General features: G+C 69.7%; 112 protein-coding genes (1 of these 112 running past the window's edge). 68 read left to right on the forward strand and 44 right to left on the reverse strand.

The genetic code is table 11. The annotated features are described in order from the left end of the window. Window positions 1-139: 139 nt before the first annotated feature. Entirely contained in the window at window positions 140-1,285 is a 1,146-nt protein-coding gene (locus ABZ803_RS07870) for an acyl-CoA dehydrogenase family protein (protein ID WP_357034094.1), read from the forward strand. Between the two features lie 124 nt (window positions 1,286-1,409). Continuing rightward, window positions 1,410-2,312 carry an alpha/beta hydrolase gene (locus tag ABZ803_RS07875; protein ID WP_357034096.1) on the forward strand — a complete coding sequence of 301 codons (903 nt, stop codon included), beginning with the start codon at window positions 1,410-1,412 and terminating at the stop codon, window positions 2,310-2,312. 42 nt (window positions 2,313-2,354) lie between these two features. Here the strand turns inward: ABZ803_RS07875 and ABZ803_RS07880 are convergent, their stop codons facing one another. Both ABZ803_RS07880 and ABZ803_RS07885 read right to left on the reverse strand, forming a co-directional pair. Then, complete coding sequence (locus tag ABZ803_RS07880) at window positions 2,355-3,842, reverse strand: HAMP domain-containing sensor histidine kinase (RefSeq protein WP_357034098.1); 1,488 nt, start codon at window positions 3,840-3,842, stop codon at window positions 2,355-2,357. Then, complete coding sequence (locus tag ABZ803_RS07885) at window positions 3,835-4,512, reverse strand: response regulator transcription factor (protein ID WP_040867915.1); 678 nt, start codon at window positions 4,510-4,512, stop codon at window positions 3,835-3,837. The genes ABZ803_RS07880 and ABZ803_RS07885 overlap by 8 nt, the downstream gene beginning before the upstream one ends. A gap of 114 nt (window positions 4,513-4,626) precedes the next feature. Here ABZ803_RS07885 and ABZ803_RS07890 point away from each other — a divergent pair, with 114 nt between their 5' ends. The 20 genes from ABZ803_RS07890 to ABZ803_RS07985 all read left to right on the forward strand — a co-directional run bounded on the left by ABZ803_RS07890 (window position 4,627) and on the right by ABZ803_RS07985 (window position 22,602). After that, the gene (locus ABZ803_RS07890) at window positions 4,627-5,001 is read left to right on the forward strand and encodes a PepSY domain-containing protein (protein ID WP_357034100.1); all 375 of its coding nucleotides are present in this window, start codon (window positions 4,627-4,629) and stop codon (window positions 4,999-5,001) included. Window positions 5,002-5,238: 237 nt separating this feature from the next. After that, window positions 5,239-5,613, forward strand: coding sequence for a hydrogenase maturation nickel metallochaperone HypA (locus ABZ803_RS07895; RefSeq protein WP_357034101.1), 375 nt, complete (start codon window positions 5,239-5,241; stop codon window positions 5,611-5,613). Continuing rightward, window positions 5,571-6,413: a hydrogenase nickel incorporation protein HypB gene (gene hypB, locus ABZ803_RS07900; protein WP_357034103.1), complete on the forward strand. Its 843-nt coding sequence runs from the start codon at window positions 5,571-5,573 to the stop codon at window positions 6,411-6,413. The genes ABZ803_RS07895 and hypB overlap by 43 nt, the downstream gene beginning before the upstream one ends. Before the next feature lie 93 nt (window positions 6,414-6,506). Further along, on the forward strand, window positions 6,507-7,562 hold the full coding sequence (locus tag ABZ803_RS07905; protein WP_062974012.1) for a hydrogenase expression protein HypE: 1,056 nt from the start codon (window positions 6,507-6,509) through the stop codon (window positions 7,560-7,562). An 11-nt stretch (window positions 7,563-7,573) separates the two neighbouring features. Next, complete coding sequence (locus tag ABZ803_RS07910; protein WP_357034105.1) at window positions 7,574-9,370, forward strand: nickel-dependent hydrogenase large subunit; 1,797 nt, start codon at window positions 7,574-7,576, stop codon at window positions 9,368-9,370. Between the two features lie 32 nt (window positions 9,371-9,402). After that, entirely contained in the window at window positions 9,403-10,317 is a 915-nt protein-coding gene (locus ABZ803_RS07915; RefSeq protein ID WP_357034373.1) for a NifU family protein, read from the forward strand. Further along, window positions 10,314-10,949 (forward strand): DUF5947 family protein, encoded by a 636-nt coding sequence (locus tag ABZ803_RS07920; RefSeq protein ID WP_357034107.1) that lies wholly within the window; start codon window positions 10,314-10,316, stop codon window positions 10,947-10,949. Before ABZ803_RS07915 ends, ABZ803_RS07920 begins: the two co-directional genes overlap by 4 nt. Beyond that, window positions 10,946-11,593: a DUF6084 family protein gene (locus ABZ803_RS07925; protein WP_062974006.1), complete on the forward strand. Its 648-nt coding sequence runs from the start codon at window positions 10,946-10,948 to the stop codon at window positions 11,591-11,593. The genes ABZ803_RS07920 and ABZ803_RS07925 overlap by 4 nt, the downstream gene beginning before the upstream one ends. Then, window positions 11,590-12,918, forward strand: a complete 1,329-nt coding sequence (locus ABZ803_RS07930; RefSeq protein WP_357034109.1) for a hypothetical protein — start codon at window positions 11,590-11,592, stop codon at window positions 12,916-12,918. The genes ABZ803_RS07925 and ABZ803_RS07930 overlap by 4 nt, the downstream gene beginning before the upstream one ends. A gap of 155 nt (window positions 12,919-13,073) precedes the next feature. Next, the gene (locus tag ABZ803_RS07935) at window positions 13,074-13,391 is read left to right on the forward strand and encodes a hypothetical protein (RefSeq protein ID WP_063910407.1); all 318 of its coding nucleotides are present in this window, start codon (window positions 13,074-13,076) and stop codon (window positions 13,389-13,391) included. 13 nt (window positions 13,392-13,404) lie between these two features. Next, window positions 13,405-13,911 carry a hydrogenase maturation protease gene (locus ABZ803_RS07940; RefSeq protein WP_357034111.1) on the forward strand — a complete coding sequence of 169 codons (507 nt, stop codon included), beginning with the start codon at window positions 13,405-13,407 and terminating at the stop codon, window positions 13,909-13,911. Between the two features lie 2 nt (window positions 13,912-13,913). After that, the gene (locus tag ABZ803_RS07945; RefSeq protein WP_040867901.1) at window positions 13,914-14,156 is read left to right on the forward strand and encodes a HypC/HybG/HupF family hydrogenase formation chaperone; all 243 of its coding nucleotides are present in this window, start codon (window positions 13,914-13,916) and stop codon (window positions 14,154-14,156) included. Continuing rightward, window positions 14,153-16,519, forward strand: a complete 2,367-nt coding sequence (locus ABZ803_RS07950) for a carbamoyltransferase HypF (protein ID WP_357034113.1) — start codon at window positions 14,153-14,155, stop codon at window positions 16,517-16,519. Before ABZ803_RS07945 ends, ABZ803_RS07950 begins: the two co-directional genes overlap by 4 nt. Before the next feature lie 16 nt (window positions 16,520-16,535). Continuing rightward, a complete protein-coding gene (locus ABZ803_RS07955; protein ID WP_357034115.1) occupies window positions 16,536-16,862 on the forward strand; it encodes a HypC/HybG/HupF family hydrogenase formation chaperone in 327 nt (108 codons plus the stop codon). Then, window positions 16,859-17,971 (forward strand): hydrogenase formation protein HypD, encoded by a 1,113-nt coding sequence (hypD, locus tag ABZ803_RS07960; RefSeq protein WP_357034117.1) that lies wholly within the window; start codon window positions 16,859-16,861, stop codon window positions 17,969-17,971. Before ABZ803_RS07955 ends, hypD begins: the two co-directional genes overlap by 4 nt. Then, on the forward strand, window positions 17,964-19,040 hold the full coding sequence (gene hypE, locus ABZ803_RS07965; RefSeq protein WP_357034119.1) for a hydrogenase expression/formation protein HypE: 1,077 nt from the start codon (window positions 17,964-17,966) through the stop codon (window positions 19,038-19,040). The genes hypD and hypE overlap by 8 nt, the downstream gene beginning before the upstream one ends. 85 nt (window positions 19,041-19,125) lie before the next feature. Further along, window positions 19,126-20,196, forward strand: coding sequence for a HoxN/HupN/NixA family nickel/cobalt transporter (locus ABZ803_RS07970; RefSeq protein WP_357034375.1), 1,071 nt, complete (start codon window positions 19,126-19,128; stop codon window positions 20,194-20,196). Next, window positions 20,193-20,936 carry a DUF6390 family protein gene (locus ABZ803_RS07975; RefSeq protein WP_357034121.1) on the forward strand — a complete coding sequence of 248 codons (744 nt, stop codon included), beginning with the start codon at window positions 20,193-20,195 and terminating at the stop codon, window positions 20,934-20,936. The genes ABZ803_RS07970 and ABZ803_RS07975 overlap by 4 nt, the downstream gene beginning before the upstream one ends. Before the next feature lie 713 nt (window positions 20,937-21,649). Next, entirely contained in the window at window positions 21,650-22,159 is a 510-nt protein-coding gene (locus ABZ803_RS07980) for a DUF2231 domain-containing protein (RefSeq protein ID WP_357034123.1), read from the forward strand. Window positions 22,160-22,188: 29 nt separating this feature from the next. After that, window positions 22,189-22,602: a hypothetical protein gene (locus tag ABZ803_RS07985; RefSeq protein WP_062973988.1), complete on the forward strand. Its 414-nt coding sequence runs from the start codon at window positions 22,189-22,191 to the stop codon at window positions 22,600-22,602. Between the two features lie 81 nt (window positions 22,603-22,683). On the opposite strand, the gene ABZ803_RS07990 is transcribed toward ABZ803_RS07985, so the two are convergent. Both ABZ803_RS07990 and lexA read right to left on the reverse strand, forming a co-directional pair. After that, window positions 22,684-24,723: a glycosyltransferase family 39 protein gene (locus ABZ803_RS07990; RefSeq protein ID WP_357034125.1), complete on the reverse strand. Its 2,040-nt coding sequence runs from the start codon at window positions 24,721-24,723 to the stop codon at window positions 22,684-22,686. 142 nt (window positions 24,724-24,865) lie between these two features. Continuing rightward, complete coding sequence (gene lexA, locus ABZ803_RS07995) at window positions 24,866-25,519, reverse strand: transcriptional repressor LexA (protein ID WP_157172826.1); 654 nt, start codon at window positions 25,517-25,519, stop codon at window positions 24,866-24,868. A 343-nt stretch (window positions 25,520-25,862) separates the two neighbouring features. On the opposite strand from lexA, the gene ABZ803_RS08000 reads away from it, so the two are divergent. The 3 genes from ABZ803_RS08000 (at window position 25,863) to nrdR (ending at window position 28,377) form a co-directional block, all read left to right on the forward strand. Further along, window positions 25,863-26,321, forward strand: a complete 459-nt coding sequence (locus ABZ803_RS08000; protein ID WP_357034127.1) for a hypothetical protein — start codon at window positions 25,863-25,865, stop codon at window positions 26,319-26,321. Between the two features lie 125 nt (window positions 26,322-26,446). Further along, a complete protein-coding gene (locus tag ABZ803_RS08005) occupies window positions 26,447-27,700 on the forward strand; it encodes a hypothetical protein (protein ID WP_357034129.1) in 1,254 nt (417 codons plus the stop codon). Between the two features lie 206 nt (window positions 27,701-27,906). Further along, entirely contained in the window at window positions 27,907-28,377 is a 471-nt protein-coding gene (gene nrdR / locus ABZ803_RS08010; protein ID WP_040867881.1) for a transcriptional regulator NrdR, read from the forward strand. Window position 28,378: 1 nt separating this feature from the next. Here nrdR and hrpA read toward each other — a convergent pair whose 3' ends face one another. Further along, window positions 28,379-32,479: an ATP-dependent RNA helicase HrpA gene (hrpA, locus tag ABZ803_RS08015; protein ID WP_357034131.1), complete on the reverse strand. Its 4,101-nt coding sequence runs from the start codon at window positions 32,477-32,479 to the stop codon at window positions 28,379-28,381. Between the two features lie 265 nt (window positions 32,480-32,744). Between hrpA and ABZ803_RS08020 the strand changes: the two genes are divergently transcribed. Then, window positions 32,745-33,974, forward strand: coding sequence for an aminotransferase class III-fold pyridoxal phosphate-dependent enzyme (locus ABZ803_RS08020; RefSeq protein WP_357034132.1), 1,230 nt, complete (start codon window positions 32,745-32,747; stop codon window positions 33,972-33,974). A 40-nt stretch (window positions 33,975-34,014) separates the two neighbouring features. Here the strand turns inward: ABZ803_RS08020 and ABZ803_RS08025 are convergent, their stop codons facing one another. Then, window positions 34,015-34,518 (reverse strand): GNAT family N-acetyltransferase, encoded by a 504-nt coding sequence (locus ABZ803_RS08025; RefSeq protein WP_357034134.1) that lies wholly within the window; start codon window positions 34,516-34,518, stop codon window positions 34,015-34,017. Window positions 34,519-34,831: 313 nt separating this feature from the next. Here ABZ803_RS08025 and ABZ803_RS08030 point away from each other — a divergent pair, with 313 nt between their 5' ends. From ABZ803_RS08030 to ABZ803_RS08040, 3 genes are all read left to right on the forward strand, one after another. After that, on the forward strand, window positions 34,832-35,515 hold the full coding sequence (locus tag ABZ803_RS08030; protein WP_357034136.1) for a DUF5134 domain-containing protein: 684 nt from the start codon (window positions 34,832-34,834) through the stop codon (window positions 35,513-35,515). A 63-nt stretch (window positions 35,516-35,578) separates the two neighbouring features. Further along, window positions 35,579-36,265, forward strand: a complete 687-nt coding sequence (sigK, locus tag ABZ803_RS08035) for an ECF RNA polymerase sigma factor SigK (RefSeq protein WP_357034138.1) — start codon at window positions 35,579-35,581, stop codon at window positions 36,263-36,265. Continuing rightward, on the forward strand, window positions 36,258-36,992 hold the full coding sequence (locus tag ABZ803_RS08040) for an anti-sigma factor (protein ID WP_357034140.1): 735 nt from the start codon (window positions 36,258-36,260) through the stop codon (window positions 36,990-36,992). The genes sigK and ABZ803_RS08040 overlap by 8 nt, the downstream gene beginning before the upstream one ends. Window positions 36,993-36,999: 7 nt before the next feature. On the opposite strand, the gene ABZ803_RS08045 is transcribed toward ABZ803_RS08040, so the two are convergent. From ABZ803_RS08045 to ABZ803_RS08055, 3 genes are all read right to left on the reverse strand, one after another. Then, the gene (locus tag ABZ803_RS08045; RefSeq protein WP_357034142.1) at window positions 37,000-37,674 is read right to left on the reverse strand and encodes a PhzF family phenazine biosynthesis protein; all 675 of its coding nucleotides are present in this window, start codon (window positions 37,672-37,674) and stop codon (window positions 37,000-37,002) included. 107 nt (window positions 37,675-37,781) lie between these two features. Then, window positions 37,782-38,321 carry a carboxymuconolactone decarboxylase family protein gene (locus ABZ803_RS08050; protein ID WP_357034144.1) on the reverse strand — a complete coding sequence of 180 codons (540 nt, stop codon included), beginning with the start codon at window positions 38,319-38,321 and terminating at the stop codon, window positions 37,782-37,784. A gap of 96 nt (window positions 38,322-38,417) precedes the next feature. Further along, window positions 38,418-39,005, reverse strand: coding sequence for a peroxiredoxin (locus ABZ803_RS08055; protein WP_040867866.1), 588 nt, complete (start codon window positions 39,003-39,005; stop codon window positions 38,418-38,420). A 177-nt stretch (window positions 39,006-39,182) separates the two neighbouring features. On the opposite strand from ABZ803_RS08055, the gene ABZ803_RS08060 reads away from it, so the two are divergent. The 5 genes from ABZ803_RS08060 to ABZ803_RS08080 all read left to right on the forward strand — a co-directional run bounded on the left by ABZ803_RS08060 (window position 39,183) and on the right by ABZ803_RS08080 (window position 42,299). Next, a complete protein-coding gene (locus ABZ803_RS08060) occupies window positions 39,183-40,091 on the forward strand; it encodes a hydrogen peroxide-inducible genes activator (RefSeq protein ID WP_062973964.1) in 909 nt (302 codons plus the stop codon). Between the two features lie 49 nt (window positions 40,092-40,140). Further along, a complete protein-coding gene (locus ABZ803_RS08065) occupies window positions 40,141-40,635 on the forward strand; it encodes a gamma-glutamylcyclotransferase family protein (protein ID WP_357034147.1) in 495 nt (164 codons plus the stop codon). Window positions 40,636-40,689: 54 nt separating this feature from the next. Then, the gene (locus ABZ803_RS08070; protein WP_357034149.1) at window positions 40,690-41,280 is read left to right on the forward strand and encodes a TetR family transcriptional regulator C-terminal domain-containing protein; all 591 of its coding nucleotides are present in this window, start codon (window positions 40,690-40,692) and stop codon (window positions 41,278-41,280) included. A 76-nt stretch (window positions 41,281-41,356) separates the two neighbouring features. Continuing rightward, window positions 41,357-42,091 (forward strand): SDR family NAD(P)-dependent oxidoreductase, encoded by a 735-nt coding sequence (locus ABZ803_RS08075; RefSeq protein WP_357034151.1) that lies wholly within the window; start codon window positions 41,357-41,359, stop codon window positions 42,089-42,091. Between the two features lies 1 nt (window position 42,092). After that, complete coding sequence (locus ABZ803_RS08080) at window positions 42,093-42,299, forward strand: 4-oxalocrotonate tautomerase family protein (protein ID WP_357034153.1); 207 nt, start codon at window positions 42,093-42,095, stop codon at window positions 42,297-42,299. A gap of 184 nt (window positions 42,300-42,483) precedes the next feature. On the opposite strand, the gene speD is transcribed toward ABZ803_RS08080, so the two are convergent. The 4 genes from speD to ABZ803_RS08100 form a co-directional block, all read right to left on the reverse strand. Further along, window positions 42,484-43,686, reverse strand: coding sequence for an adenosylmethionine decarboxylase (speD, locus tag ABZ803_RS08085; protein WP_357034155.1), 1,203 nt, complete (start codon window positions 43,684-43,686; stop codon window positions 42,484-42,486). Between the two features lie 8 nt (window positions 43,687-43,694). Continuing rightward, on the reverse strand, window positions 43,695-44,810 hold the full coding sequence (locus tag ABZ803_RS08090; protein WP_357034157.1) for a type III PLP-dependent enzyme: 1,116 nt from the start codon (window positions 44,808-44,810) through the stop codon (window positions 43,695-43,697). A 163-nt stretch (window positions 44,811-44,973) separates the two neighbouring features. Beyond that, window positions 44,974-47,472: a DUF3516 domain-containing protein gene (locus ABZ803_RS08095; protein WP_357034158.1), complete on the reverse strand. Its 2,499-nt coding sequence runs from the start codon at window positions 47,470-47,472 to the stop codon at window positions 44,974-44,976. Window positions 47,473-47,541: 69 nt separating this feature from the next. Further along, window positions 47,542-48,486 carry a PAC2 family protein gene (locus ABZ803_RS08100; RefSeq protein ID WP_040867985.1) on the reverse strand — a complete coding sequence of 315 codons (945 nt, stop codon included), beginning with the start codon at window positions 48,484-48,486 and terminating at the stop codon, window positions 47,542-47,544. 277 nt (window positions 48,487-48,763) lie between these two features. Between ABZ803_RS08100 and ABZ803_RS08105 the strand changes: the two genes are divergently transcribed. Both ABZ803_RS08105 and ABZ803_RS08110 read left to right on the forward strand, forming a co-directional pair. Then, on the forward strand, window positions 48,764-49,468 hold the full coding sequence (locus ABZ803_RS08105; protein WP_357034160.1) for a sensor domain-containing protein: 705 nt from the start codon (window positions 48,764-48,766) through the stop codon (window positions 49,466-49,468). Window positions 49,469-49,626: 158 nt separating this feature from the next. After that, window positions 49,627-50,994, forward strand: coding sequence for a DUF4192 domain-containing protein (locus tag ABZ803_RS08110; RefSeq protein WP_357034162.1), 1,368 nt, complete (start codon window positions 49,627-49,629; stop codon window positions 50,992-50,994). 196 nt (window positions 50,995-51,190) lie between these two features. Here ABZ803_RS08110 and galE read toward each other — a convergent pair whose 3' ends face one another. Next, complete coding sequence (gene galE / locus ABZ803_RS08115; RefSeq protein ID WP_357034164.1) at window positions 51,191-52,171, reverse strand: UDP-glucose 4-epimerase GalE; 981 nt, start codon at window positions 52,169-52,171, stop codon at window positions 51,191-51,193. A 3-nt stretch (window positions 52,172-52,174) separates the two neighbouring features. Next, window positions 52,175-52,861, reverse strand: coding sequence for an iron dependent repressor, metal binding and dimerization domain protein (locus tag ABZ803_RS08120; RefSeq protein WP_357034166.1), 687 nt, complete (start codon window positions 52,859-52,861; stop codon window positions 52,175-52,177). A 207-nt stretch (window positions 52,862-53,068) separates the two neighbouring features. On the opposite strand from ABZ803_RS08120, the gene ABZ803_RS08125 reads away from it, so the two are divergent. The 3 genes from ABZ803_RS08125 (at window position 53,069) to ABZ803_RS08135 (ending at window position 57,462) form a co-directional block, all read left to right on the forward strand. After that, the gene (locus ABZ803_RS08125; RefSeq protein ID WP_357034168.1) at window positions 53,069-54,340 is read left to right on the forward strand and encodes an acetoin utilization protein AcuC; all 1,272 of its coding nucleotides are present in this window, start codon (window positions 53,069-53,071) and stop codon (window positions 54,338-54,340) included. Beyond that, on the forward strand, window positions 54,333-57,005 hold the full coding sequence (locus tag ABZ803_RS08130) for a GNAT family N-acetyltransferase (RefSeq protein ID WP_357034170.1): 2,673 nt from the start codon (window positions 54,333-54,335) through the stop codon (window positions 57,003-57,005). The genes ABZ803_RS08125 and ABZ803_RS08130 overlap by 8 nt, the downstream gene beginning before the upstream one ends. Before the next feature lie 154 nt (window positions 57,006-57,159). Then, window positions 57,160-57,462 carry a DUF4333 domain-containing protein gene (locus ABZ803_RS08135; protein ID WP_357034172.1) on the forward strand — a complete coding sequence of 101 codons (303 nt, stop codon included), beginning with the start codon at window positions 57,160-57,162 and terminating at the stop codon, window positions 57,460-57,462. Between the two features lie 169 nt (window positions 57,463-57,631). Here ABZ803_RS08135 and ABZ803_RS08140 read toward each other — a convergent pair whose 3' ends face one another. From ABZ803_RS08140 to ABZ803_RS08150, 3 genes are all read right to left on the reverse strand, one after another. Further along, the gene (locus ABZ803_RS08140) at window positions 57,632-58,600 is read right to left on the reverse strand and encodes a sigma-70 family RNA polymerase sigma factor (protein ID WP_040867841.1); all 969 of its coding nucleotides are present in this window, start codon (window positions 58,598-58,600) and stop codon (window positions 57,632-57,634) included. Between the two features lie 195 nt (window positions 58,601-58,795). Beyond that, window positions 58,796-60,313, reverse strand: a complete 1,518-nt coding sequence (locus ABZ803_RS08145) for a methyltransferase (RefSeq protein WP_357034174.1) — start codon at window positions 60,311-60,313, stop codon at window positions 58,796-58,798. Between the two features lie 273 nt (window positions 60,314-60,586). Next, window positions 60,587-61,330, reverse strand: a complete 744-nt coding sequence (locus tag ABZ803_RS08150) for a VOC family protein (RefSeq protein WP_357034176.1) — start codon at window positions 61,328-61,330, stop codon at window positions 60,587-60,589. 182 nt (window positions 61,331-61,512) lie between these two features. Here ABZ803_RS08150 and ABZ803_RS08155 point away from each other — a divergent pair, with 182 nt between their 5' ends. Continuing rightward, window positions 61,513-62,820: an MFS transporter gene (locus ABZ803_RS08155; protein WP_357034178.1), complete on the forward strand. Its 1,308-nt coding sequence runs from the start codon at window positions 61,513-61,515 to the stop codon at window positions 62,818-62,820. Between the two features lie 18 nt (window positions 62,821-62,838). On the opposite strand, the gene ABZ803_RS08160 is transcribed toward ABZ803_RS08155, so the two are convergent. Continuing rightward, the gene (locus ABZ803_RS08160; RefSeq protein ID WP_357034377.1) at window positions 62,839-63,192 is read right to left on the reverse strand and encodes a DUF3099 domain-containing protein; all 354 of its coding nucleotides are present in this window, start codon (window positions 63,190-63,192) and stop codon (window positions 62,839-62,841) included. A gap of 230 nt (window positions 63,193-63,422) precedes the next feature. Between ABZ803_RS08160 and ABZ803_RS08165 the strand changes: the two genes are divergently transcribed. Beyond that, entirely contained in the window at window positions 63,423-63,659 is a 237-nt protein-coding gene (locus ABZ803_RS08165; RefSeq protein ID WP_357034180.1) for a DUF3039 domain-containing protein, read from the forward strand. A gap of 3 nt (window positions 63,660-63,662) precedes the next feature. Here the strand turns inward: ABZ803_RS08165 and ABZ803_RS08170 are convergent, their stop codons facing one another. Beyond that, entirely contained in the window at window positions 63,663-64,673 is a 1,011-nt protein-coding gene (locus tag ABZ803_RS08170; RefSeq protein WP_357034379.1) for a YihY/virulence factor BrkB family protein, read from the reverse strand. 396 nt (window positions 64,674-65,069) lie between these two features. On the opposite strand from ABZ803_RS08170, the gene ABZ803_RS08175 reads away from it, so the two are divergent. After that, a complete protein-coding gene (locus ABZ803_RS08175) occupies window positions 65,070-66,758 on the forward strand; it encodes a DEAD/DEAH box helicase (protein ID WP_357034381.1) in 1,689 nt (562 codons plus the stop codon). A gap of 6 nt (window positions 66,759-66,764) precedes the next feature. Here the strand turns inward: ABZ803_RS08175 and ABZ803_RS08180 are convergent, their stop codons facing one another. Continuing rightward, entirely contained in the window at window positions 66,765-67,361 is a 597-nt protein-coding gene (locus ABZ803_RS08180) for a TetR/AcrR family transcriptional regulator (RefSeq protein WP_357034182.1), read from the reverse strand. 104 nt (window positions 67,362-67,465) lie between these two features. On the opposite strand from ABZ803_RS08180, the gene ABZ803_RS08185 reads away from it, so the two are divergent. Next, window positions 67,466-68,206, forward strand: a complete 741-nt coding sequence (locus ABZ803_RS08185) for an SDR family oxidoreductase (RefSeq protein WP_357034184.1) — start codon at window positions 67,466-67,468, stop codon at window positions 68,204-68,206. Here the strand turns inward: ABZ803_RS08185 and ABZ803_RS08190 are convergent, their stop codons facing one another. Continuing rightward, on the reverse strand, window positions 68,207-68,974 hold the full coding sequence (locus ABZ803_RS08190; RefSeq protein WP_357034186.1) for a helix-turn-helix transcriptional regulator: 768 nt from the start codon (window positions 68,972-68,974) through the stop codon (window positions 68,207-68,209). It lies immediately after the preceding gene. A gap of 55 nt (window positions 68,975-69,029) precedes the next feature. Between ABZ803_RS08190 and ABZ803_RS08195 the strand changes: the two genes are divergently transcribed. Continuing rightward, entirely contained in the window at window positions 69,030-69,599 is a 570-nt protein-coding gene (locus ABZ803_RS08195) for a class I SAM-dependent methyltransferase (RefSeq protein WP_357034188.1), read from the forward strand. A 211-nt stretch (window positions 69,600-69,810) separates the two neighbouring features. Here ABZ803_RS08195 and ABZ803_RS08200 read toward each other — a convergent pair whose 3' ends face one another. Together ABZ803_RS08200 and ABZ803_RS08205 are read right to left on the reverse strand one after the other, a co-directional pair. Beyond that, entirely contained in the window at window positions 69,811-70,365 is a 555-nt protein-coding gene (locus tag ABZ803_RS08200) for an SWIM zinc finger family protein (RefSeq protein ID WP_357034190.1), read from the reverse strand. Then, the gene (locus ABZ803_RS08205; RefSeq protein ID WP_357034192.1) at window positions 70,365-72,122 is read right to left on the reverse strand and encodes a DEAD/DEAH box helicase; all 1,758 of its coding nucleotides are present in this window, start codon (window positions 72,120-72,122) and stop codon (window positions 70,365-70,367) included. The genes ABZ803_RS08200 and ABZ803_RS08205 overlap by 1 nt, the downstream gene beginning before the upstream one ends. Window positions 72,123-72,280: 158 nt before the next feature. On the opposite strand from ABZ803_RS08205, the gene ABZ803_RS08210 reads away from it, so the two are divergent. Continuing rightward, window positions 72,281-72,997, forward strand: a complete 717-nt coding sequence (locus ABZ803_RS08210; protein ID WP_357034383.1) for a TetR/AcrR family transcriptional regulator C-terminal domain-containing protein — start codon at window positions 72,281-72,283, stop codon at window positions 72,995-72,997. Window positions 72,998-73,102: 105 nt separating this feature from the next. Here the strand turns inward: ABZ803_RS08210 and ABZ803_RS08215 are convergent, their stop codons facing one another. After that, window positions 73,103-73,297, reverse strand: a complete 195-nt coding sequence (locus ABZ803_RS08215) for a hypothetical protein (RefSeq protein WP_036538000.1) — start codon at window positions 73,295-73,297, stop codon at window positions 73,103-73,105. Window positions 73,298-73,573: 276 nt separating this feature from the next. On the opposite strand from ABZ803_RS08215, the gene ABZ803_RS08220 reads away from it, so the two are divergent. Beyond that, window positions 73,574-73,933: a DUF952 domain-containing protein gene (locus tag ABZ803_RS08220; protein ID WP_062973927.1), complete on the forward strand. Its 360-nt coding sequence runs from the start codon at window positions 73,574-73,576 to the stop codon at window positions 73,931-73,933. Here the strand turns inward: ABZ803_RS08220 and ABZ803_RS08225 are convergent, their stop codons facing one another. Then, on the reverse strand, window positions 73,934-74,581 hold the full coding sequence (locus ABZ803_RS08225; protein WP_357034194.1) for a response regulator transcription factor: 648 nt from the start codon (window positions 74,579-74,581) through the stop codon (window positions 73,934-73,936). Continuing rightward, a complete protein-coding gene (locus ABZ803_RS08230) occupies window positions 74,578-75,768 on the reverse strand; it encodes a histidine kinase (protein ID WP_357034196.1) in 1,191 nt (396 codons plus the stop codon). Before ABZ803_RS08230 ends, ABZ803_RS08225 begins: the two co-directional genes overlap by 4 nt. Window positions 75,769-75,861: 93 nt before the next feature. Between ABZ803_RS08230 and ABZ803_RS08235 the strand changes: the two genes are divergently transcribed. Then, window positions 75,862-76,344 (forward strand): cation:proton antiporter regulatory subunit, encoded by a 483-nt coding sequence (locus ABZ803_RS08235; protein ID WP_040867823.1) that lies wholly within the window; start codon window positions 75,862-75,864, stop codon window positions 76,342-76,344. Between the two features lie 3 nt (window positions 76,345-76,347). Beyond that, complete coding sequence (locus tag ABZ803_RS08240; protein WP_357034198.1) at window positions 76,348-77,532, forward strand: cation:proton antiporter; 1,185 nt, start codon at window positions 76,348-76,350, stop codon at window positions 77,530-77,532. On the opposite strand, the gene ABZ803_RS08245 is transcribed toward ABZ803_RS08240, so the two are convergent. The 3 genes from ABZ803_RS08245 to ppgK all read right to left on the reverse strand — a co-directional run bounded on the left by ABZ803_RS08245 (window position 77,533) and on the right by ppgK (window position 80,867). Then, window positions 77,533-78,297 (reverse strand): rhomboid-like protein, encoded by a 765-nt coding sequence (locus ABZ803_RS08245; RefSeq protein ID WP_357034199.1) that lies wholly within the window; start codon window positions 78,295-78,297, stop codon window positions 77,533-77,535. It lies immediately after the preceding gene. A gap of 253 nt (window positions 78,298-78,550) precedes the next feature. Then, window positions 78,551-79,915, reverse strand: coding sequence for an RNA polymerase sigma factor (locus ABZ803_RS08250; protein ID WP_357034201.1), 1,365 nt, complete (start codon window positions 79,913-79,915; stop codon window positions 78,551-78,553). A 193-nt stretch (window positions 79,916-80,108) separates the two neighbouring features. After that, window positions 80,109-80,867 (reverse strand): polyphosphate--glucose phosphotransferase, encoded by a 759-nt coding sequence (gene ppgK / locus ABZ803_RS08255; RefSeq protein WP_062977979.1) that lies wholly within the window; start codon window positions 80,865-80,867, stop codon window positions 80,109-80,111. Window positions 80,868-81,065: 198 nt separating this feature from the next. Here ppgK and ABZ803_RS08260 point away from each other — a divergent pair, with 198 nt between their 5' ends. Then, the gene (locus ABZ803_RS08260) at window positions 81,066-81,968 is read left to right on the forward strand and encodes an inositol monophosphatase family protein (protein ID WP_357034203.1); all 903 of its coding nucleotides are present in this window, start codon (window positions 81,066-81,068) and stop codon (window positions 81,966-81,968) included. Here the strand turns inward: ABZ803_RS08260 and cei are convergent, their stop codons facing one another. Beyond that, window positions 81,969-82,646, reverse strand: a complete 678-nt coding sequence (gene cei, locus ABZ803_RS08265) for an envelope integrity protein Cei (RefSeq protein ID WP_357034205.1) — start codon at window positions 82,644-82,646, stop codon at window positions 81,969-81,971. It lies immediately after the preceding gene. 376 nt (window positions 82,647-83,022) lie between these two features. On the opposite strand from cei, the gene ABZ803_RS08270 reads away from it, so the two are divergent. Next, complete coding sequence (locus tag ABZ803_RS08270) at window positions 83,023-83,325, forward strand: DUF4193 domain-containing protein (RefSeq protein ID WP_014986697.1); 303 nt, start codon at window positions 83,023-83,025, stop codon at window positions 83,323-83,325. Window positions 83,326-83,348: 23 nt separating this feature from the next. Here ABZ803_RS08270 and ABZ803_RS08275 read toward each other — a convergent pair whose 3' ends face one another. Beyond that, a complete protein-coding gene (locus ABZ803_RS08275; protein ID WP_357034385.1) occupies window positions 83,349-83,834 on the reverse strand; it encodes a DUF3093 domain-containing protein in 486 nt (161 codons plus the stop codon). Window positions 83,835-83,913: 79 nt separating this feature from the next. On the opposite strand from ABZ803_RS08275, the gene dut reads away from it, so the two are divergent. Together dut and ABZ803_RS08285 are read left to right on the forward strand one after the other, a co-directional pair. Continuing rightward, window positions 83,914-84,414, forward strand: a complete 501-nt coding sequence (gene dut / locus ABZ803_RS08280) for a dUTP diphosphatase (protein ID WP_357034208.1) — start codon at window positions 83,914-83,916, stop codon at window positions 84,412-84,414. Between the two features lie 5 nt (window positions 84,415-84,419). After that, window positions 84,420-85,289, forward strand: a complete 870-nt coding sequence (locus ABZ803_RS08285) for a DUF3710 domain-containing protein (RefSeq protein ID WP_357034210.1) — start codon at window positions 84,420-84,422, stop codon at window positions 85,287-85,289. Between the two features lie 10 nt (window positions 85,290-85,299). Here ABZ803_RS08285 and ABZ803_RS08290 read toward each other — a convergent pair whose 3' ends face one another. Then, window positions 85,300-85,995 carry an alpha/beta fold hydrolase gene (locus tag ABZ803_RS08290; protein WP_357034212.1) on the reverse strand — a complete coding sequence of 232 codons (696 nt, stop codon included), beginning with the start codon at window positions 85,993-85,995 and terminating at the stop codon, window positions 85,300-85,302. A 132-nt stretch (window positions 85,996-86,127) separates the two neighbouring features. Between ABZ803_RS08290 and ABZ803_RS08295 the strand changes: the two genes are divergently transcribed. From ABZ803_RS08295 to ABZ803_RS08305, 3 genes are all read left to right on the forward strand, one after another. After that, a complete protein-coding gene (locus ABZ803_RS08295; protein ID WP_040867807.1) occupies window positions 86,128-86,505 on the forward strand; it encodes an OB-fold nucleic acid binding domain-containing protein in 378 nt (125 codons plus the stop codon). Between the two features lie 3 nt (window positions 86,506-86,508). Next, on the forward strand, window positions 86,509-87,201 hold the full coding sequence (locus tag ABZ803_RS08300) for a DUF3159 domain-containing protein (protein WP_357034214.1): 693 nt from the start codon (window positions 86,509-86,511) through the stop codon (window positions 87,199-87,201). A gap of 167 nt (window positions 87,202-87,368) precedes the next feature. Continuing rightward, window positions 87,369-87,995 (forward strand): sigma-70 family RNA polymerase sigma factor, encoded by a 627-nt coding sequence (locus tag ABZ803_RS08305; protein ID WP_357034216.1) that lies wholly within the window; start codon window positions 87,369-87,371, stop codon window positions 87,993-87,995. Window positions 87,996-88,045: 50 nt separating this feature from the next. On the opposite strand, the gene ABZ803_RS08310 is transcribed toward ABZ803_RS08305, so the two are convergent. Continuing rightward, entirely contained in the window at window positions 88,046-88,717 is a 672-nt protein-coding gene (locus tag ABZ803_RS08310) for a TrkA family potassium uptake protein (RefSeq protein ID WP_357034218.1), read from the reverse strand. A 2-nt stretch (window positions 88,718-88,719) separates the two neighbouring features. Continuing rightward, window positions 88,720-89,385, reverse strand: a complete 666-nt coding sequence (locus ABZ803_RS08315; RefSeq protein ID WP_062977991.1) for a TrkA family potassium uptake protein — start codon at window positions 89,383-89,385, stop codon at window positions 88,720-88,722. A 161-nt stretch (window positions 89,386-89,546) separates the two neighbouring features. Here ABZ803_RS08315 and ABZ803_RS08320 point away from each other — a divergent pair, with 161 nt between their 5' ends. Further along, the gene (locus ABZ803_RS08320) at window positions 89,547-91,535 is read left to right on the forward strand and encodes an APC family permease (protein ID WP_357034220.1); all 1,989 of its coding nucleotides are present in this window, start codon (window positions 89,547-89,549) and stop codon (window positions 91,533-91,535) included. Window positions 91,536-91,554: 19 nt separating this feature from the next. Continuing rightward, window positions 91,555-92,964: a TRAM domain-containing protein gene (locus ABZ803_RS08325; protein ID WP_357034222.1), complete on the forward strand. Its 1,410-nt coding sequence runs from the start codon at window positions 91,555-91,557 to the stop codon at window positions 92,962-92,964. A gap of 4 nt (window positions 92,965-92,968) precedes the next feature. Here the strand turns inward: ABZ803_RS08325 and ABZ803_RS08330 are convergent, their stop codons facing one another. Continuing rightward, window positions 92,969-93,772, reverse strand: coding sequence for an enoyl-CoA hydratase (locus ABZ803_RS08330; protein ID WP_357034224.1), 804 nt, complete (start codon window positions 93,770-93,772; stop codon window positions 92,969-92,971). 122 nt (window positions 93,773-93,894) lie between these two features. Between ABZ803_RS08330 and ABZ803_RS08335 the strand changes: the two genes are divergently transcribed. Beyond that, window positions 93,895-94,194, forward strand: a complete 300-nt coding sequence (locus tag ABZ803_RS08335) for a DUF1330 domain-containing protein (RefSeq protein WP_357034226.1) — start codon at window positions 93,895-93,897, stop codon at window positions 94,192-94,194. A gap of 24 nt (window positions 94,195-94,218) precedes the next feature. Here the strand turns inward: ABZ803_RS08335 and ABZ803_RS08340 are convergent, their stop codons facing one another. After that, the gene (locus ABZ803_RS08340) at window positions 94,219-94,893 is read right to left on the reverse strand and encodes an SIMPL domain-containing protein (RefSeq protein WP_357034227.1); all 675 of its coding nucleotides are present in this window, start codon (window positions 94,891-94,893) and stop codon (window positions 94,219-94,221) included. 327 nt (window positions 94,894-95,220) lie between these two features. Here ABZ803_RS08340 and dxs point away from each other — a divergent pair, with 327 nt between their 5' ends. Beyond that, a complete protein-coding gene (gene dxs, locus ABZ803_RS08345; RefSeq protein WP_357034229.1) occupies window positions 95,221-97,119 on the forward strand; it encodes a 1-deoxy-D-xylulose-5-phosphate synthase in 1,899 nt (632 codons plus the stop codon). Between the two features lie 19 nt (window positions 97,120-97,138). Here the strand turns inward: dxs and ABZ803_RS08350 are convergent, their stop codons facing one another. Both ABZ803_RS08350 and ABZ803_RS08355 read right to left on the reverse strand, forming a co-directional pair. Continuing rightward, the gene (locus tag ABZ803_RS08350) at window positions 97,139-98,377 is read right to left on the reverse strand and encodes an HRDC domain-containing protein (RefSeq protein WP_357034231.1); all 1,239 of its coding nucleotides are present in this window, start codon (window positions 98,375-98,377) and stop codon (window positions 97,139-97,141) included. Window positions 98,378-98,516: 139 nt separating this feature from the next. Then, window positions 98,517-99,155: a DUF3000 domain-containing protein gene (locus ABZ803_RS08355; protein ID WP_357034233.1), complete on the reverse strand. Its 639-nt coding sequence runs from the start codon at window positions 99,153-99,155 to the stop codon at window positions 98,517-98,519. A gap of 123 nt (window positions 99,156-99,278) precedes the next feature. Between ABZ803_RS08355 and hemE the strand changes: the two genes are divergently transcribed. The 5 genes from hemE to hemQ all read left to right on the forward strand — a co-directional run bounded on the left by hemE (window position 99,279) and on the right by hemQ (window position 104,483). After that, window positions 99,279-100,343: a uroporphyrinogen decarboxylase gene (gene hemE, locus ABZ803_RS08360; protein ID WP_357034387.1), complete on the forward strand. Its 1,065-nt coding sequence runs from the start codon at window positions 99,279-99,281 to the stop codon at window positions 100,341-100,343. A gap of 186 nt (window positions 100,344-100,529) precedes the next feature. Next, entirely contained in the window at window positions 100,530-101,891 is a 1,362-nt protein-coding gene (locus tag ABZ803_RS08365) for a protoporphyrinogen oxidase (protein WP_357034235.1), read from the forward strand. A 177-nt stretch (window positions 101,892-102,068) separates the two neighbouring features. Continuing rightward, window positions 102,069-102,542, forward strand: a complete 474-nt coding sequence (locus tag ABZ803_RS08370; RefSeq protein WP_357034237.1) for an Rrf2 family transcriptional regulator — start codon at window positions 102,069-102,071, stop codon at window positions 102,540-102,542. Continuing rightward, window positions 102,539-103,783 (forward strand): globin domain-containing protein, encoded by a 1,245-nt coding sequence (locus ABZ803_RS08375; protein ID WP_357034239.1) that lies wholly within the window; start codon window positions 102,539-102,541, stop codon window positions 103,781-103,783. The genes ABZ803_RS08370 and ABZ803_RS08375 overlap by 4 nt, the downstream gene beginning before the upstream one ends. Before the next feature lie 4 nt (window positions 103,784-103,787). Beyond that, on the forward strand, window positions 103,788-104,483 hold the full coding sequence (hemQ, locus tag ABZ803_RS08380; protein ID WP_357034241.1) for a hydrogen peroxide-dependent heme synthase: 696 nt from the start codon (window positions 103,788-103,790) through the stop codon (window positions 104,481-104,483). Window positions 104,484-104,568: 85 nt separating this feature from the next. Here the strand turns inward: hemQ and msrB are convergent, their stop codons facing one another. The 4 genes from msrB to ABZ803_RS08400 form a co-directional block, all read right to left on the reverse strand. Then, entirely contained in the window at window positions 104,569-105,012 is a 444-nt protein-coding gene (gene msrB / locus ABZ803_RS08385; RefSeq protein ID WP_357034243.1) for a peptide-methionine (R)-S-oxide reductase MsrB, read from the reverse strand. Next, entirely contained in the window at window positions 105,009-106,352 is a 1,344-nt protein-coding gene (locus ABZ803_RS08390) for a glycosyltransferase family 87 protein (protein WP_357034245.1), read from the reverse strand. The genes msrB and ABZ803_RS08390 overlap by 4 nt, the downstream gene beginning before the upstream one ends. 81 nt (window positions 106,353-106,433) lie before the next feature. Then, window positions 106,434-107,981 carry an alpha/beta hydrolase gene (locus ABZ803_RS08395; RefSeq protein WP_357034247.1) on the reverse strand — a complete coding sequence of 516 codons (1,548 nt, stop codon included), beginning with the start codon at window positions 107,979-107,981 and terminating at the stop codon, window positions 106,434-106,436. Between the two features lie 31 nt (window positions 107,982-108,012). Next, a complete protein-coding gene (locus ABZ803_RS08400) occupies window positions 108,013-108,774 on the reverse strand; it encodes a pyrimidine reductase family protein (RefSeq protein ID WP_357034249.1) in 762 nt (253 codons plus the stop codon). Window positions 108,775-108,809: 35 nt separating this feature from the next. Here ABZ803_RS08400 and zapE point away from each other — a divergent pair, with 35 nt between their 5' ends. The 3 genes from zapE (at window position 108,810) to ABZ803_RS08415 (ending at window position 111,493) form a co-directional block, all read left to right on the forward strand. After that, window positions 108,810-109,826, forward strand: coding sequence for a cell division protein ZapE (zapE, locus tag ABZ803_RS08405; RefSeq protein WP_040867754.1), 1,017 nt, complete (start codon window positions 108,810-108,812; stop codon window positions 109,824-109,826). 67 nt (window positions 109,827-109,893) lie between these two features. Next, window positions 109,894-110,676 (forward strand): tyrosine-protein phosphatase, encoded by a 783-nt coding sequence (locus ABZ803_RS08410; protein WP_357034251.1) that lies wholly within the window; start codon window positions 109,894-109,896, stop codon window positions 110,674-110,676. Between the two features lie 64 nt (window positions 110,677-110,740). After that, window positions 110,741-111,493, forward strand: a complete 753-nt coding sequence (locus ABZ803_RS08415) for an alpha/beta hydrolase (protein ID WP_357034254.1) — start codon at window positions 110,741-110,743, stop codon at window positions 111,491-111,493. Between the two features lie 7 nt (window positions 111,494-111,500). On the opposite strand, the gene ABZ803_RS08420 is transcribed toward ABZ803_RS08415, so the two are convergent. Beyond that, window positions 111,501-112,040, reverse strand: a complete 540-nt coding sequence (locus ABZ803_RS08420; protein ID WP_357034256.1) for a GNAT family N-acetyltransferase — start codon at window positions 112,038-112,040, stop codon at window positions 111,501-111,503. Between the two features lie 286 nt (window positions 112,041-112,326). On the opposite strand from ABZ803_RS08420, the gene ABZ803_RS08425 reads away from it, so the two are divergent. Next, a protein-coding gene (locus tag ABZ803_RS08425) for a PHB depolymerase family esterase (RefSeq protein WP_357034258.1) crosses the window boundary here: on the forward strand, window positions 112,327-112,635 show its 5' portion. The gene runs 786 nt beyond the window's last position; only the first 309 of its 1,095 coding nucleotides appear in the window; it begins with the start codon at window positions 112,327-112,329; its stop codon lies beyond the right edge, outside the window.

The following is a 112,635-nucleotide window of genomic DNA, read 5'->3' on the forward strand; positions in this document are numbered from 1 at the left end:
CTGATCCGGTCCCGCGCCGCTGCTCCTGGTGAGACCATGGTTCTGGCCCCAGAAGTGAACAGAGATTCTCCTTCCGGGTACGGTATGGGGCAACGACTGGTCGGTGTGGACCGGCCGGTGTGGTCACTAGGAGGTTGGCGTGGAACGCACACTGTTCGAACCCGAACACGAACTGTTCCGGGAGTCGTTCCGCAAGTTTCTCGATCAGCACGTCGCGCCGAATCACGCGAAGTGGGAGGAGCAGGGCATCGTCGACCGGGAGGTCTGGCTCGAGGCGGGCAAGCAGGGCTTTCTCGGCATGGCCATGCCGGAGCAGTACGGCGGCGGCGGGGTGAAGGATTTCCGCTACAACGCCATCGTCTCGGAGGAGTCGGTACGCGGCCAGTACTCCGGTCTCGGCTTCTCGCTGCACAACGATGTGATCGCGCCTTACCTGCTCGAGCTGGCCAACGAGGAGCAGAAGCAGCGCTGGTTGCCCGGTTTCTGCGCGGGCGAGATCATCACCGCGATCGCGATGACCGAACCGGGCACCGGTTCGGATCTGCAGGGCATCAAGACCCGCGCGGTGCGCGACGGGGACGACTGGATCCTCAACGGCGCCAAGACCTTCATCACCAACGGCATCAACTCCGACATCGTGATCGTGGTGGCGCAGACCGACCCGGAGAAGGGCGCGATGGGCTTCAGCCTGTTCGTGGTCGAGCGCGGCATGCCCGGCTTCGAACGCGGCCGCAACCTGGACAAGCTCGGCCTCAAGGCCCAGGACACCGCCGAGCTGAGCTTCACCGACGTGCGCGTGCCCGGCAAGAACCTGCTCGGCACCGAGGGGATGGGCTTCATCCACCTCATGCAGAACCTGCCGCAGGAGCGGCTGTCGATCGCCGTCATGGCGGCGGCGGCCATGGAGTCCTGCCTGGACATGACCGTCCAGTACGTCCGCGACCGCAAGGCGTTCGGCAAGCCGATCGGCGCGCTGCAGAACACCCGCTTCGTGCTCGCCGAACTGGCCACCAAGACCACCGCCGTGCGCCTGATGGTGGACAAGTTCATCGAACTGCTCAACGAGGGCAAGCTGACCGCCGAGGACGCGGCGATGGCCAAGTGGTGGAGCACCGAGGAGCAGCTCGACCTGATCAACCGCTGCCTGCAACTGCACGGTGGATACGGCTACATGAAGGAATACCCGATCGCGAAGGCCTACATGGACGCTCGCATCCAGACCATCTACGGTGGCACCACCGAGATCATGAAGGAGATCATCGGGCGGAGCCTGAAACTCTCCTGACAGCGCGCGGGTTTCCGCTCGGGTCGCCGTCCGCCGTCGGCCCGGGCATCGCCTGGGGCACAATCGCCTCCCGAGGTGCCGACGGACTCGACGTCCGTCCATCACCCGAAGCGGAGGAGATGCGATGCCGAGTCTGGCCAACCAGGTCGTGCGCGGGTATTTGAGGGCGACGCGCGCCAACCGGGTATTCGTCGACGCCGGCGCGGCGCGGGAGCGTGTTCGCGATCTGAGCCTGCGGCCCCGGCGCTACGGTCCGCCGCGCCGGCTGCGCGCGGATGTGGCGATCACGGTGGACCGTCGCGGCGGCTGGCCGGTCTACACGCTGACTCCGCGCGGGCAGCGGCCCCGGGGGAATGTCGTGTACGCCCACGGTGGCGGCTGGGTGCACGAGATCGCACCGCAGCATTGGGCACTGTGCGCGGCCGTCGCCGCGGAAACCGGTGCGGCCGTGACTGTCGCGATCTACCCGCTGATTCCGTTCGGGACGGCCGCGCAAGTCGTCCAAGGCTTCGTCGAGCTGGTGCTCGCGAACCGGGAAACCTACGAGAACGTCTGTCTGGCAGGGGATTCCGCCGGTGGGCAGATCGCGCTGTCGGCCGCGGTGGTGTTGCGGGACGAGCATCGCGTGCGGTTGCCGGGCACCGTGCTCATCGCACCCGCCCTCGATCTCTCGCTGAGTAATCCGGAGATACCGGTCGTGCAGCCCCGCGACCCGTGGCTGGGCGTCGCGGGGACTCGGGTGCTCATCGAGCACTGGCGGGGCGACCTCGAGATCGCCGACCCGAGGGTCAGCCCGCTCGCCGCCGACCTGCGCGGGCTCGGTCCGCTGACGGTCTTCTGCGGCACCGACGACATCCTGCACCCGGACACGCGCCTGCTGGTGGACGCGGCACGTCGCGCCGGAGTCACGGTGGACTACCACGCCGGGCAGGGGCTGCCGCATGTCTATCCACTGACGCCGACCCCAGAAGGACGGGCCGCCCGCAGGATCGTCATCGAACGTTTGCGCAGCGCACTCGGGGATTGAGCGAATCCCCGGTCGATATCGCCGCCGACAACGGTGCGGTAGTCAGACGCGAGTGGGCAGGGTTACGACGAAGCAGGCGCCGCCGGCCGTGCCGTCGGTGACCCGGATGGTGCCCCCGTGGCGCTCCACGACATCGCGGACGATGGCCAGGCCCAGACCCGCGCCGCCTTCGTCGCGGCTGCGCGCGTCGTCCAAGCGGACGAACCGCTGGAAGATGCGCTCGCGATCGGCGGGCGGCACACCCGGGCCGTCGTCGCCGACCGACAATGTCGCCCGCCCGTCGGCGCTGCGCTGCACGGCTACCCGCACGATGCTCGCGGCATGCCGCTGGGCGTTGTCGACGAGGTTGCCCAGGACGCGCGCGAGCTGGGTACGGCTGCCGGTGACCGCGACCGCGTCCTCCGGTGTCGCGATCTCCACGGCCACCCGGTCGCCCGCACGGTGCTCCAGTTCGTCGCGAACCAGCACTGTCAGGTCCACGCGATCCGCACGCGGTTGCTCGCCCGCGTCGAGCCGGGCCAGGAGCAACAGGTCGGCCGCGAGGTGTTCCAGCCGGATGGTGTCGCCGATCAGGCCGTCCAGTTCCAGCAGGTCGGGGTGCGCCTGGGCGACCTCGAGCTGGGTGCGCAGGCTGGCGATGGGGCTGCGCAATTCGTGGGCGGCGTCGGCGATGAACCGGCGCTGGCGCTCCCCGGATTCCTCCAGGGCGGCGAGCGTGGCGTTGGTGGTGGTCGCCAGCCTGCCGATCTCGTCGCGGGAGCCCGGTTCGGGCACGCGCCGGGACAGATCGCCGTCCATGATCTCGGCCAGCTGCCTGCGGATCGCCTCCACCGGGCGCAGGGCGCGCCTGGTGACCAGCCAGGTCACCAGGGCGACCAGGGCGAGCAGCGGCGGCAGGCCGATCAGCATCGCTTGCCGCGCGTCCGCCACCGCGCTGTCGGCGGTCTCCAGCGAGGAGCCCGCGTAGACGGTGGCGGGCTGTCCCCCGGGTGCGGTCACCGCGAGGGCGGCGACCCGGAACGGGTGCGGGCCGTCCTCGGTGTCCACCGTCAGCCGTACGTCGCCGAATTCCGCGTCGGCCGTTGTGGGGTCCGCGCTCGGGGAGGGGCTTTCGTCGTCGTCCGATTCCCCCTCGTCCTCGTCATCTGCGTCGTCCTCCTCGTCCTCGTCCTCGTCGTCTCGGTCCTCGGAGGCCTTCGCGAGGGGCCCGAAGTCGGCCATCGGGGGTTTCCCCGCGAGTTCGTCAGCGGCCGCGAGGACGCGGCGGTCGATCGAAACGATCTGCACCGGTCGATCTTCGGCGTCCGGAAGCGACAATCGCGCGAGGTCGGCGCCCGAGGCGAGCTGGGTCGCCACGTCGCGCGCGGTGGTCTCCGCCTGCAATTCGGCGCTGTGCACCAGGTTGTGCCGCAGCACCGCCAGCACCGTGAGCCCGGCGGCCGTCAGCGCCACCGCGACGACCGCCGTCGCCGCGACCGTGGTGCGGGTGCGGACCGATCGCCACCACGCACGCCCGCTCCGCTCAGGCACGGTCGGCTGCCAGCCGGTATCCGGCGCCGCGGACGGTGGTGATCGTCCGGCGCCCGAACGGCGCGTCGATCTTGCGGCGCAACGTGCTGATGTAGACCTCGACGATGTTCGGATCACCGTCGTAGGCGAAATCCCAGACGTGGTGCAGGATATCGGCTTTCGACACCACCTCCCCCGCGCGGACGGCCAGGTGCTCGAGCACGGCGAACTCCTTGGCGGTGAGCGTCACGTCCTGCGAGCCGCGGCGGCAGGTCCGGGTGCCCGGGTCCACGATCAGGTCGCCGACGCGCAGTACCCGTGCGCCACCGCGGGTTCGGCGGCGCAACAGGGCGCGAATGCGGGCCAGCAGCACGAGGTAGGAGAACGGCTTGCTGAGGTAGTCGTCGGCACCGGTGTCCAGCCCCTCGGCCTCGTCGTATTCGCCGTCCTTCGCGGTCAGCATGAGCACCGGTGTCTCGTGGCCCCCGGCGCGCAGCGCGGCGCAGACCCGGTAACCGTTCATGCCGGGCAGCATGATGTCGAGGATGATCAGGTCGTAGTCGGTGGTGGTCGCCAGGTGCAGCCCCTCGGCGCCGTCGTGCACCACATCCACGGCAAATCCCTCGGCCGACAAGCCTTTTGCCAGTGTGAGAGCCAGACGTTTCTCGTCCTCCACGATCAGCAGACGCATCCACCAAGAGTGGCAGACCGATCCTGAAACCGTCTTCAGGTGGCTTCAGCTCGCCTTCAGTTCCGTGCGTCACCGTAGTCGCATTCGAATCAGCACTCCCGCAGGAGGTTTCGCATGACAACCGTTTTCCGCCGTGCCTACGCCGGTCTTCGCTGGCTCCTCGTCGGCATGGCCGTCGCGGGCGTCGTCGTCGGTCTCAGCGCGGCCCTGGCCGCTGTCGCCACCGGCGGGCCGGACGATCACACCGTCGCCTTCCGCTCGTCCGCGGGGAACTGGTCGCTGGTGGCCGACACCGGGATCAGCGGGCAGCAGGCGATCGACAAGGCGGTGCGCGCCGTGCCAGGCGGGCAGGTCCGGTCCACCGAGTTCGACTCCGAGCGCGGCACCGCGGTCTGGGAGGTGGAGCTCATCACGCCCGCGGGCGTGCGCTACGACGTGACGATCGATGCGAGCAGCGGCGCGGTCCACAGCGCGGTCGACAATGACTGACCTTCCTCGGCGGCGCGAGGTGTGACGGGTCGGTGCTCGGGTAAGCACGAGGTGTTTGCTGCCGGGCGGCGGGGATCCGGAGGGGGATCCCGGCCGTGGCTTCACCGATGGCATGCCCCCGGTCGGCGTCGTGCTCGAGGCCATGCAGATGCGTTCGCCGAGCATCGTGGATTGGGTCCGCACCGCGTTTGCCCGGGAGTAGCCTCAAGGTTGTCCGCTCGAGGAATCGAGGTCGCGATGCACGAGATGGCCATCACGCAGAGCGTCATCGACGCCGTCTGCGAGCACGCGGCGGGCCGGCGGGTGCATTCCGTCACCGTCGAGGTCGGCGCGCTGTGCGCCGTCGTGCCCGATGCCATGCGGTTCTGTTTCGAAGTCGCCGCCGAGGCGACGGTAGCCGAGGGCGCGCAGCTGGTCCTGGTGGAGATCCCCGGGGTAGGGGCGTGCCGGACCTGCGGAGCCGAGTTCCGGCTGCCGGACCCGATCCTGCTGTGTCCCTGCGGCAGCGCCGATGTCGAGATTCGCGCCGGGCGCGAGCTGCGTATCCGATCCATGGAGGTGAGTGAGGCATGTGCGCAACCTGCGGTTGCGGCGACGACGCCGCCGCGCTGATTCGCGTCCCGCACGACCACCAGCACTCCGAGGCGCACGACCACGCCCATGAGCACCCCCATCCCCATGAGCACACGCACGGCCCGGACGCCGACCACGTCCACGTGCCCGCCACCGAGACCGTCAGCCTGGAACTGAAGGTGCTGGCCAAGAACGACGAACTGGCGCAGCGCAACCGGGCCTGGCTGGCCGAGCGCGACATCGTCGCCCTCAACATGACCAGCTCGCCGGGCGCGGGTAAGACCAGTCTGCTGGAACGCACCATCCGCGAGTCCGGCCGGACGCCGATCGCGGTGATCGAGGGCGACCAGGCGACATTGCTCGACGCCGAACGGATCCAGGCCACGGGGTGCCGGGTCGTGCAGGTCAACACCGGCGCGGGATGTCACCTGGACGCCGAGATGATGTATCGCGCGCTGGAGAAGCTCGACCCGGCGCCCGGCACGCTGCTGTTCGTCGAGAACGTCGGCAATCTGGTCTGCCCGGCGCTGTTCGACCTGGGGGAGCGGGAGAAGGTGGTCGTCATCTCGGTGACCGAGGGGACCGACAAACCGCTGAAGTATCCGCACATGTTCCAGGCGGCAGGCCTGGTCTTGGTGAACAAGACCGATCTGCTGCCGTATGTCGATTTCGATCTGGACCGATGCCGGGAGTACATCCATTCGATACATCCCGGCGTCGAGGTCCTTCCGCTGTCCGTGAGCAGCGGTGCAGGCCTGTCTACCTGGTATGACTGGCTGGCCGAGCGGCGTCGCGCGGCCGGTTCGGCGGCTCTTGAGGAAGCCGCCGGGCGCGCTTAAGGTGAAGTGATCAGGATCACATCGACGGGTGACCCCTTCTTCGAGAAAGGCGAGATTCGGCCCCCGGTGGTCCGCTGCGGAAGGTGGCGAGATATGCCCACTCAGGAAGCAGTACGAGCCGAAGAAACGCTGATCCACGTTCTCTGGATCAACGCCGGACTCAGTTGTGACGGTGACTCGGTCGCCTTGACGGCGGCCACGCAGCCGAGCATCGAAGAAATCGCTCTCGGCGCCCTGCCCGGTCTGCCCAAGATCGCCGTGCACTGGCCGCTCATCGACTTCGAGTGCGGCCCGAACGGCGGCGCCGATGATTTCCTGGAGTGGTTCTTCAAGGCCGACCGCGGGGAACTCGAGCCGTTCGTTCTGGTGGTCGAGGGCTCGATCCCGAACGAGCAACTCAAGGAAGAGGGCTACTGGTGCGGGTTCGGCAACAATCCCGCCACCGGACAGCCCATGACGACCAGCGAATGGCTGGATCGTCTCGCGCCGAAGGCCACGGCCATCGTGGCGGCGGGCACCTGCGCGACCTACGGCGGCATCCACGCGATGGCGGGCAACCCGACCGGCGCGATGGGCGTGCCGGATTACCTCGGCTGGGACTGGAAGAGCAAGGCGGGCATTCCGATCGTGTGCGTGCCGGGCTGCCCGATCCAGCCGGACAACATGTCGGAGACGCTCACCTATCTGCTCTACATGGCGACCGGACAGGCGCCGATGATCCCGCTCGACGAGGCGTTGCGGCCCAAGTGGCTGTTCGGGGCGACCGTGCACGAGGGCTGCGACCGGGCGGGCTACTACGAGCAGGGTGAGTTCGCCACCGAGTACGGCTCGCCGAAATGCATTGTGAAGCTCGGCTGCTGGGGGCCCGTGGTCAAGTGCAACGTCCCCAAGCGCGGCTGGATCAACGGCCTGGGTGGCTGCCCGAACGTCGGCGGCATCTGCATCGGCTGCACCATGCCGGGCTTCCCGGACAAGTTCATGCCGTTCATGGACGAACCACCGGGCGGGAAGCTCTCGTCCAGCGCATCGGGGCTCTACGGATCGGTGATCCGCAGCCTCCGTCACATCACCGGACGCACCGTCGACAAGGAGCCGCACTGGCGGCACCGGGGCCGGAAGCTGGAGACCGGCGCGACCCGCACTTGGTAGGAGGATCTCTGATGACACAGATCATCCCGGAGCCGTCGCACCGGACGATCGAGCCGGACCGTCTCGTCGAGATGGCGTGGGACCCGATCACCCGCATCGTCGGCAGCCTCGGCATCTACACCAAAATCGACTTCGAGAACCGGGAAGTGGTCGAGTGCCACAGCACCTCGTCCATCTTCCGCGGCTATTCGATCTTCATGAAGGGCAAGGACCCGCGCGACGCGCACTTCATCACCAGCCGCATCTGCGGCATCTGCGGTGACAATCACGCCACCTGTTCGTGCTACTGCCAGAACATGGCCTACGGCGTGCGCCCGCCGCACCTCGGCGAGTGGGTGGTGAACCTGGGCGAAGCCGCCGAGTACATGTTCGACCACAACATCTTCCAGGAGAACCTGGTCGGCGTGGACTACTGCGAGAAGATGGTCTCCGAGACCAACCCGGGCGTGCTGGCCAGGGCGGAGAACACCGAGGCGCCGCACGCGGGCGACCACGGGTATCGCACGATCGCCGACATCATGCGGGCGCTCAACCCGTTCACCGGTGAGTTCTACCGGGAGGCGCTACAGGTCAGCCGGATCACCAGGGAGATGTTCTGCCTGATGGAAGGCAGGCACGTCCACCCGTCCACGCTGTATCCCGGTGGACCCGGCACGGTCGCGACGATCCAATTGATGACCGATTACCTGTCCCGGCTGATGCGCTATGTGGAGTTCATGAAGAAGGTCGTGCCGATGCACGACGACCTGTTCGACTTCTTCTACGAGGCGCTGCCCGGCTACGAGAAAGTCGGTCTGCGGCGCACGCTGCTGGGTTGCTGGGGCTCGTTCCAGGACCCGGAGTTCTGCAATTTCGAGTACAAGGACATGGCCGACTGGGGCCGCAAGATGTTCGTCACCCCCGGCGTCGTGGTCGACGGCAAACTGCTGACCACCTCCCTGGTCGACATCAACCTCGGCCTGCGGATCCTGCTGGGCAGTTCGTACTACGAGGACTGGACCGATCAGGAGATGTTCGTGCAGACCGATCCGCTGGGCAACCCGGTGGACCGGCGCCATCCCTGGAACCAGCACACCAATCCCCGGCCGCAGAAGCGAGACCTGGACGAGAAGTACAGCTGGGTGATGTCGCCACGCTGGTTCGACGGCACCGACCACCTCTCGCTGGACACCGGAGGCGGCCCGCTGGCCCGGCTGTGGTCTACGGCGCTGGCCAACCTCATCGACATCGGGTATGTGAAGTCGACCGGGAACAGCGTGCAGATCAACCTGCCGAAGACCGCGCTCAAAGGCCCGGTCACGCTGGAGTGGAAGATCCCGGTGCACGGCAGCAACACTCTCGAGCGCAACCGCGCGCGCACCTATTTCCAGGCGTACGCGGCGGCCTGCGCGCTGCACTTCGCGGAGAAGGCGATGGCGGAGATCCGGGCCGGCCACACCAAGACCTGGGAGAAGTTCGAGGTCCCCGAGGAAGGCATCGGCTGCGGCTTCACCGAGGCGGTGCGCGGCGTGCTGTCGCATCACATGGTGATCCGGGACGGCAAGATCGCCAACTACCACCCGTATCCGCCGACGCCGTGGAATGCCAGCCCGCGCGACAGCTACGGCACGCCCGGCCCCTACGAGGACGCGGTGCAGGGCCAGCCGATCTTCGAGGAGAACGATCGCGAGCACTTCAAGGGCATCGACGTCATGCGCACGGTGCGCAGTTTCGATCCGTGCCTGCCGTGCGGCGTGCACATGTACCTCGGCAACGGAAAGTCGCTGGAGAAACTGCACTCACCGACGCAGACGCTCACCCCCGAGTGAGTCCGCGTCGGGCGAAACGACCGGAGGTGACGGTGGAGGATCGCCCGGACGACCAGGACGACGCGACATTCGGTGAGACCCGGTGGCGGGAAGCCGGCGATCGCATCGAGACCTTGCTCGAGGCGAGTTCGGCGGGCGGCGCGCTCGCCCGCGAGCGCGCCGAGCAACTGGTGCGCGAACTGGTCGGACTCTACGGCGCGGGGCTGACCCGCGCGGTCGCGCTGCTCGACGCGGACGCGGTCGAGCGGTTGGCCCGTGACGATCTGGTCGCCAGCCTGCTGCTGGTGCACGGGTTGCATCCGCACGATGTGTCCACCCGGGTGCGCACCGCGCTGGACAGCGTGCGCCCCTACCTCGGTTCGCACGGCGGTGACGTCCACCTGGTCGACATCGTCGACGGGGTGGTCCGCTTGGAACTGGCGGGTAGCTGCAAGAGCTGTCCGTCCTCGTCGGTGACGCTCGAACTGGCCGTCGAGGACGCGGTGCGGGCGGCGGCGCCGGAAATCGAGTCCATCGAAGTGGTGGCCGCGCAGACGGAGTCGGCGGGGGTGATCTCCGCCGACTCGCTGTTCTCCCGCGTGCGCGCGGACGGCGCACGGTCCGGCAACTGGGTCGCGGTGCCCGAACTGGCCGAGTTGAGCGCGGGCGAGGTGGGCGGCTTCGACGTCGCCGGGCTGATCGTGCTGGCCTGCCGGGTCGGCGAGGAACTGTACGCCTACCGGGACCACTGTCCCGGCTGCGACGGCTCCCTCGCGGGCGCGGTGCTGGAACGGCGCGTGGGATTCCCGGCCGGTGACGCGGTGCTGCGGTGCCCCACCTGCCGGGCGCACTACGACGTGGTGCACGCGGGGGCCCGGGTCGACGGCGACGGGCATCTCGAACCGCTTCCCGTGCTCGTGCGATCCGGCGAACTGTCGGTGGCGGTGCCGGTGGGGGTGCACGGGTGAGCACACCGTTTCGCGCGCTCCAGCGAATCGCCGCCGACCGCGGGCCCGCTCCCCGGCCCGGCGAACGGTGCGAGATGTGCGCGGAGCCGATCGCCGAGCAGCACCAGCACGTGGTGAACGTCGAGGGCAGGCAGCTGATGTGCGTGTGCCGCGGCTGCTATCTGCTGTTCGTCGACCAGAACGCGGCGCTGCGCTATCGAGCGGTGCCGGATCGGTATCTCGCGTTCCCCGATTTCACGATCAGCCGGGCGGAGTGGGACGCGCTGGAGATCCCGGTGAACCTGGCGTTCTTCTTCCGCAATTCCGCGCTGGAGCGGACGGTGGCGTTCTATCCCGGGCCCGCGGGCGCGACGGAATCGGAACTGCCGCTGGAGCAATGGAACGCGATCCTGCACCGGCATCCCGAGCTGGATGTGCTCGCTGCCGACGTGGAAGCGCTGCTCATCCGGGTGCCCGACCGCCGCACCGAGCAGGCGGCCTGCCTGCTGCTGCCGATCGACGCCTGCTACGAGTTCGTCGGCCGGATGCGGCTGCTGTGGCACGGCTTCGACGGCGGTCAGGACGTGCACCGGTATCTGGAACAGTTCTTCGCCGAGGCGTCGGCGCGCGCGAGAGCCGGGGGTGCGGCATGAGCCCGGTGTACTCGACGACGTTCGCCGTGCTCGAGATGAAACCCGAGCCGTACGCCGTCGCGCCGATCCTATCCGCGCGCGTCGGCATCGCCGCGCTCGCGGAGGAACCCGTGCACGCCATCGCCCTGCGCGCGCAGGTGCGCATCGAGCCCTTCCGCCGCGGCTACTCCGACGAGGAGGCCGCGGGCCTGGTCGATCTGTTCGGTCCGCGCGAACGCTGGCACGAGACCCAGCGTTCGTTTCTCTGGATGCACTGCGCCACCATGATTCCGGGTTTCACCGGCGGCGCCGAAGTGGATCTGCCGATGCCGTGCACCTACGACTTCGAGGTGACCGGTTCGAAGTACCTGCACGCGTTGCGCGACGGTGTGGTTCCGCTGCTTTTCCTGTTCAGCGGCACCGTTTTCATCCGGGGCAGTACCGGATTCGCCATCCAGCAGATCCCGTGGGATCGCGAGGACAAGTTCGAGATGCCCGTGGCGGTGTGGCAGAACCTGATGGCCGCGTACTTCCCGAATTCGGGGTGGGTGCGGCTGCACAACGACACCCTCCGTGCGCTGGCCGCCTACAAGTCCGGCCACGGCCTGCCCGGTTTCGACGACGCGGTGACCCGCCTGCTGACCAGCACCGAGGAGACGCCGTGACGACCGCCGACGCCCGCGCCCGCGCTCGTGCCGTTGCCGACGCGGTGCTCTACGAGGGCTACTTGCTCTACCCCTACCGGGCCGACGCGCGCAAGAACCAGTCGCGATGGCAGTTCGGCGTGCTGGGTCCGCGCGGAGCCGCCGCCGCAGGGGTCGGGGAGGAGCAGACGCTGTCGGCGCAGTGCCTGGTCGCCCCCGGCGAACATCCGGAGATCACCCTGACCGTCCGGTTCCTCCAGCTCCAGCGCCGCCAAGTGATGGACGCCGACGGCGCGTCCGTCGCCGAGTGGTCCGACGGCGAGCGGTCGTGGCTGTCCTGGGACGAGGCGGTCGAGCGGGAGGTCGTCATCGGTCCGGTCCCGCCGGGCCGCCTCGTGCGGGCACTGGACATCCCGGGCGGCCGCGACACCGAGGAGATCGCCACGACCGCCGCCCCCGGGCGAGGCACGCTCGTGCGTACCCGGCTGCCGCTGGCAGGCGAGCTGGAACTCGCGGCCGACCGGGACGACGGCTTCGCGCGGCTTACCGTCATCCTGCGCAATGTGGGCGAACCCGCGACCGACCAGCGCGACGCCATCGCCCGCTCGCTGATCGGCGCGCACGTCATCGCGGAGATCACCGGCGGAGAGTTCGTCTCGCTGCTGGAACCGCCGCCGGACGCGGTGGCCGCGGCCGCCCGCTGCGATCGGTACCGCTGCTTCCCGGTGCTCGCGGGGCCGCCCGGCGACTACAGCATGCTGCTGATCTCGCCGATCATCCTCTACGACCACCCGGAGATCGCGGAGCAGAGCGAAGGCGCGCTGTTCGACTCCACCGAGATCGACGAGATCCTCACGCTGCGGATCCTCACGATGACCGACGCGGAGAAGGCGCGGGCGCGGGCCACCGATCCGCGCGCGGCGGAGATCATCGACCGCTGCGAAGCCATGTCACCCGACGCGATGCGGCAGCTGCACGGGGTGCTGCGCGACCCGCACGCCGAGGGGCCGGGACTGATCCCGGAGATCCCCGAGGGCCTCGATTGGTGGGACCCGTCGGCCGACCAGGCCGTACGCCCCGACCTCGACGCGGTGCCGGTCGCGGGCGTGCTCGTGCGCAAGGGCAGCAGGGTCCGGCTGCGTCCGTCGCGGCGGGCCGACGCCCAGGATCTGTTCTTCGACGGCCGGTGCGCCCGGGTCGTCTCGGTCCACGAGGACGTGGACGGGCAGGCGCACGTCGGGGTCGTGCTGGACGACGACCCGGCGGCCGAGTTGCACGAATGGTACGGCCGCTACCTGTATTTCGCCCCCGACGAAGTGGAGCCGCTCGACGGCACCGAGAAGTGAAAGGAAGTCCGCTATGGAAACCGTGGGAGTGGTGTCGACAACCGTCGTCGCCGTGCTGGTGGCTGCGGGAGTGTATCTCGGCGTGCGCTCGATCCCGGATCTGCGGCGATACCTCAAGATCCGGCACATGTAGCGGCCGACCGGAAAGGAGCATCATGGCTGAGCATCGCGAAGAGCCGCAATCGGCACGGGGCGCGCCTGGTTCGCGCGACACCGGCGCCGACGTCGCGGCCGGAGGGCCCGCGGATCGGGAGCCGGGGCACATCGACCACGAGGAGATGACCTCCGCGCACTCCGACGACGCCAAGAAGGGCACCGAGTTCACCTCGCAAGCCCCGCCCGGCACCGAATCGGCGGCGCCTCCCTACGACGAGCGCAAGGAGACCGCCAACGCCCCCTCCGAGACGGCGACCGGAAAGGTCGACGACGCGCGGGTGGGCGGCGCGACAACGCCGACCGAGGAAGAGGGGTGAATCCACGGGCGCGGTGCTGATCGCCGGGATCGGCAACATCTTCCTCGGCGACGACGGATTCGGACCCGAGGTGGTGCGGCGGCTGCCGCCCCACCCCGACCCGGGCGTGCGCGCGGTGGACTACGGCATCCGGGGCATGCACCTCGCCTACGACCTGCTGGACCCCTGGGCCGCGCTGGTGCTGATCGACGCGCTGCCCGATCGCGGCGCACCCGGCCGGATCGAGGTGTTCGCCGCCGCACCGGAGGACACCGGCGCCGCGCATCTCGACGCGCACGCGATGAACCCGGACGCGGTCTTCGCCGGAGTGCGCGCCCTGGGCGGTGCGCTCCCACCCACCGTGGTGATCGGCTGCCAGGTCGCCTGCGTGGCGGAGGGCATCGGCCTGTCCGAGCCGGTCGCCGCGGCGGTGGACGAGGCGGTGGTGGCCGTGGGCGGTGTGCTCGCCGAGTTGCTGTCCACCGGCGCACCCGATGGTTCCGAGCCGCTGCGGCGGGCCACAGCGCGACAGGAGGACTGACGATGTGTCTGGGCATCCCGGGACGCGTGCTGGCGATCCCCGACGGCTACCACGGCCAGATCGCGCTGGTCGAGGTGTCCGGCGAGCAGCGGAAGGTGAACATCGGCCTGCTCGACGAGGATCCGGCCCGGCCGGGTGACTGGGTGATCATCCACATGGGCTTCGCGGTGGAGAAGACCGACGAGGCCGGGGCCACGGCGGCGCTGGACGGATTGCGCCTGCTGCAACGCGGAGACCTGCCATGACCACCCAGCGGCTGCGACGTCGCCTGCTCGTGCGGGGTGTGGTCCAAGGTGTCGGGTTCCGCCCGTTCGTCTACACCACCGCCGCCGAGCTGTCGCTGTCCGGCAGCGTCGGCAACGACAGCAGTGGCGTCGTCATCGAAATCGAGGGAGCCCCGCCGGATCTGGACCGGTTCGCCGAGCGGCTGCGGCTGCGCCCGCCGCCGCTGGCGGTGGTCGAGGCGGTCGAGCAGGCCGACATCCCGGTGCGTGGCGGCACCGGCTTCCACATCGCGGGTACCACCCGCGACGGCGGTGGCCGCACGCTGGCCTCTCCCGATGTCGCGATCTGCGCGGACTGCGAACGCGAGTTGCGCGACCCCGGGAACCGCCGCTATCGCCATCCGTTCGTCAACTGCACCAATTGTGGTCCGCGTTTCACCATCATCGCGAGTCTGCCCTACGACCGCGAGCGGACATCGATGGCCGACTTCGCCATGTGCGCCCGGTGCGCGCGGGAATACGCCGATCCCGCCGACCGCCGCTTCCACGCGCAGCCGATCGCCTGCCCCGACTGCGGTCCCACGCTCGCGTACACCGGACCGGGAGCCGGTGCGCCGCTGACGGCCGCGCGGCAGCTGCTGCGCGCGGGCGGCATCCTGGCAGTCAAAGGCATCGGCGGATACCACCTGGCCTGCGACGCGACCGACGAGACGGCCGTGGCGCAGTTGCGCAGGCGCAAACGCCGCGGGGACAAGCCGTTCGCCGTGATGGTGCCGGATCTCGCGACGGCAAGGGCCATCGTCGCCGTCGACGACGCCGCCGCGGCGCTGCTGACCAGCCCGGCTCGCCCGATAGTGCTGCTCACTCGCCGGTCCGCGGCCGGTGAATTCCGCTCGTTCGCAGCCGATTCGATCCGCACCGCTCAGCCGGGTGAAGACATCGCGTCGGTGGGCGTGGCGCGGGCGTGCCCACCTATCCCGGCTCCCTCGGTGGCGCCCGGCAACCCGGACCTGGGCGTCATGCTCGCCTACACCCCGCTGCATCTGTTGCTGTTCGGTCTGCCCGGCGACCCGCCCGGTCCGCAGGCGCTGGTGATGACCTCCGGCAACCTCGGCGGCGAGCCGATCTGCTACCAGGACGAGGACGCCCGCACCCGGCTGGCCGGGCTGGCCGACGGCTGGCTGACGCACAATCGGCGCATCCTGGTGCCCTGTGACGACTCGGTGGTGCGTTCGCTCGACGGCCGGGAACTGCCCGTCCGGCGCTCGCGCGGCTATGCGCCGCTGCCGCTGCTGCTACCGGTTCCGCTGCCGCCGACGCTCGCCGTCGGCGCCGACCTCAAGAACACCTGCGCGGTGGCCGACGGCCGATACGCCTGGCTGAGCCAGCACATCGGCGACATGGACGATCTGGCGACGCTGCGCTCCTTCGACGCGGCCCAGCGCCACCTCGCGGAACTCACCGGGGTGCGGCCCACCCAACTGGTCGCCGACGCGCATCCCGGCTACCGCTCCACCGCGTGGGCGCGCAGGCACGCGGGTGAGCGAGCTGTGTACACCGTCCAGCACCACCACGCGCACATCGCCGCCGTCATGGGTGAGCACGGACTCGGCGCGAGCGACCAGGTGGTCGGCATCGCCTTCGATGGCACCGGATACGGACCGGACGCGGCGGTGTGGGGCGGTGAGGTGCTGCTCGCGGGTTACAAGGGCTATCGCCGCCTGGCCCATCTGAAATACGTGCCGCTGGCAGGCGGCGATCTCGCGGTGCGCAGGCCCTACCGCATGGCGCTGGCGCATCTGCGGTCGGCCGGGATCGAGTGGACCGAGGATATTCCGGCGGTCGCGGCATGTCCGCCCGCCGAGCGTTCGGTGCTGGCCCACCAGTTCCGGACCGGTTGGGGCTGCGCTCCCACGTCGAGCATGGGCCGGCTGTTCGACGCGGTGTCCTCGCTGTGCGGCGTGCGGCACGTCGTCGACTACGAAGCGCAGGCGGCCATCGAGCTGGAAGGGTTGTCCCGGGCGGGCGCCGAAGGCGCCACCGCATACCGGTTCCCCCTGCTCGATGGTGATCCCGCCCTGATCGATCCCGCACCGGTGCTCGCGGATGTGGTCGCCGACGTGCGCGCGGGCGCACCCGCGCGGGTGGTGGGCGCCCGGTTCCACGCCGCCGTCGCCCGGCTGGTGCTCGAGCTCGCGGCTCGCTACGCCGCCCCGGCGACGGTCGTCGCCCTGTCCGGCGGCGTTTTCCAGAACGCCCTGCTGCTCGCGCGATCGTGTGCGCTGCTGCGCGACAACGGCTTCACCGTGATCACCCACCACCGACTGCCGCCCAACGACGGCGGCCTCGCGTTCGGGCAACTCCTCGCGTGCAGCGAGGGATGAGCGAAGGAGAGCAACGATGTGTCTTGCGGTACCAGGCAAAGTGCTCAGCCTGCACGAGCGGGACGGCACGCTGATGTCGGTCGTCGACTTCGGCGGCGTGCACAAGGATGTGTGCCTGCAATACATCCCGGACGCGGCGATCGGTGACTACGTCGTGGTCCACGTCGGTTTCGCGATCCAGCGACTGGACGAGGAGTCCGCGTTGCGGACCCTGGCCGAGTTCGAGCACCTCGGCGTACTGAACGAGGAATTCGGCGACGGTTTCGCCATCGCCGCGAAGCAGGCGGGCATGGACAATCCAGCCGCCGAGCCATCACGCGAGGAACCGGAGGCCCGGTCATGAAATACCTGGACGAATTCAGCAATCCCGAGCTGGCCCAGCGCCTGCTCGATCGGATCCGCACCGCGACCAGCCGCCGCTGGGCGATCATGGAAGTCTGTGGCGGACAGACCCATTCGATCATCCGCCACGGCATCGACCAACTGCTGCCCGACCAGATCGAGATGATCCACGGCCCCGGCTGCCCGGTCTGCGTCACCCCACTCGAGGTGATCGACAAGGCACTGGAGATCGCCGCGCAGCCGGGCGTGATCTTCTGCTCGTTCGGCGACATGCTGCGCGTGCCCGGCAGCGCCAAGGACCTGTTCCGGGTCAAGAGCGAAGGCGGTGACGTCCGGGTGGTGTACTCGCCGCTGGACGCGCTGAACCTCGCCAAGGAGAATCCCGACCGGGAAGTCGTGTTCTTCGGCATCGGCTTCGAGACCACCGCTCCGGCCAACGCGATGACGGTGTACCAGGCGAAGCGCTTGGGCATCCGGAACTTCTCGCTGCTGGTATCGCACGTGCTGGTCCCGCCTGCCATCGCCGCGATCATGGAGTCGCCGACCTGCCGGGTGCAGGGGTTCCTCGCCGCCGGGCACGTCTGCACCGTGATGGGCACCGACGAGTATCCGCCGCTGGCAGAGCATTACAAGGTGCCGATGGTGGTCACCGGGTTCGAGCCGCTGGACATCCTGGAGGGCATCCGCCGCACCGTGCTGCAACTGGAGTCGGGCAGGCACGAACTGGAGAACGCCTACCCGCGCGCGGTGTCCGCGGCGGGCAATCCCGCGGCGAAGGCCATGCTGCAGGACGTCTTCGAGGTCACCGACCGAGCCTGGCGGGGCATCGGCGTGATCCCGCGCAGCGGCTGGCGGCTGTCGGATCGCTATCGCGAGTTCGACGCCGAACACCGCTTCGCCGTGGGCGACCTGCACACCGCCGAATCGACCATCTGCCGTTCCGGTGAGGTGCTGCAAGGGTTGATCAAACCCAACGAGTGCGCCGCCTTCGGCAAGCAGTGCACGCCGCGTAACCCGCTGGGCGCCACGATGGTGTCCTCCGAAGGCGCGTGCGCCGCCTACTACCTGTACCGGCGGCTCGATCTGCCCGCGGAGGTGGCCCATGCGTGAGAACGGCGCCGCCCCCGTGGCGATCGACGTGGAGGGCTGGGTCTGCCCGATGCCGCTGCGGGACGCGCCGAACATCGTGATGGGCCACGGCGGCGGCGGAGCGATGTCCGGCGAACTGATCGAGCATCTGTTCCTGCCCGCGTTCGGCTCGGCCGCGCACGCCGACCTCGGCGACTCCGCGGTGGTCACGCTCGACGGCGCGCGACTGGCCTTCTCCACCGACTCGTTCGTGGTGAAACCGATCGTGTTCCCCGGCGGCACGATCGGTGAGCTCGCGGTCAACGGCACGGTGAACGATCTGGCCATGTCCGGTGCGCGCCCGATGGTGCTGTCCACCGCGTTCATCCTGGAGGAGGGCACCGCGCTGGCCGACATCGCGCGCATCGCGCAGGCGGTCGGCACCGCCGCGCTGGCGGCGGAAGTCCAGCTGGTCACCGGCGACACCAAGGTCGTGGACGCCGGACACGGAGACGGGATCTACCTCAACACCGCGGGAATCGGCGTGGTGGCCCCCGAGGTCGACATCCGGCCGCAGCGCGCGCGGCCGGGCGACGTCGTGCTGGTCAGCGGTGACATCGGCGTGCACGGTGTCGCGGTGCTCAGCTGCCGCGAAGGACTGGAATTCGGCACCACCGTGCTCAGCGACACCGCGCCGCTGCACGGCTTGGTCGCGGCGATGCTGGCCACCGGCGCCGACGTGCACGTGCTGCGCGACCCCACCCGCGGCGGCGTCGCGGCCTCGCTCAACGAGATCGCCCGCGCCGCGGGGGTCGGCGTATCCCTGGACGAGCGGCAGCTGCCGGTGCCCGACGGCGTGCGCGACGCGTGCGGGCTGCTCGGCCTGGACCCGATGTACGTGGCCAACGAGGGCAAGCTGCTGGCGTTCGTCGCGCCCGAGGACGCCGATCGCGTACTCGCGGCGATGCGGGAGCACCCGCTGGGCGCGCAGGCCGCGGTGATCGGCCGGTGCGTCGCCGAACATCCCGGCATGGTGGTCGCCCGCACCGCGCTCGGCGGGACCCGGGTGGTGGACCTGCCCGCGGGCGAGCAATTGCCGCGGATCTGCTGACGGCGGACGCAACGGTCCGGAGCCAGAAGGCGAGGTGTGGATCATCGTTCGGATCGCCGATAGCCCCTCGGCGGCGCCCCGACCACTGGACGGACGGCAGCGGCGCGGCGTCGCGGGGATGGCGGCGGTCGTCGTCACCCTGCACGTCCTCGGGTGGTCGGCACTGCTGCTGGTCGTGGTCCCCGGCGGGTACGTCGTGGACGGTGCGGTGTTCGGCGTCGGTCTCGGCGTCACCGCGTACACGCTCGGGATGCGGCACGCCTTCGACGCCGACCACATCGCCGCCATCGACAACACCACCCGCAAGCTGGTCGCCGACGGGCGCAAGCCGCTGTCGGTGGGGTTCTGGTTCTCCCTCGGCCACTCCACCATCGTCTTCGTCCTGGTCGCGCTACTGGCGTTCGGCGTCAAGGCGCTGGCGGGAAACCTGCGGGACGAAAAGTCCGGGCTGCACCGCTGGACCGGGGTGTTCGGAACCGGTGTGTCGGGAACCTTCCTGCTCGCCATCGGCCTGTTGAACCTGGTCTCCTTGATCGGGATCTGGCGGGTGTTCCGCGGCATGCGTCGCGGGACGTACGACGAGGCCGCGTTGCGGCAGCAGTTGGACGACCGCGGCGCCTTGCAGCGGGTGATCGGCCCGCTGACCCGAACGGTGCGCGCGCCGTGGCAGATGTACCCGGTCGGACTGCTGTTCGGCCTCGGCTTCGACACCGTCACCGAGGTGAGCCTGCTGGTGATCGCGGGCGGCGCGGCGGCGACCGCCCTGCCGTGGTACGCGATCCTGGTGCTACCGGTGTTGTTCTCGGCGGGAATGACGCTGTTCGACGCGCTGGACGGCGCGTTCATGAACTACGCGTACGGGTGGGCGTTCGCGGGGCCGCTGCGCAGCGTCTACTACAACATCGTCGTCACGGGCCTGTCGGTCGTGGTGGCCCTGCTGATCGGCGCGCAGGAGATGATCTCGGTGCTGGCCGACGAATTCGGCATCGCCGACGGTCCGGTGGCCTGGGTCGGCGGGCTGGATCTCGGCGCCATGGGCTTGCTGATCGCCGGACTGTTCGTGCTCACCTGGGCGGTGGCGGTGGCGGTGTGGCGACTCGGCAGGCTCGAAGAGCGCTGGTCCGTCGAGCGTGCCGGTGGAAGGCCCCGCCGATGACGGGCGGCGGCGCGGAGATGTTCGCCCGGTACGCCTACGCGCCCAACCGGCTCGGCTACTGCGGGCCGCCCGACGCGGCCGCGTTGCGGGACGGCTCGGAAGAACAGGTGCGCGCGGTGGCGCGCCGGTTCACCGGCGCGTGGCCCTACCTGCGGGTGATGGCCCGGATGACCGGCATCGCCGATCCGCTGGACCGCAGGCTCGTGGAATCCTATTGGCTGGGCGGTGGAATCGGTGCGAGCCTGGACCCCGGTGAGTTCACCGCGGAACTGCTGAGTCTGCTCGGCCCGGTCGCGGGCGGGTACTGGACGCATCTGACCCCGCGGTTGGCCGAGGAGGCCGCGGCCAACCATTGTTTCCACGTCTTCGGTGTCTACCCGTGGTCGCGGCTGCTCCGGCACGGCAACGCACATCCCCTGCATGTCCTCGACAGCTGCCGAATCACCTGGGGAACGGTCCTCGACCGCAGCGGCGGCGAGGTCTCGCTGCGCTGCCGCAGGCTCCGTTGGGATGGAGAACGCCTCACGCTGTCGGCGGAGACGTCCGAGTCCGTGCCGATCCGGGTGGACGGGTACGCGGCGCTGCCGGACGTGGCGGCGGGGGAGCGGGTCGCGGTGCATTGGGGGCGGCTGTGCGGGCGACTGGACGCCGCCGGGGTGCGGGCTCTGGAGGCGGGCACGGTGCGTCAGCTGGAGGTCACCAATCGGCGGCTGGCCGCGCGGCGGAGCCCGGCGAGCTGACGAACTCCGTGCCGCGCCGCCGAGCGCGAACGCCGAATTCGTGGCGGCGGGCTTCATCGCCCCACAAGGTCACCGTCGTCGTCCGAGGCCTATGGCGATGTTTCCATTCGGACGCAAAGATCCGATCGGTGGAAATGCGCAGCCCTCGACAGTGAATTCGTAAGGCGCGACGACGTTTTTCGGCAACCGTGCTCGGAGTAGAATGTACACAGCCGTCGATCTCGACCGCGAGGAGTGCCGCGTGGATTCGCCAATGGTCGCCCGGGCGGAAAATTCAACGCTACCCAGAATTGTTTCCCGGTGATTATCACGGCGTGTGACCGCGTTTCCTCACCTTCGAGTCCGATGAGCTGACCTGCTTCTCGAGTCCTGCTGAAGGGAGGTGAACCACCGTGATGGATCAGCTGATGGGGATGGCGCGCGACTGGTGGAATCGCATGTTCCCCGGCATGCAGATGCCGATGTTGCCAATGATGCCGATGATGTAGTAGCCGTTCCGCAGACGGAAAGTCGAATGATGTCGCGGTGTGGCGTGCGAGTGTTCGGTCACCGAACCGGTGCGACCAACCGAGCGCGTTACGCGCCGAGTATTCGACGGCCGAGAATCGACCCCGGGGTCGATTATGGTCGACCCGATGCGCGGTGTGAATGTCCCGCGTGGCGGGTAAGACTACTTTCGTCATCGACCTGATCGACCTCGGCGGAGGTATGCGATGAGCGGCGATCCACGGCAGGGAAAGCGGCCGGTGAGTGCGGTGCTGGCCGGTCCGTACGGGCATCCGTTCCATCCGATACTCGTCACCGTCCCGATCGGCGCCTGGGTCGCCAGTTTCGTATTCGACATCGCGTCCCGCCTCGTCGACGATCCGGACTTCCTGGTCGAGGGATCGTCCTGGTTGATCGCGATCGGCGTGCTGGGCGCCTTGACCGCCGCGACGATCGGGTTCCTCGATCTGCTCGCGATCCCGACCGGCACGCCCGCCTTCCGTACCGGCTTGCTGCACATGACGCTCAACTTGCTCGTGACCGTCGCCTACGCGCTGGGTTTCGTGTGGCGGCGGGGTGCGGACCTCGCGGTCGCGGTCCCGGCCGGGCCGCTGGCGCTGTCGGCGGCGAGCCTGGTGACGCTGGCGTTTTCCGGGTATCTCGGCGGCAAGCTGGCTTATCGCTATGGCGTGCGGGTCGCCGACGAAACCACCCAAGCCGGCGGCTTCACCCACTGAATCCCTTCGCACCCCTCAGGAGGCACACCATGGGCATCGCCGCACTGGTTTCCTGGCTGCTCACCGCGGGCGGCGGGTTCTTCATGCTCGGCACATGGATCGCCCGGGGCGGGACGCGGCAGCCGAGTTCCACCCAGCTGCCCGTGCCGGTCGTGTTCGGTCACTTCACGCTCGCCGTGGCCGGACTGATCTGCTGGATCCTCTACCTCGTCCTCGACACGGACGCACTGGCGTGGGTCGCGTTCGTACTGCTGATCCCCGTCGCGCTGCTCGGATTCGCGATGCTGCTGCGCTGGCTGCCCACCTACCGTGCCCGTTCGGCGGGTACGGCGGAACCTCCCGAAGGGCATTTTCCCGTCGCCATCGTCGCGGGCCACGGCGTGCTGGCCGTGCTCACCGTCGTGCTGGTGCTGCTGACCGCACTCGGCGTTGGCACGAGCTGACACCCCGTCGTACCCGGCTCCGATCCTCGGCCGCACCGGAACGCGCATCACCGAAGGTGCACGGCGGTGTCACTGGTCCGCTCATTTCGCGCAGGCTCTTCCGGGTACATCGGCGCAGGTCGGCGCGGTGAGATCGTAGACGGCGACATTGCCGATGTGTACCGCGGTGTAGTGCGCAGACACCCACTCGGCGATGTCTTGGTGCCCGGCCGGGCGCCACCATCCGTTGTCCGAGCCCGGCCCGGCGGGCGCCTCGGCCCGGCCGGGCACACGCCACGAATCGGGCAGCCGCACCTCTTGCGCGAGGTAGTACGTCACCTGATGAGTGCGGACCATGGTCTGGAATTCGTCGAGGGTGGGTACCGGGTCGTCGGAGGTGAAACCGCCGATGGCGACGACCGGGGTGTGGCTGGCGAGCTCGAGCGACGCGGCGACCGAGGAGCGGTCCACGGCGGCCGACCAGGTTGTGGAGGTGTCACGCAACAGCGCGGAAAGTCGAGGTTCGACCTCTCCGTTCACGAACGAGGTGACCTCGCGGCGCACGTCGTTCCCCGGATCCGGAGCCGCGGGCTCGGCGGGACCGACGGTCGGGCTGCCCCCGGTATGGGCCTGCGGCAGGGTGGCCGCGGCGTACGCCGTCGATCCGCCGATGCCTGCGAGCACACCCGAGACGACGAGCAGCGAGACGGCTCCGGCCCGCACCCGCCGCGCCCCGCCGGGGAACGCGGCGGCGACCAGTGCCAGCGCCGCCGCCGCCGAGACCACCGCGAGCGTCCACCGCAGGGGCGGCAGCCACTCGGGGTTGCGGTCGAGCAGGACGAACGCCCACAGACCCGACGTGAGCACCAGTGCGGCGGCGCCGAGTCGGCCGAACGCCGCGGACCGCCGCCGCCACGTCTCGGCCACCCCGATCGCGAACATCCCGGCCACGGCGGGACCGATCGCCAGCGTGTAGTAGGCATGCATGCCGCCGCGCATCACGGTGAACGCGATGCCGTCGACGATCAGCCACAACCCGAAAGCCAATGCGGCCGCGCGGATCGGGTCGGTGCGAGGCGCCCGCCCACGGGAGACGAGCACCAAGACGAAGGCGAGCAGGGCAGCCGGAAGCAGCCAGGAGATCTCGAATCCGATCTCGCCGCTGAACAGGCGAACCGGACTCGGTCCGGTCGATCCGGCGAACCCGCCACCGGTATGACCGGCGGCCGGTGGCATCTCGTATCCGGGCGGCAGCGCGAACCGGTTACCACCGCGGTGATTGTGCCCCAGGAAACGAGCGAACCCGTTGTAGCCCAGCACCAGATCCATGAAGGTGTTGTTCGTCGAGCCCGCCAGGTAGGGCCGCGCGGTGGCGGGCCACAGGACGGTCAGCAAGACATACCAGCCCGAGGAGACGACCAGCGCCGCCGCGGCGGCGGACAAGTGCAGCAGGCGTTTTCGCGCCGAAACCGGCGCGACGATCAGATAGGTGAGCGCCAAGGCGGGCAGCACCATGAGCCCTTCGAGCATCTTCGCCAGAAACGCGAATCCGAGCGCGACGCCCGCCAGCATCAGCCAGCGCGCGCTCGCCTTCCGCGCCGCCCGGAGCGTGCAGTACGCGCCCGCGGTCATCAGCAGCACCATCACGGCGTCCGGATTGTTGAATCGAAACATCAACGCCACCACCGGCGTTGCCGCCAGGACGGCTCCGGCCAGCAGACCGGCGGCCCGGTTGGCGGTCGCCTCGGTGACCATCGCGTACAGCAATGCCACCGCGGCCACGGCCATCAGCGCCTGTGGCGCCAGCATGCTCGCACTGCCGAATCCGAACAGCTGCCCCGATACGCCCATCACCCATTGCGACACCGGCGGTTTGTCCACCGTGATGAAGTTGCCCGGATCGAGGGAACCGAACAGCACCGCCTTCCAGTTCCGTGCACCGGACCAGGCTGCCGCGGCATAGAAGTCGTTGCCCATCCCGTTGACCGTGATGTGCCACAGATACGCGACCGCGGTCCCGATCAGCAGGAGGGACAGCCCCGCGCGCTCCCACCCTCGCGCGGGCGGTAAGCCGGCCGATCCGGCGCGGGTGGCAATCGGATGCGCATCGGGCACGGCGGCCGCGGCGGGGATCGTTGTCACCGCTGGAGCTTCGCAAGTGTCCTGGTGATGCGCCTGCGCATCAGCTGGCAATCAGCTGTGAGTGCCGCGCCCTGTGCCGTTCGCGGGAACGCCGACGGCGCGCATCAGCGCACAGCCGGCGTTCGTCGTTCCTACGAAACCGTCAGATCTTGCGGATGACCGTGACGACCTTGCCGAGAATCTGGGCGTCGTTACCGGGAATCGGCTCGAAGACGGGGTTGTGCGGCATCAGCCAGACGTCCTTGCCGGTGCGCTTGAAGGTCTTCACCGTGGCCTCCCCGTCGATCATCGCCGCGACGATGTCGCCGTTGTCGGCGACGTTCTGCTGTCGCACGACCACCCAGTCGCCGTCGCAGATCGCCGCGTCGATCATGGACTGGCCGACCACCTTCAGCAGGAACAGGGAACCGTCGCCGACCAGCTCGCGCGGCAGCGGGAAGACGTCCTCCACGGCCTGCTCGGCCAGGATCGGGCCACCGGCGGCGATGCGACCGAGCACCGGGACGAACGTGGGAACGGGGCGGTCGACGTCGACGGTGATCTCACCGTCGTCGACCGCCGCGGCCGGCAGGCTGGTCACCGACCGCACCACCTCGTCCAGGCCCCGGACGTCCACGGCGCGTGGCCGGTTCGGATCGCGGCGCAGGTAGCCCTTGCGCTCCAGGGCGCGCAGCTGATGGGCGACCGACGAGGTGGACGTGAGGCCGACGGCGTCACCGATCTCCCGGATGCTCGGAGGGTAGCCGCGCTCGCTCACCGAGGAGCGGATCACCTCCAGCACTTTGCGCTGACGCACGGTGAGATCCGCTCCGCTACCCGCCGCGTCGGCGCCGCTCTCGGTCTCGTCACCCGTGTCGTCCGTCTGCCTCACCGCAACCGCCCTTTCCTGCTGTGCCAGGCCGGTCGGTCCCCGGCATGTGTCCTCATGGCCTGTCGTGTCTTCGGTTCTTCGAATCTAGTCCGGTCGCGCCGCTGGATCAAACATCTGTTCGACGCATGTCGGGTGTTCCTGCTGACTTTGTCGGCGACGCGTGGTAGAAATCGAACACCAGTTCTTCGAACACATGAGCGAATAGCGACTGAACACGTGTTCGAACAGCTCGAACGCCGACGGAGCACCTACCACGGAGGTTTGTCCGATGAGCACTGCGATCAGCGATGTCACCCCTTCCCTCGGCTCGGCGGTCGCGCAACCCGAGCGCCCCGCCGATCCCGATCGGGACGATCTCGGCTACGAGACCGCCCGGCGGTTGCTGTGTGACGGCGCGCGTGCCCGCGCGCTGACACCCGCGCACCGCTCCGTGGCCGATCGGCGCCCGCCCGGGGCGCGTCCCCGCGCCGGAGCGGTCGCCTACGACCGGAATTCGCGACCGCTCGCACGGCGGCGCCGTCATGGTGAACACCCGATGCGCCGGGTCGAGCAAGCGCAGATCGGGTTCGCCGTCCTCGCCGTCACCGCGCTGGTCACCGCCTTGGTGGTGGCGGGGTTGATCGCCTTGGCGCATGTGCGGGCGGGCGAGTGGGGCGGTGATGCCGGTCGGCCGGTACCGGCGGTGGTGGACGGCCCGGGTGCGCCCGTGGGCGGCATTTCGCGCTGAGCGGAAGGGAATTCGGCCACCTTGGGCGGCCGGATTTGTTGATCGACAAACTAGAACGTGTTGCTACCGTGCTGAAAACGTGATCCGGGCGACACCGCCCGAACGATGTCGGGATCTTTCAGCACATGACACTCCTCAGCGCAGGCCGCTCGGTTCGCCTCTTACTCCGCGCGGTCGCCTTGTCCCTCTGTCTGGTCCTCGGACTCGGCGCAGCCTCGATCGCCCGGGCGGAACCCGCGTACGCGGCCTATCTGGACCTGCCCTCCGTCAACGGTGCCGGTGCGGGGGCGGGCGGACTCGATCCCGCTCTGCCACTGAACGAATCGGATCTCGCCGAGGCGTTGCGGCAGGCACGGGCCGACGGTGTGGCGCCGCGCCGCTACGCGACACTGCTGCACCAGTACTGGCTGGTGATCGCCACCGGGAACGCCGATATCGATCTGGCGGCCTGGGATCCCGGGCAGGGCCCGCGTGCGAATGAACGCACGTTCAACCAGGTCTATGTCAACTACCTGCGGCTGGCCACGAGCCACCCGGAGTTCTACTGGGCGGGGCTGGCCGGCATCGCGGGCGGTTCGTTCGCCTCCGGATTCTTCGACATGGGGGATGTGGGCGTGGTCCTGGACGCGCCCGGCATCCATCGGCTCGGCGACGCGGTCGCCGATCTGCTGCGCGCGACCCCGCCGGAATTGACGCGGGCGCTGCCGGAGGACATCCGGCTGCTAGCCACCGAGGGCTCCCGCCTGAGCGCCGCGGACGTCGCCTGGTATCAGACCCGCCTGATGATCATGCAGAAGCACATCTTCACGGATCTGGTGCCGATGCACGAAGCCTACGTCGCGCTGGGCATGCGTGGGATCGATGAGATGTACGCGGCGGGTGTGCTCGACGACGACATCCACACCGCGTGGCAGTCGATCGCCTCGGGCACCAGGGACGGATACATCGACGCGCTGATCCGGATGACCGATCGGGAACAGAACCACGTCGTCGCCGACCAGTGGGACGAGACGTCGGCGGGCCGGGCGCCGATCGGCCGCGTGCTCACCTATGTCAGCACCATCGCGGGCAAACCCGGAGTGCCGGGTGTCCGCGCGCCCGGCGTATTCGCCCCCACAGTGGTCGGCGCCGAGGTAGGTGGCCGCAGCCTCGCGCTCCGCGTGCCGTTGCCCGACTTCAACTGGGCCGATCGTGAGACGCGCTGGCACTACATCACCGGTGACCTGGTGCCCCGCCATATCGATATGGAGACCGACCCCGCCGTGGCCGGTGCCGTCCTCGGCGAGGCGTTCTGGGGCAAACTGGCCCGTGGCCGCCTCGCCGCCCGATTGCCGGACCTCCTCGCCGACCTGACCGCGCACTGGCAGATCGCCGGATGAGGAAGCCGCGTCCGGCAGCGGGGGAGAGTGCGGCAAATCGGGAACCCGGACGGGTATCCTCGAAGTGTTATGCAGGTATTCCGCGTGTCGCACGAGGAATGTCTGGTGCCGGGGTATAGACCTCTGTACACGGGCTCGCCGGACCGATCGCCCCGATCGGTGCCCGGTCCGGACGCGAGCACGCGCATCGACGAAGGATTTCTCGGATGCATTGCCCGTACTGCCGACACCCCGACTCCCGGGTGGTGGACTCGCGCGAGGCCGACGAAGGCGCGGCCATCCGCCGGCGTCGCGCCTGCCCGCAGTGTGGGCGGCGGTTCACCACCGTGGAGACCGCCATCCTGTCGGTGGTCAAGCGGAGCGGCGTCACCGAGCCGTTCAGTCGCGAAAAGGTCATCCGGGGTGTGCGCCGGGCCTGCCAAGGTCGTGAAGTCGACGACGACGCGCTGAACCTGCTGGCGCAGCAAGTGGAGGACGCGGTGCGCGCCAAGGGATCTCCCGAGGTGCCCAGTCACGAGGTGGGGCTGGCCATCCTGGGCCCGCTGCGCGATCTCGACGAGGTGGCCTACCTGCGGTTCGCTTCGGTCTACCGGTCGTTCACCTCGGCCGAGGACTTCGAACGCGAGATCCGGGAGATGCGCCAGGCGCGCGCCGAAGCGCTGTCGGCCGCCGACTGAGTCAGCGCCGCACCGCGGCGATCGCCTTCTCGATCCGCTTGGCCGACACCGGAAACGGGGTACCGAGCTTCTGCGCGAACAAGCTGACGCGGAATTCCTCTATCATCCACCAGATCTCGGTGACCGCGGGCGCGTGCCTGCGGCTCTGCGGGAGCGACGCGACCAAGCGGTCATAGGCGGCGAGCACCCGATCGAGTTCGGCCATGCCTTGCCGATCGCGAACGGCCGAGCCGGGCAACGCCTCCAGTCGCGCCACCGCCGCCTGAAGGTAGCGCGGCAGTTCACGCAGCCTGGCCGCGCTCGTTTCGGACACGAAGCCGCGGAACACCAGGTTGTCGAGCTGATGGCGGACGTCTTCGGCGATGTCGCGCTCGGTCGTTCGCGCCAGCGCCACCGAAACCTGGTGGGCGCCTGCGAGCACCGGCACGACCAAGCGCACGTAACGAGCGACGGTGGCGGCGAAATCCGGACGGATCCGCGCGACGAGCGCGTCGAATTCCGCCGGGTCGTGCACCGGCCCGCCGGCGGCCACGAGCAGTTCGTCGGCGGCGGCCGCGCGGCAGTCGTCGAGCAGCGCCTCCAGCGAGCCGTACGGATTCTGGCTCAGGGCAAGGCGATCCGCGGGCGACAGGCCCGCGGTGGAGCTACGGGCCGAAGCGGGCAGCGTGCGCAGCAGCAGCGCTCTGGTGCCGAGGCGCATGGCGGCGGCCTGCTCCGCGGGGGAGCTGAGCACCCGGACCGCCACGCCGTCGCTCTCGGCGACGAGCGCCGGGTATCCGGTGACGGTCTGCCCCGCCACCTCGCGCCGCACCGTCGGCGCGAGGGTGCCGAGCGATTCGGAGGTCCACACCGTGGCAGGCGGGCGTTCGGCTCCCGCGGTGGCCCGGGCGACGGAGGCGGAAACTTGCTCGGCCAGGCGCGTTTTCAGCGCGGCGAGACTCTTGTCCCGGGCGAGCACGGTGCCGTCGTCGCCGATGGCCGCGAAAGTCATGCGCAGGTGGTCGGGCAGTGCGGAGACCTCGAAGTCGGTGGGGGCGATCGACACCGAACCCAGCCGGGACAGCTCGCGCGCCAGCCCGGCCCGCAGCGGCTCCGCCCGCGGGGTCAGCGCCGCCAGGGCGGCGGCCGCGAAATCGGGTGCGGGGACGACGCTGCGCCGCAAGGTCTTCGGCAGCGTCTTGATCAGAGCGGCGGCCAGTTCGTCGCGCATGCCCGGCACCAGCCAATCGAAGCCGACGGCGCGGACGTGGGCGAGCTGTTCCACCGGGATCCGCACGGTGACGCCGTCCTCCTCGTTGCCCGGCTCGAACTGGTAGGACAGCGGGAAAGCGAGTTCGCCTTGGCGCCAGGAGTCCGGGAAAGCCGCCGGGTCCAGTGCGGCCGCGCCTTCGTTGACCACGGTGGAGGTGGAGAAATCCAGCAGCTCCGGGTCTGCCCGGCGTGCGGTGCGCCACCAGCTGTCGAAATGACGCACCGAGACGATGTCGGCGGGCAGGCGTTCGTCGTAGAACGCGAACAGCACCTCGTCGTCGACCAGGATGTCCCGGCGGCGGGCACGATGCTCCAGGTCGGCTACGTCGTCGAGCAGCGCGCGATTGCGGTGGAAGAACTCGTGGCGGGTCTGCCACTCGCCCTGCCCCAGGGCGTGCCGGATGAACAACTCCCGCGACAACTCCGGGTCGATCCGGCCGTAGTCCACCGGCCTGCCGGTGACCAGCGGAATTCCGTACAGGGTGACGCGTTCGTAGGCGCGCGCCGCGCCCCGCTTGGCCGACCAGTGCGGCTCGGAGTAGACGCGTTTGACGAGGTCGCCCGCGAGCCGCTCGGCCCATTCGGGCTCGATCTTCGCGGCCATCCGGCCCCACAGCCGTGAGGTCTCGACCAGTTCGGCGGCCATCACCCAGCGGGGCGGCTTCTTCGCCAGCGACGAGCCGGGGAAGATCATGAACTTGGCGTTGCGCGCGCCGAGGAATTCCCGGGATTCCGCTTCCCTGACGCCGATGTGCGACAGCATGCCCGCCAGCAGCGCTTGGTGGATGGCGGTGGAATCCCAGGGGAGTCCGTCGTTGTCCGCGACGGTCGCCGCGGTGGCGCCCCGGCCACGGTCGCCACCGCGCGTGGACCGGTTGCGGCGTGATCGGTTGCCCTGCTTGCCGTCCGGCGCGGCCGCTTCGGTTCGGCCCGGTTCCGCCGGGCTCGCCGAGTCCTGGGCCCGCGCCGACCATCCGAGGCCCTTGGTGATCGTGCGCAGCTGCCCGTGCAGGTCCTGCCACTCCCGGATCCGCAGGTAGTGCAGGAACTCCTCCCGGCACAGCCGCCGGAACTGATTGGACGACAACGACTTGCGCTGCCCGCCGAGGTAGTCCCACAGCCGCAGGTAGGCCAGGAAATCGGAACCCTCGACCGTGAATCGCGCGTGTTTGGTGTCGGCTGCCTGCTGCTGCTCGGCGGGTCGTTCCCGGACATCCTGGATCGACAGCGCCGCGACGATGACCAGCACGTCGGCCAGGCAACCGGTGTGTTGCGCCTCCACCAGCATCCGCGCCATGCGGGGATCGACCGGCAGTTGCGCCATGTCGCGGCCGATCGGGGTCAGCGTCAGGGCGGTCGCGCCGTCGCCGTCCGTACGGGACTTTCCGTCCCGGCGCGCGAGGGCGCCGAGCTCTTCGAGCAGGGCGATGCCGTCGCGGATGGCGCGGCGGTCCGGTGGCTCCACGAACGGGAAGTTCTCGATGTCGCCGAGGCCGAGCGCGGTCATCTGCAGGATGACCGCGGCCAGGTTGGTGCGCAGGATCTCCGGATCGGTGAAGACGGGCCGGGATTCGAAGTCGTCCTCCGAATACAGCCGGATGCAGATGCCGTCGGCGACGCGACCGCAACGCCCGGAGCGCTGCCGCGCCGATGCCTGCGACACCGGTTCGATCGGCAACCGCTGCACTTTGGTCCGCATGGAATAGCGCGAGATCCGCGCCGTGCCCGGGTCGACGACGTACCGGATGCCCGGCACCGTGAGCGAGGTCTCCGCGACATTCGTCGCCAGCACCACCCGGCGCCCGGTGTGCGAGGCGAACACGCGGTGCTGTTCGGCGGCCGACAGCCGGGCGTACAGCGGGAGGATCTCGGTGCGCGGCAGCTTCAGATCCCGCAGCGCGTCCGCGGTGTCGCGGATCTCGCGTTCACCGGACAAGAACACCAGCACGTCGCCGTCACCCGCGGCGAACAACTCCGTCACCGCGTCGCCGATCGCGTCCACCGGGTCCCGGTCGACGATGCGGGTGTCCTCGTCGTCTTCGTCTCCGGCGGCGCCCGGAAGTTCCAGCGAGAGCGGCCGGTAGCGGATCTCCACCGGATACGAGCGTCCGGAGACTTCGACGATCGGTGCGGGAGTGCCTTGCTCGTCCGCGAAATGCCGGGCGAACAGCTCGGGATCGATGGTCGCCGAGGTGATGATCACCTTGAGGTCGGGCCTGCGCGGCAGCAGTTGCTTCAGGTAGCCGAGCAGGAAGTCGATATTGAGGCTGCGCTCGTGCGCCTCGTCGATGATGATCGTGTCGTAGCGGCGCAGCAGCCGGTCGCGCTGGATCTCGGCGAGCAGGATGCCGTCGGTCATCAGCTTGACCAGCGTGTGCTCGGAGGCGTGGTCGGTGAACCGCACCGTGTAGCCGACGACGTCGCCGAGTTCGGTGCCCAGCTCCTCGGCGATCCGCTCGGCGACGGTGCGCGCGGCGAGCCTGCGGGGCTGGGTGTGCCCGATCGTGCCGCGGATGCCGCGGCCGAGTTCGAGGCAGATCTTCGGGATCTGAGTGGTCTTGCCGGAGCCGGTCTCGCCCGCGACGATCACCACCTGGTGCTCGGCGATGGCGGCGGCGATGTCCTCGCGGCGGGCGGTGACCGGCAGCTGCTCCGGATAGCGGATCTCCGGCACCGCCGCGCGCCGCGCTTCGACCCGCAGTTCGGCGGCCGCGATCTCGGCTTCCACCTCGCCCATGTCGCCGCCGCGCGCTTTGTCGAGCCTGCGCCGCAACCGGTGTTCGTCGCGAAGGGAGAGATTTGCCAAGCGGGTGCGAAGTTCGCGGGAGTCGGTGGCGGCTGTCCTGGTCATTGCATCGACCAGCCTAGCGAAATGCGCCAGCGGATTTTTCCACCAGCCACCTCGGCCGGTAGCCGAGTGGAAACCGAAGCCCCGTTCCGGCCGATGACCTGCGCCGATACGTTGGACCGGACGAGGACCGAGGATGCGGGCCCGCCATCGCCGGTGGCCGCTCGTCACGGTCGACGCGGTGTCCCGGATCAGCGCCGTGTTGCGCTGCACGGCGCCTTGGCGGCCGGGAGTGGACCACGACCCGGGAACCGGTAAAGGTGGAGACATGAACGCGCTATGGCATGGCTTCGCCGACATGGGCGCCGTCGAGCGGGACGGAGCGTTCGTGGTCGCTCGCGGAGACGGCGTCCACGTCTTCGACCGGGCGGGCAATCGGTACCTCGACGCGACCGCGGGCCTGTGGTTCGCCAACGTGGGCCACGGGCGCGGCGAGATCGCCGACGCGGTGGCCGCCCAACTGCGCACGATCGCGCACTACTCCAATTTCGGCGACATCACCGAGCCCGCCACCCAGGAACTCGCCGAGCGGCTCGCCGGCCTCGCCCCGGTGCCGGGCAGCAAGATCTTCTTCACCTCGGGCGGTTCCGACTCCGTCGACACCGCGACCAAACTCGCCCGCCGCTACTGGCACGAACTCGGGCAGCCGGGCAAGACGATCGTGGTCGGGCGGCGAATGGCCTATCACGGCATGCATGTGGCGGGTACGGCGCTCGCGGGTCTGCCCGGCAATCGGGAGGGCTACGGCGAACTGATGCCCGCCGCGCGGACTGTCGAGTGGGACGACGCGAAAGCCCTGCTCGCGCTGATCGAGGAGGTCGGCGCCGAACGGATCGCCGCGTTCTTCTGCGAACCGGTCATCGGCGCGGGCGGTGTATATCCGCCGCCTGCGGGCTACCTCGCCGAAGTCCGGCGCATCTGCCGCGACTACAACATCCTGTTCGTCGCCGACGAGGTGGTGACCGGTTTCGGCCGCATCGGCGGAGCGTGGTTCGCCTCGTCCCGGCTCGGGCTCGAACCCGACCTGATGACCACCGCGAAGGGACTGACCTCCGGCTATCTCCCGATGGGCGCGGTCTTCGCCGCCCCGCGCGTGGCGGAGCCGTTCTTCGGCGGCGGCGTCTGGTGGCGGCACGGCTACACCTACGGCGGCCACGCGGGCGCGGCGGCCGCCGCGCTGGCGAATCTCGACATCATCGAGCGCGAAGGCCTGCTCGAGGCCGCCCTGCGCGTGGAGGCGAGCCTGCACGAGCAGCTGTCGGTGCTCGCCGGACATCCCAGGGTCGCTGAGGTACGCAGCGGGTTCGGCGCCGTCGCGGCCATCCAGCTCGCCGACCCCGCCGAAGGGTTGCCGCTGGTGAAGACGCTGCGCGCGCACGGGATCTCCAGTCGCGCGGCGGGTCAGGGAGCCATGCAGATCTCCCCGGCCTTCATCATGACCGACGACCAGATCGCCGAACTCGTCGACGGATTCACCCGCGCGTTGAACGATGTGTGATTCACCCGCGCCGGTGATCGGAGCCTGATCGGCCCCGATCTCAGAGCACGCGGGTCAGGAAGACGCTGTTCGGATCGGGACGGTAGTCGCCGAACGGCGAGCAGTAGCCGAAGCCGTGGGCGGCGTACAGGCGGCGGGCGGGCCGGAAGAAGTCCTGCGCGCCTGTTTCGAGGCTGAGACGCCGGTAGCGGCGCGCGGTGGCCTCGGCGATGACATGGCGCAGCAAGGTGGAAGCGATGCCGCGACCTCGATGGGTCGACGCGGTGCGCATGGACTTGATCTCGGCGTGGCCGTCGTCGAGGTGCTTCAGCGCGGCGCACCCGGCCAGGGCCGCACCATCCCACCCGGTCCAGAACGTGATATCCGGATGACGCAGTGCCGTGATGTCCAACGCGTGCACGCTCTCGATCGGCGAGTGGGCGGCCATGTCGGCGAGATGCTCGGTGAGTAGCGCCGCGATCGCCGGGCCGGTCAGGTCGTCGACGACGATGCGCAAACCATCGCTCTCGATCGTGGTAGCGCACTGATCGGTCTGGTCGTACATGAGTCCATCATCGCGGGTGGCCGGGCACGCTCGCGCTGCCCCCGGACGTGGTGCATGCGAGCCTCCTCAGGAACGTTCACCGGGCCGTGCCTCGAAGTGATCGCCTCATCTCGTCGCCGTAACGGACTGCGGCACATGCTGTCTCGGCCGGTCGCTGCCGAAAGTATCGCTCTCGGTGCGGAAATGCTGGTCGATTGCCGCAGCGTCGGCCGATCAGCGATGTGGGCGAATCGAAAAGGGGCACCTCCACCACTTCGGGATGCGAGCATGGGAGGGCGACGACTGTGGTCGCCGTGCTGAGAGGTGGTGGGGTGTGGCGGAGTTCGTGCAGGAGTATGCCGCGTTGCGGTGGGCGGCGGTGGCGGCGTTCGTGGTCGCCGCGGTGATCGTGCTGTCACGGGTGACGGCGCCTGCGGGGCCGTCCGCCGATCCCGTCGACGCGTTGCCGGATTCTTCCTCCGCCCGGGATGCCGCGACCGGGCATTCCGAGTCCGACGCGGCCCATCTGGTGATGTGCCTGGTCATGCTCGGCATGCTCGTGTTCCCTTCGGGCGCGAGCCCGCACGCGTTGCGCGGCGTGCTGACGGCGATGGCCGTGGTCTTCGCCGGACTGTTGATGCTGCGCGCCGCCGAACACGCCACCCAGGGGCGGGCGCTGCCGATCGACCGCTTGGTCCCGCTCGGCTACCACGTCGCCGCCGCCGCGGCGATGCTCTACGCGATGTCCGGTCACACCGCCTCCGGCCACGTCGGCGGCCCGGCCGTCGGGCCCGCGCTCGGTCTTGCCGCGCTGTTCCTCCTCGACGCGCTCCTGGTCGCGGTGGCCGCCTGCACCGGCTGGGCGCATGCGCGGCCGTCGGGCCCGCTGAGGTTGCTCGCGCGTTCCGGCGGTTGCGTCGCCGCCCTCACCGGGCCCGCGAAACCGTGGGCGGCGGTGCCGCACGTGGTGATGGACGCGGGCACCGCTTACATGCTGGTGGCCGTGATCATTCGGTGACCGCGACCAATCCGGGTCCGCCCGCATACCGAACCCCTGTGCATGCAGGCACGGGATTCGGCCATGAGCAACGAACACGGTTCTGCTTCACCCCACCGATCGGGCGCCGCGGCACGCGCGAGAGAGGCTTCCGATGGCCCGGCGCTCGCGTGCCCGCTGCCGACCGGCTACGACCGATCCCAGGCCACCCGCGCGAACCGTGAGCTCGCGGCGTTGCTCGCCGCCACCGGCACCGGCGATCGTGCCGCGTTCACCGAGTTCTATCAGCTCACCAGCCCGCGGGTGTTCGGTCTGACCGTGCGGATCCTGCGCAGTCACGCCACCGCCGAGGAGGTGACCCAGGAGGTCTACCTCCAGGTGTGGTCGATGGCCGACCGCTACGACGCCTCGCTGGCCAGTCCGGTCGGCTGGCTGATGATGCTCGCCCATCGCCGGGCGGTGGATCGGGTCCGCGCGGAGAGTTCGGCTACCAGCCGGGACCTGGTCTACGCGTACGAGCAGCTGGGCCGCGACCACGACGTCGTCGCGGAATCGGTCACCCAGCGCATCGAAGAGCAACAGGTGGCAGGCTGCCTGCAGAACCTGACCCCCACCCAGCGTGAGGCGATCGCGCTGGCGTATTACAGCGGGTGGACCTATCGGGAGGTCGCCGATCACCTCTCGGTGCCGTTGCCCACGATCAAGACCCGCATCCGCGACGGGCTGAAGAGATTGGAGAAGTGTTTGTCCGGGGAACGCACCGATGGTTGACGCCTCGCCACGGTCGGACGCCGACCTCATCGACCTCGCCTACCCGTGCGCGCTGGACGCGGTCGCCGATATCGAACGCAGGCATATCGATGCCCGCCTCGCGGCCGCGGACCCGGACGTGCGGCGGGCATTCTCCGACACCGTCTGGCAGGTGCGCGACGTCATGGGGCGGCTCGCCGTGCTCGACGAGTTCGCGCCGCCGCCGGAGCTGGAACGGCGCATCCTGGCAGCGCTGCCCGACGAGCCCCCCGGGCCCGCCGTCACGCGCCTCTCGGCGTGGCGGCGGCGGCCGCTGCGCTGGGCGGTGCCGATCGCGGCCGTCGCGAGCCTGCTGTTCGGTGCGAGCGTGCTGACCGCGCAGTTCATCAGCTCGCCGTCCGATCCGGCCGCTGCCGACCAGGCGCAGGTGCACCCGGGTGTGCGGACGGTTAACGGCTCGTTCGCCGGTGGCGGTGTGCTCGTCGTGGACGCCTCGCCCGAACTCGGGCGCGCGGTCGTCGTGTTCGACCGGGTCGCGCCGCCGCCTTCGGGCCGGGTGTATCAGATGTGGTTGGTCGGCTCCGACGGGCAAGCCCGCTCGGCCGGGGTGCTGAGCGACCTGCCCTCGACCGATCGGCCGTTCGTCACCGGTTTCCGCTCCGGCGAGGTCCTCGCGGTGAGCGTCGAACCCGACGGTGGTTCCGACGTACCGAGCGGCGATCCGATCGTGGGCGTGACGCTGCCCTGAGCGGGGTCTAGATCTCCACCGGTTGATCGCCGACGACTCGCCCGCCCAGGTGCACCCACCCGTCGGAGTCCCACCGGGTGAACAACTGCGAGCCCTTGCCCTGGGTGATGATCAGGCCTTTGCGCAGCAGAGCCGTCAACGCGACGGCCGCCGCTCCGGTCGCCTCGTCCTCGGAGATCCCCATGGTCGGCGCGAACATACGCGAGCGCAGGACGGCGCGATGTTCGTCGGTCCACGCCCACAGGTAGTGCGGGCCGCCGGGAAACTCCTCCGGGCGCAGGGTGGCCAGCACCTCGGCGTCCTCCAGCTGATGGAAGGTGAACGGGGGAGCCCATTCGCCGCGAGCGGTGATCCAGGTCAATCCCTCGGTGAGTTCCACCGCCACCGGGCCCGCGGGCACAGCCAGGGTCCGCACGGGGATGCCCTGGGAGGCGAACCACCACGCGGTCCCCACCGAGGGGTGTCCGGCGAACGGGAGCTCCACCGTGGGGGTGTAGATCCGCACCGCGACCGTGCCGTCGACCGGCTCCTCGACCACCACGGTCTCGCTGTAGCCGGCTTTGGCCGCCAGCGCCTGCCGATCGGGCGCGGCCACGTCGGCCGCCCGCGCGATACCCAGCTCGTTGCCGAAGCGCCCGGCCGCGTCGGTGAACACTCGCACCACATCAACCTGTGTGCTCATGCTCGACGAGCCTACCCGTGTGCCCCTGCCGGGGGCTGTCGGCCGGACCACATGGGGAACGCGAAAGAGGCCCCCGTCGCAGGACAGGGGCCTCTTTTCGAGCGAAATCAGATCGCGGCCGTGCTGAGCGCCTCGGTCGATTGCACCGCCTGGCCGACACCGGCCACGATGGCGGCGGCGCGCAGCGATTCGAAGATCACCTCGCGCGAGACGCCCGCTTCGCGCAGGGTGTGCTCGTGCGCCTCGAGGCAGTGCGCGCAGCCGTTGATCGAGGAGACCGCGAACGACCAGAGTTCGAAGTCGGCCTTGTCGACGCCCGGCGCACCGATGATCTGCATGCGCAGTCCCGCCCGCAGGTCGTCGTAGCGGCCGCCGAGGAACGCCTTGCCCCGGTAGAACACGTTGTTCATGCCCATGATCGAGGCGGCGCCGAGTGCGGCGTTGTACGCCTCCGCCGACAGCACGTCGGCGGCTTCCTCGGCGATCTCGCGCAGCGTGGTCGTCGACCGGGTCGCGGCCGCCGACGCCAGCAAGGTGCCCCACAGCTGCTGCTCGTTCAGCACGGTGGTGCGCGCGAGGGATGACAAGTTGAGCTTGAGGTCCTTGGCGTACTCGGGGAGGGAGTTCTTCAGGTTCTCAATGCTCATTCGGCGATTCCTCTACTCGATGCGGCCCCGTGCGGGGACCGGGTCGTTTCTCGATGATGTGGGGCGCACCCGAAATCCCGGGTGCGAAAGGGTATTTCAGACGCTGGCGGCCAGAAGTTCACCGGCGTTGATGGTCGGATCGCCCTTCTTCCAGTTGCAGGCGCACAGCTCGTCGGACTGCAGAGCGTCCAGCACGCGCAGCACCTCGTCGACGTTGCGGCCCACGGAACCCGCTGTGACGGAGACGAACTGGATCTCGTTGTTCGGGTCGATGATGAAGGTGGCGCGGTCGGCGACGCCGTCGGCGTTGAGCACGCCGGTGGCGGTGGCCAGTTCACGCTTGAGGTCCGAGAGCATGGGGAAGGGGAGGGTCTTGAGATCCTCGTGCTGAGCGCGCCACTGGAAGTGCACGAACTCGTTGTCCACCGAGGCGCCGAGCACCTGCGCGTCCCGGTCCTCGAATTCGTCGTTGAGCTTGCCGAACGCGGCGATCTCGGTCGGGCACACGAAGGTGAAGTCCTTGGGCCAGAAGAAGACGATCCGCCACTTGCCCGCGTGGTCGTCGCTGGTGATCCGGGTGAAGTAGTCGTCAGGCTGCTGAGCGTCGACCTTCGACAGATCACCGCCGATGACCGCGGTGAGGTTGTATGCCGGGAATTGGTCGCCGATGGTCAGCAGGGCCATGCTCGTCTCCTCGTCAGGTTGGTTGCCAACTGTGTTCTGCGGTATTGCGGGGCCGTTGCGGTTCCACGAGCCACCGCCTCGGACCGGCACTCACACCGCCGGTGGAAAAGCTCACCGGCGATCTTGCCCAAGGGTGCGTAAAAGGTAAAGGTGATCAGTCGCACTACACTGATAGGCGTGACTGATCAGACTTATCAGCCCACCCTGTCACAGCTGCGTGCGTTCGTGGCGATCGCGGAATACCGCCATTTCGGCACCGCGGCCGCGCGGCTCGGTGTGAGTCAGCCCACGTTATCGCAGGCGCTCGCCGCTCTGGAACACGGGCTCGGGCTCCAGCTGATCGAACGGAGCACCCGCCGCGTGCTGGTGACCGCCGCGGGGATGCGCTTGCTGCCCAAGGCGATGGCGACGCTGGAGGCCGCCGACCGCTTCGTCGCCTCGGCCACCGGCGACGGACTCGGCGGCACCCTGCGGATGGGCATCATCCCGACGGTCGCCCCCTATGTGCTGCCCGGGTTGCTGCCGGAACTGCGCAAGCGGCTACCCGAGCTGCGGCCGCAGATCGTCGAGGACCAGACCGCCCGGTTGCTGGACGGCCTGCGTACCGGCGTGCTGGACGTCGCGCTGCTGGCGGTGCCCACCGAGATGCCCGGCCTGGTCGAGATCCCGCTCTACACCGAGGAATTCGTGCTGGTCACGCCGCGCGGTCACGAGCTGGCCGGGCGCACCGATCTCGCGGCGGCGGTGCTGGACGCCCAGCCGCTGCTGCTGCTGGACGAGGGGCACTGCCTGCGCGATCAGACATTGGAGGCCTGCCGCTCGGCCGATGTGCACCCGGCCGCGGTCGGTGACACCCGGGCCGCGTCCCTGTCCACGGTGGTGCAGTGCGTCGCCGGTGGACTCGGCGTGACGCTGATCCCGCAGATGGCCGTCGCGACGGAAACCGCGCGCGGCACATTGGATGTCGCGCACTTCGGCGCCCCCGCCCCCGGCCGTACCATCGGCCTGGTCTTCCGTACTTCCACTGCTCGGGCCGATGATTACGAATATCTGGCCGCCATCGTCCGCGCTCAGCGGCCGATGTAGCCGCGCAGCACGGGAGAGCGCGTCGAGCCAGGGTGAGAGGAGGCGCGAGGTGGCATCGGCGGCGTGGGGCGACGGGCGGCTGGGCCTCCTGTCCGGGCGGGATGACGCGCTGTTCGTCTACGGCACGCTGCAGTTTCCCGAAGTGCTGGAGACGCTGCTCGGGCGAGTCCCGCCGAGCGAACCGGCCGAGCTGACCGGTTGGCGCGCCGCCGCGCTGCCGCGGCGGATCTACCCGGGACTGGTCGCCGCCCCGCTCGGCCGCACCCGTGGTGCGGTGCTGAGCGGTCTGACGGCGGCGGAGTGGACGATCCTCGACGCGTTCGAGGACGACGAGTACGACCTGCGCCGAGTGCGCGTCGAGCACCGGGATGTTCCGGTGTGGACCTATGTCTGGACGGTGGCCGCGGACGCGGCGGACTGGCAGCGGGAGCGGTTCGCCGCCGAGCATCTCGCGCATTTTGCCGCTCGCTCCGCGCGGTGGCGCCGAGATCCGGCGAGTTTCCCGGATCCGGCCGGGCCGGGATGGTCGGGGCCTTCGGCGTGAGGCCCGCGTCGCCGCCTCTTGCCATTCCAAGACGACCGGTCGTATATTCAACGCATGGCACGACCGCGGCGCAGCGAAGACACTCGGCGGCTTCTGGTCGAAGAGGGTGCCGCGGGTTTTCTGACCAGCGGCTATCACGGCACCGGGATCAAACAGATCCTCGACCGGGTCGGGGTGCCGAAGGGTTCGTTCTACAACTACTTCGACAGCAAGGAGAGTTTCGGGCGCGCAATCATCGAGCACCACTCCCGCTGTGTCCAACGCAACCTGACCGAGGCGTTCGCCGGCGCGCCGGACCCGGTGAGCGGTTTGCGGGCGTTCTTCGGGCGGCTGATGGACGACTTCGTCGCGTCCGATTTCACCGGCGGCTGCCTCATCGCGAATCTGGGCGGCGAACTGGAAGGCAGTGAGCTGCTGCGGGAATCGCTGTCGAGGGCATGGACCGCGTGGCGCGACCGTATCGCCGAGCAACTCGCGCAGGGGCAGCGCCTGGGCATGATCCGCGCCGACATCGAGGCGGGCGAACTGGCGGATCTGCTGCTCGAATCCTGGGAGGGGGCGGTGATCAGGATGAAGATCGATCGCACCCTCGCCCCGCTGCGCAAGTGCCTGGATCGCCTGCTCGGCGACTACTTCCTGCCCTGATCGGAACGTCACATTCATCCGGCCTCTTCGGTTACCTATTCGAAGACGACCGGTCGTATATAAGAAAGGACACGCGATGGCGAAGACGGCCATCGTGACCGGTTCCTCCAGTGGGATCGGCCGCGATATCGCACGGGCATTCGTGGAACGCGGCGACAATGTCGTGCTCAACGGGCGAGACGAGGCGAAGCTGACGGAGGTGGCCGCCGCACTCGGCGCGCCGGAGCGAGTGGCCACGGTGGCGGGCGATATCGGCGCGGCCGCTACCGGAGCGACCTTGGTCGGCGTCGCCGTCGAGCGGTTCGGCGGCGTGGACGTGCTGGTCAACAACGCGGGCATGTTCGGAGCCAAACCGTTTGTCGAGGTCACCGAGGCAGACCTGGACGGCTATCTGAACGGAAACCTCAAAGGCACCTACTTCACCACGCAGGCCGTGGTGCGGCGATTCCTGAGGCAAGCGAGAGGCGGCAGCATCGTCAATATCGGCACCGTGCTGATCGACCATGCCCTCGCCGGGCTGCCCGCCACGGCGGCCCTGGTCAGCAAGGGCGGCGTGCACGCGCTCACCACCAGCCTGGCCGCCGAACTCGCCGCCGACGGCATCCGGGTCAACGCGGTCGCCCCCGGCATCATCCGCACGCCGTTGTTCGGCGACGGCGACGAACCGGCCTCCGCTGGGCTCGCACTGCTCAACCGCATAGGGGAAGTCGCCGAAACGACGGCCGCGGTGCTGTATCTCGCCGACGCGGAATTCACGACCGGACACATCCTCCCCGTCGACGGCGGGTTCATCGCTGGAAGGGCGGCCTGAAATGCCGTACGTGAACATCAAGATCACCGACGAAGGCGTGACCCGCGAACAGAAGGCGCGGCTGATCGAGGGCGTCACCGATCTGCTGTACGACGTGCTCGGCAAGGCGCCCGCGAGCACCTACGTCGTGATCGACGAAGTCGCCCTGTCGAATTGGGGTGTCGGCGGGGTCGACGTCGAGCGGTGGCGCGAGCAACAGCGCTCCTGAACCGGGATTCCCTGCCGGACAACTCGTCACGAGGAAGTCGCACCGGAACGTTACGTTCCCCTCTGCCCGCCGAGATCTCGATGCGGCCTCTACAGCTCGATGGAGGGGAGCCGCGGTGCCGTCTTCGCTACCGAACGCCGAATGCGCCGGCCCGATCGGGACCGGCGCATCCGGGTGCCTCGGCCTAGACCCGCAGCGCGTGCGGTTCGATCGCGCCGCGCACCAGCGCCCGCGCGTCGATCGTCTCGGGCCGGTAGGGCAACCGTTCCAGACGATCGGTCATCCCGCCGACCGGATCCTCGACCGTGTCCACCAGCCCGAACAGGAACGACCACTCGTGCTCGTCGCTGCCGTAGTGCACGACGGTGCCGAACTGCTCGTGGAAACGCTCCCAGGACCGCTTCAGCGTCTCGTTGCGCCACATGGTCGCGCAGCCGGCCTGGGCGCACAGCACCCCGCCGGGCGCGAGCAGCGCACGACATCGGGACAGGAACTCCGCTTCGTAGAGCCGATTGTGCTGCGCGTCCTCGACGCGCTCGTCCGGCAGGTCGATCACGATGACGTCGTAGCGGGTGCCCGCCTGCGCGGCCGTGGCCAGGAAGTCCCAGCCGTCGGCGTAATGCACCTTGATCGGTCCATCGCCCTCGACGGCGGCGGCCAGCTCGTCGCTGGAGTAGCCGTAGGGCAGATGCCGGGCGCACAGCTCCACCTCGAGCTGGTCGATGTCGACGTGGTCGACGAGGGTGGCGCCCGCGGCGACCGACATCTGACTGGCGACACCCTCGCCGGAGCCGATGATCAGCACTTTGTCCAGCTTCTCGGCCAGCACGAAGGCGGGGACCATCATCGCCTCGTGATAGGTGAGCTGGGAGAACTCGGTGGACTGCCGGTCGTCGTCGGAGAACAGGCTGATGCCTTGCTCGGTCCGCGCGATGACCATGTGCTGGAACGGGGTGTGGGTGTCGACGATCACCTCGTGCAGGTCCCAGATGCGGGTCAGGCCCGCGCCCACCGGTTCCTCGATCCGCTGGCTGCCGTGTCCCCTGCGGATGACCTGCATGCGAACATCCTTGGGAGCCAACGCGTCCCGCAGTAGCTCGACCGCTTTCGACGCGCCGGCGCCGATGCTGCCGCAGGTGAACACGTCGACGAAGATCTCGCCGGACTCCGGATAAGTGTGAATCGAGGCGTGGGACTCCGACAACAGCGCGAGGACGGTCACCCCCTGCGGTTCGAACTTCTTGTGTACGACATCGCAGATGGTGACGCCCGCCGCGATCAGAGACTCACGCAACGCCGATTCGAGTCGTTCGAGATCGTCGCAGAGGTCTGCGTCGACACCACCGAACTCGGCCAGCACATGCCAACCGGTGAATTCCGCCGTCATGGGCAAACTCACTCTCGCTCAGCGCCCGAGACATGAACGGTCAAGGGCGGAAAACCATTGAATGACACCGACGAATAGCTCGCGGTATAGGCACCGGTGTCGAGGATTCGAACGCGATCACCGGCTCGCAACGTGGTCGGTAGGAGGACTCGCGTGCGTTGATACAGTACATCGTCGCCGTCGCAGGTCGGACCGGCCACCACCGCCTCGTCGACGGGGTCGCCGTCCCGGTCGGTGACGAACCGGTAGGCGATGTACTCGTTCTCCGTCTCGGCCATTCCGTTGTAGCGGCCGATGTCGAGATACACCCAGCGCCGTCCGTCCGGCGCGGTGCGGACGCCGACGACTTCGGCGTGAATCGTGCCCGCCGAACCGACCAGTGCCCGGCCCGGTTCGACGACCAATCCGGTATCCCCGGAAAGGAATTCGGCTGCGGCGTGCTTGACCACAGCGGCAATCTCGCCCAGCCCGGGCGCGGGGTCGGCGTAGGAAATCGGCAACCCGCCGCCGATGTTCACCGAACCGACCGCGATGTCCTTGTCGGCCAGCGCCTCGGCGATCCGGCCCGCCTGCTCGATGCCGATCCGCCAAGCGGCGGGGTCCAGTTGCTGGGAGCCGACGTGGAAGTACGGCCCCGCGACCACGAGCCCGAGGTCGCGGGCCCGGACCAGCAGCCGCAACGCCTCACCCGGGCTGCAACCGAACTTCGTGCCGAACGGGGTGCGCGACTCCGGCGCCGAGGCGAGGAACCGGCACTCCACCTCGGAGCCGGGCGCGTGGTCGGCTATGCGCAGCAGGTCGTCCTCGGTGTCGAAAGCGAAGCGCCGCACCCCCAGGGCGTATGCACGGGCGATGTGCGCGGCTTTCTTGATCGGGTTGCCGTAGCACAACCGCTGCGGCGCCACCCCCAGCCCGAGGCAGAGGTCGATTTCGCCGATACTGGCGACATCGAATTCCGCGCCCTCCTCGTCGAGCAGGCGCACGATCGCCGGCACCGGGCTCGCCTTCACGGCGAAACGGATCCTCGTCGTGGCGCCCGTGTCCGCGGACAGGGCGGCATCGAGCGCGCGGTAATTCTGGCGGACACGCTCGGGATGGATGACAAGGTAGGGCGATTCGGGCATAGTTGATCTTTCGCTTGGGCAGCGGGGGAGAGAGTATCAGCGGCCCGTACCCAGAAACGAATCCGTCGAAACCTGGGTTCGCCACATGGTCGCGCACCTCCGTCCTCCTGGCGCGACGGAGCTGCTGACCTGCGTGGACATGGGACCGATGGGTGATGCGGGCTCAGCCGGCGGACACGGTGACGTCGTCGAAGACGACTTCGCCCGCGGCGTCGGACTCGGCGAGATCGACCACCGCGTCGAACGACCAGCCGTGCTCGCCGGCCGGGTCGTCGAGCACCTGGCGCACCTGCCAGAATCCCGGTCTTCGTTCCACCTGGAACAGTTGCGGACCTCGGGCGTCGGGGCCCGTGCCGATCCGCTCGTACTCCGCGTAGTAGTCCGCGAGCGCCTCGGCCCAGTCCGGTCCGGGGCTCAGTTCGGCCAGTTCGTCCCAGCGTCGCAGTGCGGCCAGTTCGACGCGGCGGAACATCGCGTTACGGACCATGACCCGGAAGGCGCGCTCGTTGGCGGTGATCGGGCGCACCGTTTCCGCGCCGAAGGCGAGCTGGTCGGCGTCGGTCTCCGCACCCGGGTTGGTCAGCTGCTCCCACTCGTCGAGCAGGCTCGAATCCACTTGGCGCACAAGTTCTCCGAGCCATTCGGTGATGTCGTCGAGTTCCTCGGTGCGCGCCGACTCGGGCACCGTCCGCCGCAGCGCGCGGTAGGCGTCGGCGAGGTAGCGCAGCACCACGCCCTCGGAGCGGGCCAGCTCGTAGAAGGAGATCAGCTCCGCGAAGGTCATGGCGCGTTCGATCATGTCGCGCACCACCGACTTGGGTGCGGGCGCGAATTCCGACACCCACGGGTGGCCCGCGCGATAGGTCTCGTACGCCGGTTCGATCAGCTCGGCCAGCGGTTTGGGCCAGGTCACCTCTTCGAGCAGTTCCATCCGCTCGTCGTAGTCGATGCCGTCGGCCTTCATCTCCGCGATGGCCTCGCCGCGAGCCTTGTGCTGCTGGGCCATCAGCAGCTGGCGCGGATCCTCCAAGGTGGATTCGATGAGCGACACCACGTCGAGGGTATAACTCGGAGACTGTTTGTCCAGCAGGTCCAGCGCGGCCAGCGCGAACGGCGACAGCGGCTGGTCGAGGGCGAAATCGCGCTGCAGGTCGACGGTCAGGCGGGCGCGGCGGCCGTGGGCGTCCGGTTCCGGCAGTTGCTGCACCACCCCGGCGTCGCGCAGCGCGCGATACAGCCGGATGGCGCGCAGGATGTGCCTGCGCTGGGCGGGTCGCGGCTCGTGGTTGTCCTCGAGCAGGTGACGCATGGCGGTGAAGCAGTTGCCCGGCCTGGCGATCACGTTCAGCAGCATGGCGTTGGTCACCGTGAAACGCGACACCATCGGCTCGGGCTGCGCGGCCACCAACCGGTCGAAGGTCTCCTCGCTCCAGGACACGAAGCCTTCCGGCGGTTTGCGTCGCTGCACCTTGCGCTGTTTCTTGGGATCGTCGCCCGCCTTGGCCAGCAACCGGGTGTTCTCCACCTCGTGTTCTGGAGCCTGCACGACCACGGTGCCCATGGTGTCGTAACCGGCCCGGCCCGCACGGCCTGCGATCTGATGGAACTCCCGCGCCTTGAGCCTGCGGGTGCGCACGCCGTCGAACTTGGTCAGCCCGGTGAGCAGCACGGTGCGGATGGGCACGTTGATGCCGACGCCGAGGGTGTCGGTACCGCACACCACCTTCAGCAGACCGTCCTGGGCCAGACGTTCCACCAGGCGGCGGTACTTCGGCAGCATGCCCGCGTGATGCACGCCGATGCCGTGCCGGATCAGCCGCGACAGGGTCTTGCCGAAGCCCGCGGCGAACCGGAACTCGCCCAGCGCGCCGGCGATCGCGTCCTTCTCGGCGCGCGTCGCGAAATTCACGCTGGTCAGCGCCTGCGCGCGCTCCAGCGCGGCGGCCTGGGTGAAGTGCACGACGTACACCGGGGCCTGGTGGGTGGTGACCAGTTCCTCGAGGGTCTCGGTGATCGGGGTGCGGGCGTAGGAGAAGCTCAGCGGCACCGGGCGCTCGGTACCAGCGACGATCGCGGTGGAGCGGCCGGTCCGGCGCTCCAGGTCGCGGGCGAAGAAGTCGACCTCGCCGAGCGTGGCCGACATGAGCAGGAACTGGGCGCGGGGCAGTTCCAGCAACGGAACCTGCCAGGCCCACCCCCGGTCGGGGTCGGAATAGAAGTGGAACTCGTCCATCACGACTTGGCCGACGGCGGCGTCCGCGCCCTCGCGCAGCGCCAGGTTCGCCAGGATCTCCGCGGTCGCGCAGATGATCGGTGCCTCCGGATTCACCGCGGCGTCGCCGGTGACCATGCCGACGCGTTCGGCGCCGAACACCTCGCAGAGAGCGAAGAATTTCTCGCTCACCAGCGCCTTGATCGGGGCGGTGTAGTAGGTGCGCAGCCCCTGGGTGAGGGCGAAGAGATGTGCGCCGACCGCGACGAGCGATTTCCCGGAACCGGTTGGGGTGGCGAGGATGACGTTGGATCCGGATGCCAGCTCGAGCAGCGCCTCGTCCTGCGCCGGGTAGAGCGGGGTGCCCTGCTCGGCGGCCCACATTCCGAACGACTCGTAGAGCGCGTCGGCGTCGGTCCCCGGGATGTCGAGCAGTTCGGTCAGATCCACTCCGACCACCCTACGGCCTCGCCGGCGAGCGGCCGTGCAGGGGCGACAGGGAGCCGGTCGCCGCGCGGCTCAGTCCTGCTCGCCCTCGTCCTCGCCCTTGTCGCGGCTCTGCTCGGCGAGGAACCGCTCGAACTCGGCGCCCAGTTCGTCGCCGCTCGGCAACTCGCCGTCGCCGACCAGCAGGCTCGACTGCCGCTCCTGCGCGGTGACGAAGCTGTCGTACTGCCGCTCCAGGGCGTGTACGACGGTCTCCACCTCGGCGTTGCCCGCGATGTGCTCGTTGACCTGTTCACGCACCCGGGCGGCGGCCTCGCCCAGCGCGGCCAGCGGGAACTCCAGGCCCGCGTTGTCGGCGACGTTCTCCAGCAGCGTCTGCGCGGCCTCCGGGTAGGCGGTCTGCGCCAGGTAGTGCGGCACGTGCACGGAGAAGCCGACCGACTCGTGCCCGTGCTGCGCCATCCGGAATTCCAGCAGCGATGACGCGCTGCCCGGCACCTGCAACTCGCCGGGCCACCGCTGGTGGTCGGAGATCAGGTCGCGATCGGAGGAATGCGCGGTCACGCCGAGTGGGCGGGTGTGCGGAATGGCCATCGGGATGGCGCTGAGACCGATGCTGCGGCGCACGCCGAGCTGTTCGGCGAGCAGTCGCACCGCGGTGGTGAACTTCTCCCAGCGTAGGTCCGGCTCCAAGCCCGCGAGCAACAGGAACGGGGTACCCGCGGTGTCCCGCAGAGCCCAGAGATTGAGTTCCGGCTCGGCGTAATCGGAGAAATGATCGGTCTTGAACGTCATGAGCGGACGGCGCGACCGATAATCCAGCAGCTCGTCCACGTCGAACGACGCGACCAGTTCGCTTTCGAGGCTCTCGCGCAGGTGGGTGGTCGCCAGCCGTACCGCGTGCCCGGCGTCGGTGAAACCCTCCAGCCCGTGCACCAGGACCGGGCCCGCGCCGTCGGCGGACGACAGCTGCGGAGCGGGGAACTCCAGTTCGTACATTCGCGACTCGTAGTCCATCGCGTACTCCTTCCTGCGCGGCTCCTGCGGCCCGGACGCGTACCTCACGCGCCAGTGTGGTTGCCTGCCCGATCGTTCGCCACCCTTGCTGGTGGTGCGAGACGAGCAGTCGTCCGGACCGGGGACCGCTGTCCATTGTCCCCCATGTCGTGGCGGTCACCGCGCACGGCCGGACACCGACCCGTACTCCGAGGCAACAGCATCGGTGGCTCGCGCATTCCCGGCCCGGCGGCGTGGCATCGCCGGCTGGACACCAGGAGTTTGGCACAGTGGGGGTGTGACCGTGGCGGATTCGAGGCGCATGCGGCCGGGCTGGGTGGCGCCCGTCGTCTGCGCGGTGCTGCTCGCAGGATGCGGGTCGACGGTACCGGGGCGCCCGGTCTCGTCGGTGCCCGCCACGGTGACCCGGCACGTGAGCGCCGAACTACCCACGCTGTTGCCGGATGCGAACCAGTTCCCCCCGCCCTATACGGCGGTGGTACTGCCGCAGGAAGCCGTGGCCCAGGCGGCGGGCGATCTGGACGGCATGGGCCGCGGTGCGAATGTCCAGCCCAGCCGCTGTGCACCGCCGGATCAGGACTTCGGCCCCGAGCACACCGCCATGGCGGTCGGCACCGACGATGCCACGCGTGCCACGCTGACCGTCGAATTGACGCGCACCGGCGAACCGTTGACGGCATTGCGCGCCCGGCTGGAGCAGTGCGGATCGGTGCGGGTGCAGCGAGCGGGCGCCGCCACAACGGTGACGACCGAGCAGGCTTCGCCGCCGCCGATCGACGCCGACGACGCCCTGTCGCTGCGCCGGACCGTGCGGCCCGAAGCGGGAGGCACCCGGCTGATCCAGTCCATGCGCACCCACGTCGCGCAGACCGGGGATGTGCGTGTCTCGGTGACGTATATGTCGTTCGCCGATGACGAACCGGATACCGCGGCATTGAACGCGCTGTTCGCCACCGCAGTGCGCAAAGTGCGCGAGAGATAGCGGCCAGAGCCGGCACCGTAGCAGGCGCCACCGACACGAATTGCGATACGTCCGTCGTGCCGGTCGACTCGTGCACAGTGTGAAACGAAATCCCCAGGGCGGCGGAATCGCCAGGTCGGCGGCGCGGGCCGGGGACAGCCGGGCCGCATGGTCGAACCATGACCAATTCCGCGACCCCGTTTCCCGCTCCCGAACCGGTCGATGCCGGCTGTACGGTCGAGGACGACACCTTCCGGCCGGGAACCGGCAGCCACCGTTCGTCGCCTTCCGGCGTTTCTTCCGAGGCCGAGATGTGCGTCTCGCCCGCCGCCATGGTTGCGCCGCATTCCTATTCGCGTACCGCGCAGAGCGGGACAAGCGCATGGAACCCCGGTGGCGCGGCGGGCGATGCCCGCTGCCGTGATGAACCTCCGCCGTTCCGGGATACGCCCGATCACGTTGTGTGCGTGGACGACCCGGCGGAGTTGATCGCCGGTGTGCCCGCCATGCTGGGCTTCACGCCGGAACGGTCGGTGGTCGTGCTCGTCCTTCGGCACGGGACGGCGGGCGGTGCGATAGTCGACGCGGTGGTGCGGTTCGATCTGGACTCGCCCAGCGGGCGGCGGGTGCGGGGCGCGACATTGGCGGCGGCGGTCGCGCGGATCTGCGCGCACGACGAGGCGGCCGAGGTCCTGGCCGTCGTGGTGGACGAACGCGCCGTGGAACCTGGGGCGGGCGCCGACCGGCCGGGCTGCGCGACCGGACGATTCGATGTGCTGGTCGGCTCGCTCGGCAGGAGGTTGGCGGCGTGCGACATCTCGCTCGGCGGAGTGTGGGCGGTGCGTGCGATCGCCGCCGGGCAGCGCTGGTGGACGTTGGCGGGGCCGCAGCGGCACGGGGTGCTCCGGGATCCGGCGGCCTCGCTGGTGACGCTGACCCACGTGCTGGACGGCAGGCCGATCCGCGGTTCGCGTTCCGAACTCACCGCACTGGTCGCGCGGGATCCGCTTGCCCATGCCGAGGTGGCCGCGCATCTACCTGACGCGCTCGCACGCGCCCGTGAACGCTATGCGCGGGCCGCGCGTCGCGGCGATCCGATCGGATACAGCAGGCAAGCGCTCGACCATGTGCTGTGGCAGATCGCCAACACCGCCTCGGGCGCCGCGCTGATGGCGCCCGAACTCGCGAGAATAGCGGCAGCCCTGCGCGATAAGGCGGTGCGGGATTCGATGTTCGCCTTGGCCGTCGGTGACAACGCCGACGCCGCCGAGGCGGTGTGGGCCGCGCTGACCCGCGCGCTGTCCGGCGCCGATCGCGCCGAGGCCGCAGCTCTGCTCGGCTACAGCGCCTACGTCCGTGGCGACGGGCCGTTGGCGGGCATCGCGTTGGAGGCCGCGTTGGAGGCGGACCCCGGACACCCGATGGCGATGCTGCTCGATACCTCGCTGCGCCTGGGCATGCGCCCGGAACAGTTGCGCAGGCTCGCGCACAGTGGCTACCGAACCGCCGCCGGTCTCGGTGTCGACCTGGGGGCGCCGACATCGTGAAACCCGTTGTCCCACTTGTGGTCGACGAGTCCGCTATGCCTAGTCCGGCGAGCCGGGTGCCGAAATGTTCCGACGACTCCGCGGTGCGCGGTGCTCGTCCGCATGCGCGGCGTCACAGCGGCCCGGGCTCCGGCACGGTGGCACGATCGTGACCGCCCGAGCCGGCGCAGGCCCGGCCCGGGCGTTGGGGGAGCGGCTATTTCGCGCTGTGCGCGCGGGGGCCGAGCGACTGGAGGAAAGCCCAGGCGTCGGTGACGATCTCGTCGAGATCGTTGTGTTCGGGACGCCAGCCGAGTTCGGTGATGGCACGTTCGCTGGACGCGATGAGCGTCGCCGGGTCGCCCGGGCGGCGGGGCGCGTCCTGCGCGGTGATCGGCAGGCCGGTGACGCGCTCGCAGGCCGAGATCACCTCGCGAACGGAGAATCCGGTGCCGCTGCCGAGGTTGTAGATCCGATGGGTGCCCGCTTCGGCGGTCGCCAAAGCCAGCAGGTGGGCCTGAGCGAGGTCGCGGATGTGGATGTAATCGCGGACCGCGGTGCCGTCGGGGGTGGGCCAATCGGTGCCGAAGACCGAGATCGCCTTGCGATGCCCCGCCGCCACCTGCAACACCAGAGGGATGAGATGCGTTTCCACCACCCGGTTCTCGCCGAGGCCACCGTAGGCGCCGGCCACATTGAAGTATCGCAGGCTGGTCGCCGCCAGCCCGTGCGCGACCGCGTAGGAGGTGATGGCGTGGTCGATGGCCAGCTTCGACGCGCCGTACGGATTGGTCGGGCGGGTCGGAGCGTCCTCGGTGATCGGGACCTGCTCCGGTTCCCCGTAGACCGCCGCGGTGGAGGAGAAGACCAGCCGCGGCGTTCCCGCGCGCCGCATCGCCTCCAGCAGTTCGAACGTCTTCACCACATTGCCGTGCCAGTATTTCTCCGGCTGCTGCACCGACTCGCCGACCAGCGACTGCGCCGCGAAATGCAGGACTCCGTCGAAGGGTTCGGCGGCCAGCAGCCGAGGCGCGGCGGCCGCGACGTCATCCTCGACGAACCTGGCAGCGGAAGGGACGCCGTCGGCATTGCCGGTGGACAGATCATCGACCACGACCACGTCGTGGCCGGCTTCCAGCAGGACCTGGGCGCAAACGCCGCCGACGTAGCCCGCGCCACCTGTGACGAGAAGTTTCACGTTTCAGGCCAGTTTCACCTGGACGGCGTGCGCCATCTCGTCGGGCAGTTCGAAGCCGTCGTGGCCGGGCACGGTGATGATCACCGACCCCTGTTTCGTCTCCACCGTGACGCGCGCGTCGGGGACCACGCCCGCCTCGCGCAGCCGGCCGATGACCTCCGGGTCGGTCTGGATGTGCTCGGCGAGCCTGCGCACGACGACGGCGTGCAACTGGCCGTGCGGCAGATCGGACAGGCGCAGCAGTGTCTCGTCGGCGGAGGCGGGCGGAATGATGCCCAGCTCGTCCAGACCGGGAATGGGGTTGCCGTACGGGGAGGTGGTGGGGTGGTTGAGCACCTCGACCAGGCGGCGCTCGACGTCTTCGCTCATCACGTGCTCCCAGCGACAGGCCTCCGCGTGCACGTTCTGCCAGTCGAGGCCGATGATGTCGACCAGCAGCCGTTCGGCCAGCCGGTGCTTGCGCATGACCGCGACGGCCATGCTGCGCCCCTTGTCGGTCAGCTCGAGATGACGGTCTCCGGCGACGAGCAGCAAACCGTCGCGTTCCATCCGCGCGACGGTCTGGCTCACGGTGGGACCACTCTGTTCGAGGCGCTCGGCGATCCGGGCGCGCAGGGGCACCACGCCCTCCTCCTCGAGGTCGTAGATGGTACGGAGATACATCTCCGTGGTGTCGACCAGATCCTTCACCTGTTACCCCTTCGTCGGCACGAATTCTACCCACGCACGACGGCACCCCCGTGTGCCGGATCGTGTCGCTCCACGCCGCGCACGACATTCCGGCGGCATTGTGGCAACCCGATCGGCGCACGGCAGGCGGCCATGAGCGTCTTTCTTGTATTTGTACTGCATAGGAACGTTTCGCGGGGTTCCTTGCTTCCCGCTAGCGTTGCGATCATGGCCACTGCACCGCGCGGCGAACCTAAGGCGCCGACCTCGCCCGGGACGAGCCGGTCCGGAACCGTCGTCTGGAGCGAGCGGTTCCTGGATTACACCTGGACTCCGGAGCATCCGATGCAGCCGGCGCGCCTGAAGTTCACCATGGCGCTGGCCGGAAGTCTCGGATTGCTCGAGGGTGTCGAGCTGCTCGAGCCTGCGGCCGCCGGGCGTCCGGATCTGCTGCGGATCCACACGCCCGACTACCTCGACGCGGTCGAACGCGCCGTGCCGCCGGTCGGTTCGCCGGCCGCGCCGCCCTACGGGCTCGGTTCCCCGGATAATCCGGTGTTTCCGCGGATGCACGAGGCCGCGTCCACGATCGTCGGCGGCACTCTGGCCGCGGCCAGGGAGATCGCTGAGGGCCGCACCAAACGGGCGGTGAGCATCGGCGGTGGCATGCATCACGCGATGCCCGACTCGGCGGCCGGCTTCTGCGTGTACAACGACCCGGCGGTGGCCATCTCCTGGCTGCTGGATCACGGTTTCGACCGGATCGCCTACATCGACGTGGACGTGCACCACGGCGACGGCGTGCAGCGGGCCTTCTACGCCGACCCCCGGGTGCTGACCATCTCGCTGCACCAGCATCCGGCCACCTTGTGGCCCAACACCGGTTGGCCGGAGGAGACCGGCGCGGGTGCGGCGGAAGGCACCTCGATCAACCTGCCGCTGTTGCCCGGCACGCGGGATGCGCAGTGGCTGCGCGGTTTCCACGCGGTGGTTCCCGGCGCGGTAGCGGCGTTCGGTCCGCAGATCGTGGTCAGCCAGTGCGGGGTGGATACCCATCGCGAAGACCCGCTGGCCGACTTGGAACTCACCGTCGACGGGCAGAGCGCGGCCTTCCGCGCCATGCGCGAACTCGCCGACCGGTATGCCGAAGGACGATGGCTGGCCGTCGGCGGTGGTGGATACGGCCTGGTCCGGGTGGTGCCGCGGGCGTGGACCCACTTGCTGGCCACCGCGTTGGACCGCACCGTCGACCCGGCGACGCCGATTCCGCAGAACTGGGTCGACTCGATCCGCGTGGCGGCGCCGCGGGTGGAGCCGCCGCGCACCATGGGCGACGGCGGCGACGTCGCCTACCGTCCGTGGGACGGCCCCGGCGGCACCGGTGAGACCGGTGACGCGCGGGCCGACCGTGCCCAACGTGCCGTCGACATGGCCGTGCTGGCCACCCGCCGAGCGACTTTCGGGTTGCTAGGTCTGGACCCGGAGGACCCTCGTGACTGATTTCCCCGATACCTCGGACACTCCCGCCACCCCGCCCCCGCCGCCGCAGCACTGGTTCGCCGACGTGCTGGCCTCCGACGGCGGCGTCGTCCGACTGCGCCCGATCACTCCCGGCGACGCCGAGCGGCTGCAGGAGTTCCACGGCGCACTGTCGGATCGCACCAGGTACCTGCGGTATTTCGGCCCCTACCCGCGGATCTCGCCGAAAGACCTGTACCGCACCACGCATGTCGACTACCACGACCGGGTCGGGCTGGTTCTCGAGTTGGGCGAGGCGATCGTCGCGGTGGGCCGCTACGAACTGCTGGAGCGCGACGGGCCGCGGGCGGCGGAAGTCGCGTTCGTGGTCGCCGACGGGCATCAGGGACGCGGTTTGGGCTCGATCCTGCTGGAGCATCTGGCGGGTGCCGCCGCCGAGAACAAGATCGAGACCTTCGTCGCCGAGGTGCTAGCCGAGAACACCGTGATGGTGACGGTTTTCCGCGACGCGGGCTATCAGGTCGAGCGCAGCAGGGACGGATCGGTCCTGCACCTCGAGTTCGCCATCGACCCCAGCGAAGCGCTGCTCTCGGTACGCGATTCGCGCGAACGCGCTTCGGAGGCGCGCAGCGTGGGCAATCTGCTCGCACCGCGGTCGGTCGCCGTGATCGGGGCAACTCCCGCGCCTGGGCGAGTCGGCGGTGCGGTGCTGGCGAATCTGCTGTCGGGTGTATTCCAAGGACCGGTGTTCCCGGTGAACCCGAACCGTAGATCGGTGCGCGGGGTGCGGGCATACGCCACGGTCCGGGAAATCCCCGACGAGGTCGATCTCGCCGTAGTCGCCGTGCCGCCCGCCGCGATCGGATCGGTGCTCGACGACTGCATGGCCAAGGGGGTCAAGGGTCTGGTGGTGCTGACCGCCGGTTTCGCCGAGACCGGCGAAGGGGGTCTGGCAGCCGAACGCGAACTCGTGGCCGCGGCCCGCGGTCACGGCATGCGCGTGGTCGGGCCGAGCGCCCTCGGCATCGCGAACACCGACCCGGCGATCGGCATGAACGCGACCCTCGCCACGGTGTTGCCCGGGCGCGGGCGGATCGGATTCTTCTGCCAGTCGGGGCCCTTGGGCGCGGCCATCCTGGGTGAGGCGGCGGCGCGCAATCTCGGCTTGTCGACGTTCGTGTCGGCGGGCAACCGCGCCGACGTCTCGGGCAACGACCTACTGCAGTACTGGGACAGCGACCCGGCCACCGATGTGGTGCTGCTGTATCTGGAGAGCTTCGGCAATCCGCGCAAGTTCTCCCGGATCGCGCGCCGCGTGGCCCGCACCAAACCGATCGTCGCCGTGAGCAGCGGCCGCTCGGTCGCGCAGCCCGCAGGGGATATGGACCGTTCGATCGTGCGGGATCTGTTCGCGCAAGCGGGCATCGTCCAGGTCGACTCGATCTCCGAACTGTTCGACTGCGCCGCGCTGCTGGGCTATCAGCCGTTGCCGCGCGGTTCGCGTCTGGCGGTCGTCGGCAACAGCACGGCGCTCAACTGGCTGGCCGTCGACGCGGCACGGGGTGAGGGCCTGCAGGTCGGCGAGCCGGTCAACCTCGGCCCGCAGGCGACGCCGGGCGCGTACCTGGACGCACTGGTCGCGGCCCTGCGGTCGGATGAGACGGACTCCGTAATAGCGGTTTTCGCGCCCCCGGTGCCGCTGCCGACCGCCGGTTTCGCCGACGCGATCCGGGCGGCGACGGCCGCGGTACCCGAGTCGGGCAAACCGATTCTCACGACGTTCGTCGCCGAGCAAGGAATTCCGAACTTGCTCGCCGTGCGCGGTCCGGGCGCGACGGCGGCGCACGGGTCGATCCCGTCGTATCCCGATCCCGAACGCGCCGCGCGTGCCCTGGCGCGGGTGCGGCGATACGCCGAGTGGCGGACCAGGCCCGTGTCGCCGGTGGTGCGGCCGCAGGGCATCGACACCGACCGTGCGCGCCGATTGGTGGCCGACTGGATGGCCGGTTCGGGCGGTCGGCGGCTCACCGATCTGGAGACGGTGGAACTGCTGGCCTGCTACGGCATTTCGGTTGTGCAATTCCGTGAGGTACGCAGCGCCGAGGAGGCGGTGGCGGCCGCCGAGGAACTCGGCTATCCGGTGGCGGCCAAGGCGACCGGTGAATTGTGGCGGCGCAGGCCGGATCTCACGGGTGTCCGGCTCGATCTGTGGCGACCGGAAGCGGTGCGGCAGGGATACGCGGATCTGGCGGAGTTGTGCGGGGATCCCGTACTGCACATCCAGAAGATGGCCACGAAGGGAGTCGGCTGCATTCTGCGCGTGCAGGACGATCCCTCGTTCGGCTCGGTGATCGAGTTCGGCCTGTCCGGCCTGATCATCGAATTGCTCGGCGACCGCGCCTATCGGGCGCTGCCGTTGACCGCCGACGAGGCCACGGCGCTGATCGACGCGCCGCGGGCCGCACCTCTGCTGTCGGGCACTCCCGCGAGCCCGCGGGTGGACAAAGCGGCGTTGGCCGAGTTGGCCCAGCGCATTTCGGCCTTGTTCGACGACCTGCCGGAGATGCGGGAACTGTCTTTCGACCCGGTGCTGGCCTCACCGACCTCGGCGGAGATCCTCTACGCGCGCGGCCGTATCGGCCCGGAGCCGAGTCGTTTCGATACCGGTCCGCGCCGGCTCGGCTGAGCAGGACGAGCCACCCCGGGTGAGCTGTCCCCGGGAAGTGGCGCGGCTGAGACGTCGGCTCACACAAGTCACCAGCGGGGTGTCCGATAACGGACGATCCCTCGCACCGCGATTTGGGGATGCCACATTCGTCCTGAGAAAGGCCCGGTTCGCCATGAAGATTCGCAGCCTTGCCCTGTTGTCGTTGCTCGTGACGGCGCTGACCGCGTGTTCGGTCAGCATCGGTACGCCGAAAGTCCAAGAGGCCGATCTGGAGAGGTCGGTGAAGGATTCGCTCACCGAGAAGGTCGGGCAGGAACCCGACGCCATCGACTGCCCCGGCGATCTCACCGGCAAGGAAGGAACGACCATGCGCTGCACGCTGACCGCGGGCGGGGACACCCTCGGTGTGATGCTGACGGTGACCTCGGTCGACGGTGACACCGTGAAGTACGACATCGCGGTGGATCAGAGCTGAGCTCACCGGACCGGCGTGGGAGAAGTACGACACCGCCGACCGGCTCGCGCGACACCCGGAGGGAACGGGCACGCGCGCTTACCGGTCGGCGCGGAGAGGTGACCACGGCGCGAACGGGTCACCGAGCCGAACGCCGGCGCTGTCTCGACGCAGCCGGCGCCGGGGATGATCAGCTGGCGTAGGCGCGGAGCCGATCGGCCCGCTCGCCCTTGCGCAGCTTCGCCATGACTTCACGCTCGATCTGGCGCACCCGCTCGCGGGAGAGGCCGAAGAGCTTGCCGATCTGGTCCAGCGTGCGCGGCTGGCCGTCGTCCAGGCCGAATCGCAGCCGGATGACCTGCTGTTCGCGCTCGTCCAAGGTGGCGAGCACGCTGCGCACATCGTGGTGCAGCAGGCCTGCGATGACCGCCGACTCGGCCGAGGTGGCCTCGGAATCCTCGATGAAATCGCCCAGCGGGGCCTCTTCGTCGTTGCCGACCGGCATGTCCAGGCTCACCGGGTCACGGCTGTGGTCGAGCAGATCGGAGATCTTGTCGACCGGGATGCCGGATTCGCGGGCCAGTTCCTCGTCGGTGGCCTCGCGCCCCAGTTGCTGATGCAGTTCACGCTTGATCCTGGCCAGCTTGTTCACCTGCTCGACGAGGTGGACGGGCAGGCGGATGGTGCGGCTCTGGTCGGCCATACCGCGGGTGATGGCCTGCCGGATCCACCAGGTGGCGTAGGTGGAGAATTTGAAGCCCTTGGCATAGTCGAACTTCTCCATGGCACGGATCAACCCGAGGTTGCCCTCCTGGATCAGGTCGAGCAGCGGCATGCCGCGGCCGGTGTACCGCTTGGCGAGCGAGACAACAAGGCGCAGGTTGGCTTCCAGCAGATGAGACCGGGCGGCCTGACCGTCGCGCACGATGATCGCGAGATCACGCTTGCGGGTCGCCGACAGTCGCTTGCCGGTTTCCAGCAGGTTTTGCGCGTAGAGGCCCGCCTCGATGCGCTTGGCCAGCTCGACCTCGTCGGCAGCGGTGAGCAGCGCGGTGCGGCCGATCCCGTTCAGGTACACGCGTACCAGGTCGGCGGCAGGGCTCTGAGCGTCGAGGTCCGAATCGCTGATGCGCACACGAGTGGTGGCGGGGCTTGTCATGACTTGCCTCCTGTCGGTGGTGTCTCACTCCGATAAACGGACCCGACAGAAAGAAAGTTCCCCGTTACGGCTGGCATAAACCGCTCTGAGCAGCGGTTTTCGCCCCTCTCGTCTGAGAAGTTCCTGAGAAGCACCGCAGCGCGGGGACAATCTCCCGCCAGGACTCGCACCGACCGGCGCGCGGTCGCCGTGTGATCACACGGGCCTGATCAACCCGTGCCGTACCAATCCGGTGACCACGGACAACGCGTCGGCCGCGAACTCGGCGCTCACCTGCTCGGATCCGTGCGCGAGCGCCAGCAGCTCGATCAGCTCGTACAACGGCAGGCCCTCGGCGTGCATTCCCGCCAGCAGTGCGATCGTGGCCTCATCCACTTCGTGCTGCCAGCGGGGCCCGTCGCCGCGGTGCAGGCGCGCCACCTCCGGCGCCCAGCCCTCGGCGCCCCGCAGATACACCCGTTCCAGCGCCGTGGCCGGGTCCACGGCGAAACGCGAAGACCAGGCGAGACTTTCGTCACCCGCGACCGCACGCAGCCAGGCCGAGCGCTCGAAATACCGGACGGCCTCCTCGCCGAGCGGATCGTCGAAGCCGTGGGTGAGATCCTCGGCGAGCAGTTCGGTCGGCCCGTCGATGCTGCGCAGGTAGACGAAACCGAACCCGATGCCCTCGACGTCGGCGGCCTCGAAAGCGTCCAGCCAGCGCTCCGCGCGAGCCTGCGCGGCCGGATCACGCGGATCCGCTCCCGCGTCCCGCAACCAGGTGCCCACATACAGCGCGGGATCGGCGATGTCACGTTGCACCACCCAGGCGTCCACGCCGTGCGCGGGCAACCAGGAGGAGACCCGCCCGCGCCAGTCCTCGTTCTCGAGATGGACCCACGCGGCGAGCATCGCGGCGGTGCCACCGGGGGCAAGCAGGTCGGCGGCCTGCGCGATCACCAATTCGCTCGCGCCGTCGAGCGCGAGGCCGGAATCGCGATAGGTGTGCTCGACGCGCCCGGGACCCACCACGAAGGGCGGATTGGCCACCACCTGGTCGAAGCGCCTGCCCCGCACCGGTTCGAACCAGGAACCCTCCATCAGTTCGATGTCCAGCTCGTTGAGCGCCGCGGTGGCCTCGGCCAGCCACAGCGCCCGGGGATTGACATCGGTGGCGGTCACGCGCCGCGCGTAGGACGCGGCGTGCACCGCCTGTACGCCGCAGCCGGTGCCGAGATCGAGCACCGTGCCGACCGGCCGGGTGGGCGTGGCGCGCAGCAGCGAGAGGGAGGCGTGGCCGACGCCGAGGACGTGCTCCTCGGTCAGGGTGCGCCGGTGCATCGAATCGTCGAGGTCGGACAGGACCCATCGGGTGCCCGCGCCCGCGTCCAGCGGCCGCAGGTCCAGCGCCGCCCGCACCTGGTCGCCGTCGCGGTCGAGCAGGCCCGCGGCGACCGCGCGGTCGATCGCCACGGGCGCGAGCGCGCCGGCCACCTCCCGTTCGGGCAGCGCGTCGCCGAGCAGCAGAAGGCGGATCAGTGTGCCCAGCTCTCCGGCCCGGCGTGCCGCGCGGCGCACCGGCACCGGCTCCGACCGGCCCAGTGCGGCGTGCGCGTCGCCGAGTACCTCGAGCAGGGTGTCGGCGTCGTAGCCCACCCTGGTCAGCGCGGTCCGCAGGTCCGGGCACAGCGCGGTGAGCAGCGATCCGGTGGTCGTCGATCGGTTCGTAGACACACCGGTACTCTGCCACCGCGACCACCGGGCGCGGATCGAGCGCCCACCGTGTCCGCCGGACCTCGACGTGGTGGACGTCCCCGCGACGGGCCTGTGGGATTGTCGTCCGTGCCGCTGTGCCGCTGTGCCGCTGTGCCGCTGTGCCGCTGTGCCGCTGTGCCGCTGTGCCGCTGTGCCGCTGTGCCGCTGTGCCGCTGTGCCGCTGTGTCGCTGTGCCGCTGTGTCGCTGTTCCGCTGTGCCGCTGTGCCGCTGTGCCGCTGTGCCGAGGCCGATCAGACTCCGCTGGGATCGCGTCCGGTGACGCAGTACAGCGCGTCGGCCGGATCGCTCAGGACGATCCAGTGCTCATGACGCTCCACCACGGTCGCGCCGAGCGACTCGTGCCACGCGGCGGTGGCTTCGATGTCGCTCGCGGCCAGGTCGACATGCGCGCTGGTCGGGCGGTTCTCACCGAGGCGCTGCAACAGCAGGTGCACGGGTAACTGCTGTTCCTCGGAGCGCAGGCGGGCGAATTCCGGCCGCCTGCCGGGCTGGAAAGCCCACCCGGTCAGCAGCTTCCAGAAGCGGGTCTCCACCTCGTGGTCGAGCGGGCCGATGTCGAGGCACACCTGGTCGAGGCGCGAGAACGTGCCGTCCGGGGCCCGGACGGCGGGTGCGGGCGTGCTCCTCGCGCGGCCGCTGGGCGTCAGGCAGAACGTCTGGCCGCCGGGGGAGCGCAGCACGGCGTAGTCCGGATGGTTGGCGACCAGCTCCGCCCCGAGGTCGAGGGCGGTGCGGACGGCGGAGGGGATGTGGTCGACGTCCAAATCGAGGTGCACACCGCCGAGGCCGGTCACCGCTTGCATCTTGACGCTCGCCGCGGCGAACAGCGCGGGGTCGGGCAACAAGGTGAGGAACTCGTCGTTCGCACCGCGCCGAGGGGAGAGTTCGGTGCCGGTGACCGTGGACCAGAACTTCGCGCAGTCGTCGAAACGCTGCGTCGGGCGGTCCAGGAAGACCCAGATCCACCGAATCATGTGCACTCCTGTCTTGTCGCCCGCGACAACGGTGATCGTGGTGCGCGAGGTCCCATGCGACCCTAGGTAGGCGTGCGCGCCTTGTCGAGAAGATACCGGCGCCCCCGCGAATGGCACGAATTTGATGGTATGTGGCATTTCCGCCACTCGATGCGTGAACATGATTCCGGCAGGCTCATCGGGTGACCGAACTGCGGACGCCGCCCACGATTTCTCTCGACACCGCGCCGCGCCGGCGCTTGCATCCGGCATGGCTGGTCGCAGGTGTCGGTTTCATCGCGCTGCTGGGGGCGGCCGGGTTCCGGTCGGTGCCCGGCGTGCTGATGGACCCGCTGCACGAGGAGTTCGGCTGGTCACACGCAACCATCGGGACCGCCGTTTCGCTGAATCTACTGCTCTACGGCCTGATCTCACCGTTCGCCGCCGCGCTGATGGACCGTTTCGGCATCCGCAGGGTGGTGGCCTGCGCGCTGCTGCTGGTCGCCGCGGGCAGCGGGCTGACGGTGTTCATGTCCCGGCCGTGGCACCTGGTGCTGACCTGGGGACTGCTGGTCGGGGTGGGTGTGGGGTCGATGTCGATGCCGTTCGTCGCGACGATCACCGGCCGCTGGTTCGTGCGTCAGCGCGGTCTGGTCACCGGGGTGCTCACCGCCGCGGGCGCGACCGGACAGCTGGTCTTCCTTCCGCTGGTTTCGGCGCTGGCCCACGCGCACGGCTGGCGGGTGCCGTCGCTGATCGTCGCGGCCGCGGCACTGGCCGTGGCGCCGCTGGTGCTGCTGTTCATCCGGGACTATCCGAGTGACCTGGGGGTGCGAGCCTACGGCGCCGAGCCGGACAGCGCGGTGGGCCTTCGGGTACCCGCCGCCGGTGGCGCGTCGCGGGCGCTCACGGTGCTCGCCACCATCGCCCGCCGTCCCGGCTTCTGGTTGCTCGCGGGCGGGTTCGCCGTCTGTGGCGCGTCGACCAACGGGTTGGTCGGTACCCATTTCGTCACCGCCGCCCACGACCACGGCATGCCACCGACCACCGCCGCGAGCCTGCTGGCCGTGGTCGGCATCTTCGACGTGGCAGGCACCATCGCCTCGGGCTGGCTGACCGACCGGATGGATCCGCGGTATCTGTTGATCGGCTACTACACGCTGCGCGGTCTGTCGCTGCTGATCCTGCCCTCGCTGCTCGGTCCGGACACCCAGCCGAGCCTGTGGGTGTTCATCATCTTCTACGGCCTGGACTGGGTGGCCACGGTGCCGCCGACGGTCGTACTGTGCCGCGAACTGTTCGGCGCCGATGGTCCGGTCGCGTTCGGCTGGGTTTTCGCCGCCCACCAGATCGGCTCGGCGGTGGCGGCCACCGGTGCCGGTGTCATCCGCGACCTCCAGGGCAGCTACGACCTCGCCTGGTATCTCGCGGGCGGTTTGTGCGGGGCCGCCGCGGTGATGTCGGCGGTCATCCGCCGGGCGGCCCCCGGCGGGACGTTCGGCGCGCGGTGAGGGGGTGCCGCGGAGAACTCAGCCGTCGATGGCGTTGTGCGGACGCGACTCGATGGCGGTGCGGGGACGGTCCCAGCGACTGGGCTCGTCCTTGCGGCGGGGTGGGCGATCGTTGGCGATCAGAACCGCGATCCAGGGCAGCGGGATCGACGCGACGATGATCAGGATGGACAGCAGCGGATTGCCGAACGTGCTGTAGGCGATCGCGGCGAGAACCAGGCACGGTATGCGGAACGCCATGATGATCGTGTACCGGCGCACCCTGGCCCGGTGCTGGTCGTCGAGCGAGGGCGCCGCCTCGGTGATCAGTACCGGGTGTTTGTCGTCATTGCCTGGGAAGTATCCGGGGGAACGGCGGGGCTGCGTCGGCATCGTCACGTCGGGGTGCTCTTCGCGGTCGCGGCCGTCGGCGGATGAGGAATCGCCGTTCTGCTGCATACCCCGAGTCTTCCACTCGCGCTCGATCCGCGCACATACGGTCGTCTTCTGCTCGGGGCGCATCCGATGCGATCCCGCGATCGGCCTCCGCTCCGAGAATGTGGTCACCGCTGATGCGGCACCGTGCTCGGCCCGGTACCGCGCGATGCGGCATCATGGAATGCGTGAGCACCGACACCATGGTTCGCCCGGATACGACGACCGACGAGACGACGGGCGACGACACCCCGAAGTTCTTCCACTATGTGAAGAAGGACAGGATCGCCGAGAGCGCCGTCATGGGCACCCACGTGGTCGCGCTGTGCGGAGAGGTCTTCCCGGTGACCCGCTCGCCCAAGCCCGGCTCTGCGGTGTGCCCGGAGTGCAAGAAGGTCTACGACGGCCTACGCAAGGGCGAGTGAGAACTACAACTCGCCGGACGAGGACCCCGCTCCGCGTAGACCGAACATGACGTGCGAGCCGTCGGGCCCGGCCTCGTCCGGGGTTGCGGCGGCCTCGGTCCGGTCTGTCGTGTCTGTCGTGTCTTCATCGGGTCCGCCCTCTCCGCGCACCTGGCTGGCGATCCACTCCTTCACCTGCTCCATGCGCGTCGCCCGGGCGGGCCAGAACTCCTGTACCGCCGCGTTGAACTCCGCGCCCAGGATCACCGCGAAGCCCAGGAAGAACGTGAACAGCAAGAACGCGATCGGCGTGGCCAGCGCACCGTAGGTGACGCCGGTACGGGTGACCCAGGACAGGTAGCGGCGCAGCACGTCGCTGGCCGCCATGAAGAAGACCCCGGCCACCAGGGCCCCGCCGAAGAGCCGGTGCCAGGGCAGCGAGGTGTGCAGCGCCAGCTTGTACAGCGTGGTCAGTCCGACGATCAGCAGCAGGCCGACGCCCGGGTAGTAGAAGAAATCCAGCAGTCCCAGTCCGGTCGCCCGCCACGCGGTGGGCAGCACCCGTCCGATCAGCGTCGGCCCCAGCGCCACCAGGGGCAGGATGAACACCGACGCCACCAGGAACAGCACATACAGCAACAGGGCGAAGATGCGCTGCCACACCGGGTGCCGCGCGTCCTGCTGGTCGTGCGCCTCCACGATCGAGTCGACGAAGGTCGCCATCGCCGACGACCCGGCCCACAGCGACAGCACGAAGCCGACCGACACCACCGCGCCGCGCCCGCGCCCGAGGACGTCCTGCACCGTTGGCTCGATGAGGTCGGAGACCACATTCGCGCTGAACAGATCCTGGCTGAACGCGATGATCTTGGTCTCGACGATCTGCACCGTGTCCGGGCCGAACCAGCCGCCGACGTAACCGAGGCTGCCGAGAACCCCGAGCAACAGCGGCGCCAGGGAGAGCGTCTGCCAGAACGCCGCCGCGGCCGATTTGGCGAAGATGGAATCCGCCCAGGCCTTCCGGGCCACCCGCATGATCAGCGCGGCAGCGCCCCTGCTCACCACCGCCGCCCGCGCGCCGGCGCGGTCGGTCCAGGTGGGCGTGCGCACGGCGGCGGCGCGGGGCGACGGTGCGTCGGTCCGCGGCGGATCGCCCGGGAGGGCGCGGTGCTCGGTCATCGTGCTTACAGCATCGCGCACTTCGGCGATCGGCATCGGACTGTGCGCGGGACGTGTCGATGCGCATCGGGTGAACTGCCGGCGTCCTGGCTGGTGGCCGTGTGATGCCCGTCGCGCCCGCCGCGTCGGTTTGGCGACACACCGTGGCGGGCCGCTAGGGTCGTCTGCGTGACTGGGTCGGGTGCCGCTGTGGCGGGAGAAGCGGAGACGCCGGGCGAGTCGACAGCGGCCGGTACTGTCGTCGGCGGCTCGCTGCGCGCCTGGCAGCGACGGGCGCTGACGAAGTATCTGGCCACCGGGCCGCGGGACTTCCTCGCCGTGGCCACCCCGGGCGCGGGCAAGACCACCTTCGCGCTGCGGGTGGCCGCCGAGCTGCTGGCCGACCGCACCGTGGACCAGATCACCGTGGTGGCGCCGACCGAGCACCTCAAGCATCAGTGGGCGCAGTCCGCCGCGCGCGCCGGAATCGCGTTGGACTCGCGGTTCTCCAACTCCACCGGCGGCACCTCGGGTGACTATCACGGCGTCGTCGTCACGTACGCGCAGGTCGCCGCGCATCCGTTCCGCCACCGCGTGCGCACCGAAAACCGCAGGACCCTCGTCGTTCTCGACGAGATCCACCACGCCGGAGACGCCAAGAGCTGGGGCGACGCGACCGCCGAGGCGTTCGGCGACGCCACCCGCCGCCTCGCGCTGACCGGTACACCGTTCCGCAGCGACGACAGCCAGATCCCGTTCGTCGTCTACGAACCCGACGAGTCCGGGTTCCCGAAGTCGCGTGCCGACCACACCTACGGCTACGCCGAGGCCCTCGCCGACGGCGTGGTGCGGCCGGTGGTCTTCCTGGCCTATTCCGGCGAGGCGCACTGGCGCGACAGCGCGGGCGAGGAGTATTCCGCGCGTCTCGGCGAGCCGCTGAACGCCGAACAGACCGCCCGCGCCTGGCGGACCGCGCTGGACCCGGCGGGCGACTGGATCTCCGCCGTGCTGCGCGCCGCCGACATCCGGCTGCGCCAGAAGCGCGCCTCCGGTATGCCCGACGCGGGCGGCCTGGTGATCGCCACCGACCAGGACCGTGCCCGCGACTACGCCGAACTGCTCGAGCACATCTCGGGTGAGAAGCCCGCGCTGGTGCTCTCCGACGACCCGGCCTCCTCCAACCGCATCGCGGAGTTCGGCAAGAGCACCCAGCCCTGGATGGTCGCGGTTCGCATGGTGTCCGAGGGCGTCGACGTCCCGCGCCTGGCCGTCGGGGTGTACGCGACCAGCGCCTCCACCCCGTTGTACTTCGCGCAGGCGATCGGGCGGTTCGTGCGGGCCCGCAAGCCCGGTGAGACCGCGACCGTGTTCCTGCCGTCGGTGCCGGTGTTGCTGGATCTGGCCGCGCAGCTGGAGTTGCAGCGCGACCACGTCATCGGCAAGCCGCACCGGGAGAAGAACGGCCTCGACGACGAGCTGCTGATCGAGGCGAACAAGCAGCAGGATGAGCCGGGCGAGCAGGAGAAGTCCTTCGTCGCGCTGGCCGCCGACGCCGAACTCGACCAGGTGATCTACGACGGGTCCTCCTTCGGTACCGCGACTTTCGCAGGTAGCGACGAGGAGGCCGATTACCTGGGGATTCCGGGCCTGCTGGACGCCGAGCAGATGCGCGCCTTGCTGCGCGAGCGACAGGCCAAACAGGTTTCCGAGCGCAGTGTGCCCGCACCTGTCCCCGATCCCGGCGCGCAGGTGGCCGGAGCCGCGGAGCGGGTGGCCACGGCCGATCGGCTGGGCGAGCTGCGACGTGAACTCAACAGCTTGGTGGCGATGCACCACCATCGCACCGGGAAACCGCACGGGGTGATCCACGGCGAGTTGCGCCGCGAGTGCGGTGGGCCGCCGACCGCGCTGGCCTCCGCCGAGCAACTCGGTGAGCGCATCGCCGCGCTGCGCCGGAAGTAGCCCGCGTCAGCCGGCGGGCCAGGCGGTCATGGCGCAGTCGATGGAGGCGGTGAGTTCCGCCGCCGACGCGCCGTCGCGTGCCTGGATGGACAGGCCGTAGAGGACCGTGGTGTAGAAACCGGCCAGTGCCGCGGTATCGGTGCCTTCCGGTAGGTCGCCCTCGGCGAGGCCGCGATCGAGCCGCCGCCGGAGGTCTTCGATGGTCTCGCGGCGCTTGTCGACAAGGAAATCGCGGATGCCGGTGTTGCGGGTGGTGTAGGTGGATCCCGCCAGCACCACCATGCACCCGTGCGGTTTGTTCTCCTCGGTATAAGCCCGCGCGTTGTCCCGCAGCATCGCCTCGACAGCCGCCCGCGCGGTCGGCTCCTCCCGCAACGCGCGGGCGGTGTAGCCGCCGTCGGTGTGCCCGTAGAGCTCCACGGCCGCGCGGAAAAGTTCCTCCTTGCTCCCGAACGCGGCGTACAGGCTGGGGGAGTTGATCCCCATCGCGGTGGTGAGGTCGCTCATCGAGGCGCCCTCATAGCCGTGCTCCCAGAACACTTCCATGGCACAGCGCAGCGCCTCGGCGCGATCGAAGGCGCGCGGTCGTCCCCGTTCAGCCATGCCAGCCTTTCTGTGTCGATCGTTAAATATACCCCTTGACACCCGCGTGGACGATGCGCTTGGCTATTTGTGTATTGATCGACACAGAAATTGGAGGAGTACCGATGCCAGACCTCACGGGCAAAGTCGCGCTGGTCACCGGGGGCAGTCGCGGGATAGGGGCGGCGATCGCGCGCCGCCTCGCCGCGGCGGGCGCGGACGTGGCGCTGACCTACCAGCACGCCGAAGGCCAGGCGAAGACGGTGGTCGGCGATCTGCAGGCGCTCGGCCGCCGAGCCGTCGCTATCCAGGCCGACAGCGCCGATGCCACGGCCGTCCGCGCGGCGGTGGACCGCGCCGCGGCCGAACTCGGCGGGCTGGACATCCTGGTCAACAACGCGGGGATCTTCCCGGCGAAGCCGTTCGAGGAATTCACCCTGTCGGAAATCGACAACGCGCTCGGCGTGCACGCCCGTGCCGCGTTCGTCGGTGCGCAGGCCGCGGTCGCGCACATGACCGACGGCGGCCGGATCATCAGCATCGGCACCAACCTCACCGATCACGCGCCGTTCGACGGTTTGACGCTCTACAACCTCAGCAAGTCGGCACTCAGCGGCTTCACCAAGGCGCTGGCGCGCGAACTGGGCCCGCGCGCGATCACGGTGAACCTCGTCCAGCCGGGCTCCACCGACACCGACATGAACCCGGGCGACGGCGCGCACGCGCAGCGGCAGCGTGACCTCACCGCGCTGGGCCGCTTCGGCGCCGCCGACGATGTCGCGGCCGCGGTGGCCTACCTGGCCGGGCCGTCCGGTCGCAGCGTGACCGGGGCGTTCCTCACCGTGGACAGCGGCACCAACGCCTGATCAGCCGGAGAAATACCGTCCCGGCGGGATTCCGACCGCCCGCCGGAATGCCGCGACGTAAGCGCTCGGGGTCCCGTAGCCGACCCGGCCCGCGATCCGGGCGACCGGCAGGCCCGCGGCGAGCAGCGGCAGCGAAGCAACCAGTCTGGCCTGCGTGCGCCACTGGCCGAAGCCGAGACCGGTCTGCGACACGAACAACCGGGCCAGCGTGCGCGGGCTGGCGGCGACGTGGACGGCGAACTCGGCGAGCGTGCGCGGGTCGGCGGGATCGGCGATGAGCGCGTCGGCCACCTGCCGTGCCCGGGGATCGCTGGGCCATCGCGCACCGATCGGGATCACCGGGACGGGCTCGAGCAGATCGAACACGACCGCCTCGGCCCGCGCTCGCTGCTCCCGGGCGGTGTCGCTCATGGTGAGCAGGTCGAACAGTTCGTGCAGCAGTCGGGTCACGCGCAACATGGTCGGCGCAGCGAACTCGACCGGACAGCGGCCGGGGTCGAGGAAGATGCCGCGCATCGCGGCGCCGTCGGCGGTGCCGGTTCGGTGCGCGACGCCCGCGGGGATCCACAGGGCCCTGGTCGGCGGTAGCACCCAGCGGTTGTCGTCCACCTCGACCGCGAGGACGCCGCGCGAAGCCCAGGCGATCTGGTGTTGCGGATGCTCGTGCCACTCGAACCAGTGCCTGGCGGGTAGCACCCCGACCCCGAACACCATGGCGGTCGCGCCCGCCGGAGCGGGATGGACTACCGCGTGGCCGTTCTGCGACACAACTTGTCACCGTAGCTTGTCGTGCCCGGCGCGATCCGTTCCTAGCGTCACAGGCATGGCGATGAACACATTTCACCGATTGCTGTGCCGCTCGTCGATGTGGGAGAAGACCAGCGCGACGCGCATCGTGCCGTGGGCGCTGTCCGGCCTCGACCTGGGCTCCGACACCGTGGAGATCGGTCCCGGCTACGGCGCCAACGTCTCCGCCTTGCTGACCCGGACATCGGCGCTCACCGGTGTCGAAATCGATCCGGCGCTGGCGACCCGGCTACGCGAGCGGCACGGCGAGGCGATGACGGTGATCGACGGCGACGGCGCCGACATGCCCTTGCCGCCGGGGCGATTCGACTCCGTGGTCTGCTTCACCATGCTGCACCACGTGCCGGCACCCGGCAGGCAGGACGCGCTGTTCGCCGAAGCCCTGCGGGTCCTGCGCCCGGGCGGGGTGTTCGCGGGCAGCGACGGACTCGACGGCCGGCTGTTCCGGCTCATGCACCTCGGCGACACCTGTGTGCCCGTGCCGCCGGAGACCGCAGCCGACCGGCTGCGCCGGATCGGTTTCACCGATGTGCGGATCGACACCGGCGCTTCGAGTTTCCGCTTCCGGGCCAGACGGCCGGAGTGAGGTCCGAGCCCGGAGCGGCTTGTGCCCGGCGGGAAGGTCGGGGTGCGGACCAGCCGGACGGGCTCCGGTCCGGGATCGGAGGAAAACCGGAATCGAGGCGAGCCGGTTGGCTGGTCTGCGTTGCTCCGACCACGCCGGCTTACGGCTATGTTCGCTCTTGCCGGTGGCCCGCACCCCGTCGGCAGGGACGCGTCGGCTGTCGCCCGGCCGTTCAGCCGGTCGTCGTTGTGAAGAATCGCCGCGGATCCAGCGCACTGATCGGCGTCCACCGCGCCTGCGGTGCGGGCTCGTCCGAATCCATCGGCGCGGCAGCGAAATAATCCTGGATCGCCAAGGCGAGGCGCGGATCCTCGTCCACTAGACGCGCCATCTCGTAGTAGACGGCCAGGACGTGGACGCACCGGGCCTTGCGTGCCGTGCACGAGCAGTCGGTGCCCGCGAGCTGTGGCCCGAGCGCGATACCGGCCGCGCCGATCGCGCGGTGCGTGTCGTCGGTCAGGAGGGTCGGGTCCGGCGCGATCGCGGCTATCGCGGTGATCGTCTGCCGGGACAGCGGCGCCACCTCCACGTGGGTCAGCGACGCCTCGCCGCCGCGATGGATCGTGGCCCGCACCACCCGGCCATCGACGGTGGCTCGCACGCCGTTGTTGCGGGCGATGCTGCGCGCGCGGGGCAGCAGCGGGTCCGGCCGGGTCTGGCGCAGCGGCTCGGCCAGCCGCACCCAGTCCATGCCCCACGCCGTGTAGCCGAACTCGTTGTCCGCCATCAACTCTCCCTCTTGCGCCGCAGCAGCTCGATCAGTCGGTCGTCGTCCAGGGCGGCAAGGGCCGCGATGCCCGCCGCGTCGCCCAGGTCGCGCAGCGCGGCCTTGCGGTCGTGCATGCCCGCGATGTGCTCCTCCACGGTGGTGGCCGAGGTGAGCGTGGTGACGGTGACCGTGCGGGTCTGGCCGATCCGGTGGACCCGGTCGGAGGCCTGAGCCTCCACCGCGGGGTTCCACCAGCGATCGAAGTGGACGACGTCGGCGGCGCGGGTCAGCGTGAGCCCGGTGCCCGCCGCCCGCAGACTGAGCACCAGCACCGGCGGTCCGTCCGCGGCTTGGAACCGCGTGACGATTTCGGCGCGCTCGGCCTGGGAGAGCCCGCCGTGGAAGAACGGCGCCCGCACTCCGAACTGTTCGGCGAGGTGCCGCACCAGCAGCTCACCGGTCTGGCGGTACTGCGTGAAGATCAGGGTGGGACTGCCGGTTTCGAGAGTGGTGGCGACGATGTCGGTGCACAGGTCGAGTTTTCCGGAGCGGCCGGCGAGTTCGTGGAGTTCGCCGGTGATCAGCCCGGGATGGTTGCACACCTGCTTGAGGGCGGTCAGCGCAGCGAGCACGCGACCGTGGCGCTCGATGCCCGCGCCGAATCCGTCCTCGACGGCTTTGTCGAGCAGTTGGTCGTAGAGCCGCTCCTGTTCGTCGGTGAGGTCGCAGAGCAGGTCGCTGTGGATCTTCGCGGGCAGCGCCGCGGCGACCTGGCTTTTCGTGCGGGCCAGCACCACGGGTTCGATGGCGTCGCGCAGACGCGCCGCGGCGGCGGCCGAACCCTCGTGGATCGGCCGCACGAAACGCCGCCGGAACTGCGTCCGGTGCCCGAACAGCCGGGGCGCCACCAGGTGCAGCAGGGCCCACAGCTCCTCGAGGTGGTTCTCGACCGGCGTGCCGGTCAGCGCGACGGTCGCGGTCGCGTCGATCGCGCGCGCGGCCTTCGCGACCTGGGTGCGAGGATTCTTCAGCGCCTGCGCCTCGTCGAAGACGGCCGTCGCCCAGGCGCGCTGCGTCAGCAGGCGTCCGTGCAGCCGCAAGGTCGGATAGCCGGCGACGACAACGGTGGCGGGGTCGGCGTCGAGGGCGCCGCCGCGCCAGACGGCCACCCGCAGACCCGGCGCGAAACGGCCGATCTCGTGTGCCCAGTTGCCGACCAGCGAGGTCGGGCACACCACCAGCTGTGGACCGCTCGCGGCCCGATCGAGCAGGAAGCCGATGGCCTGCACGGTCTTGCCGAGTCCCATCTCGTCGGCGAGCACCGCGCCGCCGTGCGCGGCCACGGTCTCGCGTAGCCAGCCGATTCCGCGTGCCTGGTAGGGGCGCAGGCGCGCTTTCAGCGTCCCCCGCAGGTCCGCGGCGACGGACTCGGTGTCGTGCAGAACGCGCTGCGCGCGGTGCGCGGAGACGATCGCCGTGCCGGACGCGTCGGGGACGGCGTGCGCGGCGATGGGCAGCGCGTCGGTATCCGTGCCGGGCGGCTCCCCGGCCAGTGCGGAGCGCACGATGCGCTGCCAGGCCGAGACGGACTCTCCGGAGTGCTCGAGCGTCGAGTCGGCGAAGGTCACGGGGTCCACCAAGACGGCGTCGACGTCGGTGACTTCCAACGTTCCGCCCGCGGCGGCCGGGACGGCCAGCGCGAGGGTCTCGCGATCACCCCGACCCGCCGGGGCCGGACCCGCGGCGTGTCCCGCCCAGGTCCAGAGTGCGAACATGTGCCGATCCGGTAGGTAAGTGGCATGTGTGCTGGGCAGGACGCACCCCTTGAATCAACGTATGGCGTACGGAGTAAAGTGAACAACGTACACCGTACCGAGTTTGTTCCGAGGAGTAGGTGAACGACGACATCGCACCCGAGCGGGCGAGGCAGCTGATGGGCCTGCTCTGGCGGCACGAACTCCCACCGCGTCCGGTGGGGCGCGGTCCGAAGCAGACGGTCACCGTCGACGCGGTGGTCGCGGCGGCGGTCGCGCTCGCCGACCGGGAGGGCTACGAGAAGGTGTCCATGCGCACGGTCGCCGCCGAGTTGGGGCTGCGGCCGATGAGTTTGTACACGTACGTGCCGAGCAAGGACGCCCTGGCGGTCCTCATGGTCGACGCGGTGGCCGACGAGGACCCGCCGATACCTGCGGATCTGCCGCCGCGTGAGCGCTTGGCCGCGGTGGCGCGCCGGATCCGTGCGGAGTTCGTGGCGCACCCGTGGCTGCTCGAGGTGCCGCCATGGCGGCTCGTGCTCGGGCCGGGACGGATGCGCCGCTACGAGCGGCAACTCGCCGCGATCGAGGGGCTCGGCATGCCGGACGTGGTGATGGACCGGGTGATCGCCGTCCTGTCGGAGTTCGCCGCCGGGAACGCGCGCATGGCGGTGGCCGCTGCCCGCGAGACCGGGCGGATGAGCGACGCGGAGTGGTGGGAGGTGCACGGGCCGCTGCTGGCCGAGGTCATGCCGCCGAGCCGGTTCCCGCTCTCGTCGCGCGTCGGGGCGACGGTCGGCGAGCTGTACCAGGCGCCCGCCGACCCGGACGGCGCGTTCGAATACGGCCTGGCCAGGCTGTTGGACGGCATCCTCGCCGGAGTGTCCGGCGACTGATCGCCGCCCGGACACGCCGGCAGCGGGCGACCTGTGGGTCGCCCGCTGCCGGTGGAAACGGTGTTCTGTTGTCCGATGCTGTTGTGTCAGGACGCGAGGAGCAGATCAGAGTGCGGGAGCGGACTCCGTGTCGATCACGGCGTCCAGCTCACGCAGCCGATCCATGTGTTCGTTCGCGTGGTGCTGGCAGAAGAGCAACTCTCCACCTGCGGGCAGTACGGCACGCACTCGGGCAGCCGCCCCGCAGCGGTCGCAACGATCGACCGCGGTCAGTGGGGTGCTTGTCAGGGTTCCTGGCATGACTCCTCCGTCCTGGCTCCCGGTCCCGACGACCGTTCACCTGGTGTGGGGCCCGTGGTCACTCACCACGAGCTCGCTACCGCTACTTCCCAGCAGGGGTATGACTACTCTGTCAGACGTTCGGGACGGGGGACTTTGTTCCCGCGTATGAAGCAGTGTGTTTTCGATAACACGACCAGGGATTTCGCTACGGGCGAACGCCACAGGTCCTGTCGCCGATGTGCCCTGCGTCACACCCTCGATCGACCGATCCAGTTGTCTACCGGGAGATTACCCGTGACCTATGACACTCACACGCTTGTTCACCTATGCACTTCGGAGGAATGGCTTTCCGCTCGGCAAACGGGGGAGTACCGTGCGCCCTCGCTCGCCGAAGCGGGATTCATCCACCTCTCGTCTCCGCAGCAGGTCCACCTGCCCGCAAACCGGTTGTTCCGAGGACGGCGCGATCTGGTGTTGTTGCGTATCGATCCCGGTCGGGTCGGGTCGCCGATCGAATGGGAGCCGGGCGTGCCGACCGATCCGGAAGCGATGCTCTTCCCGCACCTGTACGGGCCTCTGCCGGTGGCAGCGGTCACGGGCGTCGAGGAGTACCTGCCCGAGGCGGACGGGACATTCGCCCCGCGAGCGGAGTGACTATCGCTGGCGGATCTCGCGCGCCACGATCGCGGCTCGAACCCGCGACCGCACACCCAGTTTCGTCAGCACCCGGGAGACATGCGTCTTGACCGTCGTTTCGCCGATGAACAGCCGACCTGCGATCTGCGCGTTGGACAGGCCGTCGCCGAGACAATCGAGCACTTCGCGTTCCCGGTCGGTGAGTTCGTCGAGCCCGGCGGGAGCCGGTTGCGCGGCAGCCTGATTCGATGAGGCGAATGCCGAGATCACCGCTCGCGTCACTTCCTGAGCCAGCACGCCGTCACCCGCCGCCACCGCGCGCACCGCCTCGACCAGCGCCCGCCCCGACGCGGATTTCAGCACGAATCCCGAGGCGCCAGCGCGCAGTGTGCGAAAGACGTACTCCTCCACATCGAATGTCGTCAGGATGAGCACCTTCGCCAGGCCGTCGGCGGTGATCCGCTCGGTGGCGGCGATCCCGTCCATCCCGGGCATCCGCACGTCCATCAGCACCACCTGCGGCCGTAGCGCTTTGGCCTGTGCCACCGCGACGTCCCCGTCGGCCGCCTCGCCGACCACCTCGATGTCGTCCTCGACGTCCAGGATCATCCGCAGGCCTGCGCGGATCGCGGCGTGGTCGTCGGCGATCACCACCCGAATCGTCATGCGGCACCGGCGGAGCCGAGCGGCAATCGGGCCACGACTTCCCAATGGCCGGAATCCGTTCCGGCGCATAAGCTTCCGCCGAGCGCTCCGGCTCGCTCGCGCATGTTCGGCAGACCGCGGCGCATGGTGGTGGCCGCCGGGTGCGGCCGCGCCGATACGGTCCGGTTGCGGACGGATATCCGCAGCATCTCGCCTTCGGCCCGCACGTCGATGCGGACCTCCTGTCCCGGTGCGTGTTTCATAGCGTTGGTCAACGCCTCCTGCACGATGCGATAGGCGGTCTGGTCGACCGCGCCGGGCAGCGACGCGCCGTCCAGCGCTTCGCGCACTCGCACCGAGATCCCCGCCGCGCGTGCGGCGTCCACCAGGATCGGCAACTGGGCGAGGGTGCGGGGTGCGGCGACCTCCGTCGCGGTGTCGTCGCTGCGCAGCAACCCGATCATGGTGCGCATCTCCTCCAGCGCGCTGACGCTGTCGGAACGGATGGATCGCATGATTCCGGTCACCACGGGGTCGGCGTCGCGGCGAGCGAGCACCCCGAGCGCCGCCTCCGAGTGCAGCGCGATGGCCGACAGATGCCCGGCGATCACGTCGTGCAGGTCGCGCGCCATCGTGGTGCGCTCGTCGGCGATGGCCGCACGGCGGTCGAGTTCGGCGACCAGGGTGAGCGCCTGGGCCCGGCTGCGCTCGGCGTGCGCAATCTCCTTGTGCGTGCGCACCGAACTCGCCCACCAGATCGGCGTCGCGACAAAGCTGAACGCCCCTACCAACGCAAACCCGACCGCGCGTAGGTCGCCGGTCAGCGCGAGGGCCGACACCACGACCGTGCCGCAGAGCACCGACCAGGACAGGGCCGTGATCCGTGACGCCCGGCGCCCGCCGTAGAGCACGGCCGCGTAGATCAGGTCGGCGTAGATGATCCACACCGACACCGTGGCGCCGAGCCGGATGTCCACCGCCAGGGGCAAGAGCCCACCAAGCATGGCCGCGACCGGCGTCCGGCGCCGGGCGAAGGTCGCCAGGCACAGCGCGGCGAGCACGCCGAAACGCACCCACGACGACACCTGCTCGCCCCGCTCGGTCATCGTGGACAGGCCGGTGAGGTACAACGCCGCGCCCCCGGCGAACGCGATCACCGCGCCCAGCGCATCCCGCGTCCGCTCCGGCACCTCCGACCAACGCCGCACGCCTCCATCACAGCACAGCGCCCGCGACGCGCCATCGGCCGAAGTGATGACCGATCGGGCCGCGGGCCGGGTGATCCGGTTAGTCTGGAGAGTGTGAACGTCGACGTCACCGCACTACCCGGCATCGGTGTCCGCAAGGACTTCGAAGTGCGCTCCGGTCGCCGAATCGGCGTGGTCGCCCACCGCGACGGTGATATCGACCTGATCGTCTCCAAACTCGAGGACCCCGACGCCTGTGCCGCCCAGATCCCGCTGACCACCGATGAAGCGGCGGTCCTGGCCAACCTGCTCGGCGCGCCGCAACTCGTTGCCAAACTCAACGACGACCACCGGGACCTGCCCGGGATCACCACGCGCCAGCTGCCGATCGGGGACAACTCCCCGTACGACGGCCGCACCCTCGGCGAGACCGAGATGCGCACCCGCACGAAGGTATCCATCGTCGCCGTCATGCGGGCCGGGCAGCTGCATCCCTCGCCCGGTCCCGATTTCACCTTCACCGCGGGCGATCTGCTCGTGGTCGTCGGCACGCCGGAGGGCTTGGATGCCGCCGCGAAGATCTTGACGCACGGCTGAGCCGTGACGGACACCGCGCTCGCCCTGATCGAGCTCGGAGGGGTTCTTTTCGTTCTCGGCATGCTAGGGCGTGTCGCAGGCCGAGTCGGTATGTCGCCCATCCCGCTGTACCTGCTCGGCGGTCTCGCCTTCGGCCAGGGCGGTCTCGTCGAACTCCGGGCCGCCTACGACTTCGGCCACGTCGCGGGCGAGATCGGCGTGGTGCTGCTGCTGTTGCTGCTCGGCCTGGAGTACACGGCCGTGGAGTTGGTGACCGGGCTGCGCCGTTCCTGGCCGGCCGGTCTGATGGACATCGTGGTCAACGCGTCCCCCGGTGCGGTAGTGGCGCTGATGCTGGGCTGGGGCCTCAACGGCGCGATCACGATGGCGGGGGTCACCTACATCTCGTCCTCGGGCATCGTGGCGAAAGTCCTCGACGACCTCGGGCGCCTCGGCAACCGGGAGACACCGGTCATCCTGTCCATCCTCGTGTTCGAGGACTTGGCGATGGCGGTCTACCTGCCGATCCTCACCACGGTGCTGGCCGGGCTGAGCTGGGTCAGCGGGCTGCGCGCGCTGGCGGTGGCGCTGGTCACCATCACGCTGGTCCTCGTGGTGGCCCTGCGCTACGGGCGGTACGTGTCGGCGATCGTGGACAGCGCCGATCGGGAGGTCTTCCTGCTCACCCTGCTCGGCGCGGCGCTGCTGGTGGCGGGCGCCTCCTCGGCGCTGAGCGTGTCGGCGGCAGTCGGAGCGTTCCTGCTCGGCATCGCGATCTCCGGCTCGACCGCGCGCGCGGCGGTGAAAATGCTCGAACCGCTACGCGACCTGTTCGCGGCCATCTTCTTCGTGGCGTTCGGCTTGAGCACCGACCTCCGATCGATTCCCCCGGTATTGGGGTGGGCAATCGTGCTCGCCGTGATCAGTGTCGTGACGAAGGTGGCGACCGGGTGGTGGGCAGCGGCGCGGGAGGGCATCCGGCACCTCGGCCGTGCACGCGCGGGCGCGGCCCTGGTCGCCCGGGGGGAATTCTCCATCGTCATCGCGGGACTGGCCGTGAGCGCGGGCGCGATGGACGGCCGGCTCACCGCGCTCGCCTCGACCTACGTCCTGCTGATGGCGGTGCTGGGTCCGATCGCGGCGCGTGTGGTCGAGCCGATGGTCGGGCTGCTGCGCCACCGCGGCCGTCCCGAGCCTTCGGTGTCCTGATCAGCTCCGCGCCCCGCGGGCCTTGCGCGCGACCGTCCGTTCCAGCCGGTGCCAGAACAGGCTGGCGGTCGCGCCGACCGCGAGCCCGATCACGGCGGCGCACAGATGGCCGTAGTCGGTGAAGGTCGGTTCCACCCACAGGGCCGCGCCGAGCGCCACGAGGATCGTCCCGGCCCACACCGCTCGCACCCTGCCACGGAACCGGAACGCCAGCGCCGCGAGCACGGCCGAGAACCCGTAGCTGGTGCCGACATCCGCGGCGACGGCCACCCGCAAGGGAATGACGCCGCGGTCGATGGCATGGGCGATGCCGGTGACGGTCAGCAGCGTCGCCCCGATGTGGCCGGTCGCGAACAGCAGAATCCAGCGCCCGGTGCCCAGCCAGCGCTCGGCATAGGCCATGACGACCAGGAAACCGGCGATGGTGGTCCAGGGGAAACCGCCTTCGGTCCAGAACGCCGAGGCGACCAGCACCTGAACCGGGTTGTGCCGCATGTTGTACAGGTTGGTCGAGGCCGAGAAGATCAGCCTGCGCTCCACCGAGTCCCCGACCCCGCGCAACGTCCACCATGTGACGAACAGGGTGAACGCGTACGCGGTGCTCGCGGGCGCGGCGCCCAGATGCCCCCGCATCGCGGGCAGCAGCCGGCGCGGCGATTCGGGACGGCGCAGCCATACCCAGGTGTCACGCAGTTCGGCGCGCAGGTCGGCGGTCTGCGTCCACGGCGACCGCGGTACGGGCGAAGTCGAGGGCGGGGCAACCACCCCGCAAGTCTGCCGCGCCGGGCGTATGCCTGCCGTGAGGGCCCGTGTGCGCTGCGTCACGGCACGAGCGATGGTCGAGTACAGAACTCGGCGGACGTCGCCCCACGATCGGTTTACGGGCCATAGCGAGGATCCGGAATCCGATCGAGCGCGCACACGAGCGACCCGGGTCAGCCGAAGCGCGACGCCCGCATCCGTCGGCCGCTGGAGGAATCGAGCGGCGCGACGAATACGGGCGTCGAGGCGATGCGACCTAGTCGAGGTAGTCGCGCAGGACCTGGGAGCGGCTGGGGTGGCGCAGCTTGCTCATGGTCTTGGACTCGATCTGGCGGATGCGTTCACGGGTGACCCCGTAGACCTGGCCGATCTCGTCGAGGGTGCGGGGCTGGCCGTCGGTGAGCCCGAAGCGCAGCCGGACAACGCCCGCCTCGCGCTCCGACAGCGTCTCCAGCACCGACTGGAGCTGGTCCTGCAGCAGCGTGAAGCTCACCGCGTCCACGGCGACGACGGCCTCGGAGTCCTCGATGAAGTCGCCGAGCTGGCTGTCGCCCTCGTCGCCGATGGTCTGGTCCAGCGAGATGGGTTCACGCGCGTACTGCTGGATCTCCAGCACCTTCTCCGGCGTGATGTCCATTTCCTTGGCCAGTTCCTCCGGCGTCGGCTCGCGGCCGAGATCCTGGAGCAGCTCACGCTGGATACGGCCGAGCTTGTTGATGACCTCCACCATGTGCACCGGGATGCGGATGGTGCGGGCCTGGTCGGCCATGGCGCGGGTGATGGCCTGCCGGATCCACCAGGTGGCGTACGTGGAGAACTTGTAGCCCTTGGTGTAGTCGAACTTCTCCACCGCGCGGATCAGACCCAGGTTGCCCTCCTGGATCAGGTCGAGGAACGCCATGCCGCGGCCGGTGTAGCGCTTGGCCAGCGAGACGACCAGGCGCAGGTTGGCCTCGAGCAGGTGGTTCTTGGCCCGGTTGCCGTCGCGGACGATCCAGTTGTAGTCGCGGCGCATCGCGACCGGCAGCTTCTCGCCCTGCTCGGCGAACTCGCGCACCTTCTCCGCGGCGTAGAGGCCCGCCTCGATCCGCTTGGCGAGTTCGACCTCCTCCTCGGCGTTGAGCAGCGCGACCTTGCCGATCTGTTTGAGGTACGCGCGGACCGAGTCGGCCGAGGCGGTGAGTTCGGCGTCCTTGCGGGCCTGCCGCAGCGCCTCGGACTCCTCCTCGTCCCAGACGAAGTCGCCGGAGGCCTTGTCCGCGGGCGTCGGTTCCTCGGCTTCCTCGGTCTCCGCCTCCTCGGCCACGTCGACCAGATCGTCGCCCTCGGTGAGGTCCTCTTCGGAGACTTCCAGATCGCCGAGATCGTCGAGATCGAGCGACTCGTCCTCGATCGCCTCGTCGGTGCCGGGCTCGCCGTCCGGGCCCGCCTTCTTGGTGGTGGCCTTCTTCGCCGGAGCCTTGGCCGCCTTCGCGGCCTTCTTGGCAGGCGCCTTCTTGGCGGCGGCCTTTTTCGCCGGAGCCTTCTTCGCGGCAGCCTTACGGACCGGCCGTGCTGCGTTTACATCTGCGGAGTCGGCATCGGCCGAGTCGGCGGTCTGACGGGTATTCGTGGCTACCACGTACGCCCTTTCGTGACGGTCTCGTGCGGCGTCACGCCAGAGTAGTGTTCCGGCGGAGCGATCTGTCGGGTTTCACCGGCGGATGGCCGGTCGGGGTTTCTCCGGCTCAGCCGGGCACGTTCCATTGTAACGATCTAACCAGGGTACCTACGGCACGATGCCGGTGGCGGCATCCTCGCCGTACCCGCGCGCCTCACGGTGCCACTCCTCCCGCGATCGCCATGGCGGCGCCGACGATGCCCGCGGTGTTGCGCAGGCGGGCCGGGATGACGGGTGTCCGATTGGTGAGCAGCGGGATCCACTGCTCGGCGTCGCGGCTGATGCCCCCGCCCGCGACGAAGACGACGGGGAAGAACAGGTCCTCCAGCGTGGTCAGCACCAGGCTGACCTGCGCTGCCCACTGCTCGTAGCTCAGGCCGTCGCGTTCCTTGATCGAGGCCGCCGCGCGGTGCTCGCTCTCCATGCCCTGGACCTCCAGGTGGCCGAGCTCGGTGTTGGGCACCAGCGTGCCGTGGTAGAGCAACGCGGAACCGATGCCGGTGCCGAAGGTCAGCAGCAGCACCAGACCGGCGAAATCGCTTGCCGCGCCATAGCGGTCCTCGGCCATGCCCGCCGCGTCCGCGTCGTTGAGCACGGTGACCGGACGGCCGCCGAGCGCGGTGGAGAACAGCGCCCGCGCGTCGGTCCCGATCCAGGATTTGTCGATGTTCGCCGCGGTGCGCGCTACTCCGCCGGTCACCACCGCGGGCAGCGTGAGGCCGACCGGCCCGGTCCACTCGGCCTCGGCGACCAGTTCGGCCACCGCCTCCGCCACGGCGCCCGGTGTCGCGGGGTGCGGCGTCGCGATCTTGATCCGCTCGTGGACCAACTCGCCGGTGGCCAGATCGACCGCGGCGCCTTTGACACCGCTGCCGCCGATGTCGATGCCGAATGCGTGCCCCCGAGCGGACATGACTAACCCCTCGTTCCCTGTGCTGGCCGGTGTGATGACAGCGCTGCACGGGGCCCACGACGCCCACTGCGGGCGCTGCGAATGGGATGCCCGACGACGGCGCTGTGTCGTGCACGACAAGAGTAATGGGACCACGGGGCTGGGCGTTCGGCGAGGATGTGTGATGCGATGGAGGGCGTGCCGGAAACCTCATCGCCAGTGTCCGACTACGCCCCCGACTCCTTCGTCTCGATCGTCGCGCGTGGCGACGAAGCCGACCTGCGTCGCGTCGCGGTCGACATCGCCGAGACGGCCGCCGCCCATGTCCGTGCCCGCCGCCCCGAGGTGTTCGGGCCCGCGGGCGCGCACGCCGAAGGGGCCGTGCAGTCCAAGAGCCACGAGACCGACCCGGTGACCATCGTGGACACCGAGACCGAAGATCTGATCCGAAAACTGCTCGCCGAACAGCGCCCCGGCGACCCGATCCTCGGCGAGGAGGGCGGCGGCAGCCTCGACGACGCGAGCGCGGACACCGTCCACTGGGTGGTGGATCCGATCGACGGCACCGTCAACTTCCTCTACGGCGTCCCCGGCTACGCCGTGTCGGTGGCCGCGTTGCGTGGCGGGCGGCCGGTCGCGGGCGCCGTGGTGGACGTCGCGCGGGCGGCCACCTACAGCGCCGGCCTCGGGCTCGGTGCGCTGCGGGTCGACGCCGACGGCGTGGTGGAGCACCTGAGTTGTACGCCCGTCGAATCGGTCGCGATGTCGTTGGTGGCCACCGGATTCGCCTACGGCAGGCAGCGCAGGACCAGGCAGGCCGAGCTGGTCGCGCAGGTGCTGCCGCACGTGCGCGATATCCGCCGGTTCGGCGCGGCGGCGCTGGATCTGTGTCATGTCGCCGCGGGCCGGGTGGACGCCTATTACGAGCACGGGTTGAACGCCTGGGACTGGGGCGCGGGCGCGTTGATCGCCGCGGAGGCGGGCGCGCGGCTGACGCTTCCGCCCGCGACGGCGCCGGGCATCGACGGCGACCTGGTGGTGGCCGCCGCGCCCGGCATCGCCGAGGAATTGGGCGAACTGCTGGCCCGGGTGGGTGCTACCGAGCCGATTCCGGACCGCTGATCAGCAGCGGGCCTGCCGCGCGGCGTCGAGCAACTTGACATCGATGGATGTGGAGTTGCCCGGTGCCGGGTTCTTGAGCGAACGCAGCACCTCCTCCGCGTCGTTGCTGGGCCGGATGTCCCGGAACAGGGAGCCGAGCACCAGATCCACGGTGTCGTCGCCGCGCTGATCCTCGATCAGCTCGGCACACGGCGCGACCAACTGCACGGCGGCGGCGGCCGGACGGCCGTTGACGCCGAAGCGGACCTGCCCGGTGCATTCCAGGTCGCCGTTTACGTATATCGAATCGTTGCCGTATTGCGTTCCGGGTGCGCTCGCGAAGCCGAGGTCGCCGAGCTGGGCGGCGACGTGCGCGGCTTGGCCGCGCTGGTTGTTCGCGTTGAGCACGCGCACCTTGCTCGCCGCCAGCGGGGCTGGTTCCACGTCCTGCAGGCGGCCTGCGCCGACCCGCTGGCCGAGCGGAGCCGGTTGCGGCGCACCGGGATCCGACGCGGGGCTGGGCGAGTTGCACGCCATCGCGGTGTGGTCGGCGTCGTGCGTCGTGAGGGCTTTGACCCAGACGATCCCGCAGATCAGAGCGAGAACGCCGAGCATGATGAGCCAGGGCTGGGGGCGGCGACGCAGGAACGGCCGCCCGTGCGGATCCGTCGAGGTACCTTCGGTGATCAGTGAAACCACCAGCACACTCTACGAAAATCTGACGGCCACCCGGCGCAAGGTCTCGGTGCGTTCCCCAGATGGTGTCGATTGGCCCTCATTTTCGACTCGGCTGTGTTTTGATTGCGACTTTTCCTCCGGGGTCCGCTATTGTCTGGCGGCCCAGATCGAATCGCCGGTGCGGAAATCAGTGGTCGGTCGCGGGAACAAGAAGGGCATGTCCTGCGTTTACCCAGCGCTATCGGGAGTGGATCGACACGATCCGCCCTGATAGGAGACCGGTGTACGTGTGACGTGCACCACCGGCGGGGCGGTACCGGTCGCGCCGATTCCGGCAGGAATCGGGTGTGAGCGGACCGGTCCGGGATATACGGAGTTAGGACGAGGGGAAGACGACATGGCAACCGACTATGACGCACCGAGGCGCACCGAAACCGACGACGTGTCGGAGGATTCGCTGGAGGAGCTGAAGGCTCGTCGTAACGAGGCACAGTCCGCCGTCGTGGATATCGACGAATCCGATACCGCGGAGTCGTTCGAGCTTCCCGGCGCCGACCTGTCCGAGGAAGTGCTGACGGTTCGGGTGATCCCGAAGCAGGCCGACGAGTTCACCTGTTCCAGCTGTTTCCTGGTTCATCACCGGAGCAGGCTGGCCAGTGAGAAGGGCGGCCAGATGATCTGCATGGATTGCGCCGCCTGATCTCGACGAGATCGAGCAGAGTGTCAGCCCGCGCTCGGTAGACCGAGCGCGGCAAGGACCCGTTCGGGCCGCCGCGTACTGACCAGCCAGTACGGCGTCGGATCGTCCGGGTCGTCGAGCACGAGCAACACCATCGGCCCGATCCAGGGGCGATGCTGGACATAAGCGGCGGGGTCGAGCTGGCGACCCAGCGCCGCGCTTTTCGCGGTGGGGGCGACGGCGGCCGCGCGGGCAACGAAGTTCACCGGTAGATGTGCGCGATCGGCGCGCAGCTCCGGTGTGCCGTTCGCGTCCGGCGCCACTTCGACGCGGTGCCGGCTCAGCCACAGCAGCACCCAGACCGGCACCGGGAACAACAGCGCATAGGGCAGCCACGCCCGCAGACCCGGCGCGCCCATGTGGATCTCCGCCGCGAGCAATCCGGTGACGGCGAACGCCACCGGCCACCACCACAGCGGCACCCACAGGCGCTCCCGGTAGCGCTGCGCGGGCTGCTTTTTCTCGTCCATGGTCATGGGATTGGGCTGGTCCGACACGAGTCAACACTAAGTCACGAGGGCAAACAGCCTACGCGTAGGCTCGTCCAACGTGAGCGCACTTTCACCCATACCCTTGCTGCGGCTGGACCCCGGCATCCCCGTGCCCACGCGCGCCCATGCGGGCGACGCGGGCGTGGATCTGTGCACCACGCAAGACGTCATCCTGGAGCCGGGGGAGCGGGTGCTGGTCGGCACCGGTGTCGCCGTCGCGCTACCGGTCGGCACGGTCGGCCTGATCCATCCGCGCTCGGGTCTGGCGGCCAAGACCGGGCTGTCGGTGGTGAACACCCCGGGCACGGTCGACGCGGGGTACCGGGGCGAGATCAAGGTGTGCCTGATCAATCACGACCCGCGCACGCCGATCGAGTTGCGTCGCGGCGACCGGATCGCGCAACTGCTGGTGCAGCGAGTGGAACTGGTGGATTTCGTGGAGGTCGACACGCTCGACGAGACGACCAGGGGGGCGGGCGGGTACGGCTCCAGCGGTGGTCACGCGAGCCTGACCGCACCGACGAACGGGGCGGGCCGGACGACCGGCAAGGAGGCATGACGGGAATGTTCGGGAAGAGAAAGAACGCGAGCCGGGCCGCGGACGACCGGTACGACGAGGCGGACGACTACGCCGACTACGAGTCCGCCTACGCCGACGAGTACGACGACGAGTTCTACGACGACGCCCCCACCGACGAGCGCTCCTACGAGGGCGTGGATCTGAACGCCGAACGGCCGCACGGCCGGCCGGGCCCGTACGACTACGACGAGGTCGCCGAACTGCTGGACGAGGTGTCCGAGCAGCGGCTGGATCTCGGGTCGGTGCTGTTGCCGGTCCCGCCGGGCGGTCAGTTGCAGGTCGAGATGACGCCGGAGGGGCAACCGCAAGCGGTGCACCTGGCCACCGAGCACGGCCGGATCACCGTCGCGGCCTACGCCGCGCCGAAGACCACGGGCCAGTGGCGGCTGGTCGCCGCGGATCTGGCCGACTCGCTGCGCAAGGACGGCGCCCGGGTGTCGGTCGAGAACGGACCGTGGGGCCGGGAATTGCTGGCGCTGACCGAAGGCGCGGACCTGCGTTTCATCGGTGTGGACGGCTATCGCTGGATGGTGCGGCTGGTCGCGGCGGGCCCCTCGGGGGCGGCGAACGACGGCACTCCGCTGGTCAAGGCGGCGCGGGCCATCCTGAGCGAGACGGTCGTGCGGCGTGGCGAGGACCCGCTGCCGGTACGGGAGCCGCTGCCGGTGGTGCTGCCCCAGCAGCTGGCCGAGCAGCTGGCCGCGGCCCATCAACAGCAGGTGGAAGCCCAGCAGCAGGCGATGGCCGCGCAGGTGGCGGCGCAGACCGGCGCGCAGCCCGCGGTGCCGCGGATGCCGCAGGGTCCGCGTCGCGGCGCGGACGGGTCGGCCATGCAGCAGCTCGGCCTGAACTGAGCCGGCGAACTCACCAGAAGGCGCCGATACCCGCTTGTCCCAGGATCGCGGGGTCGGCGCCGAGTTCGTCCAGGGTGATCCGGTGCAGCCGCGAGCGCGGGGCCAGCGCCGCCCACTCCTCGGCGACGGCGTGCGGATGCACCGGGTCGTCGACCGCGGTGACCACCGCGAGCGGCGGCTCGAACGTGGCAAGCAACTCGGCGGCGGGCCACTTGTAGTCGGCGGCCTCTTCCAGCGCCCGCGGAAGATCCGGCCACTGCGCCCGCCACGACTGGGTCAGCGCGTCGGCCAGCCACCGCGGACTGCTCGCGCGCATCCGGTCGGTCACCGCGGCCAGACCGTCGGTGCGCAGCTGTGCGGCGGTGGCCGCCGCGCTCAGTGCTGCCGGGCAGGCGGCGGTATCGGGTCCGGTCCAAGCGGGCAGCGCCGCCACGACTCCCACGACGCGATCCGGGTGCTCGGCGGCCCATTCCAGTGCGATCGCCGCACCCAGCGAGATGCCCGCGACCAGCACCGGGCCGGAGCCGGACGCCGCCTCCAGTGCGGCAAGGCAGCTCGCCACCACCCGGCGGGGGTCCGGTTCCACCGCGCCGAAATCCCAGCCGCGTGCGGCGCAGGCGGGCCCGAATGCGCGCCGGGCGAAATCGGCGTCGGATCCGGTGCCGGGCAGCGCCACGACGCGAGCGGGGTGTGGGGAGTCGAACATCGGTCCGAGCGTAGCGGGGGTGGCCCCGCCCATCTACAGTGGCGTTGTACGGCCGCAGCGGGTCGTGCGGATCGGATCCCTCACGATGGTGTGCGACCCACGCCATCTGCTCTATGCAGGAGAGCGTGCACAATGTCATCCGCAGCCTCAGGGTATTTTCGACGTCTGGGCCGCAGGCTGACCCAGGACCTCGATCAGCTGGACGCCGAAGAATTGGCCGAGACCTCCGAGGCCTCGGGCGCGTCGCGCGCGTCGGAGTGTCGGCGCGGTGACGAGGCCACCATGCTCGGTAGGCTTCGCAGTGTCGAAGCATGTCCCAAGTCGGCGGGCGCCAGCGTCCAGGCCGAGTTCTTCGACGGCACCGACGCGATCACACTGGTCTGGATCGGGCGCAGGCGCATTCCCGGCATCGAGCCGGGGCGGCGCATCCTCGTCCGTGGCCGGGTCGGCGACCGTGACGGCCGCAAAGTGATCTTCAACCCCTACTACGAATTGCGCGGGAACAGCTGACGTATGCCATTGAGCGACGACAACGCAGGATCGGACGACCGCACCGGGCTGAATGTGCCCGATCGTGACGAGGAACGTGCCGAACAGACCCTCCTCGAACAACTCGGCGGCTTCAGCGGCCTGATCTACTCGACGCTTCCGGTTGTCGTGTTCGTTCCCGTGAACAGCCTCGCCGGGCTGACCGCCGCCATCTGGGCGGCTCTCGGCGTGGCCGCCGCCATCCTCGTCTGGCGCCTGGTGCGGCACGATCCCATCCAGCCCGCCATCTCCGGCTTCTTCGGCGTCGGCATCTGCGCCTTCATCGCCTACCGGATGGGCGAGGCCAAGGGCTTCTTCCTCTTCGGCATCTACACCAGCCTCGTGTACGCCGGGGTGTTCCTCGCGTCCATCCTGGTCCGTCGGCCGTTGGTCGGCGTGATCTGGGGCGTGCTGAACGGGCACGGCTCCGACTGGCGGTCCGATCCGCGCTCGGTGCGGCTCTACGACCTGGCCACCGCTACCTGGATCGTGGTGTTCGGGGCCCGCTACCTGGTGCAGTCGCAGCTCTACGACACCGACCGCACCGGCTGGCTCGCCTTCGCCCGCATCGCGATGGGCTGGCCGCTGACCGCGGTGGCGCTGGGCGTCACCGTCTGGGCGGTGCGGCGGGCCGGCCACCTGCCCACCAAGTCGGTGGTCGCGGCCGGACCGGCCTGAGCTGTTAACCCTGCGCCGCCGCCAGGCGAAATGCACAGGGGTGGGATAAGTCCCACCGCGGAGGTGGGTGCTTCCCCACCCTGGGGTGCCTGGTCGCCCCTCCGGGTTTCTCAGACGATCAATGCGTACCGAAAAACACGCACTGATCGGCAAGAAAGGACTCGGACGTGGCTACCGAGCACAACACCGCGGCGCTGCCCAAGAACCACCACCCCGCTCTCTCGGAGAGCCGGCGGGTATCGGCCGAGCTGGACAAGCTGATCGGGCCTGCGGCGGCGGGCGATCGCCGGGCGGTCGCGGAGATCATCCGGATCGTGCATCCGCTGGTGCGGCGCTACTGCGGCGCGCGCCTGGGCAATACGGCTCACCTGCAGGTCACCGCCGACGACGTGGTGCAGGAGATCCTGCTGGCCACCGTCAACGCCATCCCGCGCTACCGCGACCAGGGCAAGTCGTTCCTGGCCTTCGTCTACGGCATCTCGGCCAACAAGGTCGCCGACGCGTTCCGCCGCTCGCAGCAGCACCCCGCCTACCCGATGGCCGATGTGCCGGACTACGCGTCCTCCGCCGCCGGGCCGGAGGAGTGGGCGCTGGCCTCCGAACGGCGGGCCGCCACAAAAGAACTCATGAAGGTGCTGGCCCCAGCGCACCGCGAGGTGCTGGTGATGCGCATCGTGCTCGGCTGGTCGGCGGCGCAGACCGCCGAGGCCATCGGCACCAGCCCGGGCGTGGTCCGGGTGATGCAGCACCGCGCGCTGAACAAGCTGCGCGCGCAGCTGAAGCCGGCCGCATAGCCCTCCGGCGGTGTTTCGCCGCGAACCCGCGTCCGGCCGTATTCGGGGAGTTATGGCCTGATGCCGTGGTTGGCGAGTTCCAGCCGGAGGTCTTCCTCGGCCTCCACCGAGGTCACGAACAGCAGCTCGTCGTCGCCTTCCAGCGCGTCGTCGGGCTGCGGCACGATCACGCGACCGCCGCGCAGGATGGTCACCAGGGCGGCGTCGCGCGGCAGGGTGAGCGTGCGCACGGGTTTGCCCGCCAGCGCGGTGTCCGCGGGCAGCGTCATCTCGACCAGATTCGCCTGACCCTGGCGCAGCGTCATCAGGCGCACCAGATCGCCGACCGACACCGCCTCCTCGACCAGGGAGGCGAGCAGCCGGGGTGTGGACACCGCGACGTCCACACCCCAGGAACCGTCGAAGAGCCACTCGTTGCGCGGGTCGTTCACGCGCGCCACCACCCGGCGAACGCCGAACTCTGTCTTGGCCAGCAGGCTGTGCACCAGGTTCGCCTTGTCGTCACCGGTGGCCGCGATGACCACCTCGTAGGTCTCCAGCCCGGCCTGCTCCAGCAGGGCCAGTTCGCACGCGTCGGCGTGCACCCAGACCGCGTCCGGGATCGCCGCGGAATCGATGTGCTCGACTTCGCGCTCCAGCAGCATGACCCGGTGGCCGCCGCGCAGCAGCTCCCTGGCGATCGATCGGCCGACGGCGCCTGCTCCGGCGATGGCCACTTTCATATTCAGTCCTCGCTCGCTGGGGGCTTCGTCGCCAAGGCGACGGCTTCGCCCACGGCGCCGGATGCGGCGGCCACGTAGACGATGTCGTCGGCCTGGATGATGGTCTTGCTGTCGGGAAGCAGTGCCTGGCCGAACCGGATGATGAACGCGACCCTGGCGGCGACGGTCTGCTCCAAGTCGCGCACGGTGCGGCCGTACCACTCCTCGTGCAGCGTCAGCTGGGTCACGGCGACCGTTCCGGTCGGGTCGCGCCAGGTGGTGGTGCCGGTATCGCCGATGAGCGCGCGCAGGAAGCGGTCGGTGGTCCACGGGACCGTGGCGATGGTCGGGATGCCGAGCCGCTCGTAGACCGCGGCGCGCTTGGCGTCGTAGATGCGGGCGACCACGCGCTCCACCCCGAACATCTCCCGGGCGACCCGGGCGGAGATGATGTTCGAGTTGTCGCCGGAGGAGACCGCCGCGAACGCGTTCGCCCGCTCGATTCCCGCCTTTATCAGCACATCTCGATCGAATCCGACACCCGTCACCTGCTCACCCGGGAAATCGGATCCCAGGCGCAGGAAGGCACTGGAATCCCGGTCGATCACGGTGACTTCGTGACCTACGCGGACCAGGGCCTGGGCCAGCGACGAACCGACGCGCCCGCACCCCATGATCACTACGTACACCGTGCAACCTCGTTCCTGGAACCATGGCGTTCGGTCTGGTTTGCTGTTCGGTCGAACGCTACCCGTCGAATGATTCCACCGGCCACGTTCCCCCTCCAGCCGGCGTGCAAACCTGCGAGCCACGCGCGCGATCCACCGTGCGGGGGCCTATGCTCGCTCCAGTGTCCAAGTTGACGACGGCAGCGAAGCGAGTGCTGCTGGGCAGGCCTTTCCGTAGCGACTCGCTGGGCCATACGCTACTGCCGAAGCGAATCGCCCTCCCGGTGTTCGCCTCCGATGCCATGTCATCGGTGGCCTATGCCCCCGAAGAGATCTTCCTCGTGCTGTCGGCCGCCGGAGTGTCGGCGTACCTGTACGCGCCGTGGGTCGGATTGGCGGTCGCCTTCGTCATGGCGGTGGTGGTGGCCAGCTACCGGCAGAACGTGCACGCCTACCCGTCCGGCGGCGGCGACTACGAGGTGGCCACCACCAACCTGGGGCCGACCGCGGGCCTGACCGTGGGCAGCGCGCTGCTGGTCGACTACGTGCTCACCGTCGCGGTGTCGATCTCCTCGGCCGCGTCCAACATCGGCTCGGCCATTCCCTTCGTCGCCACCCACAAGGTGCTGTTCGCCGTCGTGGCCATCGCCCTGCTCACCGCGATGAACCTGCGCGGTGTGCGGGAATCGGGCACCACGTTCGCCATTCCGACCTACGCGTTCATCGCGGGCATGTTCGTCATGCTCGGTTGGGGCCTGTTCCGGATCTTCGTGCTGGGGGAGGAGTTGCGGGCCGAGTCGGCGGGCTTCGGATTGAACGCCGAGCAAGAGCACCTCTACGGGTTGGCGTTCGCCTTCCTCGTCGCGCGCGCGTTCTCCTCCGGCTGCGCCGCGCTGACCGGTGTCGAGGCGATCAGCAACGGCGTGCCCGCGTTCCGCAAACCCAAGTCGCGCAATGCCGCCACCACTCTGCTGCTACTGGGGACGATCGCGATCGTGCTGCTGATGGGCATCATCATCCTCGCCCAGAAGATCGGAGTCGTGTACGCGCACAACGTCGCCGACCTGACCGGCGCGCCGTCCGACTATCACCAGAAGACGCTGATCGCCCAGCTCGCCGAGACGGTGTTCGAGGGATTCCCGGTGGGCTTCTTCTTCATCACGACGGTGACGGCGCTGATTCTCGTGCTCGCCGCGAACACCGCGTTCAACGGCTTCCCCGTGCTCGGCTCGATCCTGGCGCAGGACCGCTACCTGCCGCGCCAGCTGCACACCAGAGGCGATCGGCTGGCGTTCAGCAACGGCATCCTGTTCCTCTCCGGCGCGGCCATCGCGTTCGTGGTGCTCTTCGGCGCCGAGGTGACCAAGCTGATCCAGCTGTACATCGTCGGTGTGTTCGTGTCGTTCGTGCTGAGCCAGACCGGCATGCTGCGGCACTGGACCCGTCTGTTGCGCACCGAGACCGACCCGGCGCAGCGCGCGCGGATGAAGCGATCGCGGGTGATCAACGCGGTCGGTCTCAGCGCCACCGGAGCGGTGCTGGTGATCGTGCTGATCACCAAGTTCTTCGCAGGCGCCTACATCGCCATCTTCACCATGGTCGCGATCTTCGTGGTGATGAAGCTGATTCGCAGGCATTACGATTCGGTCGCGCGTGAGCTGGACGAGCACGAGTGGGACGGTGTGCTGCCCAGCCGCTCGCACTCGATCGTGCTGGTCTCCCGGCTGCATCTGCCGACCCGCCGCGCCTTGGCCTACGCGCGCGCCAGCCGCCCCGACACGCTGGAGGCGGTGACGGTGAACGTCGACGAGGCCGACACCAGGGCGCTGGTGCGGGAGTGGGAGAACAGCGATATCACCGTGCCGCTCAAAGTGATCGAATCGCCCTACCGCGAGATCACCAAGCCGGTGCTCGATTATGTGAAGCGCGTACGCAAGGACGCCCCGCGCGACGTGGTGACCGTGTTCATCCCCGAATACGTCGTGGGCCATTGGTGGGAGCAGGTATTGCACAACCAGAGCGCGCTGCGGTTGAAGGGCAGGCTGCTGTTCGAACCGGGCGTGATGGTGACCAGCGTGCCGTGGCAGCTGAGCTCGTCGGCGCGATTGAAGACGCCCGGGGTGGTGAACGCGCCGGGCGCGTTCCGGCGCGGGTACGAGGACCGGACATGACGCCAGTGGAGCATTCGGGATGAGCGATCGGCGGACCGGCACGTTCGAGGTGCGGCTCGGGCCGCCGGGGCACGGCGGTTTCTGTGTCGCACGGCACGAGGGACGTGTGGTGTTCGTCCGGCACGGACTGCCCGGTGAACTGGTGCGGGTCCGGGTCACCGAGGATCGCGGCGGCTCGTTCTGCCGCGCCGACGCGGTCGAGGTGCTCGAGGCGTCCCCGGACCGGGTGCGGGCCACCTGTCCCGTCTCCGGTCCGGGTGGAGCGGGCTGCTGCGATTTCTCCTTCGCCACGCCGGTCGCCCAGCGCGCGCTGAAGGCCACGGTGGTGGCCGAGCAGTTGCGGCGGCTGGCCGGGATCGAGCGCGACGTGCTGGTGGAGCCGATCGGGTCCGGGGACGCGATCGGCGGGTGGCGCACGCGTGTGCGGCTCGCGGTCGACGCCAACGGACGCGCGGGCGTGCACCGGTATCGCAGCACCGACGTGATCGCGGATCTGCGGTGCCCGCAACCGGTCGCGGGGGCGTTGGACGGCATCGCGGCCCGGCAGTGGACGCCCGGTGCCGACTTGGTGATCGCGGTGGACGGTGACGGGATCCGGCATGTCGTCGAGTTGGCCCCACCCGAGACCGAGCCGGGCAGCCGTGGCGCGGATCGTCGCGGCCCAGGCGCGAGTGGTCGGCAGGCAGGTGGCCGGGATCGGCGCGGGGGCGCCAGCGGCCGCCGCGATCGGCCGCACAGCCGGGGCAGGCGCGGCGGAGAATGGACCGCCGCGGACTCCACCCGTCGAGACGACCGCCGCGCGGCGTCCGCGCGACGCGCGGCGGCCCACGCGGCGCGCGACGAGTGGGTGTTCGAGGGCAGCGGACGCGCCGTCGAGTATGTGGCCGGCCGCCGCTGGGAGGTCGCGGCTACGGGCTTCTGGCAAGCGCATCACGGTGCGGCGCAACGTTATTCGGATCTGATCGCGGAATGGTCGGAACTCGGGCCCGGGGGGCGGGCCTGGGATCTGTACAGCGGCGCGGGGGTCTTCGCCGCGCGCCTCGCCGAGCAGGCCGGGCGGACCGGTGTGGTGCTCGCGGTGGAATCCGCCCGGCCCGCCGTAGCCGATGGCGCCGCCGCCCTGCGCGATCTGCCCTGGGTGGAGCTGCGGGCCCAGCGGGTGGAGCGCTGGGTGTTCGAGCACGTCGGCGGGGCCGCCCCGGATGTCGTCGTGCTCGACCCGCCGCGCGCAGGCGCGGGCAAAGAGGTGATCGGCGCCGTCACCGCCAGTGGACCCGCGCGGATCGTCCACGTCGGCTGCGATCCCGCCGCGTTCGCCCGCGACCTCGGCTTGTATCAGGCCGCGGGCTACCGGCTGACCGATCTGCGTGCCTTCGACGCCTTCCCCGCGACGCACCACGTGGAATGCCTGGCGCTGCTGCGGCGCTGAGCCGTCAGTCCTCGTAGACCGGTGGCCTGCGGTCCCGGCGCGCGCGCATCGCCTCGTCGAAATTGCCGGTGGTGAGGCGCACGTAGAGCTGAGCCGTGCCTTCGTGCTGCATGTGGGACTCGAAGCCGGCCGCCTCCATACCGCTCCACAGCATGCGCTTGGTGAGTTCGGTGCCGACCCGGCTGTAGCCGATGATGCGTTCGGCCAGGTCGTAGCACGTGTCCAGCAGTTCGGGGCCCGGAACCGCGCGCGAGACCAGACCGATGCGCTCGGCTTCTGTCGCGTCGACGTCGCGGCCGGACAGCATGATCTCGAACGCGCGCGACGCGCCGACCGCGCGGGGCAGGAGATAGCTGAGGCCCAGTTCGGCCGAAGTCAGTCCGTTGTTGATGCCCGCGGCGCGGAAATACGCGTCCTCGGCGGCGAGCCGGATGTCGGCGCCGACGGCCAGGCACAGCCCGCCGCCGATGGCCGCGCCGTTGACCGCGGCGATCACCGGCTGGTGCATCCGCCGCAGCGTGATCAACACGTCGTTGAGCAGATCCATCGAACGCCGCGCGACGCTGGTGACGGTCAGCCCGTCGATGTTCGGCACCTTTCCAGCGCCGGTCAGGTCGGCTCCCGAGCAGAAACCGTGTCCGGCGCCGGTCAGCACGACGACTCGCACGTCGTTGTCGGCGCGCACCTGCTCCAGCGCCTCGCGCAGTGGAATCATCACGTCGAACGCCATCGCGTTCATCCGCTCGGGCCGATTGAGCGTCACCAGGGCGATATGCGGCCGCGGTGTGTCGATGAGCACGAACGACATGCGACCTCCCGATCGGTGACGACCTCAATATAGGCACGGCGGGACCCGTGCGGCGACGAAATCGAACGCGCCGCCGCGGGATCCGAGCCGGGGCGCCGGACCGGCCAATTAGAGTCACCGCCATGACCGTGTACGTAATTGCGCAACTGAAGTTCACCGATCGCGCCGCCTACGATCGCTACCAGGCGCGCTTCCTGGACGTCTTCCTCCGCTACTCCGGCACATTGCTGGCCGCCGACGAGTCCCCGCAGACCATCGAGGGCGTCACCGACCGCGAGAAGGTGGTCCTGATGTCCTTCCCCGACGAACCGTCCTTCCGCGCCTGGGCCGAATCGCCGGAATACCAAGAGATCTCGAAGGATCGGCACGCCGGAGCGGATACGGTCAGCCTGCTGGTGCGCGGTCTCGGTCACGGTTCGTGACCAGCGACTCCGCGGGACCCGCCGTCAGTCCAACTGCCAGGTGATGCGGATGCCCGCGGAGATCTCGCTCTCGCCCAGCTCGACCGGGATGGCGGCGGCGCGGTAGGCCTCCATCGGAGCCGACATGGACTGCGCGCGCGGCACCGGCGGCGCGGAGGCGGTGTTCTCGGTGATCTCCACGACCTTGCCGAGCGTTCGCCGCGCGCGCCGCGCGTACTGCTCGGCCTTGGCGAGGGCGTTCTCCCATGCGGCGTCGCGGGCGCGGGTGAGCAGAGCCTCCTGGTCGGCGAAGGTGAGGAGGAGGCCACCGAGGCGGACGTCGTCACCGCCCGCCTCGACGCAGTTGGCGACGACGGTGCCGGGCGCGGGATCGGCGTCCTCACCGATCTCGCGCAACGCGATCGTCAGCGATGTGCTCGCGAGGTATCCCGTGATGCGGTTGCCCTGCCCCTCGGTCCACACGGTCTCGGTTTGCACCGACAGTCCGCTGGTAGCGATGTCCGAGCCGTCCACGCCGTCGGAGCGCAGCGACCGCGCGACCGCGGCGACGAGCTCACCGGCCCGGCTGTAGGCGAGCGCGACCTTGCTCGCCCGCGATTCGACCGAGATGGTCACCCGCATCAGGTCGGGGGTGGCGCGGGCGGTGCCGTGCCCGTAGGTCGTGACGGTGCCCGCGCGCGAATCGGTCTTCTTGCCCACAACGTCTCCTCGTCGCTCGCTGTCGATGCGTACCGCACCATCGTGCCTGCTTCGAGGGGTGCCGCGGCGGTCATCGCTCGGCGCGAGGCTCCGGGGTGAGTCGCTCCGGGTGGACGCCGCCGCCGATCCGCGCCACACCCGGGATTCGCTTCCCGGCGCGGCCACTTGCCCGGCCCGGTCCACCTTGTCACTCCGTCCGGGTACCGTATGTCGAGGCTCACATTTCGACGCCAGGTCGGTTGGTGTGATCGTTCTCGTGCGGGAGCATCAGCCGCCGCTCCGTAGACTGATCGGATCAGATGCGCTATCCGGAGGGAGCTAGTTCAGGTGGGAGTGCTTTCCCGGGTCGACACGCCCGATGATCTGCGCCGGCTGACCGTGCCGCAAGTGCGCGAGCTGGCGGAGGAGATCCGCGAGTTCCTGGTGCGCAAAGTCGCCGCGACCGGCGGGCACCTCGGCCCGAACCTCGGTGTGGTCGAACTCACCATCGCGCTGCATCGGATCTTCGACTCACCGGCCGATCCGTTGATCTTCGACACCGGGCACCAGGCCTACGTGCACAAGATCCTGACCGGGCGCAAGGATCAGTTCGACTCGCTGCGCAAGCAGGGCGGCCTGTCCGGCTACCCCAGCAGAGCGGAGAGCGCCCACGACTGGGTGGAGTCCTCGCACGCCTCCGCGGCGTTGTCCTACGCCGACGGTCTGGCGAAGGCGTTCGCGCTGAGCGGGCAGGACCGGCACGTGGTGGCGGTCGTCGGCGACGGCGCGCTCACCGGCGGCATGTGCTGGGAAGCGCTCAACAACATCGCCGCCGCGCCGGACCGCCCGGTGGTCGTCGTGGTCAACGACAACGGCCGCTCCTACGCGCCCACCATCGGCGGCCTGGCCGAACGGCTGACCGCGCTGCGCACCCAGCCCGCCTACGAGCACGCGCTCGACGCGGGCAAGCGCATCCTGAAGAGCATTCCGCGGGTGGGGGAATCGGCGTACTCGATGGTCCACGCGGTGAAGGCGGGCATCAAGGACGCGGTGAGCCCGCAGGAACTGTTCAGCGACCTCGGCCTCAAGTACGTCGGGCCGGTGGACGGCCACGATGTCGTCGCCCTGGAGTCCGCGCTGCGCCGGGCCAAGGACTTCGGCGGCCCCGTCGTGGTGCACGCGGTGACGCAGAAGGGTCGCGGCTACGCGCCCGCCGAGAACCATGTCGCCGACCAGATGCACGCCTGCGACCCCATTGATCCGCTGACCGGCGTCCCCGTCGGCGGTCCGAAGGCGCGCGGCTGGACCTCGGTGTTCTCCGAGGAGCTGATCGCGCAGGCCGAGCGCCGCGCCGACATCGTCGCCATCACCGCGGCGATGCCGGGCCCGACCGGGCTGGCCGCGTTCGGCGAGCGCTTCCCCGACCGGATGTTCGACGTCGGCATCGCCGAACAGCACGCCATGGCCTCCGCCGCGGGGCTCGCGCTCGGCGGCATGCATCCGGTGGTTGCGATCTACTCGACGTTCCTCAACCGCGCCTTCGACCAGTTGCTGATGGACGTGGCGCTGCTGAAGCAGCCGGTCACCGTGGTGCTGGACCGCGCGGGCATCACCGGCTCCGACGGCGCCAGCCACAACGGCATGTGGGACCTTTCGGTCCTCGGCATCATCCCCGGCATCCGGGTCGCCGCTCCGCGCGACGCCGCGACACTGCGGGAGGAACTGGCCGAGGCGCTGGCCGTCAACGACGGGCCCACCGCGCTGCGTTTCCCGAAAGGCAGTGTGGCCGAGGACATCTCGGCGGTCGAACGACTCGACGGCATCGACGTGCTGCGGATGGCGGAGCCGGACGGCGGCTCGGTGCAGGCGGTGCACGGCGATGTCCTGCTCGTCGCGGTGGGGTCCTTCGCCGGTGCGGCCCTGGAAGCGGCGAACCTGCTCGATTCCGAAGGGATCTCGGTCACCGTCCTCGACCCGCGCTGGGTGCTGCCGGTCTCCGACACCCTGCTGAAGCTCGCGGAGAACTACCGGATGGTGGTCACGCTGGAGGACGGTGGGCTGCACGGCGGCATCGGCTCCACGGTGTCGGCTCGCCTGCGCAACTCGGGGCTGGACATCCCGGCCCGCGACCTCGGTGTTCCGCAGCAGTTCCTCGATCACGCCGCACGCGGCGAAGTGCACGCGGAACTCGGCCTCACCGGTCCGGATATCGCCCGGCGGATCAGCGGGTGGCTCGCCGCTCGCTGACGCCGGTGGCGAGCGGGGGTTAGTCCGACGGCGGCAGCGCCGCGGCCAGCCGCGCAACGGCCAGCTCTCGTTGCCACGGCCGGGCGCCGCCGGACTTCAGGAATCCGTCCACGGCGGAGGGTTCGACCGCGGCGTAGTCGGGCAGCCCGTCCCAGCACAGGCGGCGCACCAGGTCCGGCGCGAGCAAGTTCTCCACCGGGATCGAGTGCTCGGTCGACAGGTCACCCATGGCGGCTCGTGCCCGGGTCAGGCGCGCCGCGGCGGCCGGATCACGGCGCTCCCAGCGGTTGACCGGCGGCGGGCCGTCGAACGGCTGGGTGAGCGGGGGCAGGTCGCTGTCCGGCAAGGTGCGGCCGCGCTCGATCGCGGCGAGCCATTCGCGGGAGTACCGGCGCTGCCGTGGCCCACCGAATACCGGCAGGGTGCGCAACTGGGCGATGTTTCTGGGCTCCGCGGTGGCCGCGGCGATGATCGCGGCATCCGGCAGGATGCGAGCGGGCGCCACATCGCGGGCGCGGGCCAGCGCGTCCCGGGCGGTCCACAGCTCGCGCACCACCGCGAGCTGCCTGGTGCGGCGCAGCGTGTGGATGCCCGAGGTGCGCCGCCAGCGCTCGGCCTTCGGCGCGGGCGGGTCCAGGGTGCGAATGTGCTCGAATTCCTGTGCCGCCCAATCCATTTTGCCCTGCTCGTCGAGAGCATCGGCCACGGCGTCGCGCAGTTCCAGCAACAGTTCGACATCCAGGGCGGCGTAGTTCAGCCAGTCGGCGGGCAGCGGGCGGGTGGACCAGTCGGCCGCCCCGTGCCCCTTGCGCAGCGCACGGCCCAGCAGCCGTTCCACCATCGCGGCGAGCCCGACGCGCTCGAAACCCGCCAGGCGTCCGCCCAACTCGGTGTCGAAGAGCCGGGCCGGGCGCAAGCCGAGTTCGGCCAGACCTGGGAGATCCTGGTCGGCGGAGTGCAGTATCCACTCCAGGCCGTTGATCGCGTCGGCCAGCGGGCCGAGGGCGTCGGTGACCGGGATGGGATCGATGAGGAACGTGCCCGCGCCCGCGCGGCGCAATTGGATCAGATACGCGCGCGCCGAATAGCGGAACCCGGAGGCGCGCTCGGCGTCCACGGCGAGCGGGCCGGTGCCCGCCACCAGCCGGGCGGCGGCTGCGCTGATCTCGGCGGCGGTGTCCAGTACCGGTGGCACGCCCTCCACCGGCGCGAGCAGCGGCGTCGCGGCCGAGGGTTCGGATTGGTCTGGTACGGACATGGTGTTGAACTCTACGTGCCGACGATACGGCGCCGCCGTCCTATCGGCGCATAAGTGTGTCGACGGATCGGGCGCGATGTGCCCGGTGGAGCGGGTGACGGTGATTCCGGCGCAGGTCACGCCGCACCGGCGGGCGCGCTCAGGAACGATCGCCGGACAAGCCGGGTGGTACCCGCAGCTGGGTGACCCCGGCCGGAGGTAGTCCCGCCGCGTAGGCCAGCACCTCGCAGAACGCCTCCAAGTGCGGGCGCAGATCGGTGGTGACGGGCGTCCACGAGGCGCGTAGTTCCAGTTGATGGGCGCGTGGCGGCCCGGCGATGTCTCCGTAGCGCACCGAGCTGGTCGAGGTCACCGTGCCGCCCAGCGCGGTGAACGGCTCGGTCCGTGACTCCAGCGCGTCCACCAGCCAGCTCCACGCCACCTCTGGCAGCAGGGGGTCGGTGGCGAGCGCGGCGTCGATGTCGGCCTGGATATAGGCGACCAGGCGGAGGGTGCCGTGCCAGGTGTCGTCGCCGTCCGGATCGTGCAGCAGGATCAATCTGCCGAACGCGTCGCCCTCGGAATCGATCGGCACGACAGGGGTTTCCGGATGGGCGACCTCGGCGCCGATGGCGTAGGAGTACGGTGCGAGCCGTTGCGGCGGCCGGATGGGCGCGAGCTCGATCCGAGGGTGCACGGTTGCGGTGCCCATCGCCTCGACCGCGGCGCGAAATTGAGCTGGCTCGCCATGAGGTCCCTCGGTCGGTGCGGCGCCGTCGCGGAAGTCGAGCGGTGTCACGACTGCTGACGGTAGACCTTGTGTCCCCCGCGCAGTCGGAGGCGCGCCGCTACGGGCCGGGCGGCGTCCGCACTGTCATCGCTGCCGCCTCCGCGTCCGCCCCTCCTGCCGGGCCCGCATACGATAGCCGTGATGAGCACTCATACCCGCCGCCGGTTGACCGATGCCCCGTTCCTGGCCGCTGCTACCGGCGCGACGCCGAGCAGGCGTCCGGTGTGGTTCATGCGCCAGGCCGGACGCTCGCTGCCCGAGTACCGCGAGGTGCGCGCGGGCGTCGGGATGCTCGAGTCCTGCTTCGATCCCGAGCTGGTGTGCGAGATCACCCTTCAGCCGATCCGCAGGCACCAGGTCGACGCGGCGATCTTGTTCTCCGACATCGTCGTTCCGCTCAAAGCGGCGGGGATCGATCTGGACATCGTGCCCGGCGTGGGCCCGGTGGTCGCCGCGCCCGTGCGGACGGTCGACGACGTGCGCGCACTGCCCCGGTTGCGCCCCGAGGAGGTCGGAGCGGTCGCCGACGGGGTGCGGCTGCTGGTCGACGCGCTGGGGGAGACGCCGCTGATCGGGTTCGCGGGCGCGCCGTTCACCCTGGCCTCCTACCTGGTCGAGGGCGGTCCGAGCAAGAACCACGAGCGCACCAAGGCGATGATGTACGCCGACCCGCAGACCTGGCACGCGCTGCTCGGCGCGCTCACCGACATCACCATCGCGTTCCTGCAAGCCCAGTTGGCGGCCGGCGTGGACGCGGTGCAGTTGTTCGACTCCTGGGCGGGCGCGCTCTCACTGGCCGACTACCGCGATTTCGTGCTCCCGCATTCGGAGCGGGTGTTCGCCGAGATCGCCGAGGCGGGGGTGCCGCGCATCCACTTCGGGGTAGGAACCGGCGAGCTGCTCGGCGCCATGGGCGAGGCGGGCGCCGACGTGGTCGGTGTCGATTGGCGGGTGCCGCTGACCGAGGCCGTCCGCCGCGTCGGGCCGGGAAAGGCGTTGCAGGGCAACCTCGATCCCGCCGTGCTGTTCGCGGGCCCCGCCGCCGTCGAGGCGCATGCCCGGCGGATCGCGCGCGAAGCGGACGAGGCGATCACGCTCGGCGCCACCGGGCACATCTTCAACCTGGGCCACGGGGTGCTCCCGGAGACCGATCCGGGCGTGCTGACGGCCTTGGTGGAACTCGTGCACGAGCTGTAGGGCAAGGCGCAGCGGGGAGGCGCGTCCGATCGAGGGGGGTTCCGGGTTCGCGGTGGCCGGTTCCGTCCGGCCCAGGTGGTAGCCGCGTGCGGCGCGGCTGCTGTCGCCGTGGACGCGATGTGTCCCGGGTCATCGGGCGGCCGACCGTCGGACGGTCGCCGTGGCGGAACACGATACGGTCGAGGCATGCGTATCGCGGTGGTCGGCGGTGGGATCAGCGGACTGGTGGCCGCGTATCGATTGCGGACGTTGCTCGGGCCGGATGCCGACGTGGTCGTGCTCGATCGCGCCGAACGGGTCGGTGGCATCCTCTACACCGGTGAACTGGCCGGAGAGCCATTGGATCTCGGCGCGGAAGCGTTCGTCGGCCGACGGCCGGAGGTACCCGCGGTGCTGCGGGAACTCGGGCTCGAGTCGCAGTTGGTGACGCCTGCCGGTCTTCGGCCGCTGCTGTGGTCCTCCGGAGCCGCCCATCCGCTTCCGGAGGGCACGTTGATGGGTGTTCCGTCGAACGCCGAGTCGATGCGCGATCTGGTCGACGCCGAGACGCTGCGGCGGATCGCCGCCGAACCCGACCGGCCGCTGAGCTGGGAGCCGGGCTCCGATATCGACGTCTACCAGCTGGTCGCCGACCGCTTCGGCACGCAAGTCGCCGAGCGCAGCGTGGACCCCCTGCTCGGTGGCGTGTACGCGGGAAGCTCCCGATCCATCGGTGTCCGTGCCGCGCTGCCCACCCTCGCCGCCGCGCTGGACAACGGCGCGAGCAGCCTCACCGCCGCCGTCGGCGCCGCGCTGCCACCGCCTTCGAGCGCACCGGTCTTCGGCGCCCTCCGCGACGGGTACCGGGTGCTGCTCGAGGCACTCGCCGAACGCTCCGAGGCGAGGTTTGTCACCGCGACCCCGGGGACGCGTCTGGCCAGGGGGCTGCGCGGTTGGGTGGTCGACCCGATCGGCGCCGTCGACGCGGTGGTGCTCGCTACCCCTGCGCCGGTGACCGCGCGACTGCTGAAGACCGTCGCCCCCGCCGCCGCGGCGGAACTGGCGGGCGTCGAGCTCTCCTCGTCGGCAGTGGTCGCGCTGGCGCTGCCCCGCGAGACCGCGCTGCCGCGGAACTCCGGCATCCTGGTGGCCACCGGAGAGCCGCTGCGCGCGAAGGCGTTCACGCTGTCCAGTCGCAAATGGACGCATCTCGCGCGACGCGAAACGGCCCTCGTCCGCGTCTCGTTCGGCAAGTTCGGGGACGACTCGCCGCTGTCGTGGCCCGATGCGGAACTCGTCGCGGCCGCCTCCGAGGACCTGGCTACCGTCACCGGGGCAGCCATCGAGCCGATCGAGGCTGTCGTGCGGCGCTGGCCGGGCGGCCTCGCCCAGTACGCGCCCGGCCACCCGGCCCGCATCGCGGCCGTCGAAGCCGAGGTCGCGGCGCTCGACGGGCTGGCGGTCGCGGGCGCGTACCTGCACGGCGTCGGGGTGCCCGCGTGCGTCGCCTCCGGCACGGCCGCCGCGCAGCGGATCGCGGCGACGGTCGGTGCGGGCAGCGCACGCTGAGTGGATTCCGGTCGCGCCCGCTCGTGCGCGCCGGGGCGATGCGATACCGCCGGTGTTATTCTCCGCTTTTCCCGGGCCCGCTCGGCAATTCCCGCTGAAAATGCGCACGAATCGGCGTAATTAAGAACACTTCGCCGGTATGCGGAATCGGGGGAATTCGCCGGTAGCGTGATCGGCATGCAGCTCTCGCACTTCACCGATATCGGTTTGCGCACCATCATGCGGCTGGCGGTCGAGGACGAGAAGAATTCCAGGGTGACCACCAAGCTCATCGCGCGGCAGGTGGGCGCGTCGGAAAAGCATGTGGCCAAAGCGGTCTCCCGGCTGGTCGAGCTGGGCCTCGTGCAGGCGCACCGCGGACGATCCGGCGGGCTCTTCATTACCGCGGCCGGGCGCGGGGCGTCGGTCGGTGAGCTGATCCGGGAATTGGAAGGCGACCGCGACGTAGTGGAGTGCGGTGAACCGAATCCGTGTCCGTTACTCGGCGCGTGCCGGTTGCGCCGAATTCTCGGTGACGCGAAGAAAGCTTTCTATGCCGAACTGGACCGCTATTCGATAGAGGAATTGGTCACCTCGTCGACCACCGGATTGCTGCATTTACTCGTCCGACCGACGGCGGATGTTTCCCCTGAGATGAAGGAAGTGTCATGAACCTCGACAGCGTTGTCCGTGCCGAACCGGAACTCGAACCGCGGCACGCCGAGGTCGTCCGCGCGACCCTGCCGCTCGTGGCGGCGAACATCGACCGCATCACGGCGGTGTTCTACCGCACCATGTTCGACGCCCACCCGCAGCTGCTGCGTGACACGTTCAACCGGGGCAATCAGGCACAGGGCAGTCAGCAGCGGGCATTGGCCGCCTCCATCGCCACCTTCGCCACATATCTGGTGGACCCCGCGCTGCCGCACCCGGCCACCATGCTGTCGCGGATCGCGCACAAGCACGCGTCACTGGGGGTGACTCCGGAGCAGTACGGGATCGTGCACGACAACCTGTTCGCCGCCATCGTGGAAGTGCTCGGCGCCGACGTGGTCGACGAGACGGTCGCGGCGGCCTGGGATCGGGTCTACTGGCTGATGGCCGACACCCTGATCGACCAGGAGAAGGGGCTCTACTCCGAGGCGGGCGTGAATTCCGGCGACGTCTTCCGGGACGTGCGCGTCCTGGCGCGTGACGAGGACCCCTCCGGTGTCGCCGTCTTCACCGTCGAGTCCGCGGACCCGGCCACCGAGCTGCCGGGCTTCGTTCCGGGACAGTACGTTTCGGTCGGCGTGCGCCTTCCCGACGGCGCGCGCCAATTGCGTCAGTACAGCCTGGTCGGGCGGCCGCGCGATGGCGCGCTGTCGTTCGCAGTCAAACGGGTCGAGGCGGCCGACGGCTGCCCAGCGGGCGAGGTGTCCTCGTGGCTGCACCAGCATCTGCGCCCCGGCGACCCGTTACAGATCACTCTCCCGTTCGGCGATGTCGTCGTCGATACCGCCGCGACGACGCCCCTGGTGCTGATCTCCGGCGGAATCGGCGTGACCCCGACGATCGGCATCCTGGAATACCTCGCCGCTCACGCCCCGTGGCGGCGCACCCTGATCGTGCACGCTGATCGTGGACCGGGGACCCATCCGCTGCGCCATCGGCTCCGGCAACTCGCTACTCGGCTCGAACACGCCGATATCGAAATCTGGTATGAGGAACCGGCTCCCGGCGCGCGGCACGGCAGGGTCGATCTCTCGGCACTGAGCCTGCCCGGCGACGCCGACGTCTATGTCTGCGGTCCGCCCATGTTCCTGTGCGATATCCGGCGTCAGCTGCGCGCCGCCGGGATCCCGGACGCCCGCGTGCACATCGAGCAGTTCACGCCCGGCGACGCGGGCGCTCCGGAGCGAGTGGCACGATAGTGCTATGGCGCGACTCGACTATCAAGCTCTCAACTCCACCATCCGCTACCTGATGTTCTCGGTCTTCCAGGTGCAGCCCGGAGTGCTGGGCGAGGACCGGGACGCCGCGACCAAGGAGGCCAAGGCGTTCTTCGACGGTCTCGCCGACCGCGAGGTGGTGGTCCGCGGCATCTACGACGTGGCGGGGATGCGCGCCGACGCCGATTTCATGATCTGGACGCACGCCGAGCGGATCGAGGACCTGCAGGCCGTTTACGCCGACTTCCGCCGCACCACCGAGCTCGGCCGGGCCAGCGCGCCGGTCTGGAGCAACGCGGCGCTGCACCGTCCCGCCGAGTTCAACAAAAGCCACATCCCGGCGTTCCTGGCCGGCGAGGAGCCGGGCGCCTACATCTGCGTGTACCCGTTCGTCCGGTCCTACGAGTGGTATCTGCTGCCCGACGACGAACGCCGCCGGATGCTGGCCGAGCACGGCAAGGCCGCGCGTGACTACCCGGACGTGCGGGCCAACACCGTCAGCTCGTTCGCGCTCGGCGACTACGAGTGGATCCTGGCGTTCGAGGCGCCCGAACTGCACCGCATCGTCGATTTGATGCGCGATCTGCGGGCCACCGACGCCCGGCGGCACGTCCGCGAGGAGATCCCGTTCTTCACCGGCCCCCGCGTCGAGGTCGAGGAACTGATCGCCGCTCTGCCCTGATGCCGCACCGGACCGCTTGCCCAGAGTTTTCGGGGCATGCGCCGAGCGGCGGGAACTCCGTACGCTGCCGGTGAGCGTCGGGCTGTTACTCCGCTGCGCTGTCCGAGGGGTGCAGTCGCAGGGCGATGGAGTTGATGCAGTAACGCTTGTCGGTGGGCGTGTTGTACCCCTCGCCCTCGAACACGTGGCCGAGGTGGCTGTGGCAGTTCGCGCACAGCACTTCGACCCGGTGCATGCCGAGCGAGTCGTCCGACCGGAGAATCACCGCGTCGGACGCCGCCGGATCGAAGAACGACGGCCAGCCGCAGTGCGAGTCGAACTTCTCGGTACTGCGGAACAACTCGGCGCCGCAGGCCCGGCACACGTAGACGCCCTCGGTCTTGGTGTCGGTGTACTCGCCGACGAACGGCCGCTCGGTGGCGGCCTCGCGGAGCACCGCGTATTCCTCGGGGTCCAGCTTCACTCGCCATTCCTGCGGCGTGAGCTGAATGCGCGGCGCGGGCAGGGACGTCTCGGCTTCGGAACTCATGGTTCCACGCTAATACGATTCTGCTCCACCGGCGCCGAGCCGTTGTGTGGCCTGGGGGTTTCCGCGGCCGGGGCCGAGTCGGCCGCCGGGACGGGACGCTGCGGCGCCTCGCCGCGCGGGTCCGGCGCGGACCTCATCCACGCGGGATCGATGCCGAACGGCAGCCTGCCTTCCCGCCGCGCGGCCAGATAGCGGTCGCCGAGCACACAGAACACCACGATGAGCAGCAGACCCCAGCCGAAGGTGATGCGCAGGTACTCCAGGTTGCGGCCGATGTGCTGCCAGCGGTCCGACAGCCACTTGTCGTAGCTCATGAACCCGAAGATCGCCAGCCAGGCCGGCCAGTTGCGCAGCACCGAGTTGCGCAGCACCACCGTCATCAGGAACGGGAACAGCATCATCGAGTAGTACATCTGCCCCAGCGAGCTGAGCAGGAACGAGGCGGTCAGCAGCACGCCGGAGGCGGTGCAGACGAAGAACAGCTCGTCCTCGCGGTAGTAGCGGTACAGCAGCCACAGCGAGATCAGCACGAGCACACCGAGCACAACGCGCATACCCCAGGTCAGCCACGGCGGCAGCCCGTAGTACTCGCCGTTGCCGACGATCGCGCTGTTGAAGTAGTCGCGCGATTCGAAGATGTAGGGCGCGGTGCGGGTGAGGAACTTCTCCGGATCCTTCGACAACGGCCAGGCGATCGCGGTCAACCCCAGCGGCACGCCGAGCGCGGTGACGAACACCTTCCACTGCCCGCGCACGAGCGCGATCAAAAGCAACGGAGCGAGTGTCGGTTTGACCGCGATACTCAATCCGAGCGCGGCGCCCGCCCACAGGTCTCGCCGTTTCAGCAGGAGGTGGATGAAGATCAGCTCCGCCAGCAGCACACAGCCGTTGACGTTGGTGAACACGAGTGTGTTGATCACGGTCTCGGACGTGAACATCGCCAGCAGCAGCGCGGGCGCGGCGACCGAGTTCAGCGTGTAGCGGAACAGCCGCAGCAGCAGGTACCAGGCGATGAGGATCGCGATCGCGTTCAGGGCGATGAACAGCCAGCGTGACTTCTCGTAGTCGATGGCCGCGATCGGCGCGATCAGCAGGGTGCCGCTGGGCGGGTACAGATAATGCGGGTCCACCGAGTCGAAGTTCGCGGTGTACACCGGACGCCCGTTCAAGAAGTCGAGCGACGCCTGGTAGACCGGCCGGTAGTCATCGGTGATGAAGCCGTTGACAGCCTTGATGAAAACCCGGTTCAGCACGGTCATGACCGCCAGGGGCCAGAGTGCGAACTTGATCACCTCGGCGGTGGTGCGAGCGGTCCGGGGCTCGAGCGGTCGAAGGAACACTGGGGCACGGTACACCGGATCGGTTACCGGCGGTTGGCCGGACCTGCCCGACTCGCCGCTCGATCGGCCGCTCGAGCGGCGCTAGGCCGGGCAGGCGGTACCGTCTGCGGGGAGTTTGCCGTCCTTCAGGTAGTCGACCACCGCCCGCTGCGCGCAGCCCGAGTGTGTGGCCACCGGATGACCGAAGCCCTGCCAGGACAGCGCCGCGTGCCGGGCGCCCGCGGAACCGAGCGCGCCGGTCACCGACGACTGACCACTGTTGCCGACCACCGGGTCGGCGACCCCGCCGAGCACGAGTACCGGGATATCCAGCTTCTCCGGCATCGGTGGTGCGGTCGACACCGGCCAGGCGGCGCACTCCATCAGTCCGATGGCCGCCGCTTTGCCGAAGACGGGATACTTGCCCGCCCAGGTGCCCGCGAGCTCGGTGGCCTTGTCCGGAGTCGGCGGCAGCTGCATGTCGGTGCATCGGTTGACGAACTGGCCGTCGCTCGCGATGGCCGCGCTTTCCCGGGTGATCAAAGCGTCCAGCGGGCCCCGGTCGCCGCGTCCGGCCGCGGCGAGCGCGTCGGACAGCTCGGCGACCCGAGCGGCCTGGTCGGCACGTGGGCTGCCGAGAAAGCCCGACACTGCCGTGAGCAGGGCGTTGGCCGATATGTCGCCGAGGCCACCGCTCCCGGCCCGGTTCACCAAATCTATGACCGCGGCGCGCGGGTCGGCGCCGAGCGAGCAGCCGACGCCGACGCAGCGCTGCGCGAACGCCGTCAGCGCCGCCTCGGCGCCCTGCACGGCTTGTTCGGCACGGGTCACGGCGTCGGTCCCGACCGGCTCGGGGGAGTCGAGCGTCAGCCGGGCGAGATGGTCACCGTATTTGCGGGCATAGCTGAGCGCGACCTTCGCGCCGTTGCCCGTGCCCAGTAGCGCGATGTGCTCCACCTGCCACTGCCTGCGCAATTGTTCGATGTCGTCGGCGGCGTGCGGCGCGTCGAAGGCGCCCTCGTAGGGCTGCAGGAAGTCGCGGCAGGCGATGGTGCCGTCCTGGCTCAGCTTCGTCATCCGTGCTACCGGGTCGCCCGCGGACTGGGCGTTCTCGGCCAGGCCGCGGCGGATGTCCGCGGGCAGGCAGTCGATCGGCTGTGAGGTGCCGATGCCGCGCCGGTCCACCGCGACGATCGGGCGGGCGGCCAGCAGCGCGGAGGCCGGGCCCGCGGCCAATCCGGCCAGGGTGGCGGAGGAGGAGCGATCCGAACCGGAGGTGAGCACCAGCGGCGGCGCGTCGGCGGGAGTCTGCGCCAGCCTGGCCCGCAACGCGCCGGCGCGGAAGCTGCCCAGCACCGCGCCGGTCGAATCGATCGGGGTGGAGTACTCGGCGCAGTCGAGCACCAGCCCAGCGGGGGCGGGACCCAGCCCGAGCTGATCCAAGGTCGGCTGGGTACATTCCCGCCAGCTGAGGTCGGTCTTGGGCAGCTCGGCGCTCGGCGGCGGCGCGGGTGCGGCGGAGGTCGTCGCGGTGCCCGCGACGGGCGGGCGCTGCACCGCGACACCGGGACGATCCGACGGTCCCGCGCCGCAACCGGCGGTCACGATCGAGAGGGTGGCGGCAAGCACGGCGGCCCGAGTCCAGCGCATTGCTACAGCCTGCCAGGTTCGGGTGGTTGTTTCATCGACGGGCCCACCGGGTGAGCATCGTGCCGTCGTCGTCCAGCAGCACGTGCGCGCGCGTCATGCGGACGCGGAACTCGTGGGCGGACAGCGAGATTCGCCGCGCCGCGCCGCCGACCAGCAGCGGTGCGGTGGTCAGGCAGAGTTCGTCGACCACGTCGGCCTCCAGCAGCTCGCCGAACAGGTGCGGGCCGCCCTCGGTGAGCACCCGCAGCAGGCCGCGCTCGGTGAGTACCCGCAGCAGGCCGGCCGGCGTCACCGCGATGTCACCCGCTTCGATCACCTCTGCGCCCGCGTCCGCCAAGCGCTGTTTGTGGTCGGCGGGCGCGGTGACGGTCGTGATGATCAGCGGCGGCACCTGGGTATCGGTGAACAGGCGCGCGCCCGGGTCGAGCGCCGCGCTCGCCGTGACCACCGCGATCGGCGGCGGGGCGCCGTCGGGATGGCCCCCGATGCCGCGTTGGTGGAACGCGCGCCTGCGCGCCGGGTCGGTACGCGCCCCGCCGTAGTTCTCCGCGCGCGCCGTGCCCGCGCCGACCACGATCACCTCGGCCAGTTCCCGCAGCAACATGAACACCGTCCGGTCAGCCGGCGTGCCCAGTCCTTCGGTGAGGTTCCCGCTGGTCGCGGCGCCGTCGATGCTGGAGACGAAATTTGCCCTGACCAAAGGCGCGTCGAGCGCGGTGGGGAAGGCGTACAACCGCGCGAGGTCGTCGGGGCCGAGTCCTGTGAGCTGGATCGCATTCTGGCTACGCTGCATGAGACCAGATCACACCACGTCTCTAGGCTTCGTTCATGCAAGAACGCCTCGTCGATCGGCACCCGGAGGTCCCGGCCGATCAGCTCGTCGCCCAGATGGTGCCTCCGCCCATGTTCGACGAGGTGAGCTTCGCCTCCTACATCCCCGACCCGAAGGAACCGAGCCAGGCGGCCGCGGTCGGCAAGGCCGAGGAGTTCGCCGGTCAGGTCGCCAAGATCAGCAAGGCCGCCGGCAAGAAGAGCTTCTTCGGTAAGAAGAAGCAGGTCAGCGGCGCGGGTCTGTATCTGGACGGCGGGTTCGGTGTCGGCAAGACCCATCTGCTGGCCTCGATCTTCCACAGCTCGCCCGCGCCCAAGTCGTTCGGCACGTTCGGTGAGCTGACCAATCTGGTCGGCGCGCTCGGTTTCGCCAACGCTCTCGAGCGCCTGTCGGGCAACAGCGTGCTGTGCATCGACGAATTCGAACTCGACGATCCCGGCGACACCATGCTGGTATCCCGGTTGCTCACCGAACTGTCCGCCGCCGGTGTCTCGATCGCCGCCACGTCGAACACGTTGCCGGGTCAGCTCGGCGAAGGACGGTTCGCCGCACAGGATTTCCTGCGCGAGATCAAGAAGCTCGGCGCCATCTTCGAGGCGGTGCGCGTCGACGGGCCGGACTACCGCCACCGCGACCTGCCGCCCGCACCGGCGCCCACCGCGCCGGAGGTGCTGGCCGAGCGGGCCGCGAGCACACCGGGCGCCACCCTCGACGAGTTCGACGCGCTGCTGAAGCACCTCAGCACGCTGCATCCGTCGAAGTACGGCGCGCTGATCTCCGGAGTGTCGTCGGTGTTCGTCTCGAACGTGCATCCGGTCACCGATCAGGCCGTGGCGCTGCGCATCGTGGTGCTGGCCGACCGGCTCTACGACGCGAGCATCCCGGTGACGGTCTCGGGTGCGAAACTCGACGAGATCTTCTCCGCGGAGATGCTCGAGGGCGGTTACCGCAAGAAGTACCTGCGCGCCATCTCGCGCCTTCTCGCGTTGTCGCGGTTCGAAGTCGCGGCCTGACGCCGACCTCGACCCTCCGGCGAGAACGACGGGTGCGAGCCCGAGAATCGATGATTGGAGCAGTCGAATGGCCCCTGGTTTCCGTGCCCCGGTCGCGATGGCAGCCGGTCTGGCGGTCGCTTTCGGACCGGTAGCAGGCATCGCGCAGGCCGACCCGCCCGCGGCCGTCGTCGCCGATCCCTCCCTGCACCTGCAGGGGGTGCAGAACGCCCGCGACATCGGTGGGTACCGCACGGCCGGCGGCCGGATCGTGCGCACCGGTCTGGTGTTTCGCACCGGGCAGCTGAACAACGCGACGCCGGAGGATCTGGCCGCGCTGAGCGATCGCCGTGTGCGCTCCGTCCACGACCTGCGCACGGTCTACGAGCGGGCGATCGGGCCCGATCGGCTGCCCGCCGGTGCGACAGCGCACTGGGCCGACGTGATCGGCCAGGCTCCACCGGAGGTCATCGCCACCACGCTCACCGGAGGCGATGGGCTGTATCGCGCGTTCATCACCGCGCCGGGCGCGAACGAGGCGTTCGCCTCGGTGCTGCGCGACATCATCGGCGCCGACGGGGCGGTGCTGTTCCACTGCACCGCGGGCAAGGATCGCACCGGCTGGACGGCGGCGGTGCTGCTCACCCTGCTCGGGGTGGACCGGGCCACCGTCACCGAGGACTACCTGCTGTCCAACCGGTTCCGCAACGCGAGCCAGGACGATCCGCTCAACGGTGTCCAGGCGTCCTGGCTCGATGCCGCCTTCGACCAGGCCAACCAGACCTATGGCGGTTTCGACGCCTACGTCCGGGACGGACTGAGGCTCACCGACGGCGATATCGCCGCCCTGCGGGCCCGGCTGCTGGGCTGAGCGGCGTCTCGGCCGAACGTCCGCTTCGGCGGTCCCGGGCCGGGGCGTGCACTACTATCCCGGCATGGCGAAGTTTGAGACATGGGACGGCCTGGAACTCAATTACCGGGTCTGGGAGGGTGCGGGCGTCCCGGTCGTCCTGCAGCACGGGGTGGTCGCGGACACCAACGCGAACTGGATGAGCACCGGCGTGGTCGGAGCTCTGCGAGCCGCCGGGCACACTGTGGTCTCCCTGGACGCGCGCGGCCACGGTCGTTCCGGCAAGCCGCACGAGGCGGGGCGGTACTCGTGGCAGGCCATGGCGCGTGACGTGCGCGCGCTCTACGACGAACTGGGCTTCGAGGAAGTCGCGCAGGTCGGATACTCGATGGGCGGAGTGATCTCGCTGATGGTGGCCGCGACCGACCGGCGGGTGCGGCGGCTGGCCGTCGGCGGCATCGGTTCGGGTGTGCTGGATTGCGGCGGCGTCGACCGCCGCGTGATCGACCTGCCCGACCTGCAGGCGGCGATGACCGGCGACGGCGCGGGTGCGTCACCGACCGCGAAGATGTTCCGGGTGCTGGCCGACGCCGTGGGGGCCGACGTGGACGCCATCCACGCGGTGGCGACGGGTCTGGACGACCGTCCCATCGAGACTCTGGCGGACATCACCGTGCCCGCACTGGTGCTGGCGGGCACCGACGACCCGTTCGCCGCCGAACCCGAGCGCCTCGCCGCGGCGCTGCCGAACGGCGCGCTCGCCGTAGTGCCAGGCGATCACCTGATGGCGGTGGTGAACCCCGCGTTCCACACCGCGCTCGTGGATTTCCTGCGCTGAGCCGGAACTAGAAGACCAGCCGCAGTACGTAGTCGCGATGCACCTGGTTGCCGACGGTGAATGTCCTGGTGCCCACCTCGGCGAAGCCGTGCTTGGCGTAGAAGCGCCTGGCGCGCGCGTTCTCCTGGTTGACGCCGAGCCAGACGCCGGCATGCCCCTCGGCACGCGCCCAGTCCAGCGCGGCCTTCATCAGCGCGGTGGAGACCCCCGTGCCATGGTGGCCGGGCAGCACGTACATCTTGCTGATCTCCACCATCGGTTGCGGCCCGACCGATTCCACCACCGCTGGATCGGCCGGGCCGCCCGTGACCAGCATCGCGTACCCGACGATCTCGTCGTCCGCGACGGCTTTGAGCACGATCCTGGCCGGGTCGTTGAGGTATTCGCCGAAGCGTTCGCCCGACAGCGCTTCGCCGACGAAGACATCGATGTCGTCGGGCGTCGCTTCGGGCGGACACGCGAGCGGAAAGGTCGCCGCCGCGACGTCGCTGAGCGCTTCCGCGTCCCACAGCCCGGCCCGGTCGACGATGACTGGGAGGTTGCTCATACCTCCATCAGAGCACACGACCAGATAAGAATGTCATTTCTTGAAATGTTAGCTATATTCTCGAAAGACTCTCTGCAACGCTGCCAGGTGTCCGGGCACGGATTCTCGCCATCGCGCTTTTTCCTAGTCGCGTACTGATCGTCCTCGGCGGGGCCACCGCGTTCGCCCTCGTCGTGCGGCTGAGCATGCCGGGACTCCTCCCTGGGGGCTTGGCGATCGGTGCGGCAGGAGTGGAAGAGGCCGACTTGACTGTCGCTTCTCGAGCGCAGATGTAAACATACTTCTCATGCTCAAGAGTATTATTTTCAGCGCTGCCCTGCCCAGTCACGCCGCCCGCGAACGGCGGCGGATGACCGGGCGGTACCGGGTGGCGTGCGCGGTGGTGACGGCCGCCGCTCTCACAGCGGGCGCCGGTGCGGCGGCGGCCGACGGATCGGCGTCATCACCTGATCCGGTCGCTTCTTCGGGGTGTGATGTGCCCGCGGCGGCGCCGGGGCGATCGACGCCGAGATTCGTCGCGGGCGACAAGGCCGGTACCTACATCCAGGACGTTCCCCGCACCGAGCAGGGGCGACCGGCGCCCGTCGTGTTCGAC

This window comes from Nocardia sp. NPDC047648, from assembly GCF_040642815.1.
GTDB lineage: Bacteria > Actinomycetota > Actinomycetes > Mycobacteriales > Mycobacteriaceae > Nocardia > Nocardia gamkensis.

Coding starts and splice junctions, on each gene's coding strand:
- ABZ803_RS07875 (WP_357034096.1), top strand. CDS start 1,410: ATGCCGAGTCTGGCCAACCAGGTCGTGCGCGGGTATTTGAGGGCGACG.
- ABZ803_RS07885 (WP_040867915.1), bottom strand. CDS start 4,512: ATGCGTCTGCTGATCGTGGAGGACGAGAAACGTCTGGCTCTCACACTG.
- ABZ803_RS07890 (WP_357034100.1), top strand. CDS start 4,627: ATGACAACCGTTTTCCGCCGTGCCTACGCCGGTCTTCGCTGGCTCCTC.
- ABZ803_RS07895 (WP_357034101.1), top strand. CDS start 5,239: ATGCACGAGATGGCCATCACGCAGAGCGTCATCGACGCCGTCTGCGAG.
- hypB (WP_357034103.1), top strand. CDS start 5,571: ATGTGCGCAACCTGCGGTTGCGGCGACGACGCCGCCGCGCTGATTCGC.
- ABZ803_RS07905 (WP_062974012.1), top strand. CDS start 6,507: ATGCCCACTCAGGAAGCAGTACGAGCCGAAGAAACGCTGATCCACGTT.
- ABZ803_RS07910 (WP_357034105.1), top strand. CDS start 7,574: ATGACACAGATCATCCCGGAGCCGTCGCACCGGACGATCGAGCCGGAC.
- ABZ803_RS07925 (WP_062974006.1), top strand. CDS start 10,946: ATGAGCCCGGTGTACTCGACGACGTTCGCCGTGCTCGAGATGAAACCC.
- ABZ803_RS07935 (WP_063910407.1), top strand. CDS start 13,074: ATGGCTGAGCATCGCGAAGAGCCGCAATCGGCACGGGGCGCGCCTGGT.
- ABZ803_RS07945 (WP_040867901.1), top strand. CDS start 13,914: ATGTGTCTGGGCATCCCGGGACGCGTGCTGGCGATCCCCGACGGCTAC.
- ABZ803_RS07950 (WP_357034113.1), top strand. CDS start 14,153: ATGACCACCCAGCGGCTGCGACGTCGCCTGCTCGTGCGGGGTGTGGTC.
- ABZ803_RS07955 (WP_357034115.1), top strand. CDS start 16,536: ATGTGTCTTGCGGTACCAGGCAAAGTGCTCAGCCTGCACGAGCGGGAC.
- hypD (WP_357034117.1), top strand. CDS start 16,859: ATGAAATACCTGGACGAATTCAGCAATCCCGAGCTGGCCCAGCGCCTG.
- hypE (WP_357034119.1), top strand. CDS start 17,964: ATGCGTGAGAACGGCGCCGCCCCCGTGGCGATCGACGTGGAGGGCTGG.
- ABZ803_RS07975 (WP_357034121.1), top strand. CDS start 20,193: ATGACGGGCGGCGGCGCGGAGATGTTCGCCCGGTACGCCTACGCGCCC.
- ABZ803_RS07980 (WP_357034123.1), top strand. CDS start 21,650: ATGAGCGGCGATCCACGGCAGGGAAAGCGGCCGGTGAGTGCGGTGCTG.
- ABZ803_RS07985 (WP_062973988.1), top strand. CDS start 22,189: ATGGGCATCGCCGCACTGGTTTCCTGGCTGCTCACCGCGGGCGGCGGG.
- ABZ803_RS08000 (WP_357034127.1), top strand. CDS start 25,863: ATGAGCACTGCGATCAGCGATGTCACCCCTTCCCTCGGCTCGGCGGTC.
- ABZ803_RS08005 (WP_357034129.1), top strand. CDS start 26,447: ATGACACTCCTCAGCGCAGGCCGCTCGGTTCGCCTCTTACTCCGCGCG.
- nrdR (WP_040867881.1), top strand. CDS start 27,907: ATGCATTGCCCGTACTGCCGACACCCCGACTCCCGGGTGGTGGACTCG.
- hrpA (WP_357034131.1), bottom strand. CDS start 32,479: ATGACCAGGACAGCCGCCACCGACTCCCGCGAACTTCGCACCCGCTTG.
- ABZ803_RS08020 (WP_357034132.1), top strand. CDS start 32,745: ATGAACGCGCTATGGCATGGCTTCGCCGACATGGGCGCCGTCGAGCGG.
- ABZ803_RS08025 (WP_357034134.1), bottom strand. CDS start 34,518: ATGTACGACCAGACCGATCAGTGCGCTACCACGATCGAGAGCGATGGT.
- sigK (WP_357034138.1), top strand. CDS start 35,579: ATGAGCAACGAACACGGTTCTGCTTCACCCCACCGATCGGGCGCCGCG.
- ABZ803_RS08040 (WP_357034140.1), top strand. CDS start 36,258: ATGGTTGACGCCTCGCCACGGTCGGACGCCGACCTCATCGACCTCGCC.
- ABZ803_RS08045 (WP_357034142.1), bottom strand. CDS start 37,674: ATGAGCACACAGGTTGATGTGGTGCGAGTGTTCACCGACGCGGCCGGG.
- ABZ803_RS08050 (WP_357034144.1), bottom strand. CDS start 38,321: ATGAGCATTGAGAACCTGAAGAACTCCCTCCCCGAGTACGCCAAGGAC.
- ABZ803_RS08055 (WP_040867866.1), bottom strand. CDS start 39,005: ATGGCCCTGCTGACCATCGGCGACCAATTCCCGGCATACAACCTCACC.
- ABZ803_RS08070 (WP_357034149.1), top strand. CDS start 40,690: ATGGCACGACCGCGGCGCAGCGAAGACACTCGGCGGCTTCTGGTCGAA.
- ABZ803_RS08075 (WP_357034151.1), top strand. CDS start 41,357: ATGGCGAAGACGGCCATCGTGACCGGTTCCTCCAGTGGGATCGGCCGC.
- ABZ803_RS08080 (WP_357034153.1), top strand. CDS start 42,093: ATGCCGTACGTGAACATCAAGATCACCGACGAAGGCGTGACCCGCGAA.
- speD (WP_357034155.1), bottom strand. CDS start 43,686: ATGACGGCGGAATTCACCGGTTGGCATGTGCTGGCCGAGTTCGGTGGT.
- ABZ803_RS08090 (WP_357034157.1), bottom strand. CDS start 44,810: ATGCCCGAATCGCCCTACCTTGTCATCCATCCCGAGCGTGTCCGCCAG.
- ABZ803_RS08100 (WP_040867985.1), bottom strand. CDS start 48,486: ATGGACTACGAGTCGCGAATGTACGAACTGGAGTTCCCCGCTCCGCAG.
- ABZ803_RS08110 (WP_357034162.1), top strand. CDS start 49,627: ATGACCAATTCCGCGACCCCGTTTCCCGCTCCCGAACCGGTCGATGCC.
- ABZ803_RS08125 (WP_357034168.1), top strand. CDS start 53,069: ATGGCCACTGCACCGCGCGGCGAACCTAAGGCGCCGACCTCGCCCGGG.
- ABZ803_RS08135 (WP_357034172.1), top strand. CDS start 57,160: ATGAAGATTCGCAGCCTTGCCCTGTTGTCGTTGCTCGTGACGGCGCTG.
- ABZ803_RS08140 (WP_040867841.1), bottom strand. CDS start 58,600: ATGACAAGCCCCGCCACCACTCGTGTGCGCATCAGCGATTCGGACCTC.
- ABZ803_RS08150 (WP_357034176.1), bottom strand. CDS start 61,330: ATGATTCGGTGGATCTGGGTCTTCCTGGACCGCCCGACGCAGCGTTTC.
- ABZ803_RS08160 (WP_357034377.1), bottom strand. CDS start 63,192: ATGCCGACGCAGCCCCGCCGTTCCCCCGGATACTTCCCAGGCAATGAC.
- ABZ803_RS08170 (WP_357034379.1), bottom strand. CDS start 64,673: ATGCGGGTGGCCCGGAAGGCCTGGGCGGATTCCATCTTCGCCAAATCG.
- ABZ803_RS08180 (WP_357034182.1), bottom strand. CDS start 67,361: ATGGCTGAACGGGGACGACCGCGCGCCTTCGATCGCGCCGAGGCGCTG.
- ABZ803_RS08185 (WP_357034184.1), top strand. CDS start 67,466: ATGCCAGACCTCACGGGCAAAGTCGCGCTGGTCACCGGGGGCAGTCGC.
- ABZ803_RS08195 (WP_357034188.1), top strand. CDS start 69,030: ATGGCGATGAACACATTTCACCGATTGCTGTGCCGCTCGTCGATGTGG.
- ABZ803_RS08200 (WP_357034190.1), bottom strand. CDS start 70,365: ATGGCGGACAACGAGTTCGGCTACACGGCGTGGGGCATGGACTGGGTG.
- ABZ803_RS08205 (WP_357034192.1), bottom strand. CDS start 72,122: ATGTTCGCACTCTGGACCTGGGCGGGACACGCCGCGGGTCCGGCCCCG.
- ABZ803_RS08210 (WP_357034383.1), top strand. CDS start 72,281: ATGGGCCTGCTCTGGCGGCACGAACTCCCACCGCGTCCGGTGGGGCGC.
- ABZ803_RS08215 (WP_036538000.1), bottom strand. CDS start 73,297: ATGCCAGGAACCCTGACAAGCACCCCACTGACCGCGGTCGATCGTTGC.
- ABZ803_RS08225 (WP_357034194.1), bottom strand. CDS start 74,581: ATGACGATTCGGGTGGTGATCGCCGACGACCACGCCGCGATCCGCGCA.
- ppgK (WP_062977979.1), bottom strand. CDS start 80,867: ATGTCCGCTCGGGGGCACGCATTCGGCATCGACATCGGCGGCAGCGGT.
- ABZ803_RS08270 (WP_014986697.1), top strand. CDS start 83,023: ATGGCAACCGACTATGACGCACCGAGGCGCACCGAAACCGACGACGTG.
- ABZ803_RS08275 (WP_357034385.1), bottom strand. CDS start 83,834: ATGGACGAGAAAAAGCAGCCCGCGCAGCGCTACCGGGAGCGCCTGTGG.
- ABZ803_RS08285 (WP_357034210.1), top strand. CDS start 84,420: ATGTTCGGGAAGAGAAAGAACGCGAGCCGGGCCGCGGACGACCGGTAC.
- ABZ803_RS08290 (WP_357034212.1), bottom strand. CDS start 85,995: ATGTTCGACTCCCCACACCCCGCTCGCGTCGTGGCGCTGCCCGGCACC.
- ABZ803_RS08295 (WP_040867807.1), top strand. CDS start 86,128: ATGTCATCCGCAGCCTCAGGGTATTTTCGACGTCTGGGCCGCAGGCTG.
- ABZ803_RS08300 (WP_357034214.1), top strand. CDS start 86,509: ATGCCATTGAGCGACGACAACGCAGGATCGGACGACCGCACCGGGCTG.
- ABZ803_RS08310 (WP_357034218.1), bottom strand. CDS start 88,717: ATGAAAGTGGCCATCGCCGGAGCAGGCGCCGTCGGCCGATCGATCGCC.
- ABZ803_RS08325 (WP_357034222.1), top strand. CDS start 91,555: ATGAGCGATCGGCGGACCGGCACGTTCGAGGTGCGGCTCGGGCCGCCG.
- ABZ803_RS08330 (WP_357034224.1), bottom strand. CDS start 93,772: ATGTCGTTCGTGCTCATCGACACACCGCGGCCGCATATCGCCCTGGTG.
- ABZ803_RS08335 (WP_357034226.1), top strand. CDS start 93,895: ATGACCGTGTACGTAATTGCGCAACTGAAGTTCACCGATCGCGCCGCC.
- ABZ803_RS08350 (WP_357034231.1), bottom strand. CDS start 98,377: ATGTCCGTACCAGACCAATCCGAACCCTCGGCCGCGACGCCGCTGCTC.
- ABZ803_RS08365 (WP_357034235.1), top strand. CDS start 100,530: ATGCGTATCGCGGTGGTCGGCGGTGGGATCAGCGGACTGGTGGCCGCG.
- ABZ803_RS08370 (WP_357034237.1), top strand. CDS start 102,069: ATGCAGCTCTCGCACTTCACCGATATCGGTTTGCGCACCATCATGCGG.
- ABZ803_RS08375 (WP_357034239.1), top strand. CDS start 102,539: ATGAACCTCGACAGCGTTGTCCGTGCCGAACCGGAACTCGAACCGCGG.
- hemQ (WP_357034241.1), top strand. CDS start 103,788: ATGGCGCGACTCGACTATCAAGCTCTCAACTCCACCATCCGCTACCTG.
- msrB (WP_357034243.1), bottom strand. CDS start 105,012: ATGAGTTCCGAAGCCGAGACGTCCCTGCCCGCGCCGCGCATTCAGCTC.
- ABZ803_RS08395 (WP_357034247.1), bottom strand. CDS start 107,981: ATGCGCTGGACTCGGGCCGCCGTGCTTGCCGCCACCCTCTCGATCGTG.
- ABZ803_RS08400 (WP_357034249.1), bottom strand. CDS start 108,774: ATGCAGCGTAGCCAGAATGCGATCCAGCTCACAGGACTCGGCCCCGAC.
- zapE (WP_040867754.1), top strand. CDS start 108,810: ATGCAAGAACGCCTCGTCGATCGGCACCCGGAGGTCCCGGCCGATCAG.
- ABZ803_RS08410 (WP_357034251.1), top strand. CDS start 109,894: ATGGCCCCTGGTTTCCGTGCCCCGGTCGCGATGGCAGCCGGTCTGGCG.
- ABZ803_RS08415 (WP_357034254.1), top strand. CDS start 110,741: ATGGCGAAGTTTGAGACATGGGACGGCCTGGAACTCAATTACCGGGTC.
- ABZ803_RS08420 (WP_357034256.1), bottom strand. CDS start 112,040: ATGAGCAACCTCCCAGTCATCGTCGACCGGGCCGGGCTGTGGGACGCG.